The organism is Cryobacterium sp. M23 (genome assembly GCF_002929655.1).
Lineage (GTDB): Bacteria > Actinomycetota > Actinomycetes > Actinomycetales > Microbacteriaceae > Cryobacterium > Cryobacterium sandaracinum.
Map to the genome: position 1 here is coordinate 1 of NZ_PJJV01000069.1, position 87,410 is coordinate 87,410.

Consider the following 87,410-nt stretch of genomic DNA (forward strand, 5'->3'; position numbering starts at 1 on the left):
CTGGGCCGCCTGGGCCGGGGTGACCGGCCGTGACGCGGGCTGCTGTGCTGCGGGCTGGGGCGCGGGCTGGGCCGCCGGCTGCCGGGGCGTGCTCTTGCCGCCCGCGGCCTTCTGGGCGTCGGCTGCGGTCTTTTGGGCGGCCGCCGCCTGCGCCCGGGCGAGGGCCGCCGTCGCCGCCTCGGCATCTTGACCGGCTCGGTAGGCGCGTTCGGCCTCGGCCGTGGTGTCCTTCAACAGGGCCAGCTGCGCGAACAGCTCGGTGGAGCGCCGCTGCTCGGTCTCGTAGGCCGTCTCGGCGGCCTGCGCGGCCACATTCGCCGCCTCGTACCTGGCCAGCGATTCCGCGCTGAGCCGGGTGCGTTCCTCGGCAGCGGATGCCGCCTGCTCCCCGAGCGACTCGGAGGTGTTCTTATCCTGCAGTGCTTCGCGGTAGATCGTGTCCGACTGCTCACTCAGCTTGCTCGCGGTGCCGAGCCGTCCAAGCAACTCATCGGAGTTGTCGCCGTTGAGAAACAGGCTCAGCGACAGATCCTGGGCGCCGGTCTTCGCCAGGTGGGCTGCGATCAGGCCAGCCCGCAGCTTCGAGGTCGCGGCACGGGCCTCCGCCGTCTGGGCCTGCTTCGCCAGGCTCGCTTCACGGGCCGTGGCCGCTCCGAGGTCGTCCAGAGCGACCCGGTAGGCCTCCGCCGCGATCAGCGAGGCTTTGGTGGCCGCCGCCGCCGAGATCTGCAGGCCCTGGATCAGCTCGGTGATCGATTCGATCTCGGCCTGCTTGGTGGCCTCGCTGAGCTTGGCCTTCGCCACGTCGTCCCAGCTGGGGTAGCCGGGCACGGCGAACGCCGCCGGCGCCGCGACGCCCACGGATGCCGAGACAGCTCCGAGGGCGACCGCCGCGAACAGACGGGAGGGCTTCTTGCGCCACCCCCGCCGGTCGGTGTCCCTAGCCAAGGGACGCGCCCCGGTCCGACATGAACGGAACCGGGTTGATCTGGCTGCCGTTGGTGCGCACCTCGAAGTGGAGGTGGCAGCCGCTGGCCGCACCGGTCTCCCCAACGCTGGCGATGTTCTCCCCCGCGGAGACGCTCTCGCCGTTGGAGACGAAGATGCCGCCCGAGCGGATGTGGGCATACCCGGTGGAGATGCCGTTGGCGTGCTGGATCAAAACGAAGTTGCCGTAGGTTCCGTAGAGACCGGCGTAGACGACGGTGCCGCTGCTGGCCGCGTAGATTCCCGAGCCGCAGCCGGCGCCGAGGTCCGTGCCGCTGTGGAAGCCCTTGCTGCAGCCCTCGTTGCCGCAGATCTGCGCACGCGGGCCGTAGCCGTCCGTGATGCGCCCGCCGGATGGAACCGCCCAGCCACCGCCGCCGACTGAGCCGCCGGAGCTGCCGGAGCTGCTGGACGAGCCTCCCCCGCTGCTCGGCCTCGCGGCCGCTGCAGCTGCGGCCGCTGCGGCCGCCCGCGCGCTGGCCGCGGCGCGCTCGACGCGCACCCGTTCCGCTTCGATGGCGGCCAGTCGCGCCCGCTCGACCACGCCGGCCTCGTAGCCGGCCGACGTAGTGGCCTGCGCATCCTGCATGAACGCCAGCTGGGCGTCGAGTTCGACTCTCTTCGCCTCCGACTCGGCCAGGGCATTGGCGGCCGCCTGCGCGGCGGCCTGCGCGGCGACGAGCGCTTCCTCGGCCGCGATGCGGAGCTTCTCGCGCTCGGCTTGGGCGACCTTGGCCTGGTCGCCCAGAGACTCGGCCACGTTGGTGGCGGTCTGCGCCTGCTCGTAGACGCTGCTGCTGCGTTCGACGAGCTTACTCATGCTGCCGAGCTTGGACAGGAGCGCATCGGCGTCTTCGCCGCGCCCCTCGCCGTCGAGAAAGAGGTTCACGCTCAGGTCGGTGCCGCCGGTGCGGTAGAGCTGGGCGGCAAGTTGGCCGGCCTGGCGAGTCGCGGTCGCCGCCACCGCGGAGCTCGCGGCGGACTGCGCCTCGAGGTCGGCGGCGCGCCGGCTGGCCTCGTCGAACTTCTCTTGCGCCGCCTGCAGTTCCGCTCCGCGGGCCTCGGATTCGGCTTGGGTCTGCGCCACCTGGGTCTGCAGGTCGGCGATCAGACCCTGGATCTGGCTGACCTGCGCCGAGGCGGCGGCCGTGTTGGACTTGGCGTTCTGCACGTCCTGCCACGTTGGATAGTCGATGGCCTGGGCCGGGCCGGCCGGACCGATGAGGGAAACAAAGAGGGAGAGCGCAGCGACGAAACCGGTCGCCAGGCTGACACGGTGGCGGCGACTGCGCCTGCTGCCCGCGGATCCGTCACCCCCCTTTCCCGCTCGTGCTTCCCGGCTGAAGGGAACTGTCGTGCGCTTCATTACTCCCCGATCGGGCTCGTTACACACATCTGCTACTGCTTGAGACCGGCTCGCAGTAACAACAATTGGGCAAAACACCCCCCTTGAATCTAGCGGCCCGTCAAGCGAAACCTGGGAAATTCACGGGCTCAATGCCTGCGACACCCCCGGAAGGAACACTTTTTGCTCTCGATTTGAGATTCCCGGGCGGTAGACCGTATGCTTATGCGTCGGAAGCCATGAGGTTTATGGCGTCTCGGCCCCATCGTTTAGCGGCCTAGGACGGCGCCCTTTCACGGCGTTAACACGGGTTCGAATCCCGTTGGGGCTACGCATCCTGCAGGTCTGGGATGTGCAAGAATAAGGAAGTACGAAAACAGCTAGACAAAGTTCGACTCTCGTTAGTTCTTCTTACGAGGCCCTGTAGCGCAGTTGGTTAGCGCGCCGCCCTGTCACGGCGGAGGTCGCCGGTTCAAGTCCGGTCAGGGTCGCACAGGCAACAGGCCCTTTCGAAAGAGAGGGTTTTTTTCCTTGGAGCGGCTTCTCGAAGCCACTTCTGGCCCTGTAGCTCAGTTGGTAGAGCGTTCGACTGAAAATCGAAAGGTCACCGGATCGACGCCGGTCGGGGCCACTGAAGGTCATTCCCAGGCTTCTACTGGGGTGGCCTTCTTTTTTTTGCCTCGCAGCCCGGTATCCGTAGGCCGCCCGGGGAAGACTCCGGCTCGCAGCGCGTTCATCTCCCGAATCAAGCCCCCCCCCCCCCCCCCCCCCCCCNCTAGTAGCTCGCGTCCGAACGGGGGTACATTCCGTGCTGTGACACGCTGAGAAAACGTCAGATTGTTCGCAGATGTCGTGCGAGGATTCCCGGCAGCGGCGCACGCGGCAACCACCGCGGCAGCACTTCTTCGACCTGTAACCCGAACTGCAGGGAATCACCGTGAATACGCTTCTTTATCGTCGATTCCTCCGCCCCCTCGCGGCGCACCCGACCCTTTTCCTGCCGCCCGAGGGGCCGTGATGGGAGTCGCGGCGTCGGCCGAGATCGATCCAAGCGCCATCATCGGCCCCGGTTGCACGATCCGCCCGCTGGTGCAGGTGCGCGAATACGCGCGGTTGGGCCCCGAGTGCGTTCTCGCCCGCGGCGCCTATATCGGACCCGGCGTCGTGGTTGGGCGGCACTGTACGATCCAGGACTACGCGGTCATCTACGAGCCTTCCCTATTGGAGGACGGGGTTTTCGTGGGCGCCGCGGCGGTCTTCACCAATGACACGCATCCTCGGGCCGTGAATCCCGACGGAACGCTCAGGGCCACCGACGACCGCGACCTCGTGGGGGTGACCGTGCGTACCGGCGCGTCGATCGGCGCCCACGCGGTCTGCATCGCCCCGCTCACGATCGGACGGTGGGCCATGGTGGCAGCCGGTGCGGTCGTCACCGAGAATGTCCCCGATTACGCCCTGGTGGTCGGCGTGCCGGCTCGGCGCACCGGCTGGGTCGGGCGCAGCGGCCTGCCCCTGCGGGCCGAGGGAGACAACCGCTTCGTGTGTCCGGTCACCGGCGAAGATTACATCGAACACGACGGCATGCTCACGCGCAACTGACTCGCCCGCCCTACAGCACCGCGTCGGCCGGCGCGAACGTGTCGCAGCTACCGGCGCCGTCGTCGAAGCCGGTCTGGAACCACCGCTGGCGCTGTTTGCTGGAGCCGTGGGTCCAGGCCTCCGGGTTGACCTGGCCCTGCATGGACTCCTGGATGCGGTCGTCGCCGATCGCGGATGCCGCACTGAGCGCATCTTGAATCTGTGCCGGGGTGATGGGCTTCAGGAAGGGCACTCCGCCGGTGTCGCGGGTGTCGGAGGCGGCCCCGGCCCAGGCGCCGGCGAAACAATCGGCCATAAGTTCGACGCGCACCGCGTTGGAGCCGTCCCCGGTCTGTCCATCCTGGGAGGCCGCGAGGGTTCCATCGAGATTCTGGATGTGGTGGCCCCATTCGTGCGCCACGACGTACATTTCGGCGAGCGGGCCGCCCGACGAGCCAAAGCGGGTGCGCAGGTGGCCGAAGAACGCGGTGTCGATGTAGATGGTCGCATCCGGCGGGCAGTAGAACGGCCCGGTGGCGCTGGTGGCCCCGCCGCACCCGGTTCCGACGCTGTCGGTGAACAGCGCAACCGGCGGCCGCTGGTATTCGGCTCCGCGGGCGGGCAGTTCCTCAGCCCAGAATACGTCGAGGGACGCCGCCGCGCCCTTGATCCGGCAGTCGACGTCTTCGTTCGCCTGGGCGCCGGTCGTGCACTCGGACAGATTCGACACGCTGCCGCTGTCGACGGGCTGCGTGCCGCCGCCGGCCAGGCCGCTCAGGTCGACACCCAGGAGCTGTGAGAGCAGAAAGAGGGCGATCGCACCCACGCCGCCGCCCACTGCGATTCCCGCGGTGCGGCCCCTTTTGCTGACCCGGCCGCCGCCGATGTTCGCGTTGTCGTTGAATGTCATGAGAAAAAGCTACCCGGTCAGCAATGAGAAATTCACCTGACCCGAGAGAGCGGCTCACGCTGGACTGAGCCGAGTCAGCGGCCAAGTCCCGCGATGTCCACAATGTATCGGGCAATCTCGAGCGCGCTCGTCGCTGCGGGTGACGGTGCGTTGAGGACATGCACCTGGTTGGCTGCCCGCTGGATCACGAAATCATCTGCCAGGGTGCCATCCCGACGCACCGCCTGGGCGCGCACACCGGCGCCGGCGCGCACGATGTCGTTTCTTTCGATGGTGGGTACCAGCTTCGCCAGACTGCGAGCGAATAGTCCCTTGGAGAGCGATCGGGCGACCTCGCGTGCGCCAGTTCCCACGTTTCGGCCCGCCATTCGTAGGAACCCCGGATAGCCGATCGAGTCGAAGGCATCGCGCAGGTCGATCGTTTTCCAGTCGTACCCCTCTCTCGCCAGAGCCAGCACGGCGTTCGGGCCCGCATGTACGGAGCCATCCATCATTCGGGTCAGGTGCACGCCGAGGAAGGGCAGCGACGGGTCTGGTACGGGGTAGACGAGGCCATTCACCAGACCTCGCTTCTCCGGTACGAGTTCGTAGTATTCGCCCCGGAACGGCACGATCCGCACGGACGGAGCGACGCCGGCAAGGGCGGCGATACGGTCAGCCTGTAGACCGGCGCAGTTGATAAGAAAATCGGATGCCACGTGGCCGGTTCCGTAGTCCACGACAACGCCTGCACTCGTCGCGTCGATACGCTCGACCCGTGCGCCTCGGATGAGTTCGGCACCCCGGCCAGCGGCCAGTTGCGCGAATGCGCTGCCGACTTGGGAGTAGTCGATGATTCCGGTCGACTCGACCCGCAGTGCCCGCAGCGCACTGACATTGGGCTCGAATTCCCGGGCTTCTTCCTCCGACACGATGCGCGCCGGGACCCCATTGGCCATCGCGCGCTGGTACAGGTGCTCCAACCGGGGAATCTCCTCCTTGGTGACGGCGACAATGAGTTTCCCGCAGAGTTCATGGGGGACGCCGTGCTCCCTCGCGAACTCGACCATCGACCGGTTACCGGCGGTGCACAGGGTTGCCTTGAGCGATCCCGGCGCGTAGTAAGGGCCGGCATGGATCACCCCTGAATTGTGTCCCGTTTGGTGAGCTGACCACGTGCTCTCTTTTTCGAGCAGCGTGACATTGGTGCCGCTCCGAGAGAGCCGTTCCGCCACGGCGAGCCCCAGTATGCCGCCGCCGATGACGGTTACTGACGCTCGCGCCATGGTGGCCCTCCTGGGTGCCCGGCCGCTTCGCGAATGCGTTGTTTTTATTGACGGGCTATTTCACAAGGAGGATAGCTCAGATGCCGGAGTCGTGAACAGACCCGTCGAACGGATCCACCGGTCCCGGTCCCCGTCGGATGACGCCGGCCCGGGAGCGGTAACCGCAACCGGCATCGGAATCGAAATCGGAGTATATTCCCTTCACCGGCACCTGAGGATTCATCATGTTGCTGGATCTTCCGGTCAATGGACATACCCGCCATAGTCCGGCAGGACCGATGTTAACCCGGCGTTACCGAGAGCACCTGGCACTGCCCGCACTGACCTGTAAACCCGAACTGCAGGGAATGACTGTGAACACCAACCTGACGCGTGTCGCCTTGTGGCGACTCCGCACCACCCCGTCCCGCTCCTACCGGACCCCCCGCACCCCGCCGCACCCCGCCGTTCTGCACGCACCCGCAATCAAGGTGAGTGAAAGATGAGCAGCCCGTGGCCAGAGTCGATGGCGGCGGGCAGCCTGCCCCTAAGGCGGTCTTCGAGGCTCCGTGCTGTCCCCGCGGCGATTGGTGCTAACTCGCCGCTCACGATGGATTCGCCGTCGGCAGGCCGAATTTGGGCCCAGCGTTACCGGAGGAAACTCCAGATCACCGACATCAGCATCATCGTGTCCGTCGTCACGTTTGCGTTGCTCGCCCACCTCGGTGCGCTGGACTTTGTCCGGGCACCCCTGCCCATCGATTCCTGGACGGTGCCCCTCGTCGTCATGACCACCTGGATCGTCACCCTGGGAATCTTCCACACCAGGGATTCGCGCATCATCGGTGTCGGCGCCACCGAGTACAAACACGTCATCAGCGCCAGTGTCGTCACCTTCGGCCTGCTGGCCATCGCTTTTCTCTTGCTCGACATCGACGCGGCGCGCGCCTACTTCCTCCTCGCCCTTCCCCTCGGCCTCACCGCACTCACGCTCGCTCGCTGGCTCTGGCGCAAATGGCTGTTGAACCAACGGCGATTCGGCCACTACCTGTCCCGAGCCATCGTCGTCGGCAACCGCGACGACATCGAGTACGTGATCGGCCAGATGGACCAGCACTCCGGGGCCGCGTACTGCATCGTCGGCGCGGCCCTGGACACCGCGGGGGTGGGCGGTACCATTTCGGCGGGCAAGCACAAAGTTCCGATCGTCGCCGACTTCGCCCGGATCGCCCGAGCCACCATTGCGATGGGGATCGACACCGTCATCGTGGCTGGCCACCCTAGCGGTGGAAGCCACTACGTGCGCAACCTCGGGTGGGAACTGGAGGGCACTTCCGCCGAGCTCGTTCTCTCTAGCCGACTGACGGATGTCGCAGGCCCTCGCATTCACTTTCGCCCCGTCGAGGGTCTCCCCCTGATCCACGTTGAAATACCCCACTTCCAAGGCGGAAAGTACGTCCTCAAGCGCAGCGTGGATGTCATCGTGTCCGCCTTCGCGCTTCTCATGTTGCTCCCCCTGCTGGCCGTGATCGCAGCGCTCATCAAGCTCGACACGTCAGGTCCCGTTCTGTTTCTGCAGGAGCGCGTCGGACGCAACGGACACACCTTCCGGATACTCAAGTTCCGCTCGATGTCGAGTGACGCAGAAGCAAGGCTCGGTCTCCTCCGCGAACGCAACGAGGGCTCCGGACTCCTGTTCAAGATGCGGAATGACCCCCGGGTCTCCCGGGTCGGACGGGTCATCCGCAAGTATTCCCTCGACGAGCTACCCCAGTTGTGGAACGTCTTGGTCGGAGACATGAGCCTCGTCGGTCCTCGACCGCCGCTACCCGCCGAGGTTCGCGGATACGACACGCATGTTCACCGTCGCCTCTACATCAAACCCGGCCTCACCGGACTCTGGCAGATCAGCGGACGCTCCGACCTCAGCTGGGAGGAGAGTGTGCGGCTCGATCTGTACTACGTCGAGAACTGGTCACTCACGGGCGACCTCATCATCCTCTGGCGAACCTTCCGTGTCGTCGTCAACCCGGTTGGAGCCTACTGATGGACATCGCACAAACGGCCGACGTCGACCCGTGCGCTGTGATCGGGGAGGGAAGCCAGGTCTGGCATCTGGCCCAGGTTCGAGAGTATGCCCGGCTCGGCCCGGGCTGCATCCTCGGGCGCGGCGCTTACATCGGGCCCGGCGTCATCCTCGGCAAGAACTGCAAGGTGCAGAACTACGCGCTCGTGTACGAGCCGGCCCTGCTAGAGGACGGCGTCTTTGTCGGCCCCGCAGCGGTCTTCACGAATGACGTCTCTCCTCGGGCCACGAACATCGACGGGACGAGGAAGAAGTCGGAAGACTGGGAGATGGTTGGCGTGACCGTGCGAACAGGCGCGTCCATCGGTGCCCGCTCCGTCTGCGTCGCCCCCGTCACGATTGGCCGCTGGGCGATGGTTGCCGCTGGTGCCGTCGTGACCAAAGACGTACCCGAGTTCGCGCTGGTGGCCGGGGTTCCCGCGCGCCGCATCGGCTGGGTCGGCCGCAACGGCGTTCGTCTGCACGACGAGGGAGACCATCGATTCGCCTGCCCGGCTACGGGGGACGAGTTCATGGAAGACGAGGACGGGACACGACTCCACCTGACCACCCTGGGCAAACACGCCGAGAGCTCCCTGGCCGATATCACTCCGCAGCCTCGCGTCACAGACGGAGCTTTTCCATGACGCGAAAACATGTGATCGCCGCCTCCGCGCTTGCCATCGCTGTCGTCGCCGTTGGCGCCGCTGTCGCGTTCAACAGCCCCGGCGAAACCGCGTCCTCCGGCGCCCAGACACAGGGTCCCGTCACGCCATCAGCGTCCGGGGCAGCGACACCGGGCGACACCTCCGCTCCCTCCACGAGCGAACCGCTCACGCCGAAAGGCTCAGCGGACCCGGACCCGAACCCAGACCCAGACCCGGCCCCCAGCCTCAGCCCCACTGACCGCGGGTCCGGCTGGCCGACGCAGGCTCCCATCCCAGGCACGGATGACATCAGCATTTTACCTCCCTCCGAACCGATCAAACCCCTCCTCACCGGTTCGCCACCCGAATCCGCCACAGCGAACGGATCAATGGTCCCTGGATTCCCGAGTGCCATTCCCGTCGCCCCGAAATCGGTCCTCGGAACCACATCCGTCTCCTCCAGCGACGGTATCGTGCAGGCCGGACTGGATGCGACGACCCCGGACAGCACCCAGGACGTGGTCACGTTCTACCAGACAGCCTTCGGGAAGCTGGGCCTCGCCGGCAGCTCGTCCGCCTCGGTGGGCGGCTCGACCGCAGTGTCATTCGCTCGCGGTGCCGACGCGATCACCCTCACAGTTACGGCGACACGGCAGGGATCGGAGTACACGGTCTTCGCTGTTTTCGGCTCGGCCGGTTAGCACGTCAACCAGAAGGGTTACCCATGTTCCCTCACCGCCAGCACCGCCCAGGCCCTCTGAGCGCTCGGCCCCGGCCGACTGCCTGCCCCCGTTTCACGGTGCGCGCATGACGATAAGCGCGACCCGGATCTCACTGGGCGGCGCCCCCGTCGACCTGCGGGAGTTCAACGACGCGGTGGAGTACATCGCCTCCCGCGCGACCACCCGCAGCAGAGTAGCACTCGCCGTTGCCTCCGTGAACCTGGACCACATCCACCATTTCGGCGCCGGCTCACGGTGGATCGGCACGCTCGAACGAGCAGGCAGCAGAGGGGAGCCGCCTCAGCTCGAATGGCTGAATCTGGTCGATGGTGCGCCGTTGGCCACGCAGGCCCGGCGCCTGACCGGTCACAGCTGGCCCCGGCTGGCGGGCAGCGATCTGATCGGTCCGATCATCGCCCGCGCCGAGCGCGACGGAACTCGGATCGGCTTCTTCGGCGGCGCCGAGAGTACGCACGAGCAACTCCGCACGCAACTCGCGCGGGAACATCCTTCGCTCCTGATCTCGGGCTTCTGGACGCCGTCCCGCGACGATCTCGGCGACCCGGAGCGCTCCATAGCGCTCGCCCACGAAGTTGCGGCCGCCCGCACCGACCTGCTCGTGGTCGCACTCGGCAAACCTCGTCAGGAACTCTGGATTGCGAGGCACGGCGCCGAGACCGGAGCCCAGGTGCTACTCGCCTTCGGGGCCGTCGTCGATTTCCTCGCCAGGCGCGTCAGCCGCGCACCGGACTGGGTCGCACGCCACGGCCTCGAGTGGACCTGGCGCCTGGCCCTGGAACCGAGGAGGCTAGCCTCGCGCTACCTCGTGGAGGACCCGCCCGCATATCTGGCAGTGCGACGTACGCGTGAAGCAGACGCCATCCCCTCCGTTACCGCACCCCCGAAGGCCTTACCGTCGCCATCCGCGGCGCCGGAGGGCCGATTCAGCGCGGCCGATGAGTACGCGGATATCGCCGTCATCGTAGTCACCTACAACAGTGCCGACCACGTCGGCCGCCTGCTGGCCAGTCTCCGGCGAGAATGCCTCGATCTCCGCCTTCGGGTGATCGTCGCCGACAACGACTCCACCGACGGAACGAAGGCCCTGCTGGGAGCCGAGTCCGGTGTGATAACGGTGGACACCGGCGGCAATCTCGGCTACGCCGGCGGGGTGAACGCTGCTCGAGCGCACGCGGGCGCCACCGACGCGGTCCTGGTGCTGAACGCAGACTTGACCGTGGAGCGCGGGGCGCTGCACACCATGCTGAACCGGATGAGCCTCACGGGAGCGGGCGCGATCGTACCCCGCCTTCTCAATGCGGATCGCACCACCTACCATTCGATCCGGCGTGAGCCCACTGTGACCAGGGCTCTCGGCGATGCCCTCTTCGGGCGGCGCGACAATCACCGTCCGGGCTGGCTGTCCGAGTTCGATACTGACCCGGAAAGCTACCAGCACGCGCATCGTGTCGACTGGGCAACCGGAGCCGCCCTGCTTTTCCGCCGGGATATCGCGGAGATGATCGGTGCGTGGGACGAGCGGTTCTTCCTCTACTCCGAGGAGACGGACTACCTGCGGAGGATCCGGGACGCGGGCGCCACGATCTGGTACGAACCCGAAGCCACCATGATCCACGCCCAGGGCGGCTCGGGGGCTTCTCCCGTGTTGGATGCGCTTCTCACCGTCAACCGGGTGCGTTACATCCGAAAGCACCGTTCGGCCCTTTATGCCGCGGCCTTCCATTCCACGGTGATCCTGCACGAATTGCTGCGCAGTAGGGTGGCCGTCAACCGCGCCACACTGGGCATCCTGACCCATCCGGACCAATGGCGGCGGCTCCCGCATTCAACCCGCACGGCCCCCACCTCCGTTCCGTCAGGGCACCCAGCCGGCTCGATCATCATCCCGGCTCACAACGAGGCCGCGGTGATCGGACGTACCCTGCGCGCCCTCGCCCCGTTGGCTGAAAGGAACGAAGCGGAGATCATCGTGAGCTGTAACGGCTGCACCGACGCAACCGCCTCGATCGCCCGCACTTTCCCGGACGTTCGAGTCGTGGAGATCACGGAGTCCTCCAAGACTGCCGCGCTCAACGCGGGTGATGGCGAAGCCAGCGCGTGGCCGCGGATCTATCTGGACGCCGATATCGAGATCACGACCGATGCCGTGCACGCCGTGTTCTCCACCCTGTCGTCGGGAAACCTTCTCGCCGCTCGCCCGGCCTTCCGGTATGACACGACCGGGGCCTCGCCACTGGTACGGGCCTACTATCGCGCTCGCGGTCGTATGCCGTCGATGCACTCCGCGCTCTGGGGTGCCGGAGTGTATGCCGTGAATGCCGCCGGACATGAACGGTTCGGCGCCTTCCCCGCACTCACCGCGGATGACCTTTTCGTCGACACGATCTTCACCTCGGAGGAAAAGACCACCCTGGACACGGTACCGGTACGAGTCCGGACGCCGCGCAGCATCCGTGGACTGATCGCCGTCCTGACCCGGCAGCACCGAGGCACGATCGAGTCGAGTTCCAGTTCGACCACCGTGCGCAGCATGCGTGAACTGGCATGGTCCGTTCGCGGCCCGGCAAGCGCGTGGGATGCACTGACTTATGCAGCGCTCACGGGCACGGGCCGTGTGGCAGCGGCGAGGAGCCGCCGGAAGAAATGGGAGAGAGACGATTCAAGTCGATGAGCGATCAGACCGGAGCCGGCTCGGCGACCCGTGCGGGCGCCCGATGACGGCGGCGCCGAAGATTGAGAGCGCCATCGACCAGCCGGCTCGCGGCAATGGCGATTCCCGCGCCCATGATGCCGACTGCAGCACTGGCCCGCCTCTGGTTGCCCTCGGCGTAACGGATGACCGGTTGCGCCGGGGATTCGAGAACCGTGATCAAATCCCGCGGTGCAGCACCGAGGCTCTGCTGTTTGTTCCGAATCAGATCGTTGATACGGGCCAGGACCTCGACACGCATTTGGTCGACGCGCTCCGGACTCGAGCCGACCACTTCAACGGCCAGGACTGCTCGATTGAAGTTGGAGCTCCACTGTCCCCCCGAATTCGGCAGAGTGATTTTGTACCCGTTGCGCACACCGGTGCCATACAGCGGCGCTCTCGACGCGGACTTCTTTGCCGTGTCGGATCCGCCGTTCAGTTCTCTTTCGATGATCGCCGCGAAATGAACGAGGCTGGCGTTCTGGTACTCGATGGAATTCGTGCTGTTGGGCGGCAGCAGCACGGCGTCGACCTGTGTCCAATAGACGCCGTTCACGCTGGTGGCCAGGTTGAGGGCTCCCACGGTCAGCAGCATGCACGCGAGCACCACGTACCAGCGCCGAATGAGCACACGGATCAGCTGCCTGGCGGTCATCTTGCCTCTCCTGCGGAGTGGGCCGGGGCTGGTTATAGTACTGGGCAATTGCGGATCGGGGCAAGGCCACCCCGATCAGGAAGGGCGGGACGATGAAGGCGCGTACGGCTCGGTCGGCAGCCATTATTGCGGTCGTGGCAGGAGCGGGCCTCGTCTCTGCCCTCGTCTTGATGCTCGCGAACCCCTCCCAGCCGAGCAACACCTCATCGGAGAGGTCCGCGCCCTCCGCACCGCCGCCGCCTGCCGTGACCTCGGCACCCAGGCCGACAACACTCGACCTGCCGCGCATCCCCTGGGAAGGCGGACCCGAGTATTGGAACCAATTCAGCGCCGCGGCTGCGGCCGGCTGGGACAACCCCGACTTCTTCCCGATTGTGGTCTGGTACAACGGTGTCTCCAACGATGCCGAAGCCCAGTACGACAAGGACCTGGGCATCAACACTTATATAGGCATGTGGGAGGGAACCGACTACAAGCTGTTCGAGGACAACGAAATTTTCTGGATCGGCACCAAGCTGAACGGAACGTTCACGGAAGCGAGCACCAACTGGGTTGGGAACTTCCTCGATGACGAGGTCGACGGCCGGTTCACACCGGAGGATGGCCGCGCCCACCTGCAGGAGCGCAGCGAAGAGGTTGCCGGCAACGGACGCTTCAATTACGCCAACTTCACCCAGACGGTCATCAGCACGGATGGGACCACGGCCGATCACCAGGCTTACGTCAACGATTACACCGACGCGGTGTCGGTTGACATGTACTGGTATACGATTCCGTTCTGTGATTGGTCGATCTACCGCGGCGAGGCCTACCTGAACCCGATTAGTAAGGACAATTGCCGCACGGCGTCGTCCTACGGCCAAACGATGGACATGCTGCGCCAACGGGATGCCTCGGACGGTGTGCTGCAACCGCTGTGGCAGTTCGTGGAGAATCTGAACGGGGGCCCCGGAGAGGGTCCGTTCGTGGCCAGCATCACGGCGGGCCAGCTCGAGGGCGCGGTCATGAGCTCAGTCATCAACGAGGCGCGTGGCATCGTGTATTTCAACCAGAGCTTCACCGGCCCCTGCCAGGGAGGAAGCCTCTTCCGCCAGTCGCAGATGGAGGAAGACTTCTGCGGGGCTCCCCAGGTGGCAGCGGCGCAGGCCGTGAACCACAGGATCCACTCTCTGGCGCGGGCGCTCAACACCCAGTCGTACGCACACAGCTTCGGGGCCGGACTCGACACGATGTTGAAGGCCGACAGCGGGTCTGCCTATATCTTCGCGATGGTGGACGGGACGTCCAACCCCGGCGAGCGCACCTTCACCCTGCCGACCGGCCTCGTCGGGACATCCGTCGAGGTCATCGGGGAAGATCGCACCCTCCCGGTCGCCGCTGACGGAACTTTCAGCGACACCTTCGAGCACGAGTACTCGTACCACATCTACCGCCTCGCCATCTAGGAGGACACCCGTTCGGGGGCAACTCGACCCCTTGGCGGCCCGTCCAGGATCGCGTACAACTGACCTCAAGCAGTGCGCAAACGTGAACCGAAAGGATACGCATGCCCAGCACCATCGACCATGTCCTCCTGACCCGGTTCAACCTACCCAGCGTGGGCGTCGAAAGCGTCGTGCGCGCCCAAGAGGGCTGGCTGCGCACGCGAATGGAACTTTTCGAGCGTTACTGTGTTCCATCCGTGCGGGCTCAGACGAACGAAAACTTCACCTGGGTGATCTATTTCGACCCGGAGAGTCCGTCATGGCTGCTGGAGCGGATCGAGGAATACCGGGCCGCGGGAACGTTCGTACCTCTGTTCCGGCCATCATTCAACCACTCCGAGCTGATCTCGGACCTCCGCAGTGTGGTGGGCACGCCCCGGTCCGAACTCATCACCACTAACCTCGACAACGATGACGGACTCGCTATCGATTTCGTCAACCGCCTGCAGTCCGGGCAGGCGCCTTCCGCGCCGACGGCGCTCTACCTCACCCGGGGGCTGATCATGAGCCCGGCGGGGCTGTTCCTCCGCTTCGACCGGCACAACGCATTCTGTTCGGTCCGTGAGAGCTGGACGGCCGAGCCCCGCACGTGTTGGCTCGACTGGCACGATCTGCTCCCCCGGCATCTCCCTGTCAGGGAGCTCGCCGGCCGCCCGGGGTGGCTCCAGGTCGTGCATGGAACCAATGTGAGCAACAAGGTCCACGGGCGCCTCAGCGCTCCGGGCCCCTACCGGGAACTGTTCCTCGGGCTGCTCGACGATATCCCGAACCCACAACCTGCCGCCGTGCTCCGTGACCGGCTGGTCGCCCAGCCGCTCCGCGGCATCCGGGACTGGTTCCGAGCTGCGGTCAAGCGCATGGGACGGGCAATCCTCGGGAAGGACGGCTGGGACAGGGCGAAACATCGGGTCGCCACCTGGAGACCGCCGGCTGCCCACTGACATCACGTCCATCCGACCTCAGTGTTATCCCTGGTCAACAAAGTGAAAGGTCATCAATGTACTTGCGCGACCTGATACGTAGCCTGCTCCGCAGGTGGTATCTCGTGCTGTTTGGGCTTCTTCTCACCGCAGGCCTGGCCGGGGTCGCCTTCCAGACCATCCCGGTTACGTACGAGTCCCGAGCGAGCATGGTCCTCCTTCCGCCGAAAATCTCTACGGAGCCCGACGGCAATCCCTACCTCTATCTCGGAGGTCTGGGCCAGGCCCTCGACGTGCTGACCCGCTCACTCGATGCGGATGCCGAGCGTGAGCGGCTCGAGGACGCCCACCCCGAGGCTACGTACGAGGCCATCGCGGACACGACCACAAGCGGGCCGATCATGCTCATCACCTCGACCGCGTCGACCCAGGCCGGCGCGCGTAACCTGACCGCGGCAGTACTTGAGGCCGTTCCGACGGCCCTGTCCGACCTGCAGACCGATCTTGGTGTGCCAGTCGATTCCCGGATCACGGTCATGACTTTGTCCGTGGACACAGCGGCCACCGTGGATGCGAAACTCCGAACGCAGGCCCTGGGGGTCCTCACCGCGGCCGGGGTCACCCTCACGATCCTGCTGACGGGCCTCATCGACGGTCTTCTGCGATCGCGCCGCTCGCGTCCCGGTCGCGGTCGCGGCACACACGCCGGCGACCAAACCGCACCGAAACCGGCCGAAACACCGGCCGCTCCCCCGGATCAATCACCGGCCGCATCGTCGAGCGCCTCTTCCCTTGCCACGACGCCGCCGGCCAAGACCAAGCCGGCCAGGACTGCTAAATCTGCCATTGCGGCCCGAACCCCACGCACCCCTGCCACGGTGCGTCGCGCCCGGGGTTGACCATGCCGGATCCCACCTCGAAGGTCCCGCCGTCGATCGTCGTCCGGATGGCGCGGCTTCCCCGCCAGGACGCGGTGACCGTTCTCACCGCGTTTCTGGCGCTGCTCTATGTCATCCCCTCCGATCGGACGATCGGGGGACTCGGTGGCGCAGGATCCCCCTCCGCTCTCTTCGCGCTGGCCGCGGGCCTCTGGTGGTGCTGGTACCAGTTGGCGCGGCGGGAACCGGTGGTGGACCTCGCGACGCAACCCGTGCGGTTAGCGCTGACCCTGTTTGTGGGCGCGGTCTTGGCGAGTTACATAGTCGCGATGCTCCGCCCGCTGTCGAGCTCAGAAGTCAGCGGCGCCGATCTCGGCCTGATCCGCCTGTTCGCCCTCGCCAGCATCCTGCTCGTTGCCACCGATCTCATTCCGAACATGGCGCGGCTCCGCATCCTGCTCCATCGACTCGTCGTGGCTGGCGCCTTGCTCGCGGCCCTGGGCCTCGTCCAGTTCGCAACGGGCCAGTCCTTCGTCTCGTCAATCAGCATTCCCGGGCTGAGCGTTTCCCAGGACTTCTCCGCCGTACAGGACAGGAACGGATTCGCCCGCGCCGCTGCCACGGCGATGAGCCCGCTCGAGTACGCCGCGGTTCTGTCGATGATCCTGCCGATCGCGCTGACGTTCGCCCTGACGGACACCACCCGTTCACGCTGGCATCGCTGGCTGCCCGCTCTCGTCATCATCGCGGCGCTGGCGGTCTCCGGGTCCCGTTCGGGCTGGCTGGGCCTGGCGCTGGGCATCGTCTCGCTCCTACCGTTCTGGTCGCGGCAAGTCCGGATCCGGGTGGCCGTCGCCTCCGCAGCGGGGCTGGCCCTGCTCTACCTGACCGTCCCCGGTATGCTCGGCACCTTACGGGGCCTGTTCCTCAATACCGGAAGCGACCCGAGCATCACCTCCCGTTCAAGCGGCTATGAGGACGTGAATGAAATATTCAGCCGCAGTCCAATCCTGGGGCGGGGCTTCGGCACCTACACCCGGGAGTACCGGATCCTCGACAACCAGTATCTTCTGACCGTTGTCGAACTCGGCACCCTGGGTCTGCTCGCCCTGGTCAGTCTGCTCGTCACCGGGATTGTCGTCGCCATCACTGCCCGTCGCTGGCCGCCAGATGCCCTCACGCGCCAGCTCGGCCCTGCCCTGGCGGCTTCGGTGCTCGCCGGGGCCGTCCTCACGGCGTTGTTCGACGCGTTCTCATTCCGCATGGCCGGAGGCACGCTCTTCCTCATGCTGGGGCTGTGTGGGGCGTACTGGCGTCTGGCCATCCGCAATCGGGCCAGTGGCCTTCCCCCGACCGAAGCGGACGCATTGTCGCAGCCAGGCTAGGGGCGGCGCGACAGTCCAGCGTCGGCAACGGTCGGATTCAGAGGAGGATATCGGACGCTGCCGATAAGTTGGTGACGAGGGCCAGCAGCTGGTCGGCACGGGCGCGCCAGGTGTGCCCCACCGCGAAGGCAATCCTCCGGTCGCGTTCAGCAGGGTCGATAGGGCGCCCGAGAAGCTCCCGGACCTGGCGCGCGAACTCCTCCGGGTCGCGGCCGATGGTGATCAGGTCGGTATCGAGCCAACGCACCGCGGGAAGATCTGTGGAGACGACAGGAAGTCCGGCGGCCAGATACTCGAGAATTTTGAGCGGGAAGCTGGCGCGGTTGAAGGCGGTGTCGGCGTAGGGCGTCAGCCCCACACCCATCCGCGCCATTCGGGCGGGCAGCTCCTCGAACGAAACCGCTCCGTGCCAGGTCACACCGTCCGCGGCGAGGAGACGATCCAGTTCACGCCGGGTAACGGTATCCCGGTCCATGCGCGGGCCGACGATGTCCAGTGGCGTGCCACCGGCCCTCACGGCCTCCAGGATCCCGACATCCAAGCGCTCGTTGAGCTGGCCCACGAGTCCCGCCCGTGCCGTGTCGGGTTCCGGCGCGAGCGCCCGATTCGGTTCACAGCCATTGGGCAGCACATGCACTGAGACCCCGTAGTCCCGTTCCAATGTCGCGGCCAGATCGGGAGAGACGGCCGCGACGACGTCCGCGTCACGCACGTTGCGGGCCAGGACCGACCACACCCGCGCGGCCGGCAGGCCCATCATGGCTGCTCCAGCCGGCCAGTCATCGGTGACGTATAACATCCGCAACCCAGCGACGCCGCGGGGGAACCGGGCCAGCGGAGACGCAAGGACGATCACCGCTGCCAACGCGCCGCTCGCGGCGAGGGCCGACTGAATGCCCCGGGCGACCACCCGCGCGGTCACGTGCCTGATTCCCGGACGGGACGCCCCGGGCGGCGCGAGGACCTGCAGCCGAGTGACCCCGGGCGCCACCGACGACCGTCCGGCCCGGTTCAATTCCACTCCGCCGCCGCGCGTACGCGTCAGCACAGAGAAAGGAGGGTCAACCCAGAGCGCCGGGACGCGGGTACCCAAGGCAGTCACCAGCCGGCAGTCGGTGCCCGCCACGCCCTCCCAGCGGCTGCCGGCGATGTAGACGACGGCACCAGGCTCGCCCGTCATGACACCCCCGTCCGGCTGCGGCGCAGGACCTGGGTGGACCCGGAGACGGGTCGGGCATTGAAATCGTCGGCCTGCTCCCGGCCCAGCGCGCGCCGGACGCGTTTTCCCGCGTAGTACCGGGCATAGCGGGCGAATGCGGCCGCGTCGCCGACGAGGGTGGACAGGGAACCCGGGGCCTCGGCCAGCGCGGCGCTGTAGTGCTCCACCTGCAACCCAGCGGCCCGAGTCACGGAGAATCGATCCTCGACGACGTCGCGGCCGAACGAGCCGAGGGACCGACGCAGGCGTCCATCACTGAGGACCTCGCGGAGGATGCCGGCAAGGGTGTCCGCTCCGTCCTCGGAGGAGCGACCTACCCCGTACCAGCCTGTCCAAAGGAAGCCCTGGACCGAATCGGGGGCCAGGAGGCGCCAGAACCCCTGTTCGCCCTGCACGACCAGTGGTTTCGCGAAGGCCAGGGCCCGGAGGGCCGATCCTCCCATACCGAGTGAGACATCCGCTGCTGCGTAGGCCGGCCGGGGATCTGAGATCTGGCCGGTCAGCACGATTGTGCCCTCCCCTGCCTGGGCGTTGATGAACCGGGCCTTCGCCTCCACCTCGCCCCGGGCCGGACCGTCACCGACCAGCACGAGCCGCGTCGGGATGTCCCGATTGACGCGCGCGACGGCGTCCATGGCCGCGAGGGTTCCCTCGAGTTTGAGCTCGTGGGCGAACCTGGTCACCGACACGACCGTCATCTTCCCTCCGTCGAGATGCCAGCGGCGACGGAAGTCGGCAAGTCCCACGTCCAGGTCAGCACGGTTGAAGGACACATCGACCGGAGGTTCGAGCACGCTCACCCTGCGGCGCCCGTTCGACCGTTCCGCAGCCGCGATCTCGGCCGTGCCGACCACTAGAGGAACGGTGCGCGGGATGAACGGCGGCACGGACATCGACATCACGGTGACAAAGGACCGGGCTGCCGGGCGTCGACGTGACGCCAGTACCGTCTCGAGTGCCGGCGGCCATTCGTACCCGTGCAGAATGTCGATTTCCCGCTCATCGATCAGGTTCGTCAGCGCCGCCACGACGCCGAGTGAAGGTCGCTTCCCCGGTCGCGGGGACTCGACGAATTCGAGTCCTAGATCCTCGATCCGGTCAATCAGGGCACCGGGCCGACCGAAGATGACGACGCTGTGGCCGAGCGCCTGAACGGCGGCCGCAATCTCGATCGCGTTGAGCTGGCTGCCGCCGAGCCCCAGGTCGTGCGGGTAGACGAGGATTCTCACTGGGCCCCACCGCCGACCCCGGCATCGGCCGGCACTGTGCCCAGGCCCCGGAGCGAACGGAGGGTATCCCGTTCCCGATGGAGGAGCAGCCCCATCACTGCCAGCGCGAGCAGCCCGGAGGGCAGCGCGGCCAGGAACGGGTTCTCAATGGCTGTTCCGGCCAGGAGCCCCGCAACCAGGACCAGGAGTCCGCCCGCGAGGGGAAGTCCGATCGGCTGGGCCACGTGTCGGATCAGTATCCCGGTCTTCTTCAGGCGCCAGAGGTAGAGCGGCAGGACGATTGACGCGGCCACCACCACCTGGGCGAGGCCGATGCCGCCCAGCCCGCCCCAGAGGGCTCCGCCGATGAGCGCCGGCACGAGCGCGGCCAGCCACCAGATCTGGATTTGGAACAGCGACCCGGATTTCCTCAACACGACGAGGAAGTCGTAGGCCAGTTCGAAGATGATCCGGAAAGCCGCCAACAGTGCCAGCCAGGTGAGAGCGGTCGCCGCGGGCGCCCAGACGTCGCCGTACACGAAGCGGATCACGGGGTCTGAGGCGCCTGCGAGGAAGAAGCAGACGGGTAGCGCGGCGGCGGCGAGGACGCGCAGGGTAGACCGGAACGCGGTATTCATCTGCGCCGTGTCATGTTGGAGCCTGGAGAAGGCAGCGGGCGCCACACTGCGCAGCGGCTGGGAGAACATGCTGACCGGCCAGCTGGCCAGGTTGAACGCCAGCACGTAGAAACCGAGCATGGTGGCCCCGAGGTATCGGCCGGCGACCAGTTGATCGGCGTAACTGACGAAGAAGACGATCAGGCTGGCACCGGCGAGGGGCAGCCCGAACGACAGCAGCGCATTGACGTGACGGCGGTCGAAACCGAGGCGGTACGGCAGCGGCGAGAACACGAGGAACAGCACGCCGGAGAGAACGGTTCCCGCGATGCGGCCGACGGCCAGGCTCATCGCACCCCAGCCCAGCAGAGCCAGGGTGACCGATAGCACCGCGCCGACCCAGACATTCACCTGGTCGATGATCATTCTGGTCCCCTGCCGGAACTCCCGCTGGAGCAGAGCGGCCGGGGTCGCGACCACTCCGTTCACCAGCACGCTCAGGACGAGCAGCCGCACGACATCGGTGGCGTCCGGGTCGCCCATCACGGCGGAGAACCAGGGCGCAAGAGCGTAGCCCCCGATGCAGACGACTGCGCTGCTGACGATGGAGATCGTGGTGACCGTCGGCGCAATTTCGCGCGGGTCGCCAGGCCACCGCACGATCGCCAGGCTCACGCCGAGCTCGTTAAAGCTCAGGATCGCCATCAGGGCGACGAAGGCCACGGCATACGTGCCGAACTCCTCCGGGCCGAGGACGCGCGCCAGGACGATGCCGATTCCGAGGGTACCCAGGCGCGACACGGCAGTGTTCGAGAAGCTCCAGAACAGCGCCCGCGAGGCTCCCGGAGCCTCGCGCACCGTCCTGACGCCCTGTCCTCCCGTCACAATCTTCACCCGGCTGCGCGGATGCCGGTCACCACGGCCGGCGTGCGCCCGATCGAGAGGGCGAGCTGCTCGGCGACGTAGTACTGCTGCTCGGGCTCCAGCCCCGGATAGATCGGCAGGGAAAGGATTTCGGTCGCCAAACGCTCGGCGACGGGGAAACGCCCCCTCGCCGGAACGGGGCCGGCGAACGCGGGAAGCAGCGGCACCGGCAGCGGGTAGTGGATGCCGGCGCCGATTCCGTGCGCGTTCAGCTCGGCCAGAACACGGTCCCGCTCGGGCACCCGCACCACATACTGGTGGAAGACGTGTTCGTTGCCGGGGACCGTGCGGGGGCAGGTCACCAGCGGCAGCCCGGAAAGCAGACGGTCGTAGCGCTCGGCCAGCTTCCTTCGCTCCGCGTTCCAGGATTCGAGGCGGGCCAGCTTGGCCGAGAGAACGACGGCCTGCAGGGAATCCAGGCGCGAGTTCGTGCCGACCTCAAGGTGTTCGTACTTCTGCAGGCCGCCGTGGTTGCGCAGCATGCGCACGCGCTCGGCGATAGCGTGCGATGAGGTCATCACGGCGCCGGCATCGCCGTACGCGCCGAGGTTCTTACCGGGGTAGAAACTCGTACCGGCAACGTCGCCGAGGGAACCTGCGCGGCGGCCGCGATGGCGGGCCCCTTGAGCCTGCGCGGCGTCCTCGATCAGCACGATGGACGGTCCCACGACCGCCCGGATCTCGTCGACCGCGGCGGTCTGTCCGTAGAGGTGCACCGCGATGACCGCCCGTGTGCGGGAAGTCAACCGGGTGCGGAGGTCCTCCGGGTCGAGCAGGAAATTCTCGTCGCAGTCCGCGAAGACCACGGTGGCGCCGGCCCGGAGAACCGCCTCGGCCGTTGCCACGAACGTGTTCGCCGGAACGATGACATCGTCGCCGGGGCCGATCCCGGTCCCGCGCAGGGCCAGCTCGATCGCATCCGTACCCGTGCCGACGCCGATGGCGTGAGCGACGCCACAATAGTCGGCGAAGGCGGCCTCGAACTCGTCGACGGCAGGGCCGAGGATGTAGCTCGAGCTGGCGATCACCCGATCGAAGCCGGCGCGGATCTCGTCGGCCACCTGCGTGTGCTGCAGCGACAAGTCGAGCATGGGGACGGTCGTCATTCGATTCCTCCAGTGAGTGCGGGCGTTCCGCGGACAGGTGTTGCCAGTGCCGGAGCAAGTGGCGCTTCTGGTGCGGGCACGGAAGTGGGGGGCAGGGGAACGAGCGGGCCGTCCGCGGCCGCGCGGAGGCGGCGGGCAGGCACGCCCACCCAGGTTTCCCGGTCGGGCAGGTTCTCCAGCACGGCGGATCCCATGCCCAGCACCGCCCCCCGGCCGATGCGGACACCTTCCCGCACGGCCGCGTTCATGCCCAAGTAGGCACCGGCACCGACCGAGACGTTGCCGCCGAGGGAGACACCGGCGCAGAGCGTGGCAAAGTCGTCCACCCGGTCGCCGTGTGTCAGCGTCACCGTCGGCATCACCACGGTATGGCGGCCGAGAACGACATCGGCGGTCAGCACGACGCCGGCGAGGACGATACTCCCCACGCCGATCCGGCAGGTGTCGGGGACCTCGACGCTGTGGTGAACGAGCCGGGCATAGCGGGAATCGGTCACCCCGAGCCCGGCCAGCCGGTCGGAGATCCGGGCCCGCGCCTCGCCGCGACCGACGCAGATCAGGATACGCGCGGCCGGGTAACGCGTGATCTGGTCGAGTCCTCCGAGAATAGGCACGCCGTCGACGGACGAGCCCTGCAGCCCGGGGAGGTCGTCGAGGATACCGACGAGGACGTACTCCGGACGGTTCCGGAGCAGGTTGAGGACTTCCCGGGCGAGCCCGCTCGCGCCCACCAGCAGGAGCTCAGTCATGACGTAGAGCGCCTTCCAGCTGCAGGGTGTCGATAATGCGCGCCTGGTCGTTCGCCTCGAGCTGGTGGTACAGCGGCAGGATGAGAGTGGTGTCGGCCAGGCGCTCCGTCACGGCGAGGGAGGCCCGCCCGGTGTCCCGACCGCGGTAGGCCGGTTGCCGGTGCGCAGCCATGATTCCCCGGCGGGCGGAGATGTCGGCCTCAGCCAGGCGCTCGAGCAACCCGTCGCGGTCGAGTGGGTATTCCGGCCCGACCTCCATCCAGAAGGACTGGAAGTTACTCTCCCCCCATGTGGGGTCCGCGACCGCACGCAGGCCCGGAACCTCCGCCACCGCTTCAGCGTAGGCGCACGCGAGTTCCCGCCGCCGCCGCACCGCCTCGGGCAGGCGTCCCAACTGCACGATCCCGATCGCGGCCTGCACGTCGGTCATGCGGTAGTTGAAGCCGATTTCGAGGTATTCCTCGGCCGGTGCGAGCACGGATGCGTGCCGGGCCTCGGCCGAGACGCTCATACCGTGTTCGCGCAGCCGCCGGGCCCGATCAGCCCAGACCGCCCGCCCGGTGGTCAGCATTCCGCCCTCGCCGGTGGTGAGAATCTTGCGCGGATGGAAGGACCAGGCGGTGAGGTCAGCGCCGGTTCCGACCGGGCGGCCCTTGTAGCGGGAGCCGGCCGCGCAGGCGGCATCCTCGATCACAACGATCCCGAGCGGGTCGCAGAGCGCGCGGATCGGGTCGAGGTCAACCGGGACTCCACCCTGGTCCACCACGATCACGGCGCTCGTGCCGGGGGTCAGGGCCGCGCTGATGGTCTCCGCCGTGACATTGCCGGTGAGCCGGTCGACGTCGGCGAACACGGCGCGTGCTCCTAGATAGGACGACGCGTTGGCCGTGGCGATGAAGGAGAACGAGGGCACCACGACATCGTCACCGGGGCCGACGCCCGCGACGACCAGGGCCAGGTGCAGGGCTGTCGTGCAGTTCGAGGTGGCGACCGCGTAGGGTGCTTCCACGGCCCGGGCGAACTGCTCTTCGAAGGCGGCCACGCGGGGCCCCTGGGCAACCCAACCGGATTCGATCACGGCGGTGACCGCGGCAACCTCCTCCGCGCCGAGCCAGGGCTTCATGACGTTGATTCGGTTCATGCCCGCACCGCCGACAGCGCCTCGGACCGGACCTCGTCCCGTAACGGCAGCCACCAATCAACGAGTTGCCTCAGCCCGTCCTCCAGGCCGACCTCGGCCTTGAAGCCGAGTTCCCGGCTGGCGGCGCCCGTGTCAGCGAGGCGCCGGGCCACGCCGTTGACGGCGCGTTCAGGGCCGTGCTCGACCGCGAGATCGGATCCCATGACGCGCAGCAGGGCCTCGGCCAGGCCGAGCAGGCTCGTCTCGGTTCCGCTGGCGACGTTGAATACGCCCTTCCGGCTGTCGCTGGTCGCGGCCAGCAGGTTCGCGCGGGCGATGTCGGTCGTGAAGACGAAGTCCATGGTCTGGCTGCCGTCGCCGAAGATCAGGGGTGGCTTGCCGTCCATGATGCGCTCCATCCACCGCACCAGAACCTCGGTGTAGAGGCCGTGCACATCCATCCGCGGTCCGTACACGTTGAAATAGCGGAGCAGCACGTAGTCGGTGCCGTACATGGCCCGGAAGCTGCGCAACATCCCCTCGTTGAAGGACTTCGCCGCACCGTAAAAGGTGTCGTTGTTGTGATGGTGGTGGCGTTCCCCGGTCGGGAACTGTTCGGCCATGCCGTACACCGACGCGCTGGAGGCCGCGATGATTTTGCCGACCGAGTGCGCCTGCACTGCCTCGAGCACGTTGAACGTGCCATCGACCAGCACTTCGAGCGCGAGTCGAGGCTCTTCCGCGCACTGGGTGATGCGGATCGCAGCCTGGTGGAACACCAGGTCCTTGCCGCGGGTCACGTCGTGCACAAGGTCCCGGTCGCGGATGTCCCCCTCCACCACGGTGACCCGGCCCGATTCCAGTGCGGCGGTCAGGTTGCTTCGGCGACCGCGCACGAAGTTGTCCAGTACGTCCACCTGGGTCGCGCCCGCATCGAGCAACTGGTCGACCAGGGTCGATCCGATCGTGCCGGCGCCACCGGTGACGAGCACACTTGCTCCCTGGAGCACGCTCATCGCCGTACCTCCACGAGGGGCTCGCTCGGCACGGGCCGGGGGGCAGGCTCCTGGTCATGGTCGATCGACGCCATCCTTCCTTCGTTCGCCAGGCTGCGGCTCGTTGCCTCCAGCACGGACAGCACCCGCAGTCCTGCTTCACCGTCTGTGCGCGCGGGGCGCCCCTGACGAATGCTGGCCGCGAATTCGCCGGCCACGACCCCGAGAGCCTCCCGCTCGGGCAGCGCAGGCGACCAGGTGTCGCCGAGGCGGTAGGACACCGCCGACGAGGCGCGATCGATGCCGTCGACGGACTGCTGGGTCAGGTCGACACCGCGATCGTAGACGCTGAGCCGCTGCTGGGGGTTGAGGTCGTCCCAGACGAGCGTGCGGTCGGTCCCACCAATGACCATCCGGCGGATTTTGGTGGGACTCAGCCAGTTGACGTGCACGTGGGCGATAGCCCCGTTCGCGAGCGGGATGGTCAGGTAGCCGATGCAGGCCTTTCCGGCGCCGAGGGGGTCAGCCCCCTGCGCCGCCACGGCCGTCGGGCGGAGCCCTCCCGGCAGCAGGAAATCGATGATCGACAGGTCGTGCGGAGCGAGGTCCCAGAACACGTCGACATCCGGCTGGACCAGGCCCAGGTTGATCCGCACCGAGTCGATGAAGAGCAGGTCGCCGAGGGCGCCGTCCTGAATGAGTTCGCGAATCTTCAGGACGGCGGGCGTGTAGCAGTACGTGTGATCCGTCATCAGCGTGAGTCCGTTCAGGGCCGCTTCGGCAACCATCTCCGCGGCCCGTTCGCGGCTGTCGGCCAGTGGCTTCTCGACCAGGACGTGCTTGCCCGCCCGAAGCGCCGCGAGCACGACGCGATGGTGTGTTGCGGCCGGGGTCGCGACTGCGACGGCGTCGAGGTCGTCCCGGGCGAGTAATTCGTCGAGGTCGGTGTACACGGAGGGAGTGCCACTCACCCCGTCGGCGACCGCCTGGGCACGGGCCCGATCGAGATCACACACGGCCACCAGATCCCACTCGGCACTGGCAGCGAAGTTGCGTGCCAGGTTCGGACCCCAGTAGCCGGCTCCGATGACCGCGATTCTCAATCGTGACGTCACAAGTGTCCTCGTCTTTCATCAGCCGGCCGTCAGGCCGGACAGTCGGGTAGTCGTCGTTCGGTGTTGCTAGGGAGCCGGGACGAAATACACATCGACCCAGAAGTTATGGTTCGATGTTTGGTTCGGTTGACCGGTCCCGTAGACGTAGACCGCTCCGCCGGCCGGTGTCGAGAGAGGTCCGGACGTGATGGGCGCGGACACCCCGCCTAGATCGACGGCGTAATGACCGGTCGTTGTGAAGTACGTGGCACGGTACTCGGCCCCGGCTGTTACGGCCACGGCCCGGTCGAAGGCCACGCTCTGCCAACCGCTCTCGGTCTCGTTCACGAACATCGCCGTGGCGAGGAGCTCCCCGGTACTCGACCAGAGGTTGGCCGTGTGCGCTCCGGTGTTCCCTGCTCCCTTGTAGAAACGGATGCCCGTGATCGTTCCGTCCTGGGCGGAGGTGAACCGAGTACCCACCTGGATGGGCCCCGCATCATCCCACGACGTATTGACCGGGCCGCTATCCGTCGCGAAGATCGACACGCCGGTCGGTGTCGCCGTCGACGGCGCCGCCGCTTCGGTGCGATACACGATGTCGACGAAGTAGTTCGCCGCGCCGTACGAGTAGGTCGGCAGGCCACCGGCCGCTCCATACAGATAGAGCCCGTTCGATGTAGCCCGTGCGGTGAGGGGACCGCTTGTCTTGGCGGACGTGAAGTAACCCGGCGTGTAGGAATAGTGCCCTTGCGGGGTCAGGTAGGAAACCACGTAGCCCTGACCGACGGCCAGCGGGACCGGGGTCGCGAGTTGGGCGGTCTGCCATCCAGTGTCGCTCTCGTTGTTGAAGGTGACGGTGGCGAGCAGCTGCCCGTCCGCGGTCCTGAGGTTGCCGGTGTGGGTGCCGACGTTGCCTGCTCCTTTGAAGAAACGGATCGAGGTGACGGAACCGGCCTGAGAGGGAGTGAAGGCGACGCCGACTTCAACCGGTGACGCGTCATCCGCCGACGTCACGGCCGGGGACTCGGTGCCGAACAAGGTGGAAACGATTGACCCGCCGGACGTGTCCGCCGTCGTGAAGGTCCACGTCTTGGCCGGCAACGTCGCACCGGAATTGGCGATGACGCCGGTCAGGCCCACGAGCACGTCCGCGTCTATCGGCAGAGCACCGGTGGGCTGGAAGGTGATCGTTGTTCGGTCTGCCGACAGGCTGGTGGTACCGGCGATCGCCGATCCGCTGCTGGTCGCGGTGAGCGCGTAGCCGTCTGCGATCGCGGCGGACAGCGACACGCTGATACCGGCATCCGGGCCGACGCCCAATGCTCCCGAGGCCGGAGACCTATCCACGATCGAGATCGGGTCCGGGCTGCGCTCGAAGGTAACGTCGACGAGATAACTGGTCGACGACTGGGTGCCGGGGTAGCCGGAGGAATAGGTGTACGTGCCTGCCCCGGCCTCAACCGTCAGCGGGCCCCAGGTAAAGCCGCCCGCGGCGAACGCTCCGAGGGTGGCCGAGTACTGGCCCACGGTCGTGTTGTACGCGGCGACGTAGACAGTCCCCGGAGTCACGGCGATCGGCTCGGCGAAAGTGAGCGTCTGCCATCCGGCGCTGGTTTCACTCGTGAAGGTCCCCTGGGCCAGCGAAGTGCCGTTGCTGTTCCACAGCGATCCAACATGGGTACCGGTGTTGCCGGGACCCTTGTAGAACTTCACACCGGTGATGACGCCCGGCGCCGAAACCGAGAACCGGGTCCCGAGCGTCACCGCATTGGGGTCATTGACCTGCAGGATTCCGGGCACGGTGCCGTCGTCGTAAAGGCTGCACGGGCAGACGCCTTCTTCAGCGGGAGGCCGCACTGTGGTGAAGGTCCAGGACCCGCCACTGGACAACGGCTGGCCGCCGGTGCCGGAGGCTGAGAGGGTCACCGAGTAGGTGACGAAGCCGTTGAGCGGCTCACTCGGCTGGAAGGTCGCCGTACGGGTGCTGGAGTCGTGGCCCGTCGTGCCGGGGACGGTCGCGCCCAGCGAATCGACCACGTTGAACGACACCGTGGCCGGGTCGGCCGGGCGGGAGAACTGAGCGCTGATGTTCGTGGTCAACGGAACGCTGGACGAGTCGGGCAACGGCCACTGGCTGATCGCCGTGAGCGGCGAGGAGTCCGTGGTGGTGAATACGGCATCCACAAAGTAGTTGCCGCCCTGGTAACTGTCGGTCGGGAAGGACCCGTTGGTGTTGTAGACGCCCGCCGGAGCAGCGCCAAACCCTCCAGCGACGGTGAGCGGCCCCGCGTTGTCGCCGCGGTAGGCCCAGTAGCGGCTGGCGGCCGAGTAGCGGCCCTGGGGCGCATTGTACGAAACAACATAGGTCTGGCCTGCCTGCACCGAGACCGTGGGCGAGATGTTTGCGGTCTGCCAACCCGACGCAGTCTCATCGGTGAAGGTGGCGGTTGCGAGCCGGACGCCCGAGGAGCTCCAGACGGAACCCGTGTGCACACCCGTGTTCGCCGCGCTCTTGTGGAACCGGACCCCGGAGATGAACCCGTCAAGGGTGGGCGTGAAGCGGAGGCCGAGTTCGACGGAATTCGGATCCCCCGCGTCGGCCACGGCTGGGACGACGTTTCCGAGGAGGGAGTAGGGCCCTGTGCTCGAATAGCCAACAGTGAGGGGCGTGGCAGCGTAGTTGGCGCTGTCGTCCACAGCCCGTATCTGCACGGCCTGGCTGCCGGCGCCGGTCTGCATGTAGGTGTACGACCAGGTGGTGGTTCCGCTGGCCAGGTGCCAGGTGGATCCGTTGTCGGTGGAGACCTGGATCGCGGCGACGACTCCGCCGGAGTCCGCAGCAGTCCCGGTGAGCGTCACGCTCGAACCATGCTGGATCGCCGTTCCGGGGGCCGGCGACGTGACGGCGGCGGTCGGCGGGGTGACGTCCGTGGACTTTGCCGCGGCTACCAGGGCCGACTCCAGCGTGCTCGGCTGCGCCCCCATGTCGGCCAGGAGGTTGACCTGGGCCTGCTTCATCCGAGCGTCGGCCGGGGCGCCAAGGCCGTCATGCTCCTGATCGAGGCCCCAGGTCCACTGTACGCTGCCAGCCGAGAAGACGAGGGCGCCGCTGGACGCCCGATAGAGCGTGAGGTTGTGCGTGGTTGTCCTCGGAGCGACGGTGTTGCCGAAGTCGGTGAGGTACTCGGGAACGGCGCCCGTCGTCGTGGACAGCCGAATCAGGCCGGACTGCCGGAATCCGTTGTCGACGTCTTCATTGGACTCGTACCCGACCGTGTGCGGGGCCAGCGCCCTCGTCGTACCGGCGGCGAGCTGGTTGAGGCCGGTGTTGCGCCACAGCCGGAGCTTGCCCTCCTGAGCCGAGACGGTCACCGGCAGGTCGGAGAAGTTGGACATATACATCGTGCCGGTCAGGCCGTTCTCGGGCAGGCCGGCGCCCGCCGCCGTCGAGGCGAATCGGGGGTCGCGCCAGGTGCCCGTCCATTCCGGGCTCGGGTCGATCTTCGCGTTCGCCTTGGTTTCCTTGTACGACACCAGGGTGCGGTACGGCGTGCTGGGACCGGCGACCGATGGCTCGTAACGGGTACGCCAGTAGGCCTCGTTTCCGGAGAGGAATTGCAGGTTGACTCCCGCCGCGCGCGCTGCCTCAACATTCGTCCGTTGCGCTCCCGACCAGTACTCGTCGTGGCCGACCGAGAGGAACACCTTGTGCTTGAGCAGGTCGGATCCGAAACGATCGGTGTCGATCCCGCTCGTGTACGTGACGCTGTACCCGTTCTTCTCCATGAACCTGACCAGCGGGTACTCGTTGGAGAAATAGAAGTCGCGACCCTCGCTGTCCCCCCGGGTGGCGAAGGGACGGTTGTAGCTCACTTTGTAGGCACGACCGTTGGGGCCCTCGTACATGCTGGTGCCGCCGTAAGTGTTGTAGGCCTGCCAGGTGGTGTCGGACGTCTGGAAGAGGACGTCCGCCTCGCTGGCCCGGTCCCGTACGACGAAGGTGATGTGGCTCTGGCCACCCGTGTCCGTGCGCGTCAGCAGGGCGAAGTACACCCCGGAGACCGCCGTGGCGGGAACATTCCATGACGCGGACACTCCCCAGTTGCCACAGTCGACAAGCCCCGTGGCAACATCTGACAGGCACTGAGGTTGCCGCTGCGGCAGGCTCGCCGACGGGTTGACCGTTGCGATGGCGCGCGCTCCGAGGCCCTGGTACCAGCCCGTGCGATAGATGGTGACAGTGTAATTCGACGCCGAGGTGTCGACCTTGAAATCGACCCGGGTTCCGACATTCACGCTCATGTCGGTCGCGAAGCCCTGGATGCTCGGGTCACCGGAGCCGTCGATGTCCCAGACGCTGGAACTGGTACCCGGTAGCGCGTTCTCGCAGACAATCGGATTGGCGTCAACACATACGGTTGCCGCACCGGCCGACGGACCTGCCAGCAGAATAGTGCTGGACACCAGGGCGATCACCATCGCATACGCGCTCAGTGCGAAGAAAGTCAGCCGGTTGCGCGGCGCGCGATTCGCCAGACGTGGGCTGGAGGTCTCTTTTGCGGTCATGAATGAACTCCATGGCATCCCGGGTGGCGTGGGTCGTTCGGGTAACGACCGCCGTTGCTGGTCTTCGTCAGGGTAGGTAACGAAGTGGACGCCGTTCCAGCTGTGCGTGAGAGCCTGCGCGAGAGCCAATGGGCTGAAACCCACTGATAAATAGCTGAGGTTCGCTCACAGGAGAGAGAATGCCACAGGGCTCCGACCTTCGCGCCCCCCGAATGAGTTGGATTTTCACCCCCCGTTTGGGGCCCCAGCGGTCTCGGGCGTTCGGGGTATGTTCAGCGGAAGCAAGTGAGCTTCAGTCACTATTTGAATCATCCGGGTGGTCTCGTTCCCTAGACAGACTCCCCAGGTGAAACCCATCCCGCTCTGTAAACCCGAAATGCAGGGGATTTTCGTGAACACGTCCGCGACGTGTCGGCGTATTTGTCGGCCCATTTTTGCCGGCCCTACCCAGGCCCAGCCCCGAACACTCCAACGCGCTCTGCCGCAAAGTTCCTTTGGCGGGGTGAGCACACGATGACGGACCCACGCCCGCGCCTGCCCTTCGCCGGGACTCCGCCCATCGCCCAGCCGAGACTGGCATTGGTGCCGGCCGCGGCGCCCCAGAACCCTGATGTCAGCACGCCTGTTATCCGCGTTGACGCGCAGACATCCGGTCTGGTCTGGGCCAGGCGGTTTCGCGCGAAACTCCTGATGAGCGACGCGGGCGTCGTCATGGTTGCGGTCACGACAGCCCTGATCGTCAGATTCGGCGGGGAAGGTGCCCAGGCATCCGTCGGTGGATATCAGGCCGACTACTGGCTGGTCGCTCTGCTCATCGCGCTCAGCTGGATCGCGACCCTGGGAGCTTTCCACACCCGGGATTCGCGCGTCATCGGCATCGGGGCCACCGAATACAAGCAGGTGATCAACGCGAGTGCGCTCACCTTCGGGCTCCTTGCCATCGGTTTCCTGGCGTTCCAGGTCGACGTCGCACGCGGCTTCTTTGTGCTCGCCCTCCCCCTCGGCATGTGCGGCCTGGTTCTGGAACGCTGGCTGTGGCGGCGATGGCTGCTGCGCCAGAGGGTCTTCGGCCATTACCTCGCGCGAGTCATCGTCGTCGGCAATCGCGCCGATGTCGAATACGTGGTAGGACAAATCGAGAATGCCGGTGCCACCTACTACGTCGTGGGGGTCGCTCTCGTGAACGGCTCGAAATCCCCAGTCAAGACGGGCAACCGGTCAATCCCGGTGGTTTCCGACCTGGGCCATGTCGCGGCCGCGGCGGCGGAGCTTGCCGTCGACACGGTGATCGTCGCGGGCCGGCCCACGGGAGGGAGCGAGTACATTCGCAGCCTCGGCTGGGAGCTGGAGGGAACATCCGCCGAGCTGGTGCTGTCCAACCAGCTCACGGATGTCGCCGGTCCCCGGATCCATTTCCGGCCGGTCGAGGGGTTACCTCTAATCCACGTGGAGATCCCGCAGTTCGAGGGCGCAAAGCACGTGCTCAAACGCGTCCTCGACATCGGCGTGTCCGGGATGGCACTCCTCATTTTCTGGCCGCTCCTGGTGGCCATCGCGATTGCGGTCAAGCTCGATTCACCTGGTCCCGTGCTCTTCCATCAGGAGCGGTGCGGGCGCAATGAGCGCACTTTTCAGATGATCAAGTTCCGGTCCATGGTACAGACGGCGGAAGACGACCTCGCGGGCTTGCTTGACCAGAACGAGGCCTCCGGGGCACTCTTCAAGATTCGCAATGACCCACGCATCACTCGGGTGGGTCGCGTGCTCCGCAAGTACTCGCTGGACGAACTGCCTCAGCTGTGGAACATCCTGGTCGGGAACATGAGCCTCGTCGGCCCGCGCCCGCCGCTTCCGGTCGAGGTCGAAGCCTACGAAAGCCACGTGCATCGTCGGCTGTATATCAAGCCGGGCCTGACCGGGATGTGGCAGGTCAACGGCCGGTCGAACCTGAGCTGGGAGGACAGCGTGCGGCTGGACCTTTACTACGTCGAGAACTGGTCGCTGGCCGGTGACCTGATCATCATCTGGCGCACCTTCAAGACCGTCATGCGACCGGTGGGTGCGTACTGATGGCTGGCACCAACGGAGGACAGCACGTGGGACCTCAACGAGTCGGCTATGCCGGTGGCGCGTACGACCTGTTCCACATCGGGCACCTGAACATCCTCAAGCACGCCAAGAGCCAGTGCGATTTCCTGATCGCAGGGGTCGTCACGGACGAGATTCTGGAGCTCACCAAGGGCAAGTCGCCGATCATCCCCTGCGCCGAGCGGATCGAGATCGTCCGCCACATCTCCTTCGTCGACCAGGTGGTAGAGGAAGACGTAGTCGACAAGCTGGCCGCGTGGCGTGCAACGCCGTTCGACGTCTACTTCAAGGGCGATGACTGGAAGGGCACCGAGCGCGCTCAGCACCTGGAGATCGAGTTCGCCAAAGTGGGCGTGGATGTCGAATATTTTCCCTACACCATGGCAACCTCCAGCACCCTCCTCCGGCGCGCGCTGGAGCAGCTTACGGAACCGAGCGTGCGCACGCGAACCGGCGGATCCAGCTGAGGCGTGTTTCCTCATTTGTGCAGCGACCGGAGTTGCACAGGACAGCTTTTTCGACTTCCCAAAACACGCGGAACTCGCAATTTTTCAACTGGGCGAACCTGTGAGTACCCCGGTAATAATCACCAGGATTAGGGCGCGCTGAGCAGAGCTGAAAATCTTTCACGAGAGCATACAGCACCCGGCGACGAGTGCACTGTTCACGCAGGCCCTGCACAGTACGCCACTCGACGATAAGTACACATGTCCGCACGGCGTCATGCCGATCCGCGGCCGGGAGATCCATGTCACTAGATAGACCAGCACGCTCGAAAAAATTGAGCGCGCGCCATGGACTCGGTAACCGGAGAGTCTTCTTCGCTGTAGCGACGGCGGCGATGGTCAGCCTCGGAGGAGTGAGTCTCACGGCAACAGCCGCCCAAGCGGGAACGATTTCTGTCGTGAACGGTAATTTCTCGTCGGGCACCACCGGCTGGGAAGGCGGGAAGAATACCAGCCTCACACCGACCGCGGCCGGCCGAAACGGGACTGCCGGCACCCGGATGTCGAACGCGTCCAGTACCGCCGCAACAGTGACACTCAACGACAGGGTGAACTCGGCATCCGGCCTGATTGTGGGTCATACCTACCAGGCCACTGCGTGGGTTCGGACAGAAGATGCCGGCCAGGCAGTCATTCTGCGGCTACTCGAGGAGGACTCCTCGTTAACGGTCGTCAACAGCGAGCAGTCGTACCAGTGGCGCTCAGACACCGCGTGGAAACAGATCACCACCTCTTACACGGCTACGCGGACATCCACCTCGCTGGACGTGAACGTCGTCGGCTCCCGACTGGCCCCCGGAGGCGCCGTCGTCGTCGACGACGTGACTCTGGTCGATACCACCGCTACTCCGCCTACCCCTGCTCCGGCTCCTGCTCCAGCCCCGACGCCGGTGGCCGCGCCTGCCGGCTGGAGCCTGGCCTGGGCAGACGAGTTCAACGGCACTGCGATCAATCGTGATGCCTGGAATGTCGACAACAACTCGACCTATGGCGACGGAAACAACGAACTCGCTTGTCTGATGGACCGACCGGAGAACGTGAAGGTTTCCGGCGGCCTGCTGACGGTCACCGCCCGCAAGGAAGCCACTCCCATCAAGTGCAAGGACAACGACACGCGGTTCCCCAACGGTCGTTCTTATACCTCCGGCATGCTGACCACCAAGAACAAGGTGGACTTCGAATACGGCCGATTCGAGATCAGCGCCAAGACGCCACTCGCCCAGGGCACCTCCAAGGGACTATGGCCGGCATTCTGGCTGCGCCCGACGACCGGCGGCATCGGCGAACTCGACATCCTCGAGGCCATCGGCACAGGCAAGGGTGACGCCTTCAGCGCCAACCATGTCGTCCAGACCATCCACTACGACTATGTGGGAACGCATTCCAAACAGGGCACCGGCTACGACCTTCCGGTCGGCACCACCGCCGACGGGTTCCACAACTACGCCGTCGAGTGGGCGCCCGGATCCATCACGTGGTTCGTGGACGGCGTGAAGACGTATGAGCGAAGCCTGTCCACAACCTCGTGGATCGACCAAGCTTTCGTCAACGAGTTCTACATCCGGCTCAACCTGGCCGTCGGTGGAAATTGGCCCGGATCACCGACCGCAGAGACCGTGTTCCCTGCGGCTTTCGAGGTCGACTACGTGCGGGTCTACCAGCGCTGACCACAGCAGCCTGAGTATCGTGCCTCAGCCCTCACCGGACAACGTCCGTTAGGGCTGAGGCACGGTAGCACCCGATTCGTCGGTTCTTCTCATCGCCCGCACCGCCTTGCACCGCCCGGCGAGCCGACGCATCAGGATGCGCCGGTCCCACGGCGGCAGGTCGGCGATCGCAACCTCAAAGCGCGCCGCGAAGTCGGCCAGCGTCCGTTCGACCTCCTGATGTCCGACAGTGGCGTCGAAGCCGAGGGTCACGAGCCGGCTGAACGGGCGGCCAAGCAACGTCGAGCTTAATTGCCCGAATGCCTCGGCGACGCTCTGATCGGTCCAGGACGCGTGCCTCCATTCCAGAGACGAGGTCACCTGATGCGGATGCATCCGGTAGAGCAGGGTGGGCCTCGCGAGTCGCCGGATTCCGATTCCTTCGATGGCCAGACGGAGCCAGAGGTCGTAGTCCTCGGCAGGTACCTGCCGGTAACCGCCCACTCGAACGAGAGCAGCCCGTTTTGCGAAGAGGGTCGGATGCGACACCGGATTCGTCATCAGCAAGTGGTAGGGAAACGCACGAGCGCTGATGGGCAAGGGAGCTGCCGGACTCACTCGTCGACTGTCCGGACGCCATTCGAGGACGGTCGTGAAGTTCACCGCCGCACCCGGGCTGATCGCTCGGCGCTGGTAGCCGAACCGGCCGGTCAGTGTGACGTCATCGGCATCCATTCGGGCGATGAATTCGCTGTCCGTACGATCGATAAGCGCATTGAGCGCGGTGGCGACACCCACGGGGTCGGGCGAGGTGATCACGCGAACGGACGGGGATTCGAATGACCGCAGCAGCGTCGGCGTGGAGTCTGTACTTCCGTCATCGAAGATGACCAGTTCAGCATCTGCGGGCAACGCCCGGCGCGTCGACGTCACCGCCCGGGCTATCGTGCGCTCGCCATTCCGTACCGGAAGGATGACGCTCAAGCGTGGCATCGTCGCTCACTCGCCGTTCACAGTCCTCGGCCACGCCGGTTCACGGCGCTGACGAGCGCGCTCGCGGGCACCAGACGCGCGGCAATTGCCATAGCGGCGTACGCACGCAACTGGGAGCGGTCGTGCCGGATCGTGCTTCGTGCCCATCGAAAGGCCTCGGCACGCCTGCCGAGAGCCGCCAGCGCGAACGCGATCTGGCCCTCGATCCGAGCGGATCCGACAGCGCTTCCAGAAAACTCCGGATGCTTCTGCAAAAGATACGTGAGTCCGTCCGCGATGCCCCGCCACTTGCCGTCGAAGAACGATGTTCGATTCCAGTGCACGATGACCAGCGGCTCTGGCACCCCGAGGATGTGCCCGACCCGGGCGGCACGAAGGAGGAAATCGTAGTCTTCGCCGTAGGATGCCGGCAGCTCTTCATCGATCAACCCGATCCGCTCCACGACGTCAGACCGGCGCATCAGGAACGAGGAGGGGTGGATCTCCGTCGTGCGAGAACGAAGGAGATCCGCGAACTCCGTGCGTTGTGGCGGCAACCGGTCCAGCATCCGACCGGAAGTGGCGATCCGGATGCCGGTCGCGACGAGGACCGCAGCGGGGTCGCGCCTCCAGGCCTCGATCTGAGTGCGAAGCTTCGCGGGCAGCCATTCGTCATCATCGTCGCAGAAGGCGATGAGATCGCCCGTTGCTGATTGGATCCCGGTGTTCCGGCCGCCGGCGAGTCCGGGGGTCCGCGAGTTCGGGACGGTCCGAACCTGCCGACGTGTTGCGGGGACGTCGATGTCGTCCATCGGGTCGAGCGCCGTTTGGTCGAAGACGACCGTCAGGTCGATCTGGCCGAGGTAATCCTGGTCGAGGATTGAGCGCACGGCCAACCGCAGAAGTTCCGGCCGGCCCCGCGTCGCTATGATGACGCTCACGCTCGGAGCTTCCGCACTTTCCGCCATCGGGTTCCATCTCTATTTTCTGTGAACACCGCGCCGGACCTACTTCTCCTGTGACAGGGCCTCAGGTAGCCGTCCGGTCGGCTCGGCATCTTCTTCAGGACGCAAGGCCACCGCTGCCGCCAGCATCGCCACCATGAGTCCTGCGGTCATAATGCCGTAATACAGCGATTCCACAAGGGTGAGGAGCAGCACGGTGTTGCACGCCAGGCCGACGGGATCCCGCTCCCTGACCGACCGGAAGTATGCCCACGCCAGCCATCCCATGAAAAGCGCGGCTCCCGGGAAGCCGTGGGAGAACATCACCATCCAGAACTGGCCCTGAGTGCCGACGGATGGCGCACCGGTTGTTTCGGAGGGCCGAGGCGACCCGTAGCCGAAGACAGGCTGCTCCAGTGTCCTCTCGAACGCCTCGATGTACAGGCTCGCGCGGTCCTCGGTCGACGAGCTGCTTTCAACCCGCTCGGTGAGTCTCTCCGCGATCGGAAGCGTCACCAGGGCAACCGACGCGAGCACTGCGATCCCGACAACTGTGAGAATCGCGCGGACGTTTCCCTGCAGGACCGAACGGATGAGAATGTACGCGAGCGCCACACCCAGCCCAATGAACATCCCGCGGTTCAGAGTGAGGAAGGCGGGCACGAAGGAAAGCGGAACCACCGGCAGTAGCCACCAGAATCGGCGCTCCCGCCGAACCAAGGCCAGGTACGCTATCACCATCGGGGTGAGCACCGAGTACGCGTTTCCCCAGCCGTTGGTATAGAGGAACGGGGCGCTGGGGCGAGGATCGAGCTGTAACCACGAGTTCGGGTTGTACTGGGTCGCTCGGCGCACGACCATCTCTTGAATGAGGTCGTTCGTAGTGAGCCACTGCGGCAGCACGGCCAAGAGCGGCGTGTTGATGGAGAACAGTGGCCAGAGCACCCCGAGGTAACCGCCCGCCACGACGACGAGCCAAAAGATCGTCAGGACGCCCAGCACGTATCGCGGTGTGAGCGTGACACGGGCGTTGTACACGTATAGGAATGCCACGGTAACGGTGAGGTAGAGCAGCGCGCGGTAAATGAACCCGATCATGCGGCCTTCGGTGTCAATGCCGATGACGGAGCAAACCATCCACAGCAGGAAGAGCAGCCAGATACCGAAACCCCGGGGTATCCGGATCCGCCCATGCCTGTTGAGCAGCAGCAGCATGACCCCCGCGAGGAGGATCCACACTGCCTCGCCCGGCCCGAGCACCCACCAGAGCGGGAACAGGACGAACATCACCGTGAGCGGCCACCTCGGCAACTCGCGAGGCGTGCTCATCCGCTTCTCTGGATGCGCGACAGCAGAGTCCCAACTGGGCGCCCGGCCGCGATCGCCCACAGCTGCCAACCATGAGCGCATCGGTCCACCCTCTTTTTGGGGGATGGGCCCAAAAATGAATACCCATCACTTTTTCGGAGATCACATTACTATGCGTGCAACCGAGCCAATCGGCTTGCGTATCGGCCGAAGTTGGGTGTGCACAGTATGTCGCAAAAGTCGGATGCCGCTACCCTGGGGTTGGACTACTACGGCTTCGTCCTTCGACGCCAATGGCTGGTAGTCCTCGCCGCAACCGTGCTCGGTGGCCTGGCCGCCCTCGGGTTCTACACAGTGTCTCCATCGCCTGTGAAGGCGACGGCCGTGATCAACCTCAGCGTCATCTCAACGGACCCGTTCGACACCTCCAAGCAAGCATCCAGTCTCCTTGACGGCACGACCGAGACCCAGATCGCGACCTCTTACGCCGTGGCACAGGTTGCTGCGAAGGAGTTGGGGGCCGGCACTGTGCCGGATGAGGTACGTCGCCGTCTGAGCGTGGACTCCGAAACCGGCGCGTCGATCGTGCATATCATCTACGCCGCGCCGAGGAGCGAGGACGCACGAGCGGGAGCGGATGCCGTTGCCGCGTCCTACCTGGCCTATCGGACCTCCCGGGCACAAGCGAAGCTGGACTCCATCCTGGAGGGTGTGGAGAAGCGCCGCACCGTCCTGGGCGCCCAACTCGCCGATGCGAACGCACGCATCAGTGAAGCCGCTGCCGGCACCCTGGCCGCCAACCAGGCGGCCAGCGACCGCGACCTGGTCACCATCGAGCTCAACGCCCTTCTGACTCAGAAGGGGGCTCTGGAGCAGGTCGATACCAAGGGCGGCGATGTAATTACCGAAGCCGCTCGCAACGACGTCGTTGTCCAGCCGACCCTGCTTCAATTGCTGCTCATCGGTCTCCTCGCCGGCGGCATACTCGGCGTCGTAGTGGCATTCGTGGCCAATCGTTTCGACCACCGGTTGCGAAACGCCAACGAGGTCCGCAGGGTCACGGAGGCCCCTGTCCTTGCCGACATCCACTCCGTTGAGGCGTCGATCCCACACGACGAGGCCACCCTCGAGTTGCTTCGTGCGGCGCGCGAGCGCATCTTCGCAGACCTTCAGGAGGACGCCCAGGTCATTGCCATCGTCGATGACACGCCCGCCGACCTGTGCGCCGATATTCCGGTGAACCTTGCCCTCGTCACGGCCTCTGGAGGGGTGGCCACCACGCTCATCCTGCCCAACGCATCGCCTTACCTCAAGCGCGTGCTGGGCGCGAGCCTTGAGCTGACTGATCCCCTCCCCGATGATTCCGGCGAGGTCTGCAGGTCCAAACGTGTCCCCGACCTCACGGTTTCTTTCCCCTCACGCCTTGGACGGGCCGTCGGACCACTCCATGCCGGAGAACTCTGCTTCGTCGTGATCGGAAAAGCCGCATCTCCATCCAGTGCCCTCGCCGCTCTGCGGCTCTCCGACGCTCTCATCCTCGTCGCGGTCAAGCACCGAACCCGTGCCAACGACGCCGAGCAGATCCTTGACGAAGCTTCGCGGCTCGGCATCGACTTCTTGGGCACGATCGCCGTACCGCCCAACCGGATCTCGTGCACGACGGTTGGCCCCCCGGGGGCACCGAGGCCCGCTGCGGCGAGGTCAGCTGCCTCCCGCTTCAACTTGAAAACGCTGTATGCGCGGTCGTTGCCATGACCACCATCCAGTTCGACCACGTACGGGTACTCGATGTGCCGGTGCATCGACTGACCAGCGACCAGGTCGTCGAGACGATCATGGAGTGGACTTCCCTCCCCGGCTCCCGGGTCGCGGTCGGCGTCAACGCTGCCGTATGCAACCTTGCGGCCGAGGACAGGACCTTCAGGACCGTGCTGATACGGGCTGACCTGCTCTACCCGGACGGCCAATCAATCGTGTGGGCGGCCAGGCTTCTGGGTGTTGGGCTTCCCGAGCGCATCGCCACCACCGACCTGGTCAACCCGCTCGCGGCGGTCTCGGCGCAGCGGGGCAAGAGAATATTCCTCTACGGGAGCGCGCCGGGCGTGGCGGAACGCGCCGCTGCCCGCCTCCGCGCATCAGCTCCCGGGCTTCTCATCGATGGCCACGACGGGTACACGGCCCCAGACCAGATGCGGCACGTCATCGACCAGATCAAGGCGTTCTCGCCGGATATCCTCTTCGTCGGCTTGGGTGACCCGCTACAGCAACACTGGATCGACGCGCATCGGCACCAGCTGAATGTTCCCGTGATCCTGACGTGCGGCGGTCTCTTCGACTGGACAAGCGGCGACAACCGGCGTGCCCCGCGCTGGATGCTCTCATCAGGCTTCGAATGGCTGTGGCGCCTGATGCTCGAACCGGGACGGCTCGCATCCCGTTACCTTATCGGCAATCCGGTATTCCTCTTCCGGCTAGCAAGACAGATTGTGCGCAGGCAGGCGCAGGCCACACGCTCGTGAGCGGTGCGAAGACAGTGGTAGCCGACAACAGCTCGCGGAAGTTGGCGAGGGAAGGCGCTGCCGGCTTTTTGGGCGCAGCAACGAGCGCCATCATGGGCTTCTTCCTGATCGTGGTCCTGGCTCGCGTGCTGGGGGATGCCGGGTCGGGGGTTGTCCTGCAGGCCATGGCGGTCTTCACGATCGTGCTGAGTCTGGCCCGCGCGGGCATGGATTCTGTTGCCGTGTGGATCATGCCCCGCCTCAGCGCCTCCGATCCGTCGCGGATTCGTGGCAGCCTTGCCCTGATGTTTCTGGTCACCGCCGTGTCCGGCACCATTTTCGCGACCGCCACGATCGCGCTTGCCCCTGCGTTTGCCTTGTCGGGAGACCGCCACGCCACCGATGTCGCTCGGGCTGTCGCCGCGGCAGGTTGGTTCCTGCCCGCAGGAGCGTTGTTGCTTCTGGCCCTAGCCGCGACCAGGGGGCTGGGAGGCATCCTTCCCTACGTCAGCGTAGGAAACATCGCTTTGCCCACGGTGCGCCCCCTCACCGTCTGGCTCGTGGCGACCGCTGGCGGATCCCTGGTTGCGGTGACCGTGGCCTGGGCAGCGCCGGTGGTCATCGCGCTCGTCGCGGCTCTTGTCGTGCTGCGCGTTCAAGTGCGCCGTCACGAAAGCGTCCTGGACGTGCGCGGCGCGTGGCGCGTGGACCCGGTCCTCCGCACGAGCATCCTGACCTACGCACTGCCCCGGGCACTGTCCGCAGGACTTGAACAGTCGATCATCTGGCTGGGCATCATCATTGTCGGGTTCCTGGCCGGGTCGGCGTCCGCAGGCATCTACGGCGGTGCCAGCCGCTTCATCGCGGCGGGACTCATTGTCGACACGGCGCTTCGGATGGTGGTGTCGACAAGATTCAGCGCGCTATTGTTCGCCAAGAAGATCACCGAAGTCGAAGATCTGTATCGAACCGCCGCCATCTGGCTCGTGCTATTCAGCACGCCGGTCTACTTGGTCCTCGCCATGTTCGCACCGGTTGTGCTCCGTTGGCTGGGGCCGGGGTTCGAGGAGGGTTCCGGCGCGCTAGTCATCCTGAGCATCGGTGCCGTGTTGACGTTCACCGCGGGCAACATCCACTCGGTGCTTCTCATGAGCGGCCGCAGCGGCTGGGCGCTCTTCAACAAAGTGGTCGTCCTCGTCGTCAACGTCGTGGGCAACCTGATACTCGTGCCGCTCATCGGCATCAATGGCGCCGCGATCTCGTGGGCGCTGAGCATGTTGGCAGACGCTTTGCTGGCAGCCGTCGAGGTACGCCGCTTCCTCGGTATCCGGATCTGGGCGCCGACTATCGCCTATGCTCTCGTCGTTCCCATCGTCGCCTTCGGGACTCCCGCCGTGGCACTGCGCCTGACGCTGGGCGACACGATGCCAGCCCTGATACTCACCGTGGTGATCGGTGCCGTGTGCTTCACCGTCTGGTGCGCGCTTGATCGCAAGCGACTGCGCCTCGATGATCTGGCTCGATTGACCCGGCGCGCGTGACGTGATCGAAAGAATCACCCGCACGGGGCCCAACGATTGTGGGCATCGGGGTATCCTATCCAGCAAAAGTGACGAAGTATCAAGTCTTTGCACGCTGACCTCCGCACCTGTGAACCCGATACCGGAGATGACCTGTGAAGCAGTGACGTCACCCGATGACGGGCGCCGAACCTCGGCGCCACTAACAATACACATCGAAGGCGGGGGCCTGCGGGAATGATAAAGCAGCCGGATGAACGCACTGCGGCACGCACGCGACGGCGCTTCCTGAGCAAGCGGATGCTCGGATTCGCCGTAGTGGCCGCCGTTGCGCTCAGTGCGACCACCTATTTCGCCGCGCTCGCATCCCCTGAAAAAGACAGCGAAGGAGCCCAACCGCGAACATCGAGCAAATCCGTCGCGGCGGGCACTACGCGCGCACGAAGCGCGCCCGTGGTGCCGGCCGCCCCAGACTCGGGTCCCACCGTGCCCGAAGCCCCGGGTCAGAGCAACAAGCCCGACGTGCCCACCCCCCTCTCACCTGCACAGGCCAACGCCGCAGCCAAGAAGTTCCTCGACTCCTCGATTGCGGTAGATCCGGCCGCTCCCGACTCGAACGTGGGGCTGGGCGACGCGGCATCCGGAGCCATCCTCTTGGAGGTCGAGAACGACACGCAGGAACTGGAAGCCAACGGCTGGACGCGTCAGGGGGTGGCAACCATAGAAGCGCTGACAATTGTCAGCTCAGATTCATCGACCGACCCCGCAACGGTGGTTGCGCAGGCCTGCGTCGACTCCAGCAAAGTCATGACGCTGGACCACAGCGGCAAACGCGTCGGTGATTCCGGCAGCGTCATCCAGCGCGCCCTGAACATCTACACGCTGCAATACATCGCCGGCGCCTGGAAAGTCGTCGCCCGAACGTTCCCGGACAATCCAACCTGCTGAGTGAATGGCCCCGCAGCCCTAGAGGAGTATCCCGTGGCATCCAAACGGAACAGGTTTCGTCTTTCGCTCATAAGTCTGTGCGCGGCCCTGTCGGCCGTCGTGCTCTCTATCGGCGGCTTAGCACCAGCGGCTTCCGCCGCCGAGACGCCCATCCCCGCGCCGGACGGCATGTCTGCAGTCACCGCTGCAGCATCGTGCTGGGAAGTCAAACAGCAGAACCCCACCACGCCGAGCGGCAAGTACTGGCTCGTCACTCCGGAGCTAGGTGCCCCTGAACAGTTCTACTGCGACCAGACGACCGCGGGAGGCGGCTGGGTTCTAATCGGACGTGGTCGCGAAGACTGGTCCGATTCCACGGAGGGCCGCGGGACGCCTGCGGATGTTTCCGGCACAGTGAGCGGAACCGCTGCGTTCTCCCCCCGCCAGCTATCGACGAAGGTCATCACAGGCCTCGCGAATGGCCGGTCCATCAGCTCACTGGGCAAGAACATCATGCTGCGACGTGCGACGAACACGTCAGGAACGTCGTGGCAGGACTCGACCTTCAGCTTCTCATCGCCCCGCAACGAATGGGCGTGGGCCTTCAACAACGAGCAGCGCGTGGCCTCCTGGACCATCGGATCCATCAGCGGCACCGGTGGACACACCAGCTCGTTCGGCTCCGGAACCGGCCTCAACCGGATCGAAACCTTTGCGGACGCCTCTCATGGAAACTGGTTGAACGGTTTCGGCTTCGGCTCATCAACAGGTGGTTCGACGGCTTCATCCAGTTACCTGTGGGCACCCAGCTCAACCGCGGGATATGCGCGGCCCTTCACCCAGGTGTTCCTTCGCCCCCAGTTCCGAAGTTCCGACATCTTCGCCGCCATCTCTGATTCGGGCACACCGAAACGGGAGATCGCCCCCGTTGCCGAGAGCTTCGCCCTTCCGACCGTCTGGGGCGTCGCCGGCCTCGGCGCCGGCCCCTCCACGAAAGAGGGAAGCAACGAGGTCTCGGCATTCGCCGAGGGCAATGGCCTGGTCTACGTCGGCGGAAACTTCACCAGAGTGCAGCGTACCTCCAGCGGGACCGGTCAAGTCGCCCAGGCCTACCTGGCTGCCTTCAATGCTCAAACCGGAGAGTGGGTCTCCACCTTCCGGCCCACGTTCGACAACCAGGTGAAGTCACTCGCGGTGCTCCCCGACGGAAGAGTCGCCGCCGGGGGCTATTTCGCCACAGTCAACGGCAGATCCTCCCCGGGTTTCGTCGTGCTCAATCCCGCTACAGGTGCCACCGACACGAGCTTCACGACGGGCGTTGTCAACACCCTGTCCGGCGGCGTCCCCGCGGTCCGGAGCCTGGACGTCCAAGGCAGCTGGCTCTACCTCGGCGGCGAGTTCACGCACCTGGCGAGCGGGTCCACGCAGCTGTACGCCAGGTCGGCAGGTCGGGTGTCCGTGTCGACCGGAGCCCCCGCCAGCTGGAATCCAGAGTTCAACGGAACCGTCGTGTCGCTGGACGCATCCAGCCGGGGCGACCGGGTTTACTACGCCGGATACTTCACCTCTTCTCGCGGGACCAGCGCCGCCAAGGGAGCCGCGATCACCACAGACACCGCATCGGTGGTTCCGTGGACGATCAACTTCGCAAACGCCACGGCCAACTACCAACAGGCTGTCAAGGAGGTGGGCAACCGGGTGTGGATCGGCGGAGCCCAGCACATGCTCTTCAGCTACGATCGCGCGAACATGGCCGAACTGAGCACCAACATCACCAAGTCCGGCGGCGACTTCCAGGCGATCTCCTCCGACGGCACCACCGTGTACGGAGGATGCCACTGCTTCCACACGGTCTACGTGGGTGCGCGGACCTGGTCGAACGTCGGGACGGCGTGGACGCAGGCTGCGAAGATCAACTCGCTGGGCGGGTGGGACAGCACCACCGGCGCATACACGGCCCAATTCAGCCCCACTCTGAGCCAGCGGAACGGCGCCGGCGCCTGGGCGCTGTTCAACGACTCGACCGGTGTCACCTGGGCCGGCGGCGACTTCACCGCTTCCGTCAGGTCGGGTTGGGTCAGGCAGTGGGCCGGAGGGTTCGTGCGCTTCGCCCGCAACGACACCACGGCGCCCACGGCGCCGTTCTCGCTCACCGCATCCGCGGGGAGCACCGGGGTGACCCTGAACTGGGCCGGTTCTTCGGACAACCGGGGGAGTGTCACCTACGAGGTCCTGCGGAACGACCGCGTCGTCGCGGCCACAATGAACCGATCGGTGACCCTGCCGTCCGCCCTGTCCACCACGAAGTATTTCGTGCGCGCTACGGACTTGAGTGGCAACCGGTCCGCGAGCACTGCCGCCGTGACCGCCGGGTCAGGGACCGCAGAGCCCCCACCGCCCGCCGTAGGCAGCACGCTGGTCGCAACCGCATCGACGTGGTCGTATCACTTCAACGCCACAGCACCGCCCAGCACCTGGAACACGACCGGGTTCGACTCGTCGGGCTGGTCGACCGGGGCAGCACCGCTGGGCTGGGGACAGTCCCAGCTGGGAACGACGCTGACCGCGGCCGACCCAAAGCCACTCACGTCCTACCACCGCAAGTCGTTCACGATCGCCGACGTCTCGACGCTGGGGTCGGTTGCCCTGACCACGCGCGCCGATGACGGCATCATCGTCTACGTCAACGGCGTTGAGGTGCTGCGCAGGAACCTCGACCCCGGACCGGTGACAGCTGGGACGTACGCCAACACCGCCGTATCTGCTTCGGCAGCAGTCACCAACCCCGTCACCGTCACCGTTCCCGGTTCATCCTTCGTATCCGGAATGAACATCATCGCCGCCGAAGTCCACTCCAATTACCGTGCGACATCAAGCCACAGCTTCGAATTGTCAGCAGTGACTCAATGAACAAGCCGGGCTATACAGGTGGAATGAAAGCAACAGTTACAGCGCAGGAGCGCGACGCAGGCTGGTCTCGGCCCGGCCGCAACCGACTACGCCGTTATCACGAAGCATTCACCGGCCTGGACCGCGCCCAGAAACCCGGGAACGGTGTGCCTGCATACACTCGCTGGGTGAATCGGCGCCTCGGGCGCTACGCGGCAGCAACAGCCTATGCGTATCACTGGACGCCGAACGCCGTCACAGCGCTCAGCGCCACCTTCTCCCTCGCGGCGATCATGCTCCTGATGCTGGTTGACCCCCAGCCGTGGCTGGGCGTTGCCGTTGCGGCCCTGCTCGCAACCGGGTACCTCCTTGATTCCGCGGATGGCCAAGTGGCCCGCCTGCAGCGAGCGGGCAGTCCGGCCGGAGAGTGGCTGGACCACGTGGTGGACGCCCTGCGAACCCCCGCAATCCACCTGGCGGTGCTGGTCGGGTTGTGGAATCAGGACCAGCCATCCTGGGTGCTCGCGGTAGCACTGGGCTATTGCCTTGTCAGCGTGGTTGAGTTCATGAGCCAGATCCTTGCCGAGCAACTGGTCAAGCAGCACCCTGTGCCCACGCCCACGGCGGGAACGGCCCGGTCGTTCCTCCTGCTGCCCACCGATACTGGAACCTTTTGCTGGACCTTCCTCGGGTGGGGCTTCCCTCCTCTGTTCATCATCGTTTACACCGCAATGTTCGCCACAAACCTGGTGCACACCTTGATTTCGATGCGGCGCAAGTACGTGAAGCTGAGGCAGCTGGGACAAGCCCCCCGCACCGCCGGCAACAATTCGTCCCGAACTCCCTGACGCTCGAGCATCCGGCGCTGAGCAGACCCCCTGGGGGGCTTATCAAGGTTCGACAACCGGGCTAGCCTGCGCGTATTGCTGATTCTTGCTCATGTTGTGCGTCTCGCAACCGGGTGCTGTCGGCGTCCGAATTTGTCCCTGTCACCCGAATTGCAGGAGATCACCCGGTGAATTCGCCACAATCGCCGCGCCGCGGCTTGCCCACGCATTCCAGCCCACGCGTTGACCCATCGAACGGGCAGCGTTCCTCCTCCCGGCTGGTCGGCGCTCGCCGCTCGATGGCCCGACGGCTGGGCATTCTCGCCGCAGCAGGGCTGGTTGCGGCTTCGCTCCTGACGCCGGTGAGCGCCGGCGCTGCGGTGGCCTCCCCCGACGGGCTCTCGCAGGCCACAGCGGCTGCGTCGTGCTGGGAGATCAAGCAATTGACGCCGGCAGCCCCCAGCGGCGTGTACTGGCTGAACACCCCCAAGCTGGGATCAGCCGCGCAGTTCCACTGCGACCAGGACACCGATGGTGGCGGTTGGGTGCTGGTCGGCCGGGGCAGGGATGGTTGGTCCGAGGCCAATGAGGGACAGGGAACGACGGCTGAGGTTCGCGGCTCGGTGACCGGCCAGGCGGCGTTCGCACCCCGGCAGCTCTCGACCGGAGTGATCGGAGCGCTCCTCAATGGACAGCCGGTGAAATCGCTGCCAGACGGCATTCGACTGCGTCGCGCCGCCAACCTCGACGGCACGGCGTGGCAGGAAAGCAGATTCACGTTCTCCTCACCGCGCGATGAGTGGTCGTGGATGTTCAACAATGAGCAACGGGTTGCCGTCTGGCGGATCGGCTCCTCCTCGGGCTCCGGCGGGCAGACCAGCGCCTTCGGCGCGGGGAACCAGCTGGACCGCATCGAAACGGTGACCGGAGCCAATCAGGGGTGGAAGGCCGGGTTCGGGTATGGGACCGGCGCGCGCGGGTCGGCCGATCCGGCCAGTTACATGTGGGCGCCCAGCAGCACCGCGGGGAACCCTCGGCCCTTTACGCAGGTCTACCTTCGCCCGCAGATGATGAGTTCCACGATCTACAGCGCCATTCCCGACACCGGGACGGCCAAGTCCGAAAAGCCGGGCTCCGCTGAGAGCTTCGCTTTGCCGACGGGGTGGGGAGTCAGCGGACTCGGCGCAGGACCCAACACGGTGGAGGGCAGCGTCGAGGTGTCGGCATTCGCTGAAGGGAACGGGGTCGTCTATGTCGGCGGCAACTTCCTCACTGTGCAGAAGACGGCCGCGGGCGGCAGCCAGGTCGCACAGTCCTACCTGGCGGCTTTCGACGTGCGGACCGGAGAATTCATTACGTCGTTCCGACCGACCTTCGACAAGCAAATCAAGGCGCTGGCAGTGCTTCCCGACGGTCGGGTCGCGGCCGGTGGTTTCTTCACTCAGGTCAACGGAGCGCCCCGGGCCGGGTTGGTCGTCCTCAACCCCACGACCGGCGCCACTGACACGACCTTTACGACGACGATCACCAACAGCCTGAGCGGAGGGGTGCCGATCGTCCGCGCCCTGGACGTGCAGGACTCGTGGCTCTACGTCGGCGGCACGTTCACCCACATGACCGGCGGGTCTGTCACGAGTCCGGTCTACGTTCGAGCTGGAGGCCGCGTTTCGGTCACGAATGGTACTCCCGACCGCACCTGGAATCCTGAATTTAACGGCTCGGTGATCGCACTGGATGCATCGCCGAAAAAAGACCGAGTCTATTTCGCGGGCTACTTCACCGCTTCGAAGACGACGCCAGCCGACAAGGGAGCGGCGCTGAGCGCAGTCGACACGTCAGTCATCCCCTGGACGATCGACCACTCCAGCACCGCCAACTACCAGCAGGCGGTCAAGGAAGTCGGCGAGAAAGTGTGGATCGGCGGATCCGAGCACAATCTGTACAGCTACGACCGGGCGGGAATGACCGAAACAAGCACCAACATCGGCAAGTCGGGCGGTGACTTCCAGGCGATCTCCAGTGACGGGACGACGGTTTACGCCGGCTGCCACTGCTTCTACACGAACTATTCCGGTGCCCGGCGGTGGCCATCGATCGGCACGGACTGGACCCAGGCCACGAAGATCAGCAGCGCTGGAGCATGGGACAACGCCACCGGCAAGCCCGCGACGCAGTTCAGCCCGATCGTCAGCCAGCGCGCCGGCGCCGGCGCATGGGCGCTGTTCAACGATTCGACCGGTGTCACCTGGTTCGGTGGTGACTATTCCGCATCGGTCAGGTCAACCTTGGCCAAGCAGTGGTCGGGCGGTTTTGTGCGCTTCGCTCACAACGACACGCAGGCTCCGAGTACTCCCTCCGGTTTGTCGGTGACGCCCTCCAGCACGGGCGACGTGCTGAAATGGACTGGCTCCACGGATAACCGAGGTGCGGTGTCCTACCAGGTGCTGCGTCACGACCGAGTGGTCGCGACGACGGGAGCCGGCACGGTGACCTTGCCCGCAGCGGATGCGGGAACGAAGTACTTCGTGCGGGCAGCCGACGGCACCGGGAACTGGTCGGCCAGCACGCCTGCCGCCGTGGTCGCTGCCCCGGCCGAGCCGCAGCCGGAGCAGGTGACATTCGTCAACACCGGTGCGACCTGGGCCTACTCGTTCAGCCAAACGGCTCCTCCGGCCGGTTGGCAAGCGCCGGGGTACGACGCATCCACGTGGTCGACCGGTGCAGCACCGCTCGGTTGGGGCCATGCTCAATTGGGCACGACCCTTACTTCCCCCGAACCCAGGCCGCTCACGTCGTTTTACCGCAAATCCTTCAACGTTGCCGACGTGACGAAAGTGGCGATGATGACGCTGACCACGCGTGCTGACGACGGCATCGTCGTCTACGTCAACGGCGTGGAAGTGCTGCGTAGGAACATCAACGCCGGCGCGGTGACATCGACGACCTACGCCAATATGGCGGTATCTGCGACCAGCGCGGTCGCCAATCCGGTTACAGTCAGCGTTCCCGGGTCGGCTTTCACAACCGGAGCCAACGTCATCGCGGTGGAGGTGCACTCCAACTACCGGTCGACTCCCAGCCACAGCTTCGAATTGTCGGCAGTGAGTCAGTAAGTCAGTGTGCCCAACACAAAGTAGCCCAGATTCGCAGGGTGTTGGACCTCGTTCGTCGCGCCGGCCTCAGGCCGCGAAGCGGTCCGTCGCCTCGATGATCGCGTCCAGGTTGCCCGGCTCGTCGAAGGAGTGACCGGCATCCGGGATCAGCCTGAAATCGGCCTCTGGCCAGTTCTGGTGCAGCTCCCAGGCGGTGAACGCGGGGGTGCACATGTCATAGCGGCCCTGCACGATGACGCCGGGAATGTCTTTCAGCCGGTCCGCGTCGCGGATCAGCTGGTTCGGCTCGAACCAGCCCGAGTTGGTGAAGTAGTGGTTCTCGATCCGGGCGAAGGCCACCGCGAACGCCGGCTCGGTGAAACGCGCGATCGTGTCGGGTTGCTGCAGCAGCGTGATGGTCGAGGACTCCCAGGTGGACCAGGCCACGCCGGCCCGCTCGCGCACGTACTGGTCGGGGTCGTGCAGCAGGCGCTTGTAGGCCTTGATCAGGTGGCCGCGCTCCTCCACCGGAACCGGGGCGATGAAGCTCTCCCAGAGGTCCGGGTAGATCGCCGACGCGCCGCCCTCGTAGAACCAGTCGAGTTCCATCGGGCGCAGCGTGAAAATGCCCCGCAACACGAGTTCGGTGACCCGGTCCGGGTGCGTCTCGGCATAGGCCAGGCTGAGGGTGCTGCCCCAGGACCCGCCGCAGACCAGCCAGCGCTCGATGCCGAGGTGCTCGCGCAGTTTCTCCAGGTCGGCAACGAGATGCCAGGTGGTGTTGGTGCTGAGGTCGGCGTCCGCCGCGCTCGCGTGCGGCGTGCTCTGGCCGCAGCCGCGCTGGTCGAGAAGGATGATGCGGTACTTGTCCGGGTCGAAGACGCGGCGTTGCTTCGGACTCGACCCGCCGCCCGGTCCGCCGTGCAGGTAGACGGCCGGCTTGCCGTCCGGGTTGCCGGATGCCTCCCAGTAGATGGTCTGCCCGTCACCGACCTCGAGAAGTCCGGTTTCATAGGGTTCGATCTCGGGATAGAAGGTGCGCATACCCCCGAGCCTATTCGCCGGGTGCACCGGCGCAGAATCGGGCCGGTCACGGAGTGACGAGGCCGAGCCGGTGGGCGAGGATGACGACCTGCACTCGGTCACGCAGCTCGAGCTTGGCCAGGATGCGTCCGACGTGGCTCTTGACGGTGGACTCGGACAGGAAGAACCGGTCGGCGAGCTCGGGGTTCGACAACCCCTCTGCGACCGCGAGGAAGACCTCGTGCTCCCGCTCGGTGAGCAGGCCGATCCGGCCGGCGTCGGCATCCGCTTCGGCCTCGCCGGCCCCCGGATCGACCCCCGGGAGCTTGGATCCGAACAGGTCCAGCATGCGCCGGGTCACCCGCGCCGAAACGGAGGCGTCGCCCGAGGCCACGGCCCGGACGGCTGCGGCAAGTTCACTGGGCTGGGCGTCTTTCAGCAGGAACCCCCGCGCGCCCGCGCGGAGGCCACCGAAGGCGTACTCGTCGAGGTCGAAGGTGGTGAGGATGATGATCCGGCTGTCAGGGCACGCGGTGGTGATCTGCCGGGTGGCCTCGATGCCATCGATCCCGGGCATCCGCACATCCATCAGGATGACGTCGGGATGCAGGTCGGCGGCGAGTGCGATCGCCGCGGCGCCGTCGCCGGCCTCGGCCACCACGGTGAAATCGTCCTCGGCCTCGAGCACCATCCGGAAGCCCGTGCGCAGCAGCGTCTGGTCGTCGACGAGCAAAATCCGGATCGGCGTCATGCCCGTTCCCCCGTCTCGTCGACCGTCATCGTCGCGCGCACCTGCCAGCCGCCGCCGGGACGGCACCCGGCCACGAGGGTGCCGTCGTAGAGCGCGACGCGCTCACGCAGCCCGATGATGCCCCGCCCGGCAGCCGACGACGGCAATGTGGCCGACGCGTTCCGGCCGTCGTCGGCGATGACCACTTCGAGCCGCCCCGGCACCCGGGTCAGTCGCACGGTCACCGCGGTCGGATGCGCCGAATACCGCAGCGCGTTGGTCAGCGATTCCTGCACGATCCGGTAGACCGTCAACTGCAGACCCTGGCTCCCGGGAATGCGCCCGGTGAGTTCCAGCCGGGCGGGCAGTCCGGCGGCGCGGAACGATTCGACCAGGTCGACGAGCTGGTCGGCGCCGGGTTGGGGCCGGAGGGGGACATCCGTCCCCTCGGGGTCGCCCTGCTCCTGAGGACCCTCACTCAGCACGCCGAGCAGCCGGCGCATCTCGGACATCGAGCCGCGGCCGGTCCGGGACACCTCGCGCAGCGCAGCGCGCGAACGTTCCGGGTCTTTGACAAGCAGCGCGTCGGCGCCGTCGGCGAGCGCGACCATGACCGAGAGGCTGTGCGCGATGATGTCGTGCATTTCCCGGGCGATGCGCCCGCGTTCGGTGATGCGGGCGAGCTGGGCCTGCTGGTCGCGCTCTCGGGCCAGCTGTGCGGCCAGTTCGACCAGCGCGGCCACATAACGCTTGCGATCGCCGACCGTGACGCCGATCAGGGTGGCCGCGAGCATGAGGACCGCGGGTTGGGAGGCGACCGCAAGCCAGGATGCGTAGCTGCTCGCGCCCAGAAAAGCACCCAGGGCGCCGATGCCGATCGCCACGGCGAGGCCGAACCAGGCGCTTCGCACGCCACGGTAGACCGCGGCGGTGTAGAGCGCGATCAGCACGGGCAGGGTGTCGCCCTGGCCGGGGAAAGCGACGACCAGTCCTGCGCAGGTCACCCCGAGCACGAGAAGCGGGGCATGCCGCCGGACCAGCAGTGCGGCCGTGATGACCATCACCACCGCGGCGGTGATGATGGCCTGCGGCGGCAGTCCGGGCCCGGCCTGCCGTGTCAGGTCGATCAGGAAGACGACGGCCATCGGCACGAAATAGGCGCTCGCGACCAGCGCATCGCTGAGCCACGGATGCCGCGCCCAGAACCGCCCGGCCACCCCCGGCGGTGTCGGCAGACGCAGTTCGCCCTCGGTCGGCACAAGCGGCCGACCGAGGGCGAGGAGTGATTCGGTCATTCAGAGGACTCTACGCGTCCCTCCGCTTCAACACCACAGCGGCACCGACCAAGCTGACCGCGAGCCAGCCGAGCACCACCAGCAGGTTGACCCACCATTCGATCGGCACCGGGCTGAACGACATCAACCCGAACATGTTGATGCCCGCGTTCGACACCAGATACGGCAGCACCGCGGCGGCCCACGGGGCAGCGATCACCTGGAACACCATCGGGAGCAACAGCACGATGCCGAGCACGACCGCGATGCCGCCGGCCCCGCTGCGCACGATGGTGCCGATGCCGAGGGCGAAGACCGCGATCAGGGCCAGGTAGAGCGCACCGCCGAGTACCGGCAGGAACACGGCTGGATCCGCGATGCTGACGCCCAAGCCCTGCCGGGAAAGCACCAGCGACGCCACCAGATAGGAACCGAGGTTGGCGGCCAGCCCAACCACGAAGGTCGTGACGAACAGCACGGCGGCCTTCGCCGCGAGGGCGGGCAGCCGCCGCGGCACCGCTGTCAACGTGGACCGAATCATGCCGGTGGAGTATTCGCCGCTGATGGTCAGCGCGCCGAGGACGGCCACGATGAGTTGGCCGAAGAACACCCCGAATGTCGCGGTCTGGGCGATGAAGGTCGCCTGGTCGGCCGCGGGGATCATCGAGGCGTCCGCACCCTGCAGGTCGAGCGTCGAGGACATGACCGCCGCGAGGGCGAGCGAGACCAATACGAGCAGGGCGTACGACCAGGCGGTCGAGCGCACGCTGCGCAGCTTGATCCACTCCGACCGCAGCAGGCCCGCCGCGCTCAGGTCGTGCACAGCGGATGCGGCGCCGGGCACGGTGCCGTCCGCGGCCGGGGAGGAGGAAGCAGCGGGCGCGGGCGTCTTGGTCGCGGTTGTCTCGGTCATCGTCATGCCTCCTGCAGTTGCGCGGAGCCGCTGGCGCGGTACTCCACCTCGTCTTGGGTCAGGGCCAGGTAAGCCTCTTCCAGTGACGCGCTCACGCCGGTCAGCTCGTGCAGCACGATGCCGGCGGCGGCTGCCTGTTCGCCGATGTCACCGGCCGAAATACCGGCTACCTCGAGCAGGTCCGGCTCTCCGGTGGTGACGGTGACGTCGGGCTGGGCGAGCAGGGCCGCGAGCTGGGCGGACTGAGGGGTGCGCACGCGCACCCGGTGCGTGCCGGCCATGCCGATAATCTCGGAGACCGGGGCATTCACGATCACCTTTCCCCGGCCCAGCATGATCAGGTGGTCGGCCGTGAGAGCCATTTCGCTCATCATGTGCGAGGACAGCAGCACGGTGCGGCCCTCCGCGGCGAGGTGCCGCATCAGCTGGCGCACCCACTGCACACCCTCGGGGTCGAGCCCGTTGACGGGCTCGTCGAGAATCAGCACCGCAGGGTCGCCGAGCAGCGCCGCTGCGATGCCGAGGCGCTGGCCCATGCCGAGGGAGAAGCCGCCGACGCGCGTGCGGGCGACGGCTCCAATCCCGGTGAGCTCGATCACCTCGTCGACCCGGGCGGCCGGGATGCCGTGGGTGGCCGCCAGGGCCAGCAGGTGGTTGCGGGCCGAGCGGCCGGTGTGCACGGCCCTCGCGTCGAGCAGCACGCCCACCTCGCACAGCGGCGCCCGGTGCTCGCTGTAATGCTTGCCGTTGACCGTGACCGAGCCGGCGGTCGGCCGGTCCAGTCCGACGATCATGCGCATGATGGTGCTCTTGCCGGCGCCGTTCGGACCCAGCAGGCCGGTCACCTTGCCGGGCTGCACGGTGAAGTCGATCGCGTCGACCGCGGTCTTGCCGCCGTGCCGTTTGGTCAGGGACTGTGCCTGAATCATCCGTCTCCTCGTTGTACATCGGTGGGGCCGGTCTCACCGTGTGAAATCGGCCCGTCATCGACGTTACGGGGGACGGATGCTGCACGCATCGGCCCAGCGGACGCTTGTGCGCCCGCCGGCCTCGTACCTGGGTACGACACGAGGGTGCCCGTTCCGGTAGAGAGCGGCCGGCGGAACGGGCACTCTCCACCGGATCGGGGCTACCTCTTGGCGGGAGCCTTCTCGGCGCGGGGAGCGGTGCCGTTGGAACGCTGGGTTTGGTAGTAGTCCCTGGCCTCGTTCTGGCGCTCCTGCTCGGCACCGCTGGCGATTGCCGACCGGAGGTGGTCCTGGCTGTAACCGAAGGCGTCGACCAGGTCGACGGCGTGGGGGCGGAGCCGGGCGATGATGCGGTCGATGTAGGCCGTGACCGACTGTGCCCGCTTGGCCGACAGGCGCCCGTGGATCAGGTACCAGGCCAGGTGCTTCTCCACCAGCCCGAGGCCGAACAGGTCGCGCAGCCAGGTCAGGACCTGCTTCGTGCCGGCGTCTTCGGCGGTCTCGACCGCCCGGGTGAACGCCTCCCACTGCAGCAGCTCGCCGTGCGAACGGGCCGCCTCGATCAGCTGGTCCTGGTTGGCGTTGAAGAGGGCCGCGGCATCCTTCGGTGCCAGCTTGCCGGCCGAGCGGAGCTTGCCCGCGATCTCGGCGATCATGGTTTCGACCCGGTCGGTGAGCAGCTCCCGCTGCACCGCGGTGTCGCGGAGGTGGCCCACGGAGCGAGCGGTGGAGCCGAAGTCGGAGACCGCCTGGCCCAGGGTGCGGAGCCCGGTACCGTGGTAGGCGCGGCCGGCAGCTTGCTGCACGACGTAGCGGGCGAGCACGCCCGGGCCGGCTGAGGCGAACTTGCGGCTGTAGTCGGTGAGCAGACGCTTCGCGACGAGCTGCAGGAGCACGTTGTTGTCGCCCTCGAAGGTGGCGAAGACGTCCAGGTCGGCGCGCAGGCCGACCAGCCGGTTCTCGGCCAGGAATCCGGCGCCGCCGCAGGCTTCGCGGGCCTCCTGCAGGGTGTCGAGAGCGTGCCAGGTCGAGAGCGGCTTGAGGGCGGCGGCGAGGGTTTCGAGGTCTTGCCGGTCGGCATCCGTGTCGGCCTGGCCGCTGAAGACCTGATCGAACTTGACCAGGAACTCGTCGTGGGCGAACGTGTGCGCGTAGGTCGTGGCCAGGCGCGGCAGCAGACGGCGCTGGTGGCGCTGGTAGTCGAGGATGACCTCCTCGTCGGTGTCGCTACCGGCGTTGAACTGGCGGCGCTGGCTGCCGTAGGTGATGGCGATCGTGAGGGCCATCGCCGAAGCCTGGGTGGCGGCGCCGTCGAGCGAGACGCGGCCCTGCACGAGGGTGCCGAGCATGGTGAAAAAGCGGCGGCCGGGGCTGGAGATCGGGCTGGTGTAGGTCCCGTCCTCGGCGACGTCGCCATAGCGGTTGAGCAGGTTTTCGCGGGGGATGCGCACCCCGTCGAAGTGGAGCCGCCCGTTGTCGATGCCGTTGAGGCCGCCCTTGAGGCCGTCGTCCTCGCCACCGATGCCGGGGAGGAAATCCCCGGCCTCGTCGCGGATCGGCACCCAGAATGCGTGCACTCCATGGTTGACGCCCGCGGTGATCAGCTGGGCGAAGAGAACGGCGGCGATGCCGTCTTTCGCGGCGTTTCCGAGGTAGTCCTTCCACGCCGCGCGGAACGGGGTGTCGATAACGAATTCCTGCGTGGCAGGGTCGTAGGTCGAAGTCGTGCCGATGGCCGCGACATCCGAGCCGTGTCCGGTCTCGGTCATCGCGAAGACGCCCGGGACCTGCATGGTCATGATGCCCGGCAGGTAGGCGTCGTGGTGCTTCTTGGTGCCGAGGTGCAGCACGGCCGCGCCGAACAGACCCCACTGCACGCCCGCCTTGATCTGCAGGCTGGGGTCGGCGGTGACGAGTTCCTCGAACCCGGCGATGTTTCCGCCGTGGTCGTCGGCGCCGCCCAGGTGCGTCGGGAACGCGCGGTGCACGTGCCCGTTCTCGGCCAGGATCAGGAGCTGGCCCAGCACGCGTTCGCGGTGCTCGGCCATGGATTGACCCTCGATGCGCTGCAGTTCGGGCTTGGCCGTGAGCTCGCGCGCCCGCAGGCGCACGTCGGCCCAGGTGCCGAGCAGCTGCCGGTGCAGCGACTCGATGTTGACCGTGGGGGCACCGGCCTGGCCGGCGATCATGACGGGGCCGGTGTCGACGCCGGGCGCCACGGGGGGCGTGACGGCGACAGTCGTGGCCAGGGTCGCGTCCGTCTTCTTGTCCGTCTTGGCGCGGGTCTTCTCCGTCTTGGCGGGGGTAGTGCTGTTGGAGCGCTGAGCAGTGTCAACCATCATTGGTCCTTCGTCTTCGCGCGAACTCGAAATTTTCTTACACGCTAGGCGGCTCTCACGAAGCAGGGAAATAGTGCGTGACGGGCCTACAACGAAGGAGGCTCCGCCCGGCATTCGTCTTGTAGGTTTCCACAGCGGTAAAGGGTCTGACGGCACCGTTACCCACAAACGGGGCACCACCTCTGCCGGAGCGACGGCCCGGCCGCTCCTAACGAATTCGACGGAGATTTTGCCCTAGAAGCCCTAAAACAAGCCCAAAACGTGGCTTTAGCTCAAAATCTCCGTCGAATTCGTCGGGGCACAGGTCGTCGGGGTGCGGGCGGTGACGTGGAAGAGGTGCCAGTAGCGAGGGCCGAATGCGGACTGACCGGGGCGGTCGTCTTCGACGAGGCCGACGACGTGCAGACCGGCCAGGAGCGCCTCGACCTGGCCGCGATCATGGAAGTTCATGTCTGCGCGGCCGGCCCATTCATCGTGGGGACCGAAGAATTCTCCGGCGAACCAGGCGCCGGGCTTCAGCGCCGCGCGGATGCCCGCCCACAGGTCGGGGAACACCGCGGGGTCGCAGAAGGGCAGGGAAAACCCCGCATAGACGAGGTCTGCGGCGGGCAACTCGGGGAGATCCTCGAAGCGGGACCGGTGAAAGACCAGGCGGGACTGCTCCGCGGCGCGAAGGCCCGTCCGGACCCTGGCCTCGGAGCCCGGGTCGGCGTCGAACGCGTGTACGGTCCAGCCGGCGGCGAGCAGGTGCCGGGTCTCGGTGCCCGCACCGCAGCCCAAGTCGATCGCAGTGCCGGGTGGGGCCGGTGGCGCGTCGGCGCGGAGGTCGAGGGCACGGAGGTCGAGGGCACGGAGGTCGAGGGCACGGAGATCGAGGGCACGGAGATCGAGGGCACGGAGATCGAGGGCACGGAGCAGCACCGCACGCGGTGGGCGACCGGCCTGAGCGTTGAAGTACTCGGTCCAGTCCATGACTCAGTTCTACCCGGTCCTGCGGGATGCCGCGGGTTGGGTCCGGGACGGGACGGGAGGCGTCAGGTTCCGGCGGACACGACCTCGAGGAGGGCGGCGCCGTAGGCGTCGAGCTTCTTGGCACCGACGCCGGAGATGCCGTCGAGGTCGGCCAGGGTGGCCGGCTTCGTCGCGGCGATCGCCAGCAGGGTTGCGTCGCCGAAGATGATGTAGGCCGGCACGCCCTGCTCTTTGGACTGGGCGGAGCGCCAGACCCGCAGCGCCGCGAACAGGGTCTCCTGCTCGGGGCTGAGATCGGCCGCGGCCGCCTTCGCGGCGCTCTTGCGGGCCCCGGCCGCGGGGCGGGCGGCCCGTTCGGGCTCGGTGCGGAGCTCCACTGTGCGGCGGCCAGCGAGGACCTCCGCGGCGGCATCCGTCAGCACCAGGGTGCCGTATTCGCCGGAGGTGGCCAGGAAACCCTGGGCGAGGAGCTGCCGCACGACGCCGCGCCACTGCTGGTCGCTGAGGTCGGCACCGATGCCCCAGGTGGCCAGCTGGTCGTGGCTGTGCTGAGTGGTGCGCGGGGTCACCTTGCCGCGCAGGATGTCGATGAGCTGCCCGGCGCCGAAGCGCTGATTGCGCTCGCGCAGCAGGCGCACCACGGTGGAGAGCAGTTTCTGGGCGGGGACGGTGCCGTCCCAGCCGACGGGGGGTTCGAGGCAGGTGTCGCAGTTGCCGCACGGCTCGCTGGACTGGCCGAAGTAGCGCAGCAGGTTGACCCGGCGGCAGCTGACGGTCTCGCAGAGCGCGAGCATGGCGTCGAGGTGGGCGGAGAGCTTGCGCCGGTGGCCGAGGTCGCCGGGCGACTCGTCGATCATGCGGCGCTGCTGCACGACGTCTTGCAGGCCATAGGTGAGCCAGCCGGTGGAGGGCAGGCCGTCGCGGCCCGCGCGGCCAGTCTCCTGGTAGTAGCCCTCGACGGACTTGGGCAGGTCGATGTGGGCGACGAAACGCACATCCGGTTTGTCGATGCCCATGCCGAACGCGATCGTGGCGACGATGATGACGCCCTCCTCACGGAGGAACCGGGACTGGGTGCGGGCGCGCAACCCCTGGTCGAGGCCCGCGTGGTAGGGCAGCGCGTTGAGCCCGTTCTGGCGCAGAAATTCGGCGGTCGCCTCGACGGTCTTGCGACTGAGGGCATAGACGATGCCGGCATCCGTGGGGTGCTCGGCCTTGATGAAGGCCAGAAGCTGCTTGCGCGGCTCTGCCTTTCCGACGATGCGGTATTGGATGTTGGGCCGGTCGAAGCTGGCGACGAAGTGCCGGGCATCGCCCATCTGTAGCCGGGTGGTGATCTCTTTATGGGTGGCGTCGGTGGCCGTGGCGGTGAGAGCGATGCGGGGAACGTCGGGCCAGCGGTCGGCCAGGTCGGACAGGGCCAGGTAGTCGGGCCGGAAGTCGTGCCCCCACTGCGACACGCAGTGGGCCTCGTCGATGGCGAAGAGGGCGATGGTGCCGCGGTCGAGGAAACGCTTGGTGGTCTCGGAGGAGAGTCGCTCGGGGGCGACGTAGAGCAGGTCGAGGTTGCCGGCGAGGTAGTCGCGCTCGACCGTGCCCCGAGCGGCGGAGTCCTGGCTGGAGTTGAGGAACGCGGCGCGCACGCCCACGGCGGTGAGCGCGTCGACCTGGTCTTGCATGAGGGCGATCAGCGGCGAGATGACGATGCCGGTGCCCTCCCGCACGAGCGAGGGGATCTGATAGCACAGGCTCTTACCGCCACCGGTGGGCATCAGCACGACGGCATCGTTGCCGTTGATGACCTGGTCGATGATGGCGGCCTGCTCGCCGCGGAAGGAGTCGTAGCCGAAGACCGTGCGCAGGGCCTCGCCGGCCGTCGCGAACTTCGCGGTGGCGCGGCGGGGCGGGGTTGCGGGTACGCGAAGGGCGGATGCGCCGGCACCAGCGCGGCCTGCCGGGCCCGCCAGGTCCGGGGCAGGTTCCCACTCCCTGGCTCCGCCGGCATAGCCGTCGGGCGGTGGCGGGGCGTCGAATTCGTCGGGTGGTTCGAACTCGTCAGGATTCCACGGTATTTCGGCGTTCCAACTCACCCGGCAACTCTACCTGCGCCCTCCGATGGTGCGGGTCGGCTACGCGGGCTGGTCGGGCTGCTCGGGCTGATTCGGTGGGCGCGGCGCGCGTCGGCGGATGGCGAGGAGGGATCCAGCCACGGCGAGGAGGACGGCACCGAGGGCGGCGGCGATCCAGACGGCGACGAGGGGGGCTTCGGCGAGGGCGACGGCGCTTGTGTCGGTGGAATCCGGGGAAGCCGCATCCGCGGCGGCGTCCGCGGTCTCGGCGCAGACCGGCTTGGCCGGGGATCCCTCAGCCAATGCCTGGTCGGCGGCCGGTTGCCAGGTGAAGGTGAAGTCGCCGGACACCGGATGCCCGTCGGTCGAGACCACCTGCCAGGTCACCGTGTACTCGCCCGGCTGGCCCAGCTGGGCCTTGGTCTCGACGGTCGGGCCGAGCAGGCTGATACAGCCGTCACCGTAGTAGAGAGGCGTGGCCACACGCGCGGGCCCGCTGATGAGCATCCCGCTGCCCGCTCCCCCGCCGCCGAGGTCAAGCAGGGCGTCGTTCGTTGTCACGGTGAACAGCGAAGGCTGTTCAGTCACGACGGCCCCCGCGGCCGGGGAGGACCCGCCCACGGAGTTGTGGGCCGACGCCGGGGCGGCGGACCACCCCAGCACCGCGGCCACCACGGCGGCGCCCAGCGCGAGCGCTGCCCACTGCCGCGCCCTGTTCCCTCGTTTCACAGCGACCTGTCTCCCCGCCTCACACAGTTGTGGGTTTTAGGATACCGGCCACTCGCTAAGCTCGTTTTCTATGCTTACCGCGGTCCTCGGCCTCACCGGCGCACTCATCTTCGGGAGTGCCGACTTCCTTGGCGGGCTCGCCGCCAAGCGCATGAGTTCCCTGCTCGTGACGGCCGTCGCCGCGGCATCCGGGCTCGTGGCCCTGCTGCTCGCCCTACCGTTTGTGGTGGGGGTCTGGTCGCCGTCGGCCGTGCTGTGGGGCGGATTGTCCGGAGTCAGCGGCGCAATCGCGATCTCGCTGCTCTATGCCTGCCTCGCGATCGGGCCGATGAGCATCCTCTCTCCGCTCACGGCCGTGGTGTCGGCGGTCGTGCCGATGACGGTGGGGCTGGCCGGCAGCGACCGCCTCGCCCCGATCGGCTACTGGGCGCTCGGCCTGGCGCTCGTGGCGGTGGTGCTCGTGGGTTTCGTGCCCGAGCGCGGCGCCGTGCGGCCGAGCCTGCTCGGCGTGCTGATGGCCCTCGGCTCCGGCACGATGATCGGCGCCTTCATGGTGATGATCGACCTGACCCCGGCGGACAGCGGGCTCGTGCCGCTGGTGATGAACCGCGCGGTGAATGCGGCGATCATGTTCTCCGTGGTCGGGCTGCTCGCCCTGGTCGCGTTGCGGCGGCGACGTTCACTGGTGACGACCGCGCCGATGACGGGCTCGTTCAGACCGGTGACGGATGCCGCGCCGCAGCCCCGCTCGACGCTCACCATCGGGCTGCGGCTGGCCGTGGCCTGCGGCGTGATCGACGTCGTGGCCAATGTGTTGCTGCTGCTCGGCATGCGCGCCGGGGACCTCAGCGTGATGAGCGTACTCACGGCAATGTACCCGGCCGGCACGATCCTGCTCGCCGCCGTGGTGCTCCGGGAACGGATCGCGCCGGTGCAGTGGTTGGGCCTCGCGCTCGCCCTCGGCGCGGCCGGGATGCTCACGCTGGCCTGACGGACCGGGCGCCGACTGGCATCCTTTCACCGCCGACACCGTCACCCACTCGTTACGAACGACTGCCTCGGGACCCTTGCCGCGCGCGGCGATGCCACGGTACTGTCAGGCCCACACCTGAATTAGTGAACGACTGGTCGGTCACTAATTATCTGTTCCTCTGAAGGAGATTCCAATGAAGAAGTCTCGTCTGCGTTTCATCGCGCCGATTGCCGTTATCACAGCCCTTGCGCTGGCCGGATGCAGCACCTCGAACCTGGGGGGAACGGCCAACGAAGACCCTGCAGCGGAGGCCGGCCCGATCAAGATCGGCGCGGTTCTCGACGTCACCGGCGTCGGCGCCAGCCTCGGCGTGCCGGAGCAGAACACGCTCACAATGCTGGCCAAGCAGCTCAACGACGACGGCGGCATCGACGGCCGCGACGTCGAGCTCACCATCATCGACAACCAGTCGACCGAGGACGGCGCGGCCAAGGCCACGAGCAAGCTGATCGAGAGCGACAAGGTCGACATCATCATCGGTGCCTCACGCACCGGGCCCAGCCTGGCCATGCGCCCCATCGCGGAAGCCGCGAAGATCCCGATGATCTCCGTCGCGGCCAACGTGGCCATCGTCGAGGGCTCGAAGTGGGTCTTCAAGACCGCACAGAACGACGTGGTCGTGCTCGAGCGCATCCTCGACGACGCCGAGACGAAAGGTTACACCAAGCTGGCCCTCGTGCGCGACGCGAGCGGTTTCGGCGAAGGGGTCGCGGAGTACATCACAGACCTCGGCGCCGAGCGCGGCATCACCCTGGTCATGACGGAGGCCTTCGAGCCGAGCGCGACCGACTTCACCCCGCAGATGACCAACGTGCGCGGCTCGGACTCCGACGCCGTCATCATCTGGGGCATCAATCCTTCGGCCGGCCTGGCCCAGAAGGCCTATGTGCAGCTCAGCGTGAACAAGCCGGTCTACCACTCGCACGGCATCTCGAACCAGGCATTCTTCGACGCCGCCGGTGACGCCGCCAACGGCGTCATCGCCCCGATGGGGCGCCTGCTCGTCGCCGACCAGCTGGCGGCCGACAACACCCAGCGCGAGGTCATCGAGCAGTTCCAGGCGGACTACAACGCGGCCTACGGCGAGCAGCCGTCCGGTTTCGCGGGCCACGCGTTCGACGCCTGGCACATCGCCGTCAACGCGATCGAGGCCGCCGGCACCGACGCGGATGCCCTGCGCGACGAACTCGAGAGCGCCCAGTGGACCGGGATCTCCGGAGTCTTCCAGATGACCGCGAAGAACCACTCCGGCCTCGACGCCACCGCCCTCATCCTGGCTGAGGCCGAGGATGGTCGCTGGAACCTCCTCAAGGACTGATCGTGCTCACTGATTTCCTGCAGTTGACGGTGGCAGGGCTTTCACAGGGCTCTGTGTACGCCCTGCTCGCCGTCGGCCTGATCGCCGTCTACACGGTTCGCCACGTCATCAACATCGCCCAGGGCGAGTTCGCGATGCTGGCCGGACTGGGGAGTGCCTGGCTCGCCGCGGCCGGGATGCCGCTCCTTCTCGCGATCCTGGTCGCCATCCTCTCGGTGACCCTGGTGGCCATTGCGATGGAACGGCTGATCATCGCGCGGGTGAAGAAGCTGACCCCGCTCACGTCCATCATCCTGACCCTCGGCGTCTCGACTCTGCTGCAGGCGATCATGCTGCTGGCCTGGGGGCCCGAGGCCAAGGGGGTGCCCCTGTTCCCGGGGACCAACATCCTGATCGGCGGGGTGAGCATCCGTTCTCAGGAATTCTGGATGATCGGCGCCCTCGTCGTGGTCGGCGGCGGAATCGTGCTCTTCTACGAGAAGTCGCGCTGGGGCAAGGCCCTGCGGGCGTGTGCGGAGCAGCCCGTTGCGGCGCGCATCGTGGGGATCTCACCGGTCACCGCGTCAGTGCTGGCCTTCGCGATTGCGGGTTTCGTCGGGGGTGTCGCCGGCGTGGTGGCTTCCCCGATCTACCTCTCGCTCTGGTCGGGCGGCGTACTGCTCGGCCTCAAGGGCTTCGTCGCCGCCGTCCTCGGCGGCTTCGTCTCCTTTCGTGCCGCGATCGTCGGGGCTCTCCTGCTCGGCGTGATCGAGGCCTACGTGGCCGGGTACGTCTCGTCCGGCCTGAGGGACGGCGCCGCCTTCCTCATCCTCATCCTTGTGCTCGTCGTCCGTCCCCAGGGCCTCGTTCTCAAGCCCACAGCGGTCAGGGTGTAGCGAAATGACACATGCAACCACACCTAGCCTCGCCGGGACGCGCTCCCTCCGCACGCGTTTCTGGGCGAACAACAAGAGCACGCTGATCGGCTGCGGCGTGCTCGTCGCGCTGATGATCGTGGTCCCCTTCACGGCAAGTTCCTCGGTCATGAACATCGTCGTGTTCGCCATGATCTTCGCCCTGCCGGCCATCGGGCTCAACCTGCTGATGGGTCTGGCCGGGCAGGTCAGCCTCGGGCAGGCCGCGTTCTTCGCGATCGGCGCGTACACCCACGCGATCCTGCTGACGAAGCTCGATCTGCCCGGCCCGGTGGCGGCCACCGTCGGTGTTCTCGCCGCGATGCTGGTCGCCCTGCTCGTGGGCCTTCCGCTGATGCGCCTGCGCGGCCACTACCTCGCGCTGGCGACGCTGGGGCTCGGCTTCATCGTGATGATCGGCGTGCGCGAATGGGATGTCACCGGACGAACCACGGGCATCTACGGCATCTCGCGACCCACGGTGCTCGGGATCCCGATCGACAACAGCGGCTTCTTCCTCTGGTTCGTGACGCCGTTCGTGGTGATCGGGCTCATCCTGGCCCTCAACCTCACCCACAGCCGCGCCGGTCGCGCCCTCTCGGCCGTCAACGACTCCGAACTCGCCGCCGAGAGCCTCGGCGTCAACACCTATGCGCTGCGGCTGAAAGTCTTCGTGCTCTCCGCCGGCTTCGCGGGCCTCGGCGGAGTGTTCTACGCCTACCAGGTCGCGATCGTGAGCCCCGCCACCGCCGAATTCCACCTGTCGGTCTCGATCCTGCTGATGGTCGTCATCGGGGGCCTGGGATCGGTCTGGGGCGCCGTCGCGGGTGCCTTCCTTGTGCAATTCCTCGGCGAGGGCATGCGCGACGTCATCCCGGCCGTCTTCCCCGGCGCCACCGGAGAGGTGCAGTTGCTCGGTTACGGTATCGTCCTGATCCTGGTGATCCTGCTCCTGCCCGGCGGCCTCCACCAGGCGGCGACCACGCTGTGGCAGAAGTTGCCGTTCACCGGGAAGCGCCCACCCGGCGACGCGCATGCGCACGTCCCGGAGGATGACACGACGATCCCGCAGCTCCCGGCGGTCAGCACCCCGGTCGCGGCCGGTGAGCCGATCCTCGTCCTCGAGGGACTGAGCAAACGATATGGCGGTGTCGTCGCCGTCAACGATGTGAACCTCACCGTGCCGGCCGGCAGCATCCTGGGTCTGATCGGCCCCAACGGTGCCGGCAAGACGACCTGCTTCAACATGATCTCCGGAGCACTGACCCCAAGCGAGGGCACCGTCACGTTCCTCGGCCAGGTAATCTCCGGCCGCAAGCCGCACGTCGCCGCCGCGCACGGGCTGACCCGCACGTTCCAGAACCTGCAGGTCTTCACCTCGACGGATGTCGTCGGCAACGTGTACATGGGCAGGTACCGCAAGGGAAGCGCGGGCGTCCTCCGCGGAATGCTGGGGCTGCAGTCGGGTGAGCAGAGCGCCCACCGCGCCGCGTCCTACGAGATCCTGCAGTCGATGAAACTCTCGGATGCCGCGGACGACTCGGCCTCGGATCTGTCGTTCGGCAAGCAGCGAATCATGGAGGTCTGCCGGGCTCTGGCCGCCGAGCCGGCCCTGCTCCTCCTCGACGAGCCGATGGCCGGCCTATCCGGCGCTGAGCGCGAGGTGATGGCCGAGCTGCTGCGGCGGCTGCGGACCGCCGGGCTCACGATCGTGCTCGTCGAGCACGATGTGGCGCAGGTCATGTCCCTCGCCGACCATGTCGCGGTGCTCGACGACGGTGTGCTCATCGCCTACGGCGACCCGGTTTCCGTGCGCAATGACCCCGCCGTGGTCGTTGCCTACCTGGGCACGGACCTCGACGAGGCCGAAGCGGAACTGAACGAATTGGAGGAGCACGCATGACGCTGATCGTTTCCGGACTGGACGCCGGCTATGGCAAGCTCGCGGTGCTGCACGAGGTCAGCTTCGAGGTGGCGCGTGGGGAGATCGTGGCTGTGGTGGGCTCGAACGGGGCCGGTAAGACGACCCTGCTGCGAGCCGTCAGCGGCCTCATCCGGCCCACCGGGGGCAGCGTGAGCCTCGAGGGTCGCACGATCACCGGGAAGCCCACGGAGAAGATGGCCGGATTCGGCCTGACCCATGTGCCCGAGAACCGGCTGTGCTTCCCGACCCTCTCGGTGCGTGACAACCTCATGCTGGGTGCCTGGACGAAGAAGGGCCACGGCGACGTCGACTCGATCCTCAAGCTGTTCCCCCGGCTGCGCACCCGGATGGGTCAGGCCGCCGGAACCCTCTCGGGTGGCGAGCAGCAGATGGTGGCGATCGGGCGCGGCCTGATGGCGAACCCGACGGCGATCATGCTGGACGAGCCGTCCATCGGCCTCGCGCCGAAGGTGGTCGCGGAGATCATGGACGTGCTCTCCCGGCTCTGCGTCGAGAAGCAGCTCGCGGTTCTCCTCGTGGAACAGAATGTGCGCGCCTCGTTCAAGATCGCGCACCGGGCAGTGGTCATGCACCGCGGACGGGTGGCCCTCACGGGAACCCCGGCCGAGCTCGTGGAACTCCCCGAGGTGCACAACGCCTACCTGGGTGGCGCAGCCGCGTAGCGGCATCCGTCGCCCGCTCCAGGAGCGGTACGCGGGTGCTGCGCCGCAAAGCGCGTGGCGTGCCAGCCGCGCAGCGGCGTAGAACCCGCGCCGCGGACCTGGTCGGCAGATGCTGCGGATGTGGTCGCTGCGGGCGACCGCGGCGACCGGCCCTAACGAATTCGACGGAGATTTTGCCCGAAACGGCCCCAGAACCTTCGGGAACCGCCTTTTTCCCAGAATCTCCGTCGAATTGGTTCGACGCGGGCGGCAGGGACGGGCCAGGACAGGGACGCGACGGGTCAGTCGCGGCCGGTGAATGCGGGCTTGCGCTTCTGCTGGAAGGCGGCGAAGCCCTCGCGGTAGTCAGCGGTGTCGCAGAGGGCCGCCTGCGCCCGGTTCTCGGCGGCGACGCTCTGCCAGAGGCCGAGCCGGTCGTCCCGGAGGGCGCGCACGAGCTCCTTGCTGGCGAGGAACGCCTGAGTCGCCCCTTGTGCGGCCCGTTGGGCGGCCGTCGACGTGGCATCCGTCACCTCGTCGGCCGGGAATGCCTGGCTGAACAGGCCGGCGGCCACGGCCTCCGCGCCCGACATGAGCCGGCCGGAGTAGATCAGGTCGAGAGTGCGGTGCGCGCCGAGCCGGTCGACGAACAGGGCATGGCCGCCGGAGTCGAGCGTGGCACCGAGGTTCGCGAACGGGGACCCGATCTTCGCGGTGTCGGCGACGTAGACGACATCCGTGGCGATCAGCAGGCCGAGGCCAACCCCGAGGCAGGCCCCGGTCGCGGCGGCGAAGGTGGGCGCCGGGAAGGCGCTCATCCGCTGCAACAACGGCGTGACGAGTCCCCCCAGGAAACCCATCACATCGTCGTCGCGCGGGTCGACGCCCGAGATGTCACGGCCCGCGCAGAATGCGCGGCCCTCGCCGCGCAGCGCGAGGGCGCGCACGCCGGCCGCCTCCGCGGTCTCGTATGCGGCAGCGAGCTCGGCCAGGCCGGCCTCGTCGAGCGCGTTCAGCTTGTCGGGGGCGTTCAGGACGACGTAGGCCACGTCGTCCCGGATGGACAGCTCGATCACGGGAACCGCTTTCTGCGCTTGCGCGCCATACCTGATGGGCGAGTGGCGCTACACGTCGTAGTCGACGACGACCCGGTCGGTCGTTGGGTGCGACTGGCAGGTGAGCACATAGCCGCGGGCCAGTTCGTTCGGTTCGAGGGCGTAATTCTCGGTCATCGTGACGTCACCGCTGACGAGCTTGGCGCGGCAGGTGCCGCACACTCCCCCAGCGCAGGCAAACGGAACGTCCGGCCGCACACGCAGGGCGGCGTGCAGGATACTCTCCTTCGCGTTGACGGGCGTGGTCACCGTGGCGCTCTCGCCGTCGAGCGTGAACTCGATCTCGAAGGTCTTGTCGCCGATTCCGACGACCACCGGCCGCCCGGTGTCGCCGACCGCGTGCGTCGGCTCCCCCGTCGTGAACAGTTCGAACCGGATGTGGCCCGGCTCGACGTCCACGCTCTCCAGCGTGTCGCGGCACAACTGCACCAGTTCGAACGGCCCGCAGAGGAACCACTCGTCGACGGCGGCGGGACGGATGATGCTGGCCAGCATTAGGCGCAGCTTCTCCTCGTCGATCCGGCCGGAGAGCAGGGCGGAGGAGCGAGACTGGCGCGAGAGCACGTGGTGCAGTGCCAGCCGGGCCGGGTACCGGTCTTTCAGGTCGGCGAGCTCGTCGAGGAACATCACGTCGAGCGCGGTGCGGTTTGTGTAGACGAGCGTGAAGCGGGAGGTCTCCGAGCGTTCGAGCACGGTGTGTGCGAGCGACATCAGCGGCGTGATGCCGCTGCCGGCGGCGATGCCGACGATGTGCTTGTCGTCCAGAGTGTCCAGCGCGGTGGTGAACGTGCCCTGCGGGCTCATCACGTCAAGGCGGTCCCCGGCCCGGAGTTCGGTGTTCGCCCAGCTGGAGAAGACCCCGCCGAGGTCGCGCTTGATCGCGACGCTGACCGAGCCGAGCGCGTGCGGACGACAGATCGAGTAGCTGCGGCGCAGCTCCCGGCCGTCGATCGTGGCGCGCAACGCCAGGTGCTGCCCGGGGTCGTAGTCGAACTCCCCCTGCAGCGCCTCGGGAACCAGGAAGGTCACCTCGACGCTGTCCTGGGTGAGCTGACGCACCTCGCCGACGGCGAGGGTGTGGAACCGGGCGCGGCGCTTCGTAGGCTCGGTGGCAGGGTCGAGAACGGCTGAATCGGTACTGCCCAGATTGAGTGCGGCCATGGTTACAACACCTTGAAGTAGTCGAACGGTTCGAGGCAGTCCCGGCACTCGTAGAGCGCCTTGCACGACGTCGAACCGAAGCGGGCGAGTTCCCGCGTATTCAGTGAGGAGCAGCGCGGGCACTTGACCGCGAGTTGGAGCCGGACGGCGCCGGTCGGGCGCACGCCGGAGTGGCCGGTCGGGGCGGCGATGCCATAACTGACCAGCTTCGCCTTGCCCTCCTCGCTCATCCAGTCGGTGGTCCAGGCCGGGGCGAGCACGAGTTCCACGGTGACGTTCTGGTAGTGGGCATTGGTGAGGGCCGCCCGGACGTCGTCGCGCATGGCCTCCATCGCGGGGCATCCGCTGTAGGTCGGCGTTAGAATGACGTGGGTTCCGTCGGCCGAAACGGCGACCGACCGGAGCACTCCCAGGTCTTCAATCGTGAGCACGGGGACCTCCGGGTCGCAGACCTCGGCGGCGATATCCCAGGCCTTCTGCGACGCCGCGTCGCCCGGACGCGGACGGGCGAGGGAGGCCACGGTCACCATTTCGCGCCGGGGTGCGCCCGCGCCAGCACCTGCATCTCGGCGAGCAGCGGCCCGAGGTTCTCGGAGTGGTCGCCGCGGCGCCCGCCCCCGGAGGAGATGAAGCCGCGGGGAACCTCGAGCTCGGCTTCGGCGAGCACGGGGAACATGGCGCTCAGGACTGATGCCTGGAGGGAGGACGGCCGCACGGCGACGCCCTCGAGCCGGTCGATCAGCGGCTCGTCGACGAAGAGCTCCTCCACGAACGGCCATAGGTCGGAGAGACCGGTGATCATGCGCCGGCGGGATTCCTCGGTGCCCTGAGCGAGGCGCAGCACCCACTGGATGGAATGGTCGCGGTGGTAGTCGACCTCCTTGACGGCCTTGGCCGCTATCGCGGCGAGCGTCGCATCCGTCGACTGCATCAGCGCGCTGTAGAGCTCGAACAGGTAGTGCGCCGCGATGAACTGACGGGCGATCGTGTGCGCGAAGTCGCCGTTGGGCTGCTCGAACAGGTGCGCCGAGCGCCACTGGGGTTCGTCACGCCAGTACGCCAGGTCGTCCTCGGTTCGGCCGGATTCGGCCCCGGCGTAGTGCAACACGGAACGGGCGTGCCCGATCAGGTCGAGGGCGATGTTGCCGAGGGCGATGTCCTCTTCCAGCTCCGGGGCGCGGGAGATCCACCAGCCCAGGTTCTGGGCCAGCACGAGCGAGTCGTCGCCGAGCCAAAGCGCGTATTCCGCCACGTCGTGCGAGGCGACGGATGCCGCTTCGACCAGTTCCGCGGAGAGCTGGACCGTGTCGACGTCGACGTGGCCGTGGCCGTCCTGCTCGATGGTGTCGCTCACAGGTGCTTCACCCCTTCGCTCTTCGTGTAGTAGCTCGCGTGGCGGTAGTTCTTGCCGGCGGGCGATTCGAAGAAGGCACCCTTCGCATCCGGATCGCTCGTGGTGATCGCGTCGGCAGGCACGACCCAGATCGAGACGCCCTCATTGCGGCGGGTGTAGAGGTCACGCGCGTTGCGCACCGCGAGGGTGGCGTCGGGGGCGTGCAGGGAACCCACGTGGGTGTGGCTGATTCCGCGGCTGGAGCGCACAAAAACCTCCCAAAGGGGCCAGATCTCCTTCTCGGATGCACCGGGAGCGCTCATTATGCGACCGCCTTCACGGCCTGCTTGGCGGCGTACGCGGCAGCAGCCTCACGCACCCACTGACCCTCGTCGTGCGCGTTGCGGCGGCGCTGGAGGCGCCTGGCGTTCGCCGGTCCGCGGCCCGCGAGCACCTCGTGGAATTCGGTCCAGTCAATTTCGCCCATGTCGTACGCACCCTTTTCTTCGTTCCAGCGCAGGTCCGGGTCCGGCAGCGTCACACCGAGCACCTTGGCCTGCGGCACGAGCATTCCGACGAAGCGCTGGCGCAGGTCGTCGTTGGAGAACCGCTTGATGTTCCAGGCCATCGACTGCGCCGAGTTGGGCGAGTCGTCATCGGGCGGCCCGAACATCTGCAGGGCCGGCCAGTACCAGCGGTTGACCGATTCCTGGGCCATCTCGCGCTGGGCGGGCGTGCCGTTCATCAGCTCGAGCAGGATCTCGAAGCCCTGCCGCTGGTGGAAGGACTCCTCCTTGCAGATGCGCACCATGGCGCGCCCGTAGGGACCGTAGGACGCGCGGCAGAGCGGCACCTGGTTGCAGATCGCGGCGCCGTCGACGAGCCAGCCGATGGCGCCCATGTCGGCCCAGGTGGGACTCGGGTAGTTGAAGATCGAGGAGTAGCGCGCCTTGCCCGCGATGAGCTGGTCCGTCATCAGGTCGCGGCTGATGCCGAGAGTCTGCGCGGCGGAGTAGAGGTAGAGACCGTGGCCGGCCTCGTCCTGCACCTTGGCCAGTAGGATCGCCTTGCGCTTCAGGCTGGGCGCCCGGGTGATCCAATTGCCCTCCGGCTGCATCCCGATGATCTCGGAGTGCGCGTGCTGGGAAATCTGGCGGATGAGGGTCTTGCGGTAGCCGTCCGGCATCCAATCACGCGGCTCGATTCGCGAATCGGCGGCAATCAGGTCGTTGAACTGCTGTTCCTCGGCAGACACCGTGGCGGCGCTGTCCGGGGCGATAGCGTAGGGAACTGGCGGGATTGTCATCGTTGACTCCTGGGTTTGGCGAACTTTTACCAACCGATCGTTCAGTTAGTATATGGTTTCCCTACGACCCCCACAACCATGCGTTGCGGCCCGCGGAACTCAATGAGGAGAACCACATGACGGAAGTTTTACCGCCCTCCAACGGGGCCATGATGGAGAACGACCGGGCATCGGCCGCACTCGGCATGGTCGTGCACGCCTCAGAGCCCGGCCGCGCGGTCGTCTCGATGCTCTTGCGGGACGACATGATGAACGGCTTCGACGTGACGCACGGCGGGATCGTCTTCGCTCTGGCCGACACGGCGTTCGCGATCGCCTGCAACGACGACCACCACGTCACGCTCGCGTCGGGCGCCGACATCACCTTTCTGAAGCCCACCGCCGCCGGGCAGACCCTCACCGCGACCGCCGTGCTGCGCACCAAGAGCGGTCGCTCCGGACTTTATGACGTGCGCGTTGCCAACGAGCACAACGTGCCGGTGGCGGAGTTTCGCGGGCGCAGCCGCACCACCAACTTTCCCGTGCCTGGTTCCGTCGCTCCCCTACTTTAAATCCGCATTCCACCAGGAGGCCTCATGTCAACGATGACCAAGACCCGCTTGCACGCCCCGGCCCAGGATGAACTCGATCTCGAGGAGCGGATGTCCCGTGACGAACTGCAGGCGTTACAGCTGACCCGGCTGCAGAAGACCGTACGGCTCGCCTACCAGAACGTTCCTCTCTATACCCGCAAGTTCGACGAGGCCGGAGTGCACCCGGACGACATCCGCACCCTGGACGATGTGGCCATGCTGCCCTTCACGACCAAGGACGACCTGCGCGTCTCCTACCCGTTCGGCATGTTCGCGGTGCCGATGGACCAGGTCGCGCGCATCCACACCTCCTCCGGGACCACCGGGCTGCCGACCGTCGTCGGCTACACGAAGAAGGACCTCAGGATGTGGGCGGGCCTTGTGGCGCGCAGCCTTCGCGCCTCCGGCGTGCGGCCCGGCATGCGCGTGCACAACGCGTACGGTTACGGCCTCTTCACCGGCGGTCTCGGCGCGCACGCGGGCATCGAAGCGCTGGGCGCCACCGCCATCCCGATGTCCGGCGGCCAGACCAACAAGCAGGTCAAGATGATCCAGGACTTCGAACCGGACGTCATCATGGCCACGCCCAGCTACCTGCTGACGATCACGGATGCGATGGTCGCGGCCGGCATGGACCCTCGCTCGTCCAGCCTGAAGGCGGGCGTGCTCGGCGCGGAGCCGTGGACCAATCAGATGCGGCTCGAGCTGGAAGACCGCCTCGACTTCGACGCGCTCGACATCTACGGGCTCAGCGAGGTGATGGGCCCGGGCGTGGGCAACGAGTGCATCGAGACGAAAGACGGGCCGCACCTCTGGGAGGACAACTTCCTGCCCGAGGTCATCGACGGCGACAGCGGACTCGTGCTGCCTGACGGCACCCAGGGTGAGCTCGTGTTCACGTCGCTGACCAAGGAAGCTTTCCCGGTCATCCGTTACCGAACCCGCGACCTGACCCGCCTGCTGCCCGGATCGGCGCGCCCCGGCATGCGCCGGATGGAGAAGATCACGGGTCGCAACGACGACATGATCATCCTGCGCGGCGTCAACCTGTTCCCGACCCAGATCGAGGAGATCGTGCTCAGCATCCCGAGCCTCTCCCCGCACTTCGTGATCGAGCTGACCCGGCCGAACCGGATGGACGAACTGACCGTTCGGATCGAACGGCACGAGCACGCCAGCGATGTCGCCTCCGACATCGCCTCAGCGCTGCTGATCCATAAGATCAAGGACCTGATCGGGTCCAGCGTCAACGTGTTGATCGTCGAACCCGGCACGCTCGAGCGCAGCACCGGCAAGCACAAGCGTGTCTACGACCTGCGCTGAGTCTGCCGCACAACCCGCGCAGTCACGGGCCGGTCGTTCCTCCGGAAACCCGGCCCGTGACAGACTTCTCGATTATGTCTGAACCAGCCCTGGCCAAACGTGGCCGCCCCGGATACGACCAGCCCGCCATTCTCGAGGTGGCGGTCGCCGCCTTCAACGAGTTCGGTTACGACGCCACCTCGATGGGCGTGCTCGCGACCCGCCTCGGCCTGTCGAAATCGGCGATCTACCACCACTTCACCTCGAAGGAGGAGCTGCTGGAACAGGCTCTCGGCGAGGCCCTCGACGGACTCGAAGGGGTGCTGCTCAAGCAGAGCGCCCAGTGCGGCCCGGCCATCGACCGGCTCGCCGCGGTGCTGCGCGGAGCCGTGGAGGTGCTCACCTCCCGGCTGCCCTACGTGACGCTGCTGCTGCGGGTGCGCGGCAACACGGATGTCGAGCGCGCCGCGCTCGCCCGCCGCCGCACATTCGACCGGGCCGTATCCGCCCTCGTGGTGGAGGCCCGCGATGAGGGTTCTCTGCGCGGCGACATCGACCCTCGGATCGTGACCCGGCTGCTGTTCGGCATGGTGAACTCGATCGTGGAGTGGTACCGGCCGGAGGGGCCGGAAGATGCCGGTCACCTCGCCAACGATGTGCTCGCGGTGGCGCTCGACGGGCTGCGGGTGGCGCCGGGCTCGCGGGTCTCGGCGAGCTCGACCACCGAATAGAGGAGAAACGTGAACGAGAACTGGAAGATCACGCTCGGGGAACTTGACGAGAAGATGGGCGTGACCATTGTCGAGCAGTCCGCGGAGCGGGTCGTCGCGACGATGCCGGTGGAGGGCAACCGGCAGTCCTTCGGGCTGCTGCACGGCGGGGCATCCGTCGCCTTCGCCGAGGCTCTCGGCTCGTGGGCTGCCGTGATCCATGCGGGCCCGGGGCGGAGCGCGGTGGGCCTCGACATCAACGCGACCCACCACCTCGCGGCGCGGTCGGGAATCGTGACCGGGGTGGCGACGGCCATCCGGCTCGGGCGCACGATCACCTGCCACGAGATCGTGATCAGCGACGACCAGGGCCGTCGGTTGTGCACCGCGCGCATCACGAACCTGATCGTCGACGCGCCCGACCGGCCGCCGTTCGTGCCCCGGGCGCAAGACGGCGCGACACCGGTGGACTAATCTCACTTACATGAACGCATCGGACCCTGACCAGGAGCCCCGGCCCACCCCCGGGAGCGACGCCCGCTGGACGTTCCTGACCAACCACGCGCACGTTCTCGTCACGATCGCGCGGGATCCGCAGTGCCGGATGCGCGAAGTGGCCTCCCGGGTGGGCGTCACCGAGCGCGGCGCCCAGAAGATCATCGCCGATCTCGTGGCGAGCGGTTACATCACGAGAACCCGGGTCGGGCGGCGCAACAGCTACCAGATCGCCCCCGGGCGACCGTTCCGGCATCCGGTGTCCGAAGGCCACGAACTCGACGAGCTGCTCGCCGTGCTCGTGCCGGTCCCACCCCCCAAGTTGGACACCTGAACGGCAGTTCGCTAATCTGGAAGTGTTCTGATCGTTCTTCCTCATTCATCCCCCAGTTCGGAGAGTCCGCCGTGAGCACCGAAGGCACCACCCCTGCAGGCACACCGGAAACCGCCGAGGCGTCCACGCCGGCGCCGTCACCGGCCGGCAGCATCGTCGTCGGCCACGACGGCTCGGCCTTCGCAGACCACGCGCTCAGCACGGCGCTCGGGCTCGCCGATCAGTTGCACGCCCCGGTCGTGATCGTGCGCGCCTGGTCAATCGACACCGCCCCCAGGCCCGCGAACTGGGAGTTCGGCTACGTGTCGACGTTCGCCGAATACTCGGAGGCGGTTCGGGCCGCACTGATCGAGGACACCGCTGCGCTGGTGCATGCCTTCCCGCACATGACCGTCGACTACCGGGCCGTGCATGCGGGGCCTGCCCGCAGCCTGATCGAGGTGTCGCGTGAGGCGCGGATGCTCGTGGTCGGTTCCCGCGGGCGCGGCAACCTGGCCGGACTGTTGTTGGGCTCGGTCAGCGACCAGTGCACCCGGCTCTCGGTCTGCCCGGTGCTGGTGACGCGCAAACGGCCGAATCGCTGACCCAGACGGATGCCCACCACCTCTCCCGCAGCGGCGGCCACCGAGCACGCCGCCTGGCACACCCTCTCGGCCGCTGAAACCACGGCGGCGCAGGACGTCGACGCCCGCGCCGGGCTCGCCGCATCCGAGGTCGACGACCGCCGTCGGCGATACGGACCGAACCTGCTGCGTAAGCCGGACCGCGTGCCGACCTGGCGCAAGATCCTGCGCCTTCTCGGAGAGAAGATGACGATCGTGCTTCTGGTGGCCGCGGTCGTCAGCGCCGTCGTCTCGCGGGAACTCGAGACACCGATCGTAATCCTGGTCGTGATCATCCTCAACACCGTTCTGAATTATGTGCAGGAGCGGAGGGCCGAGAGCAGCCTTCAGGCGCTGCAGCAGCTGTCGGAAGGCAAGGCCGTCGCTCGGCGGGACGGAACCGAACTCGAGGTGCAATTCTCCGATCTTGTGCCGGGCGACATCGTGCTCCTCGATGCCGGGGACTCCGTTCCGGCGGACGGTCGCATCATCGAGAATGCCGGCTTGCAGGTGGCCGAGGCGACCCTGACCGGGGAATCCGAGCCGGTCGGGAAGACGATTCCCGCTCTGGACGATGCGGAACTGCCGCTCGCAGACCGCACCAACATGCTTTTCATGAACACCTTGGTCACTCGCGGCCGCGCCACCATGGTGGTCACCGACATCGGCATGGGCACGGCCGTCGGCGGCATCGCGGTGCTGTTGAACGAGGTGAAGAACGACAAAACACCGTTGCAGCGGAGGATCGACCAGCTGGCCCAGCTGCTCACCGTTGCGGCGCTGGTCGTGGTGGCGATCGTCTTCGTGCTGGGCCTCCTGCGCGGGGAGTCCTGGACCGAGCTGCTGATCACCGCCGTCTCGCTGGCCGTGGCGACCATTCCTGAGGGTCTCACCGCGGTCGTCGCGTTCACCCTGGCGATGGGCGCTTCCCGGCTGGCCGCCCGAGGCGCCATCATCAAGCAGCTCTCGGCGGTGGAAACCCTCGGCAGCGTCAGCCATATCGCCACCGATAAGACCGGCACGCTGACCATGAACGAGATGACGGCCCGCCGACTGCACACCCATGGCCGCGATTTCCGCATCACCGGCGAGGGCTACTCCACCGACGGCCGGATCCTCACCGGCGATGACCGTCCCCTGCCTGACCTCACCGAGGCGTTCCTAACCATGGCCCTGTGCAATGACGCCGTACTGAACGACGGCGTGCTGGTCGGCGACCCCACCGAAGGAGCCCTGGCCGTACTCGCCGAGAAGGGCGGCATCGACGTCGCAGCTGCGAGGCGGACCCACCCCCGGGTAGCCGAAGTGCCCTTCGATTCCGACTACAAATTCATGGCCACATTCCACCGGCCGGCAGAGCCGACGACCGGACTGCCGCGACCGCCCGGACACCGCTGCTTCGCCAAGGGCGCACCGGGCGCACTGCTGCCCCTGACCGACTCGGTGCTCACCGACGACGGCATCCGCCCTCTCGATGCCACCATGCAGCAACGAATCCACGACACCATCCAGGAACTGGCCGGTGAGGGCCTGCGCACGATCATGGTCGCCGGACGCACCCTCGACGCCGGCACCGTTCCGGGCGACGACGCGGGTCGCTCCCTGGTCACCGGTCTGACCCTCTACGCCATCGTCGGAATCGTCGATCCACCCCGGGTTGAGGCGGCCAAGGCCATCGCGGTGGCGCTCGGCGCCGGCATCCGCGTGCACATGATCACGGGCGACCATCTCGTGACGGCCTCGGCCATCGCCCGCAACCTGGGCCTGCCCGGAGAGGCTGCTGCCGGTCCTACGCTGGACGACCTCGACGACCACGCGCTCGCCGCCCGGGCCGCTGACTACGGGGTGCTCGCCCGGGTCACCCCGGCCCACAAGATTCGGGTGGTCAGGGCGTTGCAGGCCGGCGGCAATGTCGTTGCAATGACCGGTGACGGCGTCAACGACGCGCCGGCCCTGAAGCAGGCCGACATCGGCATCGCCATGGGTATCACCGGCACGGATGTCTCCAAAGGCGCCGCAAACATGATCCTCACCGACGACAACTTCTCCACGATCGTCGCCGCGGTGCAGGAGGGACGCGGCATCTACGCCAACATCCTGAAGTTCGTCAGGTTCCAGCTGACCACGGCGTGGGGATTCGTGCTCATCTTCCTGATCGCGGGCGTCACCGGGTGGGCCGCGGGCGCGCCGTTCACGGCGCTTCAGATCCTCTGGGTCAACATCATCATGGACGGCCCACCCGCACTGGCGCTCGGCTTGGATCCGGCCGAACCCGGAACGATGAGCTGGCCTCCGCGCCCGTCCGACGAACCTCTGCTCACTCGGGACAGGATGCTGCGTATTCTCGGGCTCGGCCTCGTCATGGCCGCGGGAACCCTGACCGTGTTGACCCAGGCGTCCGCCCTGTTCCCGGACAGTGCGGGCAACGCGGCCTTCGCCACCACCCTCGCGTTCACGACCTTCGTCTTCTACCAGGTGTTCAACCTGCTCAACGTGCGCTCGGACACCCACTCCGTCTTCTCACTCCAGACGTTCACCAACCGCAGCATCTGGCTGGCACTCACCGCCGTGATCATCCTGCAGGTCCTCGTGGTGCAGATGGACGTGCTCCAGGGACTCTTCGACACGACCTCCCTCACCTCGGGCCAATGGGGTCTGTGCGTGCTGGTCGGGTCGTCGGTGCTCTGGATCGAGGAGGTCCGAAAAGCCATCGTGCGGGCAGCCGGGCATCGCGCAGCTCGCCGCTGAGGCCTGCCCGACCCGCAACGCGAGAAGGAGCACCCACCGTGACGGCGGATGCCCCTTCTCGCGTTATTTCAGGAGGTGCTGGAGTTGCTGCCGACTACATTCCGGCGAGGTCGCGCACCGACGTGTCGCCGGGGGCCGCGTTCGTGAAGGAGGCCTCGATCTCGGCGCGGCCCAGCAGCTCATCCATGCGGCGGCGACGCTGCTTCGGGATGAGCGTGACGACGGTACCGGACTTGCCGGCGCGCCCGGTACGACCGGAGCGGTGCAGGTAGGTCTTGTACTCGTCGGGAGCGTCGGCCTGGATGACCAGGTCGATGTCGTCCACGTGGATGCCGCGAGCCGCGACATCCGTTGCCACCAGCACGTTGACGCGACCGCTGGTCAGCATCTGCAGGTTGCGGGTGCGTCGAGCCTGGTTCAGGTCGCCGTGCAGGCTCGTGGCCTTCACGCCGGCGTCTTCGAGCTGCTCGGCGAGCTGTTCGGCGTAGGCACGGGTGCGCGAGAAGATCAGCGTCTTGCCCTGGCGGTCGACGAGCTGGCCGATGATGGCGCTCTTGTCGCGGTGCTCGATGACGAGCACGCGGTGGTCGATGGTGGAGGAGGCCTGATCTTCGCCGGCAACCTCGTGCACGGCCGGGTTGACCAGGAATTCCTTGACCAGCGAGGCGACGCCCTTGTCGAGGGTGGCCGAGAAGAGCAGCTTCTGGCCGCCCTTCTTGGTCTGACGCAGGATGCGCTGAACCGGCTCGAGAAAACCCAGGTCGCACATGTAGTCGGCCTCGTCAAGGACGGTGACGACGACCTCGCGGAGGTCGAGGCGACCCTGCTCGATGAGGTCTTCGATGCGACCGGCGGTGCCGATGATGATGTCCACGCCGCGCTGGAGGGCGCTGACCTGGCGGTACTGCGGAACGCCGCCGTAGATCTGGGTGGTGAAGAGGCCGACGCTGCGGGCGATGGGCTGGATGGTGCGGTCGATCTGCAGGGCCAGCTCACGGGTCGGGGCCAGAATGAGCGCGCGGGGCTTGCGGGCCATCTTGCGGTCCTTGGCGCCGTTGTTCTCCAGCAGCTTCTCCACGAGGGGAGCGCCGAAGGCGATGGTCTTGCCGGAACCGGTCTTGCCACGTCCGAGCACGTCGCGCCCGGCGAGTACGTCCGGGATGGTCGCGGCCTGGATCGGGAACGGCGCTGCGGCACCGAGGGTGGCAAGCTCGCGCACGATGTTCTCACCGAGGCCCAGGTCGCCGAAGGTCACGCCGACGACTTCGGCAGCCGTCGTCGCGATGGCTTCGAGGCGCTCAAGCACGACGTCGTCACCAGCGGCGAAGTGCGCCTTGGTGTCGCGGTCGGGGTAGAAGTTGCTGGAGTGGCCGCCATCGGACGCCGAGCGGGCCGGACGCGCCGGACGGTCGGAGTTCGAACGCTCGGAACGGTCGTAGCCGCCACGCTCGGTGCGGGCCGGACGGTCGCCGTAGGACGGACGGTCGTTGTTGTACGCCGGACGATCCGTGCGTGGGGCACGGTCGCCGTAGGAGGGTCGGTCGTTGTTGTAGGACGGACGGTCCGTGCGCGGACGGTCGTTGTTGTACGCCGGACGATCCGTGCGCGGGGCACGGTCGCCGTAGGAGGGTCGGTCGTTGCCGTAGGACGGACGGTCCGTGCGGGAACGGTCGTTGTTGTACGCGGGACGGTCCGTGCGCGGACGGTCGTTGTTGTACGCCGGACGATCCGTGCGCGGACGGTCGTTGTTGTACGCGGGACGGTCCGTGCGCGCACGGTCGTTGTTGTACGCCGGACGATCCGTGCGCGGGGCGCGGTCGCCGTACGACGGACGGTCGTTGTTATACGCCGGACGATCCGTACGCGGGGCGCGATCGCCGTAGGACGGACGGTCGGTGTTGTACGCGGGACGGTCGCTGCGGGGACGGTCGCTGTTGTACGAGGGGCGGTCTCCGCGCGGGGCACCACCAGAAGAAGGACGGTCGCTGCGGTTCGGGCGGTCGCCGTAGGTGGGGCGCTCGGAGCGCTGGCCGTAGGCTGGACGGTCGTTGCCGGCAGGGTGGCCGTTGCCGTAGGCCGGACGGTCATTGCCGGCAGGGTGGCCGTTGCCGTAGGCCGGACGGTCATTGCCTGCGGGGCGGCCGGCGGCACGGTCGGCCCGGTCGGCCCGCTCGCCGGCGTTCCACCGGGCTTTCTTGGGTGCACCCTCGGCGGCGTTGTGGCCGCGGTGTCCGGGGCTCTTGCTGCCGCCCTTGGACGGTCCACCCTTGGCGGAGTACTTGGGATCGAAGTTCTTAGGCATGGAAAATGTTCCTGGGTTGTATTGGGTACATGGCAGAACAACGCCGCACACGCGACGCAACCTGAGAACCCGGGCAGTCTATGGCCGGGGCCGTTCACATACAGTGATTTTTCACCAGCGGATTACTGGGAAACCGGCCCATCCTGACTTACAAACCCATCCGCGCACACAAAGAAACACACGGTGTCAAGAGCCGACTTATCTATGTTACCTGATCGATGCCGCAATGTCACGGATCACCTTCACCGTTTACTCTGTTCACATGCTGACGACCATCAACATTGAGTCCCCGCGGCAGCCGGAGATCGCCGAGTTGCTGCGACTGAGTGGCGATTGCGCCCACTCGCTGTACCCACCGGAGAGCAACTTTCTGCTCGACGTCGACGAGCTCGAGCAGCCGGGTGTCGCCGTGTACGTCGTGCGGGATGCGACGGCCCGCGCCCTGGGGATCGCCGCGCTGGTGGGTGGGGCCGGCACGACCAGCGCGGCGGAGCTGAAGCGCATGTTCGTGCACCCCGACGCCCGGGGCCGCGGCGTGGCCGCCCGCCTGCTGGCGGGGATCGAGACGGATGCCGCGGCCCGCGGCATCCGGGAAATCGTGCTGGAGACCGGGCCGGAGAGCTATGCGGCGCTCTCCTTCTATCGGAGCGTCGGCTACCGGGAGGTTCCCCTGTTCGGTCAGTACGTGGGCGAAGCCTTCAGCGTCTGCTTCGCCAAGACGATCCCGGGAACCCGGCCATGACCCGGGATCGGGCAGCCGCCGGCACTTCGGCGCAGGTGAGTGTGCATCGCGCACGGAGGACGGTGTCCTGGCTGGGAGTGGCCGCGACCAGCCCGAGAATCGTGCAGGCGGTCAAGGCCGCCATCGCCGTCGCCATCGCCTGGTCGATCGCGCCGTTGCTGCCTGGTGTGGCGGATGACTACCCCTACTACGCCCCGCTGGGCGCGCTAGTGAGCATGTACCCGACGCTGATGAGTTCGGTGCGGAACGCCCTGCAGACCCTGGGCGGCCTCACCGTCGGAATCCTGCTCGCGGGGGCGGTCATCGTTTTGAGCGAGCCGAACGTTCTCACCATCTCGCTCGCGGTCGGCGTCGGCGCCGCGATCTCGGCCACCGGCTGGTTCGGCGCCAGCCGGGAGTACATTCCGGTGACGGCGCTGTTCGTGCTGATCGTCGGCGGGCCGAATGCCGACGGTTATTCCATCGGGTATCTGGTGCAGATGACGCTGGGAATCGTGATCGGCCTCGCCGTGAACCTCCTCTTCTTTCCGCCGTTGGCCTTCGAAGCCGTCGGCCAGCAGCTGATCCGCTTTCGCCGCACCCTGGCCGACCAGCTCTCGGAGGTGGCCGACGCCCTGGCCGACAGCTGGCCGCCTGAACGGGACGGTTGGGCCTTCCGCAGTCAGGAGCTCGTGGCGGTTGGCCGCGCGGTGCGCGTGGCGGTCAGTCACGCCGATGACAGTCGCAAGGGCAACCCGCGCGCCCGCGTGCATCAGCGGGATCTTCGCTCGGACTACGACGAGCTGTCGGCCCTTGAGGACGTGACCTTCCACGTGCGCGACTTGACGGAGGTGCTAGCCGCGGCGGTCTGGGGTCAGCCGGTCCAGCTCGAGTTGCACCCCGAGTTGCGGCCGGCGCTCGGCCGGACCTTACACGCCGCGGCCGCCGTGCTGCGGGACTGGGACACGGATGATGACGAGCAGGCAGCATTCGCCGAGGCGGGTGCCGCTCTGACGGACCTGATGACCGAGCTGGACGAGCGGCGAAACTCTGCCCCGGTGATGTCGCTGGGGGTCGCGGCGACGGTCGCGATGGACGTCACCCGCATTCTCACCGCCCTACGGCCGCATATCCTGCCGGAGGCCGACGAGGCCGACGAGGCCGACGAGGCCCCGGACCCGACGCCGACGCGCTAATCCAGGCGAGGACGCCCCGCCCCGCCCCCCCCCAAACGGGATTCGGTGCGGCGCGAGAGACGAATTAGTCTCAATGCACTACCCCGCAGCTCGGAGCACACGTGAACACCGGCCCACGCCATCCCCGATTCGGCTCGCGTCGCATCCGTTTTCTGACGATTGCCGGCGCGGTGAGCATCGCCGTGGCTGCGACGGCCCTCCTCGGCGGCTTCCGCCCCCAGCTGTATTCCGTGACGCCCGACGAACCCGGCGACCAGCGCAGCGAGCTCGTCACGACCCAGATCGTCGGCATCCGAACGTTCGAGCGGCCAGGTGGCATCACGGTCGACGAAAATGTTGAGTACGGCACCCAGGCGGACGGTGCCGTGCTCACTCTCGACGTGTGCTCGCCGGCGATCACCCCCGCTGGGGAAACGACCCTCGAGGCGGCGCCGCCGGTCGTGCTGTCATCGGAGGACGCGGCGGCCGCGCTGCGTCCGGCCGTCATCTCCATCCACGGCGGCAGTTGGGCCCGAGGCGACAAGGGCAACAGCGACTGGCGCGCAGTCTGCGCCTGGCTCGCCTCCGAGGGATTCGTCGCCTACTCGGTGAACTACCGGATGGTACCGGATGCCGTGTTCCCCGCCGCGCTCGACGACGTCGCCCTGGCCGTGGAGTGGGCCCGCGACCCCGTCAATGCGCAGACCTACGGCATCGACCCCGACCGGATCGGCGTGTTCGGCGGCTCGGCCGGCGGCAACCTCGCCGCCCTGCTCGGCACCCGCGGTTCCGGGTCGCTGACCACGGGGGCCCGGGTCGCCGCGGTCGCCGAACTCTCCGCGCCGCTCGACCTCAGCCACAAGGCGCTCGTCACGGGCCGGGCCCCCGCGGGGCTGCAAAACATTGTGCGCGACTACGTCGGCTGCGAAACCCTGCGCGACTGCGCCAATGCCACGGCCGCGTCGCCGGCGAGCACCCTTGACCGCAGCGATCCGCCCGTATTCCTCGGCTCGTCGACCGACGAGTACATTCCGCTGTCGCAGGCCACCGGGTATGCGGCGGCACTCGAACGCTCGGGCGTCGCCCACGAGCTCGTGACGGTGCCGGGAACGCTGCACTCGATCGGCATCCTCGACGCAACCATGCGCGAGAAGGTGGCTGCCTTCCTGCACACGACGCTCGGTGAGTAGCTGCGAGGCCGTCTGGCGGCGGCGGGCCGGCGGTGCGGCGCGTCCTCGCGGCGCAGGGTAGGGAAGCGGGCACATGTTCTAACGTGCGCCCGCCTCCACAGGGTGCGCCGCGAGCGTTGTGGAGGCCGCGAGCCACGGCAGGCAGCGTGGAGGCGGGGAGCCGAGGGCAGGCAACACATGCGCCGCAGGGCTACGTGCCGCGGATGCGCCGGGAGAGCTGTGCGGCGGTGCCGCCGAGCTGCGCGGCGAGCGCCGGCCAGTCCGCCTCGGCGATGCGCTCGCGTGGGAAGGTGACGGCGATGCCCGCGGCGGGCCAGCCCGCGTGGTCGCGCACGGCCACGGCGACGGATGCCATCCCCTCCGTGATCTCCCCGTCCTCCAGGGCATACCCGTCCCGGCGCACCTGTTCAAGCAGGGTGCGCAGCTCCGCCGTGGTGCGTGGTCCCCGGCCGTGGCGCGTGGCGAAGGCGGCGGCGTTGGGGTACAGCGCCCGCAGCTGGGCTGCCGGCAGCGCGGCGAGGAGCGCACGCCCGCTCGCGGTGAGGTGGCTCGGGAGGCGCACGCCGACATCCGTCACCAGCGACGGGCGACGGGGGGCGCGCTCCTCGACGAGGTAGATCACGTCGCGCCCGTGCAGCACGACGAGGTGGGCGCTCTCACCGAGCCGGTCGACCAGCGCAGCGACGAGCGGACGGCCAAGGTGTGAGAGGGGCTGCTGCCGGGAGAAGCCCGAGCTCAGCTCGAAGGCGGCCAGTCCGAGGCCGTATCGCTGTTCCTCGGGCAGGTGCACCACGAAGCCCTGGTCGGCGAGCACCGCGAGCAGGTCGTAAACGCTCGAGCGGGGCAGGCCGAGGGCCGTGGCAATCTGGGACGCCGGCACCGGGCCACGCTGCGTGGCCAGATGGGAGAGGATGCGCAGCGTGCTTTGCGCCGCCGGAACCTTCGACGGGGTCATGCGCCTGCCTCCCGTGAACGGTGTGCGTGAACGGCACCGCTGAATGTCCGGTATCCCGGACAGCATCCACTCTAATCCCGTCGTGCGGGCGGCCCGGCTGGTGTCGAATCGGAGTATGAACCTCGCTAGCGCATCCGTCACCGTGGGTACCGGCCCGATCTCGTTCGCCGACGTCACCGCGGTGGCCCGCCACGATGCGCCCGTCCTGCTGCCCGTGGCGGCGCGTGAGGGCGTCGCCTCGACCCGCCGCATCATCGAGGGACTCGCGCAGGACGTGCACCCGCACTACGGGATTTCTACCGGCTTCGGGGCTCTTGCGACGACGTTCATCGAGAGCGACCGCCGCGCCCAGCTGCAGGCGAGCCTGGTGCGCTCGCACGCCGCGGGCAGCGGTCCCGAGGTCGAGCGCGAGGTCGTGCGCGCGCTGATGCTGCTACGCCTGTCGACTCTGATGACCGGGCGCACCGGCGTGCGGCCCGTGGTCGCCGAGACCTACGCGGCCCTGCTCAACGCCGGGATCACCCCCGTCGTACACGAATACGGCTCGCTCGGCTGCTCGGGCGACCTCGCACCGCTCGCGCACTGCGCGCTCGCGGTGATGGGCGAGGGGCTGGTGCGGGATGCGTCCGGCACTCTGATGGACGGCGGTCTGGCCCTGGCCGCGGCCGGCATCACCCCGGTCGTGCTGGGCGATAAGGAGGGGCTCGCCCTGATCAACGGCACCGACGGCATGCTCGGGATGCTCGTGCTCGCCCTCGCCGACCTGTCCCGCCTGCTCACGACCGCCGACATCGCTGCGGCCATGAGTGTCGAGGCCCTCCTCGGCACGGATGCCGCCTTCGCCGCCGACCTGCAGGCCCTCCGCCCCCAGCTCGGCCAGGCCACGAGCGCGGCCAATCTGCGCGCGCTGCTGGCCGGTTCCCCGCTGCTCGCCAGCCACTCCGGTCCCGACGACCCCACCGTGCAGGACGCCTACTCCATCCGCTGCGCCCCGCAGGTGCACGGCGCCGCGCGGGACACGATGGACCACGCCGCCCTGATCGCCGGCCGCGAGTTGGCCAGCGCGGTTGACAATCCCGTGGTCACCCTTGACGGCCGGGTGCAGTCCAACGGCAACTTCCACGGCGCCCCGGTGGGCTACGTGCTCGACTTCCTCGCGATCGCCGCCGCGGACGTCGCGAGCATGAGCGAGCGGCGCACCGACCGCCACCTCGACGCGAACCGCAACAAGGGACTGCCGCCGTTCCTGGCGCACGAGGTCGGCGTCGACTCGGGGCTGATGATCGCCCAGTACACCGCCGCCGGGATCGTGTCGGTTTTGAAGCGGCTGGCGGTGCCGGCATCCGTCGACTCGATCCCGTCGTCGGCCATGCAGGAGGACCATGTGTCGATGGGGTGGGCGGCCGCCCGCAAGCTGCGGCACTCGATCGACGGCCTCGGCCGGGTGCTCGCGATCGAGGTGATGACGGCGTCGCGGTCGCTCGACCTGCGCGCGCCGCTCACTCCCGGCGCGGCCACCGGCGCGGTGCGGGCCCTCGTGCGCACGGTGGCCGACGGCCCCGGCCACGACCGGTTTCTCTCCCCCGAGATCGAGGCGATCGTGGGCCTCGTGGCGTCGGGCGCGGTGCGGGATGCCGCGGCGGGCGTGGTCGGGCCGCTGGCCTGAGGCCCCGCAGGCGTCGCAGGACAGCACGGAATCCGGGCTGCGTCAATCGCTTGTCGGCCCCTCGGGCCCATGTCATGATGTGACCCGCTAACCCGTTGCAACCGCCCCGGAATTGCCCGTCGATGCCCTGAATCGATGCCCTGAAACAGTGAACTGCGGAGACTCATGAACCTCTCCCCCCGATCTCGTCTCCGCCTTTCCCTGCCCCCGGTCCCGCCGCGTTACCTGGCGACGCCGCTCGCCGCCGCCGTCATCGTCGCCCTCACGATTTTCGGGACACCCGCACGGTCCCTCGCCGACGACGCCCCTATTGCTGCAACGGAGGATCCGGCTGCCGCGGTGCCCGCTGTCCCTGAGACATGTCCCACGCTCCTCCCGACGAATGCCCCGCCGGCCGCGGATCCGGTCGACTCGGCTGCCGCGCCCTGCCCCATCAATGCGCCGACTTCTTCCTCGGTGCCGACGCTCACCCCGACACCCGTCCCCGAGCCCTTGCACGAGCCCGAGCCCGAGCCCGAGCCC

Annotated in this window: 69 protein-coding genes, 3 tRNA genes and 1 pseudogene; 39 read left to right on the forward strand and 34 right to left on the reverse strand. The window is 67.1% G+C overall.

Annotation, left to right across the window (positions count from 1 at the left end; genetic code table 11):
• Nucleotides 1–948: NlpC/P60 family protein (locus tag CXY82_RS08315; RefSeq protein WP_146069077.1), on the reverse strand; the 948-nt coding region annotated here is incomplete at its 3' end.
• Entirely contained in the window at nucleotides 941–2,353 is a 1,413-nt protein-coding gene (locus CXY82_RS08320) for a M23 family metallopeptidase (protein ID WP_104170506.1), read from the reverse strand. The genes CXY82_RS08315 and CXY82_RS08320, both read right to left, overlap by 8 nt.
• A 237-nt stretch (nucleotides 2,354–2,590) precedes the next feature.
• Between CXY82_RS08320 and CXY82_RS08325 the strand changes: the two genes are divergently transcribed.
• The 4 genes from CXY82_RS08325 to CXY82_RS08340 all read left to right on the forward strand — a co-directional run bounded on the left by CXY82_RS08325 (nucleotide 2,591) and on the right by CXY82_RS08340 (nucleotide 3,934).
• Nucleotides 2,591–2,663 (forward strand) — tRNA-Glu (locus CXY82_RS08325).
• An 86-nt stretch (nucleotides 2,664–2,749) separates the two neighbouring features.
• A tRNA-Asp gene (locus CXY82_RS08330) sits at nucleotides 2,750–2,823 on the forward strand.
• Between the two features lie 67 nt (nucleotides 2,824–2,890).
• Nucleotides 2,891–2,963, forward strand: a tRNA-Phe gene (locus tag CXY82_RS08335).
• Nucleotides 2,964–3,349: 386 nt separating this feature from the next.
• Nucleotides 3,350–3,934 (forward strand): acyltransferase, encoded by a 585-nt coding sequence (locus tag CXY82_RS08340; RefSeq protein ID WP_104170507.1) that lies wholly within the window; start codon nucleotides 3,350–3,352, stop codon nucleotides 3,932–3,934.
• A gap of 10 nt (nucleotides 3,935–3,944) precedes the next feature.
• Here CXY82_RS08340 and CXY82_RS08345 read toward each other — a convergent pair whose 3' ends face one another.
• Together CXY82_RS08345 and lhgO are read right to left on the reverse strand one after the other, a co-directional pair.
• Nucleotides 3,945–4,823, reverse strand: coding sequence for a neutral zinc metallopeptidase (locus CXY82_RS08345; protein ID WP_104170508.1), 879 nt, complete (start codon nucleotides 4,821–4,823; stop codon nucleotides 3,945–3,947).
• Nucleotides 4,824–4,897: 74 nt separating this feature from the next.
• Nucleotides 4,898–6,088 (reverse strand): L-2-hydroxyglutarate oxidase, encoded by a 1,191-nt coding sequence (gene lhgO / locus CXY82_RS08350; RefSeq protein WP_104170509.1) that lies wholly within the window; start codon nucleotides 6,086–6,088, stop codon nucleotides 4,898–4,900.
• A gap of 589 nt (nucleotides 6,089–6,677) precedes the next feature.
• Here lhgO and CXY82_RS08355 point away from each other — a divergent pair.
• The 4 genes from CXY82_RS08355 (at nucleotide 6,678) to CXY82_RS08365 (ending at nucleotide 12,193) form a co-directional block, all read left to right on the forward strand.
• Nucleotides 6,678–8,114, forward strand: coding sequence for a sugar transferase (locus CXY82_RS08355; protein WP_104170510.1), 1,437 nt, complete (start codon nucleotides 6,678–6,680; stop codon nucleotides 8,112–8,114).
• The gene (locus CXY82_RS08360) at nucleotides 8,114–8,779 is read left to right on the forward strand and encodes an acyltransferase (protein ID WP_104170511.1); all 666 of its coding nucleotides are present in this window, start codon (nucleotides 8,114–8,116) and stop codon (nucleotides 8,777–8,779) included. Before CXY82_RS08355 ends, CXY82_RS08360 begins: the two co-directional genes overlap by 1 nt.
• Nucleotides 8,776–9,480: a hypothetical protein gene (locus tag CXY82_RS17270; protein ID WP_158252141.1), complete on the forward strand. Its 705-nt coding sequence runs from the start codon at nucleotides 8,776–8,778 to the stop codon at nucleotides 9,478–9,480. The genes CXY82_RS08360 and CXY82_RS17270 overlap by 4 nt, the downstream gene beginning before the upstream one ends.
• A 106-nt stretch (nucleotides 9,481–9,586) precedes the next feature.
• The gene (locus CXY82_RS08365) at nucleotides 9,587–12,193 is read left to right on the forward strand and encodes a WecB/TagA/CpsF family glycosyltransferase (protein WP_158252142.1); all 2,607 of its coding nucleotides are present in this window, start codon (nucleotides 9,587–9,589) and stop codon (nucleotides 12,191–12,193) included.
• 4 nt (nucleotides 12,194–12,197) lie between these two features.
• Here CXY82_RS08365 and CXY82_RS08370 read toward each other — a convergent pair whose 3' ends face one another.
• Entirely contained in the window at nucleotides 12,198–12,869 is a 672-nt protein-coding gene (locus CXY82_RS08370; protein WP_104170513.1) for a hypothetical protein, read from the reverse strand.
• 92 nt (nucleotides 12,870–12,961) lie between these two features.
• On the opposite strand from CXY82_RS08370, the gene CXY82_RS08375 reads away from it, so the two are divergent.
• The 4 genes from CXY82_RS08375 (at nucleotide 12,962) to CXY82_RS08390 (ending at nucleotide 17,536) form a co-directional block, all read left to right on the forward strand.
• Nucleotides 12,962–14,314 (forward strand): hypothetical protein, encoded by a 1,353-nt coding sequence (locus CXY82_RS08375; protein WP_146069078.1) that lies wholly within the window; start codon nucleotides 12,962–12,964, stop codon nucleotides 14,312–14,314.
• 101 nt (nucleotides 14,315–14,415) lie between these two features.
• Entirely contained in the window at nucleotides 14,416–15,294 is an 879-nt protein-coding gene (locus CXY82_RS08380; RefSeq protein ID WP_104170515.1) for a glycosyltransferase, read from the forward strand.
• Nucleotides 15,295–15,350: 56 nt separating this feature from the next.
• Nucleotides 15,351–16,172 carry a hypothetical protein gene (locus tag CXY82_RS08385; protein WP_104170516.1) on the forward strand — a complete coding sequence of 274 codons (822 nt, stop codon included), beginning with the start codon at nucleotides 15,351–15,353 and terminating at the stop codon, nucleotides 16,170–16,172.
• 2 nt (nucleotides 16,173–16,174) lie between these two features.
• Complete coding sequence (locus CXY82_RS08390; protein ID WP_104170517.1) at nucleotides 16,175–17,536, forward strand: O-antigen ligase; 1,362 nt, start codon at nucleotides 16,175–16,177, stop codon at nucleotides 17,534–17,536.
• Nucleotides 17,537–17,573: 37 nt separating this feature from the next.
• On the opposite strand, the gene CXY82_RS08395 is transcribed toward CXY82_RS08390, so the two are convergent.
• The 9 genes from CXY82_RS08395 to CXY82_RS08435 all read right to left on the reverse strand — a co-directional run bounded on the left by CXY82_RS08395 (nucleotide 17,574) and on the right by CXY82_RS08435 (nucleotide 31,137).
• Nucleotides 17,574–18,716 carry a glycosyltransferase gene (locus CXY82_RS08395; protein ID WP_104170518.1) on the reverse strand — a complete coding sequence of 381 codons (1,143 nt, stop codon included), beginning with the start codon at nucleotides 18,714–18,716 and terminating at the stop codon, nucleotides 17,574–17,576.
• Nucleotides 18,713–19,984, reverse strand: a complete 1,272-nt coding sequence (locus CXY82_RS08400) for a glycosyltransferase (protein WP_104170519.1) — start codon at nucleotides 19,982–19,984, stop codon at nucleotides 18,713–18,715. The genes CXY82_RS08395 and CXY82_RS08400 overlap by 4 nt, the downstream gene beginning before the upstream one ends.
• Complete coding sequence (locus tag CXY82_RS08405) at nucleotides 19,981–21,465, reverse strand: oligosaccharide flippase family protein (RefSeq protein WP_104170560.1); 1,485 nt, start codon at nucleotides 21,463–21,465, stop codon at nucleotides 19,981–19,983. The genes CXY82_RS08400 and CXY82_RS08405 overlap by 4 nt, the downstream gene beginning before the upstream one ends.
• Before the next feature lie 5 nt (nucleotides 21,466–21,470).
• Nucleotides 21,471–22,610: a DegT/DnrJ/EryC1/StrS aminotransferase family protein gene (locus CXY82_RS08410; protein ID WP_104170520.1), complete on the reverse strand. Its 1,140-nt coding sequence runs from the start codon at nucleotides 22,608–22,610 to the stop codon at nucleotides 21,471–21,473.
• Nucleotides 22,607–23,359, reverse strand: coding sequence for a NeuD/PglB/VioB family sugar acetyltransferase (locus CXY82_RS08415; RefSeq protein ID WP_104170521.1), 753 nt, complete (start codon nucleotides 23,357–23,359; stop codon nucleotides 22,607–22,609). The genes CXY82_RS08410 and CXY82_RS08415 overlap by 4 nt, the downstream gene beginning before the upstream one ends.
• Nucleotides 23,352–24,500 (reverse strand): DegT/DnrJ/EryC1/StrS aminotransferase family protein, encoded by a 1,149-nt coding sequence (locus CXY82_RS08420; protein WP_104170522.1) that lies wholly within the window; start codon nucleotides 24,498–24,500, stop codon nucleotides 23,352–23,354. Before CXY82_RS08420 ends, CXY82_RS08415 begins: the two co-directional genes overlap by 8 nt.
• Nucleotides 24,497–25,495, reverse strand: a complete 999-nt coding sequence (locus tag CXY82_RS08425; RefSeq protein WP_104170523.1) for an NAD-dependent epimerase/dehydratase family protein — start codon at nucleotides 25,493–25,495, stop codon at nucleotides 24,497–24,499. The genes CXY82_RS08420 and CXY82_RS08425 overlap by 4 nt, the downstream gene beginning before the upstream one ends.
• Nucleotides 25,492–26,589 (reverse strand): Gfo/Idh/MocA family protein, encoded by a 1,098-nt coding sequence (locus CXY82_RS08430; protein ID WP_104170524.1) that lies wholly within the window; start codon nucleotides 26,587–26,589, stop codon nucleotides 25,492–25,494. Before CXY82_RS08430 ends, CXY82_RS08425 begins: the two co-directional genes overlap by 4 nt.
• A 66-nt stretch (nucleotides 26,590–26,655) precedes the next feature.
• Nucleotides 26,656–31,137: a DUF4082 domain-containing protein gene (locus tag CXY82_RS08435; protein WP_158252143.1), complete on the reverse strand. Its 4,482-nt coding sequence runs from the start codon at nucleotides 31,135–31,137 to the stop codon at nucleotides 26,656–26,658.
• A gap of 513 nt (nucleotides 31,138–31,650) precedes the next feature.
• Between CXY82_RS08435 and CXY82_RS08440 the strand changes: the two genes are divergently transcribed.
• The 3 genes from CXY82_RS08440 to CXY82_RS08450 all read left to right on the forward strand — a co-directional run bounded on the left by CXY82_RS08440 (nucleotide 31,651) and on the right by CXY82_RS08450 (nucleotide 35,398).
• The gene (locus tag CXY82_RS08440) at nucleotides 31,651–33,207 is read left to right on the forward strand and encodes a sugar transferase (protein ID WP_233199263.1); all 1,557 of its coding nucleotides are present in this window, start codon (nucleotides 31,651–31,653) and stop codon (nucleotides 33,205–33,207) included.
• 26 nt (nucleotides 33,208–33,233) lie between these two features.
• Complete coding sequence (locus CXY82_RS08445; protein WP_233199264.1) at nucleotides 33,234–33,692, forward strand: adenylyltransferase/cytidyltransferase family protein; 459 nt, start codon at nucleotides 33,234–33,236, stop codon at nucleotides 33,690–33,692.
• A gap of 437 nt (nucleotides 33,693–34,129) precedes the next feature.
• The gene (locus tag CXY82_RS08450; protein ID WP_158252144.1) at nucleotides 34,130–35,398 is read left to right on the forward strand and encodes a family 16 glycosylhydrolase; all 1,269 of its coding nucleotides are present in this window, start codon (nucleotides 34,130–34,132) and stop codon (nucleotides 35,396–35,398) included.
• A gap of 48 nt (nucleotides 35,399–35,446) precedes the next feature.
• Here the strand turns inward: CXY82_RS08450 and CXY82_RS08455 are convergent, their stop codons facing one another.
• The 3 genes from CXY82_RS08455 to CXY82_RS08465 form a co-directional block, all read right to left on the reverse strand.
• Nucleotides 35,447–36,361 (reverse strand): glycosyltransferase, encoded by a 915-nt coding sequence (locus tag CXY82_RS08455; RefSeq protein ID WP_198411939.1) that lies wholly within the window; start codon nucleotides 36,359–36,361, stop codon nucleotides 35,447–35,449.
• A gap of 26 nt (nucleotides 36,362–36,387) precedes the next feature.
• Entirely contained in the window at nucleotides 36,388–37,290 is a 903-nt protein-coding gene (locus CXY82_RS08460) for a glycosyltransferase family 2 protein (protein ID WP_233199265.1), read from the reverse strand.
• Between the two features lie 66 nt (nucleotides 37,291–37,356).
• Nucleotides 37,357–38,622 (reverse strand): O-antigen ligase, encoded by a 1,266-nt coding sequence (locus CXY82_RS08465; RefSeq protein ID WP_158252145.1) that lies wholly within the window; start codon nucleotides 38,620–38,622, stop codon nucleotides 37,357–37,359.
• Between the two features lie 207 nt (nucleotides 38,623–38,829).
• Between CXY82_RS08465 and CXY82_RS08470 the strand changes: the two genes are divergently transcribed.
• From CXY82_RS08470 to CXY82_RS08500, 7 genes are all read left to right on the forward strand, one after another.
• Nucleotides 38,830–40,356, forward strand: coding sequence for a hypothetical protein (locus CXY82_RS08470; RefSeq protein WP_104170531.1), 1,527 nt, complete (start codon nucleotides 38,830–38,832; stop codon nucleotides 40,354–40,356).
• On the forward strand, nucleotides 40,353–41,120 hold the full coding sequence (locus tag CXY82_RS08475; protein WP_104170532.1) for a WecB/TagA/CpsF family glycosyltransferase: 768 nt from the start codon (nucleotides 40,353–40,355) through the stop codon (nucleotides 41,118–41,120). The genes CXY82_RS08470 and CXY82_RS08475 overlap by 4 nt, the downstream gene beginning before the upstream one ends.
• 68 nt (nucleotides 41,121–41,188) lie before the next feature.
• Complete coding sequence (locus CXY82_RS08480; protein ID WP_158252146.1) at nucleotides 41,189–42,640, forward strand: polysaccharide biosynthesis C-terminal domain-containing protein; 1,452 nt, start codon at nucleotides 41,189–41,191, stop codon at nucleotides 42,638–42,640.
• A 297-nt stretch (nucleotides 42,641–42,937) separates the two neighbouring features.
• Entirely contained in the window at nucleotides 42,938–43,567 is a 630-nt protein-coding gene (locus tag CXY82_RS08485; RefSeq protein ID WP_146069079.1) for a hypothetical protein, read from the forward strand.
• A gap of 33 nt (nucleotides 43,568–43,600) precedes the next feature.
• Nucleotides 43,601–46,456: a fibrinogen-like YCDxxxxGGGW domain-containing protein gene (locus tag CXY82_RS08490; protein WP_146069080.1), complete on the forward strand. Its 2,856-nt coding sequence runs from the start codon at nucleotides 43,601–43,603 to the stop codon at nucleotides 46,454–46,456.
• 167 nt (nucleotides 46,457–46,623) lie between these two features.
• Nucleotides 46,624–47,283 carry a CDP-alcohol phosphatidyltransferase family protein gene (locus tag CXY82_RS08495; RefSeq protein WP_233199266.1) on the forward strand — a complete coding sequence of 220 codons (660 nt, stop codon included), beginning with the start codon at nucleotides 46,624–46,626 and terminating at the stop codon, nucleotides 47,281–47,283.
• 113 nt (nucleotides 47,284–47,396) lie between these two features.
• A complete protein-coding gene (locus tag CXY82_RS08500; RefSeq protein ID WP_134542882.1) occupies nucleotides 47,397–50,375 on the forward strand; it encodes a fibrinogen-like YCDxxxxGGGW domain-containing protein in 2,979 nt (992 codons plus the stop codon).
• A gap of 66 nt (nucleotides 50,376–50,441) precedes the next feature.
• On the opposite strand, the gene pip is transcribed toward CXY82_RS08500, so the two are convergent.
• The 9 genes from pip to CXY82_RS08545 all read right to left on the reverse strand — a co-directional run bounded on the left by pip (nucleotide 50,442) and on the right by CXY82_RS08545 (nucleotide 61,371).
• Nucleotides 50,442–51,398 (reverse strand): prolyl aminopeptidase, encoded by a 957-nt coding sequence (gene pip / locus CXY82_RS08505; protein WP_104170538.1) that lies wholly within the window; start codon nucleotides 51,396–51,398, stop codon nucleotides 50,442–50,444.
• Nucleotides 51,399–51,444: 46 nt separating this feature from the next.
• Nucleotides 51,445–52,128: a response regulator transcription factor gene (locus CXY82_RS08510; protein WP_104170539.1), complete on the reverse strand. Its 684-nt coding sequence runs from the start codon at nucleotides 52,126–52,128 to the stop codon at nucleotides 51,445–51,447.
• On the reverse strand, nucleotides 52,125–53,402 hold the full coding sequence (locus tag CXY82_RS08515) for a sensor histidine kinase (RefSeq protein ID WP_104170540.1): 1,278 nt from the start codon (nucleotides 53,400–53,402) through the stop codon (nucleotides 52,125–52,127). The genes CXY82_RS08510 and CXY82_RS08515 overlap by 4 nt, the downstream gene beginning before the upstream one ends.
• Before the next feature lie 10 nt (nucleotides 53,403–53,412).
• The gene (locus CXY82_RS08520) at nucleotides 53,413–54,294 is read right to left on the reverse strand and encodes an ABC transporter permease (protein WP_104170541.1); all 882 of its coding nucleotides are present in this window, start codon (nucleotides 54,292–54,294) and stop codon (nucleotides 53,413–53,415) included.
• A 2-nt stretch (nucleotides 54,295–54,296) separates the two neighbouring features.
• Complete coding sequence (locus CXY82_RS08525; RefSeq protein WP_104170542.1) at nucleotides 54,297–55,223, reverse strand: ABC transporter ATP-binding protein; 927 nt, start codon at nucleotides 55,221–55,223, stop codon at nucleotides 54,297–54,299.
• A gap of 200 nt (nucleotides 55,224–55,423) precedes the next feature.
• Nucleotides 55,424–57,601, reverse strand: a complete 2,178-nt coding sequence (locus tag CXY82_RS08530; protein WP_104170562.1) for an acyl-CoA dehydrogenase — start codon at nucleotides 57,599–57,601, stop codon at nucleotides 55,424–55,426.
• Nucleotides 57,602–57,868: 267 nt separating this feature from the next.
• The gene (locus CXY82_RS08535; RefSeq protein WP_146069082.1) at nucleotides 57,869–58,573 is read right to left on the reverse strand and encodes a trans-aconitate 2-methyltransferase; all 705 of its coding nucleotides are present in this window, start codon (nucleotides 58,571–58,573) and stop codon (nucleotides 57,869–57,871) included.
• 62 nt (nucleotides 58,574–58,635) lie between these two features.
• A complete protein-coding gene (gene recQ, locus CXY82_RS08540; RefSeq protein WP_233199267.1) occupies nucleotides 58,636–60,663 on the reverse strand; it encodes a DNA helicase RecQ in 2,028 nt (675 codons plus the stop codon).
• A 39-nt stretch (nucleotides 60,664–60,702) separates the two neighbouring features.
• Nucleotides 60,703–61,371 (reverse strand): copper resistance CopC family protein, encoded by a 669-nt coding sequence (locus CXY82_RS08545; protein WP_104170543.1) that lies wholly within the window; start codon nucleotides 61,369–61,371, stop codon nucleotides 60,703–60,705.
• A 70-nt stretch (nucleotides 61,372–61,441) separates the two neighbouring features.
• Between CXY82_RS08545 and CXY82_RS08550 the strand changes: the two genes are divergently transcribed.
• The 5 genes from CXY82_RS08550 (at nucleotide 61,442) to CXY82_RS08570 (ending at nucleotide 67,222) form a co-directional block, all read left to right on the forward strand.
• Nucleotides 61,442–62,362 carry an EamA family transporter gene (locus tag CXY82_RS08550; RefSeq protein ID WP_104170544.1) on the forward strand — a complete coding sequence of 307 codons (921 nt, stop codon included), beginning with the start codon at nucleotides 61,442–61,444 and terminating at the stop codon, nucleotides 62,360–62,362.
• A gap of 175 nt (nucleotides 62,363–62,537) precedes the next feature.
• Nucleotides 62,538–63,722: an ABC transporter substrate-binding protein gene (locus tag CXY82_RS08555; RefSeq protein WP_104170545.1), complete on the forward strand. Its 1,185-nt coding sequence runs from the start codon at nucleotides 62,538–62,540 to the stop codon at nucleotides 63,720–63,722.
• Nucleotides 63,723–63,724: 2 nt separating this feature from the next.
• A complete protein-coding gene (locus CXY82_RS08560) occupies nucleotides 63,725–64,597 on the forward strand; it encodes a branched-chain amino acid ABC transporter permease (protein WP_158250302.1) in 873 nt (290 codons plus the stop codon).
• A 4-nt stretch (nucleotides 64,598–64,601) separates the two neighbouring features.
• Nucleotides 64,602–66,518: an ATP-binding cassette domain-containing protein gene (locus CXY82_RS08565; protein ID WP_104170546.1), complete on the forward strand. Its 1,917-nt coding sequence runs from the start codon at nucleotides 64,602–64,604 to the stop codon at nucleotides 66,516–66,518.
• Complete coding sequence (locus tag CXY82_RS08570) at nucleotides 66,515–67,222, forward strand: ABC transporter ATP-binding protein (RefSeq protein WP_104170547.1); 708 nt, start codon at nucleotides 66,515–66,517, stop codon at nucleotides 67,220–67,222. The genes CXY82_RS08565 and CXY82_RS08570 overlap by 4 nt, the downstream gene beginning before the upstream one ends.
• 281 nt (nucleotides 67,223–67,503) lie before the next feature.
• Here CXY82_RS08570 and CXY82_RS08575 read toward each other — a convergent pair whose 3' ends face one another.
• From CXY82_RS08575 to paaA, 6 genes are read right to left on the reverse strand one after another with little or no spacing between them, the layout of a single operon-like run.
• On the reverse strand, nucleotides 67,504–68,277 hold the full coding sequence (locus CXY82_RS08575) for an enoyl-CoA hydratase/isomerase family protein (protein ID WP_104170548.1): 774 nt from the start codon (nucleotides 68,275–68,277) through the stop codon (nucleotides 67,504–67,506).
• A gap of 48 nt (nucleotides 68,278–68,325) precedes the next feature.
• On the reverse strand, nucleotides 68,326–69,477 hold the full coding sequence (gene paaE / locus CXY82_RS08580; RefSeq protein ID WP_104170549.1) for a 1,2-phenylacetyl-CoA epoxidase subunit PaaE: 1,152 nt from the start codon (nucleotides 69,475–69,477) through the stop codon (nucleotides 68,326–68,328).
• 2 nt (nucleotides 69,478–69,479) lie between these two features.
• Complete coding sequence (gene paaD / locus CXY82_RS08585; RefSeq protein ID WP_233199268.1) at nucleotides 69,480–69,998, reverse strand: 1,2-phenylacetyl-CoA epoxidase subunit PaaD; 519 nt, start codon at nucleotides 69,996–69,998, stop codon at nucleotides 69,480–69,482.
• Between the two features lie 2 nt (nucleotides 69,999–70,000).
• Nucleotides 70,001–70,831, reverse strand: a complete 831-nt coding sequence (paaC, locus tag CXY82_RS08590; protein ID WP_104170551.1) for a 1,2-phenylacetyl-CoA epoxidase subunit PaaC — start codon at nucleotides 70,829–70,831, stop codon at nucleotides 70,001–70,003.
• Nucleotides 70,828–71,133, reverse strand: a complete 306-nt coding sequence (paaB, locus tag CXY82_RS08595; protein WP_104102564.1) for a 1,2-phenylacetyl-CoA epoxidase subunit PaaB — start codon at nucleotides 71,131–71,133, stop codon at nucleotides 70,828–70,830. The genes paaC and paaB overlap by 4 nt, the downstream gene beginning before the upstream one ends.
• The gene (gene paaA / locus CXY82_RS08600) at nucleotides 71,133–72,116 is read right to left on the reverse strand and encodes a 1,2-phenylacetyl-CoA epoxidase subunit PaaA (protein ID WP_104170552.1); all 984 of its coding nucleotides are present in this window, start codon (nucleotides 72,114–72,116) and stop codon (nucleotides 71,133–71,135) included. The genes paaB and paaA overlap by 1 nt, the downstream gene beginning before the upstream one ends.
• A 116-nt stretch (nucleotides 72,117–72,232) precedes the next feature.
• Here paaA and paaI point away from each other — a divergent pair, with 116 nt between their 5' ends.
• The 7 genes from paaI to CXY82_RS08635 all read left to right on the forward strand — a co-directional run bounded on the left by paaI (nucleotide 72,233) and on the right by CXY82_RS08635 (nucleotide 78,879).
• Nucleotides 72,233–72,667 carry a hydroxyphenylacetyl-CoA thioesterase PaaI gene (gene paaI, locus CXY82_RS08605; RefSeq protein WP_104102568.1) on the forward strand — a complete coding sequence of 145 codons (435 nt, stop codon included), beginning with the start codon at nucleotides 72,233–72,235 and terminating at the stop codon, nucleotides 72,665–72,667.
• A gap of 33 nt (nucleotides 72,668–72,700) precedes the next feature.
• Nucleotides 72,701–74,011: a phenylacetate--CoA ligase PaaK gene (gene paaK / locus CXY82_RS08610; RefSeq protein WP_104170565.1), complete on the forward strand. Its 1,311-nt coding sequence runs from the start codon at nucleotides 72,701–72,703 to the stop codon at nucleotides 74,009–74,011.
• A gap of 74 nt (nucleotides 74,012–74,085) precedes the next feature.
• Entirely contained in the window at nucleotides 74,086–74,721 is a 636-nt protein-coding gene (locus tag CXY82_RS08615) for a TetR/AcrR family transcriptional regulator (RefSeq protein WP_104170553.1), read from the forward strand.
• A gap of 54 nt (nucleotides 74,722–74,775) precedes the next feature.
• Nucleotides 74,776–75,174 (forward strand): hotdog fold thioesterase, encoded by a 399-nt coding sequence (locus CXY82_RS08620; RefSeq protein WP_104170566.1) that lies wholly within the window; start codon nucleotides 74,776–74,778, stop codon nucleotides 75,172–75,174.
• A gap of 10 nt (nucleotides 75,175–75,184) precedes the next feature.
• The gene (locus CXY82_RS08625) at nucleotides 75,185–75,529 is read left to right on the forward strand and encodes a winged helix-turn-helix domain-containing protein (protein WP_104102573.1); all 345 of its coding nucleotides are present in this window, start codon (nucleotides 75,185–75,187) and stop codon (nucleotides 75,527–75,529) included.
• Between the two features lie 71 nt (nucleotides 75,530–75,600).
• The gene (locus CXY82_RS08630; protein ID WP_233193990.1) at nucleotides 75,601–76,113 is read left to right on the forward strand and encodes a universal stress protein; all 513 of its coding nucleotides are present in this window, start codon (nucleotides 75,601–75,603) and stop codon (nucleotides 76,111–76,113) included.
• Between the two features lie 9 nt (nucleotides 76,114–76,122).
• On the forward strand, nucleotides 76,123–78,879 hold the full coding sequence (locus CXY82_RS08635) for an HAD-IC family P-type ATPase (protein ID WP_104170554.1): 2,757 nt from the start codon (nucleotides 76,123–76,125) through the stop codon (nucleotides 78,877–78,879).
• A 94-nt stretch (nucleotides 78,880–78,973) separates the two neighbouring features.
• Here CXY82_RS08635 and CXY82_RS08640 read toward each other — a convergent pair whose 3' ends face one another.
• A complete protein-coding gene (locus CXY82_RS08640) occupies nucleotides 78,974–81,181 on the reverse strand; it encodes a DEAD/DEAH box helicase (RefSeq protein ID WP_104170555.1) in 2,208 nt (735 codons plus the stop codon).
• A 262-nt stretch (nucleotides 81,182–81,443) separates the two neighbouring features.
• On the opposite strand from CXY82_RS08640, the gene CXY82_RS08645 reads away from it, so the two are divergent.
• The 3 genes from CXY82_RS08645 (at nucleotide 81,444) to CXY82_RS08655 (ending at nucleotide 84,267) form a co-directional block, all read left to right on the forward strand.
• Nucleotides 81,444–81,923: a GNAT family N-acetyltransferase gene (locus tag CXY82_RS08645; protein ID WP_104170568.1), complete on the forward strand. Its 480-nt coding sequence runs from the start codon at nucleotides 81,444–81,446 to the stop codon at nucleotides 81,921–81,923.
• A gap of 62 nt (nucleotides 81,924–81,985) precedes the next feature.
• A complete protein-coding gene (locus tag CXY82_RS08650) occupies nucleotides 81,986–83,098 on the forward strand; it encodes an aromatic acid exporter family protein (protein WP_146067617.1) in 1,113 nt (370 codons plus the stop codon).
• A gap of 101 nt (nucleotides 83,099–83,199) precedes the next feature.
• A complete protein-coding gene (locus CXY82_RS08655; RefSeq protein ID WP_104170557.1) occupies nucleotides 83,200–84,267 on the forward strand; it encodes an alpha/beta hydrolase in 1,068 nt (355 codons plus the stop codon).
• 190 nt (nucleotides 84,268–84,457) lie between these two features.
• Here CXY82_RS08655 and CXY82_RS08660 read toward each other — a convergent pair whose 3' ends face one another.
• Complete coding sequence (locus CXY82_RS08660; RefSeq protein ID WP_104170558.1) at nucleotides 84,458–85,222, reverse strand: IclR family transcriptional regulator; 765 nt, start codon at nucleotides 85,220–85,222, stop codon at nucleotides 84,458–84,460.
• Between the two features lie 115 nt (nucleotides 85,223–85,337).
• Here CXY82_RS08660 and hutH point away from each other — a divergent pair, with 115 nt between their 5' ends.
• Together hutH and CXY82_RS17935 are read left to right on the forward strand one after the other, a co-directional pair.
• Nucleotides 85,338–86,888, forward strand: coding sequence for a histidine ammonia-lyase (gene hutH / locus CXY82_RS08665; RefSeq protein ID WP_104170559.1), 1,551 nt, complete (start codon nucleotides 85,338–85,340; stop codon nucleotides 86,886–86,888).
• A 165-nt stretch (nucleotides 86,889–87,053) separates the two neighbouring features.
• A pseudogene (locus tag CXY82_RS17935) lies at nucleotides 87,054–87,410 on the forward strand (hypothetical protein); the annotation flags it as partial.

What these genes read in the sequence shown, in the direction of transcription:
- CXY82_RS08320 (WP_104170506.1), bottom strand. Translation starts at nt 2,353, where the DNA reads ATGAAGCGCACGACAGTTCCCTTCAGCCGGGAAGCACGAGCGGGAAAG.
- CXY82_RS08340 (WP_104170507.1), top strand. Translation starts at nt 3,350, where the DNA reads ATGGGAGTCGCGGCGTCGGCCGAGATCGATCCAAGCGCCATCATCGGC.
- CXY82_RS08345 (WP_104170508.1), bottom strand. Translation starts at nt 4,823, where the DNA reads ATGACATTCAACGACAACGCGAACATCGGCGGCGGCCGGGTCAGCAAA.
- lhgO (WP_104170509.1), bottom strand. Translation starts at nt 6,088, where the DNA reads ATGGCGCGAGCGTCAGTAACCGTCATCGGCGGCGGCATACTGGGGCTC.
- CXY82_RS08355 (WP_104170510.1), top strand. Translation starts at nt 6,678, where the DNA reads ATGGATTCGCCGTCGGCAGGCCGAATTTGGGCCCAGCGTTACCGGAGG.
- CXY82_RS08360 (WP_104170511.1), top strand. Translation starts at nt 8,114, where the DNA reads ATGGACATCGCACAAACGGCCGACGTCGACCCGTGCGCTGTGATCGGG.
- CXY82_RS17270 (WP_158252141.1), top strand. Translation starts at nt 8,776, where the DNA reads ATGACGCGAAAACATGTGATCGCCGCCTCCGCGCTTGCCATCGCTGTC.
- CXY82_RS08365 (WP_158252142.1), top strand. Translation starts at nt 9,587, where the DNA reads ATGACGATAAGCGCGACCCGGATCTCACTGGGCGGCGCCCCCGTCGAC.
- CXY82_RS08370 (WP_104170513.1), bottom strand. Translation starts at nt 12,869, where the DNA reads ATGACCGCCAGGCAGCTGATCCGTGTGCTCATTCGGCGCTGGTACGTG.
- CXY82_RS08375 (WP_146069078.1), top strand. Translation starts at nt 12,962, where the DNA reads ATGAAGGCGCGTACGGCTCGGTCGGCAGCCATTATTGCGGTCGTGGCA.
- CXY82_RS08380 (WP_104170515.1), top strand. Translation starts at nt 14,416, where the DNA reads ATGCCCAGCACCATCGACCATGTCCTCCTGACCCGGTTCAACCTACCC.
- CXY82_RS08385 (WP_104170516.1), top strand. Translation starts at nt 15,351, where the DNA reads ATGTACTTGCGCGACCTGATACGTAGCCTGCTCCGCAGGTGGTATCTC.
- CXY82_RS08390 (WP_104170517.1), top strand. Translation starts at nt 16,175, where the DNA reads ATGCCGGATCCCACCTCGAAGGTCCCGCCGTCGATCGTCGTCCGGATG.
- CXY82_RS08395 (WP_104170518.1), bottom strand. Translation starts at nt 18,716, where the DNA reads ATGACGGGCGAGCCTGGTGCCGTCGTCTACATCGCCGGCAGCCGCTGG.
- CXY82_RS08410 (WP_104170520.1), bottom strand. Translation starts at nt 22,610, where the DNA reads ATGACGACCGTCCCCATGCTCGACTTGTCGCTGCAGCACACGCAGGTG.
- CXY82_RS08415 (WP_104170521.1), bottom strand. Translation starts at nt 23,359, where the DNA reads ATGACTGAGCTCCTGCTGGTGGGCGCGAGCGGGCTCGCCCGGGAAGTC.
- CXY82_RS08420 (WP_104170522.1), bottom strand. Translation starts at nt 24,500, where the DNA reads ATGAACCGAATCAACGTCATGAAGCCCTGGCTCGGCGCGGAGGAGGTT.
- CXY82_RS08425 (WP_104170523.1), bottom strand. Translation starts at nt 25,495, where the DNA reads ATGAGCGTGCTCCAGGGAGCAAGTGTGCTCGTCACCGGTGGCGCCGGC.
- CXY82_RS08435 (WP_158252143.1), bottom strand. Translation starts at nt 31,137, where the DNA reads ATGACCGCAAAAGAGACCTCCAGCCCACGTCTGGCGAATCGCGCGCCG.
- CXY82_RS08440 (WP_233199263.1), top strand. Translation starts at nt 31,651, where the DNA reads ATGACGGACCCACGCCCGCGCCTGCCCTTCGCCGGGACTCCGCCCATC.
- CXY82_RS08465 (WP_158252145.1), bottom strand. Translation starts at nt 38,622, where the DNA reads ATGAGCACGCCTCGCGAGTTGCCGAGGTGGCCGCTCACGGTGATGTTC.
- CXY82_RS08470 (WP_104170531.1), top strand. Translation starts at nt 38,830, where the DNA reads ATGTCGCAAAAGTCGGATGCCGCTACCCTGGGGTTGGACTACTACGGC.
- CXY82_RS08475 (WP_104170532.1), top strand. Translation starts at nt 40,353, where the DNA reads ATGACCACCATCCAGTTCGACCACGTACGGGTACTCGATGTGCCGGTG.
- pip (WP_104170538.1), bottom strand. Translation starts at nt 51,398, where the DNA reads ATGCGCACCTTCTATCCCGAGATCGAACCCTATGAAACCGGACTTCTC.
- CXY82_RS08510 (WP_104170539.1), bottom strand. Translation starts at nt 52,128, where the DNA reads ATGACGCCGATCCGGATTTTGCTCGTCGACGACCAGACGCTGCTGCGC.
- CXY82_RS08515 (WP_104170540.1), bottom strand. Translation starts at nt 53,402, where the DNA reads ATGACCGAATCACTCCTCGCCCTCGGTCGGCCGCTTGTGCCGACCGAG.
- CXY82_RS08520 (WP_104170541.1), bottom strand. Translation starts at nt 54,294, where the DNA reads ATGACCGAGACAACCGCGACCAAGACGCCCGCGCCCGCTGCTTCCTCC.
- CXY82_RS08525 (WP_104170542.1), bottom strand. Translation starts at nt 55,223, where the DNA reads ATGATTCAGGCACAGTCCCTGACCAAACGGCACGGCGGCAAGACCGCG.
- CXY82_RS08530 (WP_104170562.1), bottom strand. Translation starts at nt 57,601, where the DNA reads ATGGTTGACACTGCTCAGCGCTCCAACAGCACTACCCCCGCCAAGACG.
- CXY82_RS08535 (WP_146069082.1), bottom strand. Translation starts at nt 58,573, where the DNA reads ATGGACTGGACCGAGTACTTCAACGCTCAGGCCGGTCGCCCACCGCGT.
- CXY82_RS08550 (WP_104170544.1), top strand. Translation starts at nt 61,442, where the DNA reads ATGCTTACCGCGGTCCTCGGCCTCACCGGCGCACTCATCTTCGGGAGT.
- CXY82_RS08555 (WP_104170545.1), top strand. Translation starts at nt 62,538, where the DNA reads ATGAAGAAGTCTCGTCTGCGTTTCATCGCGCCGATTGCCGTTATCACA.
- CXY82_RS08565 (WP_104170546.1), top strand. Translation starts at nt 64,602, where the DNA reads ATGACACATGCAACCACACCTAGCCTCGCCGGGACGCGCTCCCTCCGC.
- CXY82_RS08570 (WP_104170547.1), top strand. Translation starts at nt 66,515, where the DNA reads ATGACGCTGATCGTTTCCGGACTGGACGCCGGCTATGGCAAGCTCGCG.
- paaE (WP_104170549.1), bottom strand. Translation starts at nt 69,477, where the DNA reads ATGGCCGCACTCAATCTGGGCAGTACCGATTCAGCCGTTCTCGACCCT.
- paaB (WP_104102564.1), bottom strand. Translation starts at nt 71,133, where the DNA reads ATGAGCGCTCCCGGTGCATCCGAGAAGGAGATCTGGCCCCTTTGGGAG.
- paaA (WP_104170552.1), bottom strand. Translation starts at nt 72,116, where the DNA reads ATGACAATCCCGCCAGTTCCCTACGCTATCGCCCCGGACAGCGCCGCC.
- paaI (WP_104102568.1), top strand. Translation starts at nt 72,233, where the DNA reads ATGACGGAAGTTTTACCGCCCTCCAACGGGGCCATGATGGAGAACGAC.
- paaK (WP_104170565.1), top strand. Translation starts at nt 72,701, where the DNA reads ATGACCAAGACCCGCTTGCACGCCCCGGCCCAGGATGAACTCGATCTC.
- CXY82_RS08615 (WP_104170553.1), top strand. Translation starts at nt 74,086, where the DNA reads ATGTCTGAACCAGCCCTGGCCAAACGTGGCCGCCCCGGATACGACCAG.
- CXY82_RS08620 (WP_104170566.1), top strand. Translation starts at nt 74,776, where the DNA reads ATGGGCGTGACCATTGTCGAGCAGTCCGCGGAGCGGGTCGTCGCGACG.
- CXY82_RS08625 (WP_104102573.1), top strand. Translation starts at nt 75,185, where the DNA reads ATGAACGCATCGGACCCTGACCAGGAGCCCCGGCCCACCCCCGGGAGC.
- CXY82_RS08635 (WP_104170554.1), top strand. Translation starts at nt 76,123, where the DNA reads ATGCCCACCACCTCTCCCGCAGCGGCGGCCACCGAGCACGCCGCCTGG.
- CXY82_RS08640 (WP_104170555.1), bottom strand. Translation starts at nt 81,181, where the DNA reads ATGCCTAAGAACTTCGATCCCAAGTACTCCGCCAAGGGTGGACCGTCC.
- CXY82_RS08645 (WP_104170568.1), top strand. Translation starts at nt 81,444, where the DNA reads ATGCTGACGACCATCAACATTGAGTCCCCGCGGCAGCCGGAGATCGCC.
- CXY82_RS08660 (WP_104170558.1), bottom strand. Translation starts at nt 85,222, where the DNA reads ATGACCCCGTCGAAGGTTCCGGCGGCGCAAAGCACGCTGCGCATCCTC.
- hutH (WP_104170559.1), top strand. Translation starts at nt 85,338, where the DNA reads ATGAACCTCGCTAGCGCATCCGTCACCGTGGGTACCGGCCCGATCTCG.